Source organism: Blastococcus saxobsidens (assembly GCF_010682065.1).
Taxonomy (GTDB): Bacteria; Actinomycetota; Actinomycetes; order Mycobacteriales; family Geodermatophilaceae; genus Blastococcus; species Blastococcus saxobsidens_B.
Window position 1 is genome coordinate 57,187 of sequence record NZ_JAAGWG010000007.1, and the last position, 112,782, is coordinate 169,968.

Genomic DNA, 112,782 nt, shown 5'->3' on the forward strand with positions numbered 1-112,782 from the left:
TTCTGCATCCGGGCGCGGGCCTCGAGCCCCGCCTTGGTGTCGGCGAACTCCTCGTACTCCTCGCGGGCGTGCCGGCGGGCCACCTCCCGCTCGGTCAGATAGGCCTCGTACCCGCCGTCGTGCACGCGGACGAGCTGCTGGGCCAGGTCCAGCTCGACGATCCGGTTCGCGGTGCGGGCCAGGAACTCCCGGTCGTGGCTGACCACCACGACGCCGGCCCGCGACCCGGTGACGAAGCGCTCCAGCTGCTCCAGCCCGGTCAGGTCGAGGTCGTTGGTCGGCTCGTCGAGCATCAGCACGTCGTAGCGGGACAGCAGCAGGGAGGCCAGGCCCACGCGGGCTGCCTGCCCGCCGGAGAGGCTCGCGGTCGGTGCGTCCAGGGCGACGCCGGGCGCGACGTCCGCGACGACCTCGGCGGCCCGCTCGTCGAGGTCGGCGCCGCCGAGGGCCAGCCACCGCTCGAGGGCGTCGCCGTAGCCGTCGTCGGCGCCCGGCTCCCCCGCCGAGAGCGCCTCCGTGGCCGCGTCCAGGGCGGCCTGCGCGGCGGCGACGCCGGTCCGCCGGGCCAGTGCGGCGAGCACCGTCTCGCCGTCGCGGCGCTCGTGCTCCTGCGGGAGGTAGCCGAGCGTCGCCGTCGGCGGGCTCAGCGAGATGGCGCCCGCCTCGGCCGGGATCTCCCCGGCGAGGGTGCGCAGCAGCGTGGACTTGCCCGCGCCGTTGACGCCGACCAGCCCCACCACGTCGCCGGGGGCGACCACGAGGTCGAGGTCGGAGAAGAGCACGCGGGCGCCGTGTCCGGCCGCCAGTCCGCGCGCGACGAGGGTGGCGCTCACCCCTACAGCCTGCCAAGCCCGGTCCACCGCTCCGCGGGCCCCGTCCGGCGTCGTCCCGCGACGGCCCGATCCGGCGCGTCAGGAGGAGGCGGGCCCGTCGTCGTCGTGGGCGTCGAAGGAGTCCTCGTCGTAGCCGTCGTCGTCGCGCCGGGCGTCGTCGGTGTGCTCGGGGCGCCGGACCAGCCACGGCTGGAGGTGGTCGTAGCCGCGGACCGAGACCCGGTGCAGGGGGCGCACCCGGTGACCGCCCGCCGCCCGCAACCGGTCGGCGAGGTCGCGGTCGACCAGCAGCGTCCCCGGCCGGGCCAGCGAGGTGAGCCGGCTGGCCAGGTTCACCACCGGCGAGTACACGTCCCCGTAGCGGGTGAGCACCGTCCCGTAGGCCGCACCCACGCGCAGCGGTGGGCGCTCGGGCGCCGCCCAGGCGTCGGGGAGCGCCAGCCCGATGTCGGCTGCCGCCGTCGCCGAGGCAGCGGTGAACAGCACGCCGTCCCCGACCGTCTTCACCACCCGGCCGTGGTGGCGGGCGATGACCTCGGCGGCGGTGCTCTCGAAGTCCTCCACCATGGCCCCGAGCTCGCGGCCACCCATGCCGCGGCTCCGGGAGGTGTAGCCCACGAGGTCGGCGAACCCGACCGCGAGCTCCCGGCGGTCGCCTGAGCCACCGGCGGACAGCAGCCGGTCGGCGTTGGCGGCCAGGTGCCGCAGCCAGACGTAGCTCTGGATCTCGAGCATCCGGGGCAGCATCGCGCTCGCGACGGCCACGGCCTCCTCGGGCGACGCCGCCCGCCGCTCCCCGCCCGCGTCGGTCCGGGTCAGGGCGTCGGCCAGCATGTCGGCCTGCCAGTCGGCCAGCCGGGACAGCGCCTGGCCCATGGCCCGCGCGATCGAGGACTCGGTGTCCTCGTCGACGAACCCGGAGCGGATCAGCTGCGACACGACGCCCAGGGCGCGGACGTCGGCGTCGGTGAAGACCGGGTCGTCGTCGGCCGCGTCCGGGAAACCGAGGGCCCGCCACAGCCGCTGGGTGCGCTGCGGGGGCATGCCGGCCAGCTCGGCCACCTGCAGCCGGGTGTACCGGCGCGGCCCGTCGAGCAGCAGCCGCTCCAGCGCCTCACGCACGTCGGGGCCCGGGAGGGGCACCCCGGAGTCCTCCATGCCCGGCGGAGACCTCAGTCCGTGGTGTGCACGACGAGCACGTCGCACTGCGAACGGCGGGTCGCGTCGGCCGGCACGGAGCCGAGCAGCCGCCCCTTGATGCCGGCCAGCCCCCGGTTGCCCACGACCAGCAGGTCGGCACCCTCCCGGCGGACGACGTCGAGGAGCGCCTCCACCGGCGAGCCCTGGACGGCGACCGTCCGCACCTTCGTCGCACCCGCCGAGCCGGCCCGCTCGGCCGCCGTCCGGACGGTGTCCTCGGCGGGGTGGGAGCCGACGATCTGGTACGCCTCGTCGCGGAGGACGTCCTGCGCGCGGCTGAGCTCGCGGTCGTCCGCCTCGGTCGGGAGGTAGGCGCAGGCGATGACCAGCGTGGCACCGCAGGCACCGGCGAGGGCACCGGCGCGGGCCACCGCCCGCAGCGAGGACTCGGAGCCGTCGGTGCCGACGACGACCGTCCGGTAGGCGTACGAGGTCTCGGTCACGGCGCGCAGCCTATGTGACCGTGTGCACCTGGTCACCCCGAGATCATCGGCGTCCACCCGCAGGTCACGCGCCCGGCGCGGCAGGGTTCCGACGGAACCGGTCGGTGAGCTTGGATGGGGTCCACCCGCTGCGGACGACGAGGAGCGCGCCATGTCCACCGCCCATGCCCCGACCTCCGGCCCCGTGCGGGTCGAGGTGAGCGGGCTGTCGAAGTCCTTCGGCGCCGTGGCGGCCGTCTCCGACCTGGGGTTCACCGTCGAGCCGGCCTCGGTCACCGGTTTCCTCGGCCCGAACGGGGCCGGCAAGACCACGACCCTGCGGATGCTCCTGGGGCTGGTCCGCCCCGACGCCGGCAGCGCCACCTTCGACGGGGTCCCGTACGCGGCACTCCCCCAGCCGGTCCGCACGGTCGGCGCCGTCCTGGAGACCGCCTTCCACCCGGCCCGCTCCGGCCGCGACCACCTGCGCGTCTACTGCCGCGGCGCCGGACTGCCCGTCTCGCGCGCAGACGAGGTCCTGGCCCAGGTGGGCCTGGCCGACGCCGGGCGCCGCCGGGCCGGCGGCTACTCCCTCGGCATGCGGCAGCGCCTGGCGCTGGCGACGGCGCTGCTCGGCGACCCCGCCGTCCTGGTGCTGGACGAACCGGCCAACGGCCTGGACCCCGAGGGCATCCAGTGGCTGCGCGGCTTCCTGCGCCACCTGGCGCACGACCAGGGCCGCACGGTCCTCGTCTCCAGCCACCTGCTGTCGGAGGTGGAGCAGACCGTCGACCGCGTGGTGATCGTCGGCGGTGGCCGGCTGGTCCGCGAGGCGTCGATGGCGGACCTGCGCTCGGGCGCGGACGGGGCCGGCACCGTGCTGGTGCGCAGCCCCGAAGCCGTCCGGCTGGCCGAGGTGCTGCGCACCGGCGGGGCGCAGGTCGACCTGGACGGTGACGCGCTGACCGTGAGCGGGCGCACGACCGCCGAGATCGGCAGCCGGGCGTTCGCCGCGGGCGTCGAGCTGCACGAGCTGCGGTCGCACACCAGCGGGCTCGAGGAGATCTACTTCCAGCTCACCGCCGGCCGCGAGCAGTACGCCGCGACCGTTCCCACCGAGGAGGCCGCACGATGACCGGGCTGGTGCGCGCCGAGTGGACCAAGCTGTTCACCACGAGGGTCTGGATCGGCCTGCTGCTCGGCTCCTGCGTCATGGTCATCGGGTTCGCCATCCTGCTGACCGCGTTCGCCGGCAACCCCGAGTCGGGCATCCCGGCCGTGGGCACGCCGCTCTACGAGGAGCTGGCGATGGCGAACGCGGTCAACGTCAACGTCCTGTTCCTCATCCTGGGCATCATCGGGATGACGCAGGAGTACCGGCACCGGACCGCCACGCCCACCTTCCTGACCACGCCGCACCGCGGCCGGGTCGTGATCGCCAAGCTCGTCGCCTACGCGCTGGCCGCGACCCTGTTCGCACTCGTGGTGATGGCGGTCAACTTCACGGCGGTCGCCGTCCACGCCGGGGCGCGCGGGGACGCGCCGGAGCTCAGCGCCGACAACCTGGGGACGCTGGGCAGCTCCGGGCTGGCCCTGGTCATCTACGCGGTGATCGGTGTCGGGCTCGGCGCACTGCTGCGCAACCAGGTCGGCGCCATCGTCGGCGGCCTGGTCTACCTCTTCGTGATCGAGCCGATCATCCGGCAGATCCCGGCCACGTCGGGCGCGTACAAGTGGATGCCGGGCGGAGCGCTCGAAGCGCTGACCGCCACCTTCCAGGGCCCGGACGTCCTCGACGCGTGGCAAGGAGGTCTCCTCCTCCTCGGTTACGGTCTGGTTGCGGCCGTGCTGGGCACGTTCCTGGCCGTCCGCCGCGACGTCGCCTGAGCCGGCGGGCACCGCGACACCAGCGGCGAGGCCGAGAACTGCGCCGGAGCCGCCAACGGAGAACGGAGACCGCGTGACCACTCGCATGACCGTCCAGCGCCTGGGCAAGCTGATCGCCGACGGGGACACCGATGCGGTCCGGGTCGCCGTGGAGGAGTCGCCCCGGCTGCTCACCGGCACCGTCGAGCGGGACGGCCAGGACGGCTGGACGCCGCTGCACCTGGCCGTCACCTGCGGCCGGGCCGACGTCGTCCGGCTGCTCGTGGAGGCCGGCGCCGACCTGGCCGCACGCACCGAAGGGCACCGCACCCCGCTGCACGTGGCGCTGGAGCACGCGCCCGACCTCGTCCCGATGCTGGTGGAGCTGGGCGCGGCCGTCGACGCGCCGAGCGCGGCCTACCTCGACGACGTCGAGCGGCTGACGGCCGAGCTCGACGCCGGCGCCCCGCTCACCGACCCGGCCACCGGCGTGGGCCTGCTCGTCTGGGCCGCCTTCGGTGGTTCGACCGGCACGGCCGGGGTGCTGCTCGACCGGGGGGCCGATCCGGATGCCGGCGCACTGCACGCGGCCACCGCCGCGGGCAGCCTGGACCTGGTGCGGCTGCTGCTCGACGCCGGGGCCGACGCCGACCGGCACGATCCCGACACCGGGCGGACCCCGCTGCACTCGGCCGTGGCGGCCGGGCCGTCGGGCGAGGCGCCGGAGATCGTGGCCCTGCTGCTGGGGTCCGGGGCCGACGTCAACGCCACCACCCACGACGGCGCCAGCGCCCTCGACATCAGCCGCGTCGCAGCCGCCCGGGTGCGACGCGCCGACGAGGGGGCGGCCACCGGCAACGACGCGCTGGCCGAGCTCCTGGTCGCGCACGGCGCCACCCACTGACGTCGCGCCGACCCGGGCACGCGACTCCTGCTCCACGCCCGGTCAGCCGCCGGGCACGGGCGTAGACTCGACAACCGGTTCAGCGACGCCCCTCAGACGCAGCCCCGAGACGAAGAAGGCACTCGACCCCGTGTCAAGCGTGAGTTCATCCCGACCGTCGTCCGCCTCGTCCCAGGTCGCCGGTTTCGGCACCAACGAGTGGCTGGTCGAGGAGATGTACCAGCAGTACCTGGCCGACCCGTCCAGCGTCGATCAGGCGTGGCACGAGTTCTTCGCCGACTACCGACCGGGCAGCCCGGTCGGCGGGGGCGACCGCGAGGATGCGCCGGCCGCGGCCAAGCCCGCCGCCCCGGCCGGGAAGCCGGCCGGGAAGCCCTCCGCCCCGGCCGAGAAGCCCGCCGCGCCGCCGGCCGAGCCCGCGGCACCGGCCGAGGCCCCCGCCGCCACCAAGGAACAGCGCCCGACCGCCGGGTCCGAGCCGACGGGGAGCGCACCCGTGAAGAGCACCAGCCAGCAGTCCCCCGCCGCGCCCAAGCCGCCCGTCGGTGCCGGCAAGCAGAGCCCGCTGCGCGGAGCCTCCGCGGCGGTCGTCAAGAACATGAACATGTCGCTCACCGTGCCGACGGCGACGAGCGTGCGGGCGGTGCCGGCCAAGCTGCTCGCCGACAACCGCATCGTGATCAACAACCACCTGGCCCGGGGCCGGGGCGGGAAGATCTCCTTCACCCACCTGATCGGCTACGCGCTGGTCCGGGCGCTGGACGAGTTCCCGAACATGAACAACTCCTACGCCGAGGTCGACGGCAAGCCGGTGCTGGTCACGCCGGAGCACGTGAACTTCGGGCTCGCGATCGACCTGCCCAAGCCCGACGGTTCCCGCTCGCTCGTGGTCGCCTCCATCAAGGGCGCCGAGGAGATGGACTTCGCCGCCTTCTGGGCCGCCTACGAGGACATCATCCGCCGGGCGCGGAACAACAAGCTGACGATGGAGGACTTCTCCGGCACCACGATCAGCCTGACCAACCCGGGCACGATCGGCACCAACCACTCCGTGCCCCGGCTGACCGCGGGCCAGGGCGCCATCATCGGCGTCGGCGCCATGGAGTACCCGGCCGAGTTCCAGGGGATGAACCCCGACGCGCTCACCGAGATGGCCGTCTCGAAGATCATCACGCTGACCTCGACGTACGACCACCGGATCATCCAGGGTGCCGAGTCCGGCGACTTCCTGCGCCGCCTGCACGCGCTGCTCCTGGGGGCGGACGGCTTCTACGACAAGGTCTTCCGGTCCCTGCGCATCCCCTACGAGCCGGTGCGCTGGATGCCGGACGTGCGGATCACGCGCGAGGGGCAGATCGACAAGGAAGCCCGGGTCATCGAGGTCATCGAGTCCTACCGGCGCAACGGCCACCTCATGGCCGACACCGACCCGCTCGAGTTCAAGGTCCGCACCCACCCCGACCTGGACATCCTCCAGCACGGCCTGACGCTGTGGGACCTCGACCGCAGGTTCCCGGTCGGCGGCTTCGCCGGCGAGCGCCTCATGGCCCTGCGGGACATCCTCGGCGTGCTGCGCAACTCCTACTGCCGCTCGGTCGGCGTGGAGTACATGCACATCACCGACCCCGAGGAGCGCGAGTGGCTCCAGCAGCGCATCGAGGTCAAGCACGAGCAGCCGGAACGGCAGAAGCAGAAGCACATCCTGGGCCGGCTCAACGCCGCCGAGGCGTTCGAGACGTTCCTGCAGACCAAGTACGTCGGTCAGAAGCGGTTCAGCCTCGAGGGCGGCGAGTCGGTCATCCCGATCCTCGACGAGGTCCTGATCGCCGGCACCGACCACGGCCTCGACGAGGTCGCGATCGGCATGGCGCACCGCGGCCGGCTCAACGTGCTCGCCAACGTGCTGGGCAAGAGCTACGCCAAGATCTTCGGCGAGTTCGAGGGCAACATCGACCCGGGCACGGTCCAGGGCTCCGGTGACGTGAAGTACCACCTCGGCGCCACCGGCACGTTCTCCAACCCGTTCCAGCCCGACGCCGAGATCGCCGTCTCGCTGGCCAGCAACCCCAGCCACCTGGAGACGGTGAACCCCGTCCTCGAGGGCATCGTGCGGGCCAAGCAGGACATGATCGACAAGGGCGAGCAGGGCTTCACCGTCCTGCCGGTCCTGCTGCACGGCGACTCCGCGTTCGCCGGTCAGGGCGTGGTGCAGGAGACCCTGAACCTCTCCCAGCTGCGCGGCTACCGCACCGGCGGCACGGTGCACGTGGTCATCAACAACCAGGTCGGCTTCACCACCAGCCCCGGCTCCGCCCGCTCGACCCTCTACTCGACCGACGTGGCGCGGATGGTCAACGCCCCGATCTTCCACGTCAACGGCGACGACCCCGAGGCCTGCGTGCGGGTGGCCCGGCTGGCCGTCGAGTACCGGCAGCAGTTCAAGAAGGACGTCGTCATCGACCTCGTCTGCTACCGCCGCCGCGGGCACAACGAGGGCGACGACCCGTCGATGACCCAGCCGCTGATGTACGACATCATCGACCGCAAGCGCTCGGTCCGGAAGCTCTACACCGAGGCGCTGGTCGGCCGCGGCGACATCACCCTCGAGGAGGCCGAGGAGGCCCTCAAGGACTACCGCGGTCAGCTCGAGCGCGCGTTCGCCGAGACCCACGACGCGCAGGACTCCTCGAAGCCCGAACCGGTCATGGACCCGCGCACCCCGCAGCAGTCGCAGGTGAAGACCGCGATCACGCCCGAGGTGCTCAAGGCGATCGGTGACGCGCACGTCTCCTTCCCGCCGACGTTCACCCCGCACCCCAAGCTGCAGAAGATGCTCGAGCGTCGCGCGGCGATGGCCAGCGAGGGCGGCATCGACTGGGCGATGGGCGAGCTGCTGGCCTTCGGTTCCCTGCTGATGGACGGCGTCCCCGTGCGCCTGGCCGGCCAGGACTCCCGCCGCGGGACGTTCGTGCAGCGCCACTCGGTCCTCATCGACCGGGAGACCGGCGACGAGTACACCCCGCTGGCCAACCTGACCGAGGAGCAGGCGAAGTTCTTCGTCTACGACTCGCTGCTGTCGGAGTACGCCGCGGTCGGCTTCGAGTACGGCTACTCGGTCGCCAACCCCAAGGCCCTGGTGCTCTGGGAGGCGCAGTTCGGTGACTTCGTCGACGGCGCCCAGATGGTGATCGACGAGTTCATCAGCTCCGGCGAGGCGAAGTGGGGCCAGCGCTCCGGCGTCGTCATGCTGCTGCCGCACGGCATGGAGGGGCAGGGCCCCGACCACTCCAGCGGTCGCATCGAGCGGTTCCTGCAGCTGTCGGCGGAGAACAACATGACCGTCGCCAACTGCACGACGCCGGGCAACTACTTCCACCTGCTCCGTCGCCAGGCGCTCTCGGACGTGCACCGGCCGCTGATCGTGTTCACGCCGAAGTCCCTGCTGCGGGCCAAGGCGGCGGTCAGCCCGGTCAGCGACTTCACCGACGAGGCGTTCCGCCCGGTGCTGCCCGACACCGGGGTGGGCGGCGAGCCGCTGGACGCCTCGGCGGTCCGGCGGGTGCTGCTGTGCAGCGGCAAGGTCGCCTACGACCTGATGGCCCAGCGGGAGGCCGACGGCCGCGCCGACACCGCCGTGGTGCGGGTGGAGCAGCTGTACCCGCTGCCCGCCGAGCAGATCCGCGCGGAGCTGGAGCGCTACCCGAACGCCTCCGACGTCGTCTGGGTGCAGGAGGAGCCGGCCAACATGGGCGCCTGGCAGTTCATGGCGGTCAACCTGCCGGAGGAGCTGCCGGAGGGCCGGAAGCTGCGGCGGGTCTCCCGTCGGGCGTCGGCCAGCCCGGCTGTCGGCTCGGCGAAGGTGCACGAGGTCGAGCAGCGCACGCTGGTCGCCGAGGCCTTCGCCGGCTGACCCGGGAGCGGGGCGTGTACTTCACCGATCGAGGGCTCGAGGAGCTGTCGCAGCGGCGGGGCGAGGAACAGGTCACCCTCGCCTGGCTGGCCGACCAGATGCAGGCGTTCGTCGACCAGCACCCCGAGTTCGAGGTGCCCGTCGAGCGGCTGGCGACCTGGCTGGCCCGCGGCGGCACGGACGACGACGACCTCGACGAGTGAAGGACCCCGTCCTCCCCGCCCCTCGCACGCTCGGGGCGGGGCTCTGGACGGGGTCGTTCCAGTGACCTCCGGGCTGCCGCTGGCCCGGGTCGGGGTGCGGGGTCGCGCGCGCCTGGCAGCGGTCGCTGACGGCGACGGCGGACCACTGCGCGCCGCTCCCCTCCCCCGACGAGTCCGCCCTGTGGGCCGAGCTGGAGCTGCAGGGCGGGCACCCGCGCTCGCAGGGCGGGCGTTCCTGCGCGCGGAGGCGATGCACGGCCCACGTCGGCTCCCTTGGCGAGGGGCCCGCGGGCGTTCGGGCCTTCGGCGGTCCGCTGAACGCGCGGTCGCACGGCGAGGGCTTCCTGGCGTTCCTCGCGGAGCGCACCACGGAGCGCGGGCTCTGGGTGCTCGACGACAGAAGGACCCCCTGCCAGCCACCCCTCGAACGCTCGCGGCGGGGCCCTGCAGGGGGCCGGGTCGCGGCGGGCTCGCCGGTGGTCCTCGCCACGCACTCCCCGCTGCTCGCCGCGCCGCCCTGGTGTACGAGCTCGACGGCGCGGGCTTCAGCCGGCGCGAGCGGGCCGAGCTCGACCTCGTCCAGGTCTGGCGGATGTTCCTCGAGGACCCGCCGGCTCCTGCACCACCTGCTCGGCGACTGACACCGCTCCGCGCGCCTCCCCCGGCGCGCCGCTCCAGCGGGTGATGCTCCGGACGTGCTCGGCCACACCCACGCGCTCTCCGGACTCGCCGCCGGGGCCGCCACGCTGCCCTGGGCGCCCGTCCACGGCGCGGTGGCGCAGGGCGCCTGGATCGCGGCCGTGGGCGGCTTCGCGATGCTGCCCGACCTCGACCACCGAGGCTCCACGGTCTCGGACATGTGGGGTCCGGTCACCGACGTCCCCTCCGGCGCCATCGGCGCGGTGACCGGTGGGCACCGGTGGGGCACGCACGACGCCGTCCTGGCGCCGCTGGCGTTCGGCGCGCTGGCGATGCTGGCCGCGAACGCCTTCTGGTCCAGCCTGCTGGTGCTGGCCCTGGCGATCGGCCTGGCGCTGCACGCCCTGCACTTCGTCATCCCGGGCCGGACCGAGACGACGATCCTCGGGAACCTGGTGCTCTCCTGGGGCGGTGCCTGGCTGCTGCTCACCCACATGCCCAGCCCGCTGTGGCTGCCGTGGGCGGTGGCCGCGGGGGTGCTCACGCACATCCTCGGCGACGCCCTCACGACCGCCGGCGTCCCGGTCCCGGTGATCTGGCTGGCCACGAAGAGCCGGCTGATCCTGCTCCGGCTGCGCACCGGGGCGACCGTGGAGAAGGTGGCGCTGGTACCCGTCTTCGGCATCACGGCGTTCTTCTTCACCTACGCGAACACCGGCCTGCACACGGCGGTCGACCCGATCGTCGACCGCATCCTCAGCTCCGGCTGACGTCGCGGGGACGCCGCCCTGCCGCCGCCGGCGGGGCGCCACTTCGGGGAAGTCGCGCTCCGGACGGCCCGCCAGGCCGCACGTTCCCCGAAGTCGCGCCTGGCGCCGTCGCACGGCGCGCCCCGCGCGACCTCGTGGACGTTCGGCGGCGGCGGCCGACCGCCCACCCCGCGCCGGTAATCCGGTCGCCTCGGGACGCCCCGCCCCGCAGACTCGGGCCGTGGAAAGACTGTCCGACAAACTCCTGAACTGGGCGAGCATCCTCGACGACGAGACGCTGCGGCAGGCCGAGCGCACCGCCTCCCTCGACATCGTCGACCCGCACGTCGCACTCATGCCCGACGCCCACCTCGGCAAGGGCGCCACCGTCGGCTCCGTGCTGCCGACCCGTGCCGCGATCATCCCGGCCGCCGTCGGCGTCGACATCGGCTGCGGCATGATCGCCGTCCGCACGCCGTGGTCGGTCGACGAGGTGCGGTCGCGCGGCTCGCTGGCGCCGCTGCGCGGGGACATCGAGCGGAACGTGCCGCTGTCGGCCGGGAAGTACAACAAGAAGCTGACCGAAACCGCGCGGAAGCGGGTGCAGGAGCTCGAGGCGAAGGCGGACGAGCTCGGCGAGCGCGTCCTGCACTCGGTCACGACGACGGCGCCGAACTGGGCGATGCAGCTGGGCAGCCTCGGCTCGGGCAACCACTTCCCCCCGGCACGTACGCACTGACAACCTGAGCCCTCGTCCACCCCCGGTCCGGAGCGGCGCCACGAACCTGTCAGTGCCCTCCCCCAGACTCCCCCGCGGGAGGTGGGCCGTGCCCTATCGGGTTCTGAAGTGGAAGCCGGAGTACGCAGCAGACGCGGGGTTCGCACCCGACCCGAGGGCACTCAGGGTCGCCGGCCTGCCCACGGTCTTCGACGATGACCAGCGCCCGGTCGCGGACGTCAACCACTGGCTCCTCGGGCTCGCCTCCTCGCACAGCCCGGACACCTGGGAGACGTACGCCCGAGAGGTCGTCAGGCTGGCCGCGCACTTCGAAGCGGAGTTCGGCGTCGGCCTCCTCGCCGATGAGGTGCTCCTCGATGGCGACGAGATGCTGCGCACCTACCAGCTCAAGTGCACCGGGGTGGACCAGGAAGACCGCAGCGCGGATCCGGTCGGCGATGCGGCAAGCACGATCGGGAAGCGGCGCGCTGCGATCACCAGCTTCTACCGGTGGGCTGTACGCGCGCGGCGCATCACCGAGCTGCCGTTCAGCACCAAGACGGTGCAGACCCGCTGGGGGCCGGTGGAGGTCGTTGCCGGCCTCGACGGCGGCCGCCGCAGCAAGTCCGAACGCGAACCCATCCCCAGCGACCAGCAGAAACGCTTCCTGCGCGTGGGACTACTCGGGGAGCTGCCGGACGGCGGCGGGCCGGACCCCACCTTCCAGGGGTACCTCACCGCTCAGCGGAACGCGGCCGGCGTCGGACTGGGCCTGGCGGCCGGGCTGCGGCACAGCGAGGTCCTGGCCTTCACGATCTTCGAGCTGCCCCCGCCGCACCCCGACGGGTTCACTCCCCTCGCGGTCGCCGACCAGACCGCCAAGAACGACGCTGGTCGTCGGGCGATCGCCTTCTCGGAGTGGCTGCGCCCCGTGCACGCCTACGTCCGCGGCGATCGGCGCAACATCGCGCGGAACGCGACCTGGCGGCCCGAGCGGCCGCTGGAAGTGGTGGTCGAGCGAACCAACCGGCGCGAGGTCACCTTCTGCGTCGATGGCCGACAGCGCACGGAGAAGTGGAACGACCTCGAACTCGCGGCCCGCCGCCGCCTCGTGTTGCCGGGCGGAGGCTCCCCGCTGGTGCTGCTCAACCACCGCACCGCCAACGGCGCACCGTTGACGAACCCTACGGCGCTGAACGAGGCCCTCGCCCTGGCCGGCTCCCGGTGCGCGGCGGTGTGGGGCGACCTGCACTGGTCCTACAGCATGCACCACCTGAGACACACCTACGCGACGGCGCTGACGCGCTTCCTCGCCGCCCGGAGAGAGCACATCTCCGCCTTCGTCGCGGCGCACGGCCGCCGGCCGGTGTGGGCCGAGCTCGTGACCCACGAGAACACGAGCCTGCTGGTACAGGAGTCACTGGGCCACGCCGGCCCTGACACGACGTTGATCTACCAGCATGCGGCGCTGTGGGACCTGCTCCTGTCGGTCAACGCGGACCCCCAGCACAACCCCGCTCTCCGCGAGGAGGTCGGGTGAGAGACCCGCACCGCGGCCTGGCCTCGGAACCGTCGGACGTGCCCGTGGGCATCCTGCTGACCGCCGACGGTCACACCAGCCTGCTGGACTTCGCCGTCGTCCCCGCTTCTCCGCTGCGCCAGCAGCTGCGCGACGCGACCTTGCTGCTGTTCGTCGACCGGGGCGGTGAGCTGAAGAGTCCGGGGTCAGGCCGCATGTACCTCTCCGCGGCCCGCCTGGTCGGCGACCGCCTGGCCGCCCACGCGACGAACCCTCCCGACGCCGCCACGCTGCAGGTCGGTCACGTGCACGCGGCCCTCTTCGCCGACCTCACCACCCCGGTGCCCGTCCGCACCGTCCTGGCCCGGCGGCTGCTGCTGAACGCGGCACTGACGGCCGGCAACGACGCCCTGGTCCGCTACCTGCGCAACCTCACCTTGTTCGGCTACGCGAAGCCGTCGAAGCCGTACTCCCCGGCGGAGCTGGACTGCATCATCGACTGGTGCAAGGACCGCCTGTCTGCGCTGTTCGCCCGGCGCAACGCGGCTCTCCGACTGCTCGGCGTGGAGCCCGATGCGCGGGACGAGGAGGCGCTCGCGGCCGCACAGCGAATCCTCGACGTGGAGCCCCCTCCGCGTGACGGCGCCGCCACGGTGGCGGCGAGGCGCTGGTGGAGCGCCTGGGTCCTCGTTCACGCCTTCGACGAGCGGGTCGCCGCGGACCGCACCGGCCGAGCCGCCGCCATCGAGGCGCTGTTCCCCGACGTGCAGGACGCACTCGCCGCGACGCTGCTGGTGATCAACGAGTACGGAGCGGAGGGGCAGGTCCTGGCCAGCATGGACGTCGACGACGTCCGGCGGCTGCCCGGGCAGTCCTCGGTCATGGAGATCACCGGGGTGAAGGCGCGGGCCGACCGGGCCGTCAGCCGCAGGGGCAACGCCGTCAGCACGTGGAGCGGTGGCCGGGTGCTGGAGCGGTGGATCGACCTGACCGCACCGGCTCGTCGCTGGACCGGCTCGGAGCATGTGTGGCTGTGGCGGTCGAAGGCCCGGGACGGACGCACGAGCGTGAAGACGCTTCGCCTCCCGGTGCTCACCTACGTCCCGTCGCGACCGCTGGTGCAGGAAGGCCACGAGGGCATCGAGGGCCCCGACGGCGCGCGCATCCGGCTGAGCACCAGGCGGATGCGCAAGTCGTGGGCCGAGCGCAGCGAGCGCGCGCTGGGGCCCGGGGTCGCCGGCCGGCTGGACCCCAACCACAGTCGCCTCAGCGCCTGGGCGATGTGCCGCAGCGCCGCCCTCAGTCCCAACGAGCGCCAGGCCGTGATCGCCGAGGCACAAGACGATCTGCTGGGCTTGGTCCGCAGTTCGCAGCTGGTGATCGACGCGGATCTGCAGCGCGACGAGGTGCTCGCCCTCCTGGTGGACCACGGGGTGGACCCCGCCACCGCCGAGCGCATCGTGCGGGGCGAGGGCGACGACAGCGGCACCGTCACCTGCCGCAACGCGCTCCAGGCTCCCGGCCAGGCCGTCGGCACCCTGTGCCGGCAGACGCCGTTCGCGTGCCTGCTCTGCGAGAACGCGATCCACACCCGCCACCACCTGCCGGTGATCCTCGCCCTGAGCGACAGCATCGACGCGGAGCGCCGGCAGATGCCTGCCGAGCAGTTCGTGCAGCGCTGGGGTGGCGTCGACGTCGGTGTCCAGCACGTCCTGTCGCGCTTCTCCGACCGGGCGAAGCAGGACGCCGCGCGGGAGATCGCCGGGGCTCAGCAGCGCATCGAGCGCCTGAAGGAGGTCTACACGTGACGGTCATCCCGCTGCGGCGGACATCGGCGAGCCAGTTCAGCGGACGCCCGCTGGCCGAACTGCTCGGCGAGCCGGTGTCGGGCGTCTACGACGACGACTCCTGGGACATCTCCGGCCACCGGGACACCGCGTCCAGCGTGCGGCGGCGCCTGCACTTCGGCGGCATCCCCGCGCACCTGCGGGACGCCCTGAAGGAGCTGTTCATCCTCGCGACGCGCCCGTTCTTGCACACCAAAGTGACCACCGAACTGACGGGGCGCAAGCCGAAGGACCTCAAGACCGTGGAGCGCTGGCTCGCCGGGCTGACGGTGGACCTGGCCTGGCTGCACCAACGGGCGGGAAGTCTGGCGGCGGTGACCCAGGAGGACTACGACGCCTGGAAGGACGAGAGCGGACTGGGCCCGAACTACCGCCGCATCAGCGCCCTGAAGTCGTTCGCGCTCTACGCCCGGGCGATGAGCCCCGGCGTGGACCGACTCACGCACGAACCGTGGCCCGGCGTCAGCGCCCTGAGCCTCGGGGGCGGCGCCGCCGCGGTGCGCCGGCGGGTGAACAGCACCGCACCCCTGTCGGTGGCCGACGTGCTGGGGCCGTGGCTGACCCTGGGGATGTTCCTGGTGGAGCACGGGCACGCCATCCTGGACCGGCATGAGGCGATGCAGCGGAACCGGGCCGCCCAGCCCCTCCTGGTCGTCGACGCCCAGGGCCGGGAGGTGGTGTGGCTCGATCGGGACGGCTTCGAGTCGCAGGGCAGCGAGCTTCTCGGTCAGGTCGCCGGCGCTTGCCTGTTCGTGACGGCGGCCTTCACCGGCATGCGCGCCACCGAGCTGGACGCGGTGCCGCGACACAGCCCCCTAGAAGCGATCGAGGTCACCGGCACCACCAGGTGGCTGCTGCGCAGCTACCTGGTTAAGGGCCTGGAGCGGCCACGCGAGGAGAGGTGGCTGGTGCCGCCGATCGTCGCCGACGCCGTCGGCGTCTTGATCCGACTCCTGGACGTCAAGGACGTCCCCCCAGACCGGCTCTTCGCCGCGACGGGCCAGGCACCGCTGTTCGACCGCAGGGCCGTCCACGGCCAACGCGACGGCGCCCGGGTGACGGCCCGGCTTGAGCGGGCCATCGACCAGGTGGCCCGCGCCGGCCAGGACCTGGTGCGCCGGGGCATCGTGCCACCTCTGCCGGTCAAGGACGACCCGGCGACCGCCGCGCTGCTGGCGTCCGATCGACCCGACCGCGCCGCCTGGCTGGCCGTCCTGGTCAAGCCCGACGGCCGTGAGCTGCGGCGGACCTTCGCCCGCATCGTGTCCGCCCGGCCGCACGGGCCGCAGGCGGCGATGGAGCAGTTCAAGTGGCAGCACCCGGAGACCGCCGCGGGGTACTTCCGCGTCGCGCCCGACGCCGTCGCGCTCGGCCAGCGGGAGCTGTACGAGGACGTCGCGGAGCTGTACGAGAACGTCGTCGTGGACGCGATGGTGGACGAGTTCCACGTCTGGGAGCGGGCCGTGGAGGCCGGCGTCGGGCCCCGGTTGCCGGCCGGGCCCGACGGCCGGCGGAAGCGGGACGTCTTCGCGGCCGTACACGAGGTCCTGAGCCGGGAGCCGCGCGTCGAGGAGGACGACCGCCGCCTGCGGGTGCTGCTGCGCCAGCACGCCCGCGGCATCCGCCTGACCGAGTTCGGCTGGTGCGACTTCGACCCGGACCTCGCCCTGTGCGGCGCCGAGGAGGGCACCCCGCTGGAGTCGTTCTGCCAGCCCAACCGGTGCCTGAACCACACCACGGTCAGCGCGACGCTCGCCGCCCACCAAGTGAAGCACGATCGGCTACTCAGCCTGACCCGCGACCGCAGCATGCCCAAGCTCGCCCGCGAGCAGGCCGGCGAGAACGCCGCGCTGATCGAGCGGGACCTCGGCGACCTGATCGAGGTGCAGGGTCGGTGACCGAACTCGACGACGTCGACCTCGAGTTGCTGACCAGCACCCCCACCCGGTTGCGGGCGACGGCCGCCGCGTTGGCGCTGGTGGTCAGCGGCAGGCGGCCGAGCCTGAGCGAGGTCGCCCGCCTCAGCGGGGTCACCCGGCAGGCCTTGAACAAGGACCACAAACCGGTCGCCGCCTTCGTCGGTCAGCTCCGCAGCAACTGGCGGCCGGCCCCGGAGTCCCCGCACGCCAAGCTCCTCGAGCAGTTGGCGGAGGCGCGTACCGGTCTCACGCGGGAGCGGGACAAGCGGAAGAAGGCCGAGGAGGAGCGCGACCGGGCGCTGCACCACCTGCAACTAGCCGAGGCCAGTCTTCAGGCCGAGCGTGACCGCGCCGCACGCCGCGACGTGACACGGCTTCACCCGGGCACTGGAGGCTGATGAGAGTGGGCAGCACCAGGGGGCGAGCGGCGGACTTAGCGTCTCACACGCCCAAGCTGGAGATCTGCGAGGCGCAAGCCACGTCCTTAGCGACTGTCGGCACCCCGTCCGATAGCCTCCACGCGACCGAAAGTGAGGACATGGCAGACCCGTTCCCCGCCGCCGCGTTCCCTGAAGCCTCGCCTACCGAATCGTCCCCGCGAGCGCGTCGCCTGCCGCTGGTACGCCGTGGCGACGCTTTCGACCTCTTGGACGAGCTGGAGCCGAACTCAGTCGACCTAGTCCTTACTTCCCCGCCGTATTGGGGACTGCGCACCTACGGCCATGACTACAACGAGAACATCCTCGAAGAGTGGAAGGCCACTGGCCGCGCCGCGACTGAACCCCCCGGATACAGCTGGTATCGCGATCATGGCGGCGCTCTGGGGCTAGAACCGTATCCACAGTGGTACGTGGCACACCTAGTCGAAATCCTTTCAAAGCTCCGGCGAGTTCTGAAGCCGACCGGGAGCCTGTGGCTGAACATCGGCGACACGTACTTCGGACGCTGGTCCAGCATTCGGGCGGACGGTCGACAGGGGCTCGGGGAGAGCGACCGTATCCGCCGCCGGACGCCGTCCGGGGGATGGCTGTTGGACAAGCAACTCTTGTTGATCCCCTCTCGCACTGCGATTGCGCTTCAAGACGACGGATGGATTGTGCGCAACGACGTTATTTGGGCTAAGCCGTCAGTTGCGCCGCGACCAGAAGCCGATCGTCTGCGGCTCAGTCATGAACACTTCTTTCATGTTGTGCAGCGACCTCGCCAAGGACGCGCGTCGTACTACTACAACCTCGAAGCTGCCGAACCGGACCGCCTCGACGTGGTGGCGGTCGGCGTCCGCAAGGGACAAGACGGACACTCCGCGACGTTCCCAGCGGACCTGATTCGCCCGCGGATCGAGAGCTCATGTCCCCCCGGGGGGCTCGTACTGGACCCGTTCTGCGGAACGGGACGCTCACTAGTCGTCGCCGTCGAGTCGGGCCGAGTTGCTCACGGGTTTGAGCTGTCCGAGCGGTATGCGCAAGCCGCTCGCGCTAACGTCCGCAGGGCCCATCTAGCCGTTGAGCAGCTTGTTCCGCGGCGGGACCCGTCCGAGACCAGCCGATAGCCTTCGGGGAGGGAGGAAGCCATCGACGAGCGGGATGCGTCCACAGAGCGGCCACGCAGCGACGTTGCCGCAATCCGCGGGGCCCTGAATGCCTTCGACGCGCCCGCAGACGCGGGTGTCTCGACGCGGGCTGTCAATTTGGACGCTGATGTTGTGGTGGCGCGGGTCATGGACGCGCTCCTGGACGCGACACCGGACCCTGTGGCTGTATTCGCTGACCTCGCTGCCAGGGGGCACCACCAGCCTGATTCGACGGTAGGCAAGTCGGGCCGATGAGATTCCAGATTTCTGGGTCGCCGAGGCGGTCAGCCGGCGTGAAGGTCATCCCGGACATCCCGGACTATCCCCTCTGCCATCTGGAGGGGCGCAACGGAATCGGCAAGAGCGTCGCTGCGCGACTCCTGGAACTCGCAACGGGCGCGCAGCCCTACGCAGGCCTACCGAACGCCTGGCGGACACTAAGAGACCAGCTCGGCCCGACGACGATCACCGTGACTGGCCTCCCAGAGGATCAGGTTCTGGAGTTCGATGTGGATCCTGACTCTTGGCCCGAGGACCCGGTCCGTGAGCTAGGCGAACGATTCGCCCGTATCTCCCTGAACGGAATGCCGGCAACACCACAGGTGGCGCGGGGTCTGCTACGGGTTCGCCGAATCAGCGGCGATGAAACGCTCGTGCAGACGCTGGCACGGGACGTAGACGAGCGGGCGGTAATCGCCTCCTCCCTTGAGCGGCTGCGGGTGCGACCCGCCGCGAGCGATTGGGAGGTGCGCCTCGAGGGGCTGGCAGAACTTACGGGTGGAGTCAACCGGGAAAAACTCGCCAGCGCCTGGTCGGCGCGCCAAGAGGCAGACGCCGCCGTCGCCGCAGCTGAGCAGGAGGCGACAAGAGCTGTCGTCTTGGCGGAAGCCGCTACTGGCGCCGCAGCGGCGATGGACCGGCTCGCCGTCCGTCGACGAGACCTTCCTCCTCTGCTCGTCGAGCTCGCCGACGCTGGCGGCGCCTTGGCCGGCGCCCGCCAAAGCCTCGAAGAGACGGTCGCCCGAGTCGAGCGAGCGGCTGTTGCGCTTGCACAAACCGGGTCACTTCGCGGGGACATCGAGCGATGGGAGCGCCTGCTCGGGTATCGGCAGCGAGCAGTGCAGCGAGAGAGCATCAAGGAACGACAGCTGCTGAGCGCCTTATCGCTCTCGGAGCGGCCTGAGCCCAAGGCACTCTCGAGAATGAGCCGCGATGTAAGCGAAGAGCTACGGCAGGCGTTTGCCCGCCGCGACTCTGTCGATCTTGTTCAGCCACTGCGCCACCTTGCGAACCAAATTGAGACTCCGCTGGCCGCCGAATCACACCGCCTCGGCGGCGAAGTCATAGCGAACCTGAAGCCCCCAGCGAGCGTGGACGCTCTACTGACCGGCATCCGTGACAGACGGGCGGAGCTTGCGGGGCGACCCCGCCCGGACGAGCTGGTACGACTGGATCAGGAGATCGTTGCGCAACAGCGCCGTCAGACCCTGCTACGTGCACTTTCGGCTCAAGTTGACGTAACAGACCGCAAGAAGACAAGGCTCCGCGAGGCGAATGAACAGCTTCATGAGCTACTGAGTGACTTGACGGCCTCCGACCGAGCCGCCTACGAGGGCGCTCAAGCGGCGATGGAGACGGCACGCGACGAAGTTGTAGCCGCCGAACTGCGGACCAGAGAAGCACGCAAGAAAATCGCCCAACTGCTCGAGATCCCATATGCGCAACCGGACGTAACAACAGGCCTAACCGCAGAAGATGACGAGGATGAGCAGGACGAGGCAGCTGACCAGCAGCCTCCTGCGGACAGCCTGTATCCAGACCTAGACGAGGAGCTCGCCACCCGAACAGCCGCCGTCGCGGACCAGGAAACAGCGTCCGCTCTGGTCGCGCTAGACGAATCAGCACTAAGCGTCTTGGCGGAAGCCGGCGCACCGGTCAGTGTGTCGACCCTTCGTGCCGTCACCACCGCGGGGCCGCTCGTACCGCTAGCTCAAGACGCCATCGACGCGATGCGGTCACTGCACGCTGCGGCTGCCTCCGCGACAGCGGCCGCGACCCTCCGACGCGACGCCGTCGACCACGCCCGGGCTGTTGCCAAGGAGGCCCTGGAGCGTCTCAGCGGCCTACGCCAAGCCAGCCGCCGCGCTGTGTCCGCATTGACGGCCGAGGGGCCAAACGACTGGGCCGAGTGGAGGGAAGCCGTAGCTCCCATTTTCGCAGCTAACGGCGTTCTCGCCCCAGGTGGTGAGGTCCCCGCAGCGCAGTCCGAAACGGATGGCGACAGGCCACCCGACGCCGCAGAGTTCGCAGTCGCAGATGCGCTCGAGTCCATCGCTGCGATCGCTCGGGCGCAGGCAGCGGCAGCACTTGACCTCGCCGACCGTCTTGCCGCCCTGTCGGGCTTCCTGAGCGCGACAGCCAACCAGATTTCGCCCCGGCACCGCGAGATCGGAGCCCCGCAGGCGAGCGACTACCAACGAAGGGTTGGCCCAGCCCTGCCCGAGTGGCTCGAACAAGAGCTTGCGTCGCTCCTGTCAGCACCCGAGCTTTTGGCGGCACTCTTCGACCAAGCAGATCAGGTCCGGGTGGGCTTGGCCGATCTGACCTTGACTTGGCATCCTGCGGGAGGCGGCGTCCGCAAGCGGCCACTGGAAGCGTTCTCCTCGGGTGAACAAGTGTTCGCTTACACGCGGGCGAATCTCGCGCGACTAGGGCGCGAGCGAGAGCCGGGACAGCATCTCGTCGTCTTCCTTGACGAGTTTGGCGCATTCGTCGCACGAGATCGGCTTGGCCAGTTGTTGGATTTTGTGGAACACGAGGCACTCGGACCCGTCGCCGATCAGGTCGTCGTCATGCTCCCGCTGTCGCGCGACTATCCCGCGCCTAGGGACGGCGAGGACCCGCACGCGGGCGACTGGCAGGATGAGCGCGGGAGGCAGCTCGCGGAACGCGGCTACTTCGCAGTTCCCTTCACATCAGGTCGCGCTCACCTCGCATGAGCGACAACCTCGAGTCGTGGAGTGTCGGCACGCCGCAAAGGCTCTTCGGCGTGCCCACACTGCTGACGTCGACCGACGCCTCAGCGATCGTCGCCGGGCTAAGCACGTTGCGTGACGCACAATCGTCCACGCTCCCGCCGACGGCGCGGCGCGTACCCGCGGACTTGAGTCCCCTTGCCGCAGAACTGGCACGGCAGCGGTACTGGTTTGACCCCGTTGCAAAGGGCGAACGGGTGCGCGAGGCTCTCGCCGCCCTTCCCCGAGTGCAGGTCCGGATTCCGCACTCCAGTAACGAGACCGTCATTGTCGTTCCCGATCCACCTGGTCAGCGGGTCGAGGAGCCCGGCGCGCGCATGCTCCTCACACCAGAGGGGACAGTCGTATTGCATTGCGTCGAGCGAGCCGTACAAGCGGCCCGGCAGGCTGAGGCCCTTCCTGGCGAGCCGATTCAGCTCGACCCAGGCGACACGCAGGCTGCGCTGTTGACGCTGGCGGACGCCTACCGGTCTTGGACTAGGCAACGCGTCAACCAAGTCATCGCGCTGCTCACGACCGAGCCAAGCACTTTGAGACCAGCAGCCGCCGGCCTACTTCTCGTACTCCTTCTCAACCGAAACACGTCCCGCGACCGGGCGCTTCCCCGCCCAAAGGACCGGCGCCGGCTTGAGACGATCAGCGGTGCCATCGCTGGCCCAGCGCTCGCCTATGCGCGCACGTTGACGGGCAGTGAGCGCGCGACCGCTACAGGCGTTGATCTATACCGTGGATGGGCTCTAGGGGAACTGACCCGCCGGCTCGGCGGAGGCTTGCATACCGGCCTGGACGAGGGCATATACCTGGACCCAGCCGCCGAGAACGATGCCTTGGCCCGCCTCGCGGATGACGTCTCCCGTAGGCCCGCGGCCGCACGCGCACGAGTGGAAGCTGCAATCGACGCGGCTCTCGAGGCATATACCGCTGCTCGGCCTGTGCTAGCGGGGCTGGCGCTTGCTTACGACCGGCCGTCGAACACTCAGCGAATCCGTGACGCACTGCTAGATGCTGCGCGTGGTCGGAAGCCGGAGAAGGAAGAGTGACCGCCGCTCGCGTTCTGACCACGGACGTTCTGGACTGCTTGCGACAGGTTCTCGCCGAGCACCGGCAGCATCAGGCGGACGTCGGCTTCGGCCTTGCGGCTGCCCCACTGTTGTTGGCCGTCACGATTGACGAGAGGGAGAGGCTCCACTCGTTGCTCGACGAGATACTTCGCGCTGAAGACGGTCTCGTCGTCGACGCGGCGTCCGCGACTGATACAACTCAGATCGATAGCGATCCCGGCGACATCGCGGATCTCGCATCCGCTGTCGAGCAGGCGCTCTCCGAAATTAACGCGCTGCCAGGGTCCACCGAGGGACTTAGACTCGACGTGGATGGGAGGTCAGCGCGGATCAGCGGTGTGACGGACCTGGCCGCCGCGAGCCGCGGACAGCAGGCGCTGCGCGGACTGCTTGCCTCGCTCTTCGCGATCGATCTCCGTGCCAACGATCTCGCCGGCCTGGTCTACGCGGATGACGCATTGGACGCGGACCACAAGGCGATTGTGTGGCAGTTGCTCATGCGATTGCCCGAGCTTCTGCATCGACCGGCTGCCTCCACGCTGGTCATCGTCGCTGGCGACGCAGAGATCCAATACGGCATGCACTGCACAGGTGAGCCGAGCCTGCGCTGGCGAGTCTCCGATGGCGGATTGCGGACTCGGCACACACGTGCCCGAGACTGTGACGCCGTCGATTCCCTGACTCGATTCGACCCAGCCGACGCCCCGCTGATCATGCTGATGCTCGGCGCAGGCGCCAGTGCCGGATACCTGCCTTTGGGCAATGACGTACGCAACCGTGCCTTAGAGATGTACGTCGGCCACAAGGTTGACGGACACAACTACTCAGAGGCGGCCGCTGACTTCTATCAGCGGCTCGCTCGTACCCCAGACCGGCTCCTCCCAGGTGAACGTGCGGCTGGGCCCAAGGCGTTCATCGAGCGACTGACGCTTGAGCGAGTTCTGCGGGAGGAGCAGCATGAAGAGCACCGATCGTTCTCGCGCACGCTGCGTTGGTTCGATGCACAGCACAAGGAAGTTCTCGCTCGCATCGAAGCCGAGCGCACGGCTGGCGTGCTCGCCAGCGACCCCCTCGTTCGCCTGCTTGCGCGGCGCCGTCGCCTTCTCCTAGTTACCGTCAACTTCGACCAAATCATCGAGGCCAAAGCGGCTGGCGACGTGAAGCCGTTCGTTACCGCTGACGATTTCGCCGGGCTGTCGGACTACTTGGATGAGTACACCAAGAGCGGCGGCGCCGTTCCTCTCATCAAGGCGCACGGTGACATCGAAGTGCCTGACACCATCGTTGCCGACATCACAACCACCTCAAGCGGCCTGGCTAGGCCAGTCCTTGAGGCGCTGACGCACGTTCGTGAGCGCCTCCTCGCTCAGGCGGTTTCGCCCCTCTGGCACATCGGCTACAGCATGCGGGACGTCGATCTAGAGGATTTCTGGTCGGACACCGGATTCGCCGAACGCGCGACGGAACGCTGGGTTTCCCCGATGCCAGACCCCGCGGTCGAGCGGTTCATCGAGCAGAAGCGCGTCCCGAGATGGGCTCTTGCCGCTGACCCACAGCAGGCCGAAGAGAGCATCGTCACGCTCACGGCAACCGACTTCTTTGCACTGCTGGATGACGATGCCGCAAGACGGTGGCAGTAGGCTCCAGCTGACGGCATCCACGAGCGAGCACTCCGGCAGCTTGGTTCGGCGGTTGTCGCCGCGCGGCAGGTTGTCACCGCCAAACCGGCGGAAAACCACTTCATCGAGGTGACCGCCGACGAGCAGGACCGCGTCTGGCTGTTCCTGCACTCCGGCAGCCGCGGGGTGGGCAACAAGATCGCCCAGAAGCACATCGCGATCGCGCAGGAGCGGGCCCGCCGGGACGGTCTCGACCTGCCCGACCGGGACCTGGCCTGGCTGGACGAGGGGACGCCGGAGTTCGACCGCTACATCGCCGAGTTGCGGTGGGCGCAGCACTTCGCGCTGCTCAACCGCGAGGAGATGATGGACCGGGTAGCCGACTGCCTGGCCCGCCACATGCGCGCCGACGAGACCCCGGACCTCGAGCGGGTCAACTGCCACCACAACTTCACCCAGCACGAGGAGCACTTCGGCGAGCAGCTGTGGGTGTCCCGCAAGGGCGCCATCCAGGCGCGAAAGGGGCAGGCCGGCCTGATACCCGGATCCATGGGGACGGCGAGCTACGTCGTCACCGGCCTGGGGAACCCGGAATCGCTGAACAGCTCACCGCACGGCGCAGGGCGGGTCTACTCGCGGACCAGGGCGAGGAAGACGTTCACCCGGGCCCAGCTCGAGGAGTCGATGCAGGGCATCGAGTGGCGGCACAGCGACGCCTTCCTCGACGAGATCCCCGCGGCGTACAAGGACGTCGACCAGGTGATGGCCGACGCCGCGGACCTCGTGGGAATCCGGCACACGCTGCGCCAGCTGGTCAACGTGAAGGGCGACTGACCCGCTAGGTTCCGATCTTGTGACCGCCGTCTCATCGGGTCCTCGCCTGTCGCGGGGCACGCACCTGGGCTACGCGCTGGGCTCGATCGGGACGGCGGCGTTCGGAACTGTGCCCGGGCTGCTGCTCCTCTACTACCTGACCGACGAGCTCGGCGTGACCGCGGGCATCGCCGGGCTGGTGGTGTTCCTGCCCAAGGCGTGGGACGTCCTGCTCAACCCGTGGATCGGCAGCCGCTCGGACCGCACGAGCAGCCGCTGGGGGCCCCGCCGGCCGTGGATGCTGGCCGGCGGGGTCACCCTGCCCCCGTTGTTCGTGCTGGTGTTCGCCGGCCCGAGCGCTCCCCCGGCCCTGGCCGCGCTCTGGGTCGCCGTCGCCTTCCTGCTCGCCGCCACCGCCTACGGCTGCTTCCAGGTGCCCTACGTCGCGCAGCCCGCCGAGATCACCGACGACCCCGGCGAGCGGGCCACCCTGATGTCCTGGCGGGTGGCCGCGCTGGCGCTCGGCATCCTGCTGGCCGGCGCGGGGGCACCCGCCGTCGTCGACGCCTTCGGTGGCGGCCGCGGCGGCTACCTGGCGATGGCCGTCTTCGTGGCCGCCCTGCTCGCGCTGGGGATGCTCGGCGCCGTCGCCGGCACCCGGGGCGCCCCGACGCTCACCCGGGTGCGCAGCGAGGGGCGGCTCGCCGACACCCTGCGGCTGGCCTGGGACTCCCGGCCGTTCCGGGTGCTGCTGATGGGCTTCGTGCTCCAGGCCCTGGGCATCGGCGTGATGCTCGCCGGGGTGCCGTACTACTCGCGCCAGGTGCTGGGCGACGCCGCCGCGGGGACCCTGCTGTTCGCCGCGCTCGTCGGCCCGGCGATCCTGGTCATGCCGCTGTGGCTGCGGGTCAGCCGCCGGCTGGGGAAGCGCACCGGGTTGCTCGCCTCGTCGACGCTCTTCGCGGGTGCGGCCGCCGCCCTGGTGCTCGGGGACGCCGGCGGCACGGGCCTCGTGGTCGCGCTCGTCGTCCTGGTCGGCATCGGCTACGCCGGCATGCAGATGTTCCCGCTGGCGATGCTGCCCGACGTCATCGCCGCCGACGAGGCCGCGTCGGGTCGGCGCCGGGCGGGCGTCTTCACCGGCGTCTGGACCGCGGCGGAGACGCTCGGCCTGGCGATCGGTCCCGGCCTCCTCGGCGGCCTGCTCGCGGTGGCCGGCTACGTCTCCACCACCGGCGACGAGGTGGTCGCCCAGTCCGATCCCGCCGTCCTCGCCGTCCGCCTCGGCTTCAGCGTCGTCCCGGCGGTCCTCGTCCTCGTCAGCCTGCCCGTGCTCGCCCGCTACCGGCTCGACCCCGTCCCCACTCCCGAGGAGCTCCGCGCGTGACCCCCGACGACGTCCTGACCGAGCTGACCGCGCTGCAGGCCGGCGACGTGCCCACGCACGGCGGGGCGACGATGGCCTACGTCTACGACTCGGGGCGGGACGAGGTCGACGACCTCGCCGCCGCCGCGCAGGCGGCCTTCCAGTGGACCAATGCCCTCGACCCGACCGCCTTCCCCAGCGTCGCCAGGATCGAGAACGACCTCGTCGGCGCGGCGCTCGCGCTTCTCGGCGGCGGACCGCAGGCGGTCGGCACGCTGACCAGCGGCGGCACCGAGAGCTGCCTGCTGGCCGTCCTCGCCGCCCGGGAGCAGTGGCGCACCGGAGGCGGGACCGGTCAGCCCACGATGCTGCTGCCGGTCACCGCGCACGCCGCGTTCCGCAAGGCGGCGCACCTGTTCGGCCTCGAGGTCGTCGACGTACCCGTCGACCCCCACACCTGCCGCGCCCTCCCCGCCGCCGTCGGCGAACTGCTCGACGACCGCACCGCCCTCGTGGTGGTCAGCGCACCGTCCTACCCGCACGGCGTGCTCGACCCGGTGGGTGAGATCGCGGCACTGGCGGCAGGTGCCGGGGTGCCCTGCCACGTCGACGCCTGCATCGGTGGCTGGGTGCTGCCGTTCCTCGACGACGTCCCCGAGCCGTTCGACCTGTCCGTGCCAGGGGTGACGTCGCTGTCGGTGGACCTGCACAAGTACGGCTACGCGCCCAAGGGCGTCTCGGTGCTGCTGACCGCGACCGCGGAGCTGCGCCACCGGCACTGGTTCACCACCGCCGGCTGGCCCGGGTACCCGGTCGTCAACCCGACCCTCGCCGGCACCCGCCCGGCCGGCCCGATGGCGGCCGCCTGGGCGGTCCACCGGTGGCTCGGCACCGAGGGCTACCGGGAGCTGGCCCGCCGCGTCAGGAACGCGACGGTGGCACTGGCCGAGGGCATCGCCGCGGTGGAGGGCCTGCGGGTGGTCGGTCACCCGGTGGCCACGCTGGTCGCCGTCGCCCAGGACGGGGACGACGGCGTCGACGTCCTGCACCTGGCCGACGAGATGACCGCTCGCGGCTGGCTGCTGCAGCCCCAGCCGCCGTTCGCCCAGCCCGACGGGGTGCTGCCCGCGACGCTGCACCTCACCGTCACCGGCGCGACGGCGGGGCGGGTGGAGGCACTGCTCGCCGACCTCGCCGGCGCCGCCCGGGCGGCCCGCGCGCTGCCGCCGCCCGTGCCGGACCCGGGACTGGTCGCCGCGGCCGCCGACCTCGACCCGGCCGGCCTCACCGTCGCCGAGGTGGAGGGCCTGCTCGAGCTGGCCGGCGTGGGCGGCGGCGCGCTCCCCGCGCGTATGGCGCCGATCCACGCCCTGGTCGCCGCGCTGCCCCGACCGGTCGCCGAGCGGTTGCTGGCCGGCGTGCTGGGCCGGATCTACCGACCGTGACCCTCCCCGGCCCCGTCCCGGGTCCCAGCCTGAGCCTGCGAAGGGTGGGGAGGACGGGGTCCTTCAGCAGCGGGTGATGCCCTGCTCGCGGGCGCAGGCGGCGACGGCCTCGGCGACCGCGGTGGCCACCCGGCGGTCCAGCGGGCTGGGCACGATGTAGTCGGCCCGCAGGTCCTCGCCGACGACGTCGGCGATCGCCGTGGCGGCCGCCAGCTTCATCTCCTCGGTGATGCCGGTGGCGCCCGCGTCGATCGCCCCCCGGAAGACGCCGGGGAAGGCGAGCACGTTGTTGATCTGGTTGGGCAGGTCGCTGCGGCCGGTGGCGACGACGGCGGCGTACTTCGCGGCCATCTCCGGGTCGACCTCGGGGATCGGGTTGGCCAGCGAGAAGACGATGCAGTTGTCCGCCATCGAGGCGATCGCGGCCTCCGGGACGCTGCCGCCGGAGACGCCGAGGTAGACGTCTGCTCCCTCGAGCGCGGACACCATCGAGCCGGCGAAGCCCCGCGCGTTGGTGTTCTCCACCAGCCACTGCTTGGTGCCGGTCACCTCCCGGCCCGCGTGCAGGATGCCCTGCGAGTCGGCGACCGCGATGTCGCCGACGCCGGCCTCCAGCAGGATCTTCGTGCAGGCGACGCCCGCCGCACCGGCGCCGGACACCACGACCCGCAGGTCGGCCAGCTGGCGGCCCACCACCGTGGCGGCGTTCCGCAGCGCGGCGAGGACGACGATCGCCGTCCCGTGCTGGTCGTCGTGCATGACCGGGATGTCCAGCCGCTCGCGCAGCCGGTCCTCGATCTCGAAGCACCGTGGGGCGCTGATGTCCTCGAGGTTGATGCCGCCGAAGGACGGCGCGATCGCCATCACCGTGTCGACGATCGCGTCGACGTCGGTGGTGCTCAGCACGATCGGCACCGAGGAGAGGCCGGCGAACTCGCTGAAGAGGCAGGCCTTGCCCTCCATGACCGGCAGCGCCGCTGCCGGGCCGATGTCGCCGAGCCCGAGCACCGCGGTGCCGTCGGAGACGACCGCGACGACGCGCGGCGCCCAGGTGTACCGGCGGGCCAGCTCCGGCTCGGCCGCGATGGCGCTGGAGACCCGCGCGACACCGGGCGTGTAGGTGAGCGCGAGATCGGCGATCGAATCGATCGAGCGGGTGGACGCCACGGCGAGCTTGCCGCCCTCGTGCACCGCGAAGGCCGGGTCGTCGGCGAAGCGGTCGGGAACGGGGTGCTCGGACGCCGGATTTCCGCTCATGGGCACAGCAGAGTAACCGGGCTCGGGGGGCGGCCTGTCGCTACGGTGCGCAGGTGGAGATCCGCGAGCTCGCCGTGCCCGACAGCTACGTCCTCGACCTCGTGCCGCACGGGGACACGCGGGGACGTTTCACCGAGTGGTACCGAGCCGACGTGCTTTCCCAAGCAGTGGGACACGCGCTGCCGCTCGCCCAGGCCAACCACAGCGTCTCCTCGCGAGGGGCGCTGCGCGGTGTGCACTTCGCGCTGGTGCCCCCCGGTCAGGCCAAGTACATCTACTGCCCCGCCGGCCGCGTGCTCGACGTGATCATCGATGTGCGCGTCGGCTCCCCGACGTTCGGGACGCACGACGCGGTGCTGCTCGACAGCGAGCAGCCGCGTGCGGTCTACCTCGCGGAGGGGCTCGGCCACGCCTTCGTCGCGCTCGAGGACCGCAGCTCGGTCACCTACCTGGTCTCCTCCGGCTACGACCCGACCCGGGAGTTCGGCGTCTCCCCGCTCGACCCGGACCTGGACCTGCCGTGGCCCACCGACGTGGAGCTCGAGCTGTCGGCGAAGGACCGCGGGGCGCCCACCCTCGCCGAAGCCCGCGAGCAGGGGCTGCTGCCGACGATGGCCGCGTGCGCCGAGCGGTACGCCCGGCTACGCCAGGCCTGACGGCGGGGCCGGGGGAAGACGGCCGGGGCGGGGCCACAGCCGCACCACCACCCGGCCCACGACGACCGCGGCGCCGAAGGACCGGCTGTCGTCGGTGAGGAAGGGGTTGTCGCCCTCGACCCAGTGCCCGCCCTCGACCGCCCGCCGCACCCGCTTGACGACCAGCAGCTCCGGGCGGGACGGGAACCGGGCGACGACGACGTCCCCCGGACGCACCCGGCCGCCGGGGCGCACGCGACGGGCCAGCAGCCGGTCCCCGGAGCGCACGGTCGGGGACATCGACGGCCCGCTCACGCGCACCAGCACCCAGGCGGTCGGCAGTGGCCGCACCGGGCCGTTCGCGCGCTCTCCCACACTGCCGCCGTCGATCACCGCGAGTAGGGTCGCAGACGACACAACCCCACGACCCCCGGAGGCACCTCCATGCGTTTCACCCGCATGTTCTCCGCCGTGGAGGCCACCGCGCACTGCGACCTCCCCTGCGGCGTGTACGACCCCGCCCAGGCCCGCATCGAGGCCGAGTCGGTCAAGGCCATCCAGGAGAAGTACCAGGCCAGCGACGACGAGGTCTTCAAGATGCGCGCCGTCCTGATCAAGGAGGCGCGCGCCGACCTGGTCAAGCACCACCTGTGGGTGCTGTGGACCGACTACTTCAAGCCCCCGCACTTCGAGAAGTACCCGCACCTGCACGAGCTGTTCAACAAGGCCACCAAGCAGGCCGGTGCGGCCGGCGGCAAGGGCAGCATGGACCCCGCCGAGGGCCAGAAGCTGCTCGACTACATCGCCGAGATCGACAAGATCTTCTGGGAGACCAAGGCCGCTGCCTGACGAAGGACCCCGTCCTCCTCACCCCATTGCACGCTCGGGGCGAGCTCGGGACGGGGCAGCGCTGCCGGATCGCCCGCCCGGCGATCCGGCAGCGTCATCTCCTGAACTGAACCCGCTCCTCCCCACCCGGTGACATCGCGCCTGAGCCCCGGGGTCCCCCCGGCGCGGTCCGGAGGATCTCGGAATGGACATCGGCGCAGTCCTGGAGAAGGTCGAGGCAGCGGCCCCGATCGAGGCGGTCGAGGCGGTGAGCGCCGCGCTCGCCGAGATGATCGGCGCCCACCGGGTCACCTTCCTGATCGCCGACTTCAGCGGCCGGTCCGTCGTCCGGCTGACCTCCGCCGGCACCGTTCCCGGCGCCCGCAGCCACGGGCCCGAGCAGGCCGAGACCCTGCCCCTGGCCGGGACCGTCTACGCGCAGGTGCTGCGCACCCAGCAGATGGACGTGACGCCGCAGGACGGGGGCACCCGGTTGATCGCCCCGGTCACCGACCGGGGCGACGCGATCGGGCTGATCGAGATGGTGCTGCCCCGGACGCCCACCGACACCGAGCTGAGCGACGTCCGCAGCGCCGCGCACGCGCTGGCCTACGTCGTCATCGCGGCCCGCCGGCACACCGACGTCTTCGAGTGGGGCCACCGCTCCACCCCCTTCGCCCTCGCCGCGGAGATCCAGCGACGACTGCTCCCGGCCTCCTACACGTGCGAGGCGGGGCAGTTCACCCTGGCCGGCTGGCTGGAGCCGGCGGGATCGGTGGGCGGGGACACGTTCGACTACGCGCTCGACCGGACCTGCCTGCACCTCTCGATCACCGACGCGGTCGGCCACCAGGTCTCGGCGGCGCTGCTGGCCACCCTGCTGGTCGGGGCCCTCCGCAACGGCCGCCGGCGCGGTCTCGACCTCGCCGAGCAGGCGCGCTACGCCAACGACTCGCTGGCCCACAACGCCGCGGCGGGCGGCTTCGTCACCGGCCTGCTGGTCCGGGTCGACCTGGAGACCGGCCGGGCGGAGGCGATCAACGCGGGGCACACCGTGCCGCTGCGGCTGCGCGACGGCAAGGTGGAGGAGCTCGGCCTCCGCGTCGAGCCGCCCTTCGGCGTCGTCCCGGACAAGTCCTTCCAGGTGCAGGAGTTCCCCCTCGAGCCCGGGGACCGCATCGTCTTCTTGACCGACGGGATGCTCGAGCGCAACGCGGCCGAGCTCGACGTCGCCGCGGCACTGGCTCGCAGCGCGGGCCTGCACCCCCGCGAGGTGGTCCACGAGCTGGGCGCCGCCGTCCTGCAGGCGACGGACGGCAACCTGCGGGACGACGCCACCATGATGTGCCTGGACTGGTACGGCGGCCCGCACCGCAGCCGCGCCACGGAGCAGGGCGCCGATCCGGACCGCGCTTCGGCGCCCAGGTGACCGGCGGGTGCCACCCGCACCGCCGCGCGCCCGGTAGCGTTTGCCCACGATGCGCATCGATCCCGCCGGCTGGCCCTTCATCACCGGACCGCTGGCCCCCGCCGCCCTGCTCGCGGCCGGAGGCCGGGCCACCGGCCGACGCCGGCTCCGCCTGGCCGCGTGGCCCTTCCTCGGCCTCTCCGCCTACATGGCGCTGTTCTTCCGCGACCCCGACCGCCGCTGCGACAGCACGCCGCCCGCGGCCGACGACGTCATCTCGCCCGCCGACGGCATGGTCATGGTCGCGGGCGAGCCGCAGGAGGGCGTCGCCCCCGAGGGCGACTGGCAGCAGATCAGCGTCTTCCTGTCGGTCGTCGACGTGCACGTCAACCGCTCCCCGTACCGCGGCGAGGTCGTGGAGAGCTCCTACCGCAAGGGGAGCTTCCTGGCCGCCTACCGCAAGGAGTCCGCGCACCGGAACGAGCGCAGCGAGCTGTGGCTGCGCGACGGCGACCGCACGGTCGTCTTCCGGCAGATCGTCGGCGTGCTGGCCCGCCGGATCGTCACCCGCACCGGCGTCGGGCAGACCCTGGCGACCGGTGAGCGCATGGGCCTGATGAAGTTCGGTTCCCGAATGGACGTCTTCGTGCCTCGCGAGTGCGAGGTCCTCGTGACCAAGGGCCAGCGCGTGCGGGGCGGCGAGACCGTCATCGCCCGCTGGCCCTCGACCCGCTGAGGGGGCTCCCTGTGCCCAGCTCCCCGTCCGGTCACCGCCGGCCGCAGACCCGGCGCACGGCCACCGTGGAGTTCGTCCGCGGTTCGGTGCGCGGCAGCCGGCGACGGGCCCTGGCGACGCTCCCCAGCCTCTTCACGCTCGCCAACATGCTCTGCGGGTTCGCCGCGATCCTGGTGTCCATCCGCGGGGACCACACGCTGGCCGCCGTCCTCATCGGGCTGTCGGTGCTCTTCGACATCACCGACGGCGCGGTCGCGCGCCTGGTCGGGGCGGTGACGCCCTTCGGGCTGCAGTTCGACTCGCTGGCCGACCTGGTGTCCTTCGGGCTCGCCCCGGCACTGCTGGCGTTCACCCTGTTCTCCGAGGGACGCGACGAGTGGGACCCGCTCGGCTGGGTGGTCTGCTTCCTCTGGGTGGCCTGCGCCGCGATCCGGCTGGCCCGCTTCAACGTCACGATCGACCCGACGGCGGACAAGCGGTACTTCATCGGCCTGCCGAGCCCGGGCGCCGCCGGCGTGGTGCTGGCCTCGGTGTTCGCCTTCGGCGACGAGATGCAGGGCCGCGACCGGCTCTGGGTGCTGCTGGTCGTCGCCCTGCCTGCTCTGCTGATGGTCAGCAACGTCCGCTTCCGCTCGTTCCGCTCCCTGGTGAGCCCGAAGAGCGGGAAGCCGTACGGCCTGATCGCGACGGCGGTGCTGCTGGTGATCGGCTTCGCGCTGTCCCCCGTCGTCACCGGCTGCCTGCTCGCCTACGGCTACCTGTTCGCCCCGGTGCTCGTGCCGGTGTTCGCCCCGCTGGCCCGGTTGGTGCCGGCCCGGGTCCGGGAGGTCCTGCTGTGAGGGGACAGGGCCGTGAGCATCGCCCCTGGCTGGCGGCACCTCCCGCTTGCGGGGGACAGCGACCGAGGAGCGGAGCGGCCCGCGGCAGCGAACGAGGGCAGCTGTGAGCGTCCGCCCTGTCCGGCCTGACGACGTCCCCGCCGTGGTGGGTCTGGTGCGGGAGCTGGCCGAGTACGAGAAGGCGCTGCACGAGGTCCGGCTCACCGAGGAGCAGCTCGCCGACTGCCTGTTCGGCGACACCCCGGCGCTCTTCGGCCACGTAGCAGAGCGGGACGGCGAGGTCGTCGGAGTCGCGCTCTGGTTCCTGAACTTCTCCACCTGGCGCGGCACGCACGGCATCCACCTCGAGGACCTCTACGTCCAGCCGCAGCACCGCGGCACAGGGCTGGGCAAGGAGCTGCTGCGGACGCTCGCGGCGGTGTGCGTCGAACGCGGCTACTCCCGGCTGGAGTGGTCGGTGCTGGACTGGAACACCCCGTCGATCGACTTCTACAAGGCCGCCGGCGCCGTCGCGATGGACGAGTGGACGGTCTTCCGGCTCACCGATGACGCCCTGGCGAACTTCTCGGTCCGTCGTTGAGCCCGCACGCGACGGCCGCGCACGGCACTAGCGTGGACGCCGTGACCACCGAGCGCGGACCGATCGAGTGCTGGCTGACCGACATGGACGGCGTCCTGGTGCACGAGGGCAACGCCCTCCCCGGCGCCAAGGAGTTCCTCGACCGGCTGGTCGAGAAGCGCCGCCGGTTCCTCGTGCTGACCAACAACTCGATCTTCACACCGCGCGACCTGGCCGCCCGGCTCGCCCGGGGCGGGCTGCAGGTGCCGGAGGAGGCGATCTTCACCTCGGCGCTGGCCACCGCCGACTTCCTCAGCGCGCAGCTGCCCGGCGGTTCGGCCTACGTCATCGGCGAGGCCGGCCTGACCACCGCGCTCCACGAGGTCGGCTACACGATGACCGACACCGACCCGGACTACGTCGTGCTCGGCGAGACCCGCACGTACTCGTTCGAGGCGATCACCCGCGCCATCCGGTTGGTCGCCAACGGGGCCCGGTTCATCGCCACGAACCCCGACGTCACCGGCCCCTCCCCCGAGGGCCCGCTGCCGGCCACCGGCTCGGTCGCCGCGATGATCACCGCCGCCACCGGCGCCAAGCCCTACTTCGTCGGCAAGCCCAACCCGATGATGTTCCGCAGCGCCATGAACCGGATCGAGGCGCACTCGGAGTCCACCATGATGGTCGGCGACCGCATGGACACCGACGTCGTGGCCGGGATCGAGGCCGGGCTGGAGACGATCCTCGTCCTGACCGGCTCCACGTCCGCGGCCGAGGTGAGCCGCTTCCCGTTCCGTCCCAGCCGGGTGTGCGACTCGATCGCCGACGTCATCGACCTGGTCTAGCGCCCGAGGTACGCCAGCCGCGACTCGGGCGTGGCCAGCGAGTAGAGCACCGTGACCACCAGCGCCAGGATCGGCAGGCCGATCAGCGGCTGCTGGGCGGAGAAGGCGAACGTGAAGCCCACCAGCGCCAGGAACAGCTGGAGCGCGATCACGGGCCCGCGCGCCCAGCCGGCCACCCGGGACAGCCCGACGGCACCGGCGCCCAGCACGCCCGCGGCCAGCGAGGCCAGCACCACCTCGGCCAGCGCCCGCGCCGTGCTCTCGGCGTTCCCGGTGACCGTCAGGTAGAGCAGGACCAGCGCGCCCACCGTGAAGGCGGCGGCCTCGACGCCGACCGCCAGCGCCGCCCGCCGCAGCGACGGCGGCGCCTCCGTCCGCGGCCCCGCGGGACGGGCGGCCGGCTCGGCCGCGGCCGCGCCGAACAGCCGGTCGGCCAGCCGGCGGGGCGGCTGGGGCGGCGTGCTCCGGTGCTCGGTCACGCGCCGAGATTACGCGGCGGGAGCGTCAGGGCCGTCCGGCGCCGACCTCCCGGCCTCCCGCGTGCACGCGCGCACCCTGGTTAGCCTGGCGGTATGCGCGCGCTCGTGGTCGTCAACCCGGCGGCGACCACCACGTCGGCCAAGATGCGTGACGTGCTGGTCGGCGCCCTCACCAGCGAGCTCAAGGTCGAGGTCGTCCACACCGCCCACCGGGGTCACGCCCGCGAGCTCGGTGCCCGCGCGGCGGCCGACGGCGTCGACCTGGTGATCGCGGTCGGCGGTGACGGCACCGTGAACGAGGTGGTCAACGGACTGCTCACCGACGGGCCCGCACCCGGGCTGCCCGCGCTGGCCGTCGTCCCCGGCGGCTCCACGAACGTCTTCTCCCGGGCGCTCGGCCGGTCCCGCGACCCGATCGAGGCGACCGCCGAGATCATCGACTCCCTCCGCGCGGGGCGGACCCGGATGATCTCGCTCGGCAGCATCACCGCCACCGGCACGAGCACCGCCGCCGTCACCGGGGTGGCCCCCGGCTCCGCCGAGGAGGTCGCCGAGCACGACGCCCGCGATCACGACGGCGGGTGGACGGCGCCGCGGTACTTCGTGTTCGCCGCCGGCTTCGGCTTCGACGCCGACGTCATCGCCCGCGTGGAGGCGCACCGCGCCCAGGGGCGGCGCTCGACCGGCGCCCTCTACGTGCGGCAGGCGACGCACGCGTTCTTCTTCGGGCGCGACCGCCGCCGCCCCGCGATGACCCTGCGGATCCCGGGCGAGCCGGACGTGGCGGGGCTGTTCCTCTGCCTGATCTCCAACGTCAGCCCCTGGACCTATCTCGGCGCGCGGGCGGTGAACCCGACCCCGGACGCATCCTTCGAGACCGGCCTGGACGTCTTCGCCCTGGGACGGACCAGCACGGTGCGGATGCTGCGCGCCCTCCGCCAGACGATGACCCGCGAGCCCGACCTCCGCGGCCGCGGCCTGCACCGCCGTCACGACCTCGCCGAGCTGACCCTCGACGCGGTTCGACCGCAGGGGTGGCAGGTCGACGGCGAGCACCTCGGCACCGCCACCGGCGTCCGGATACGGAACGTCCCGAACGCGCTCCGCGTGGTGTCCTGACCGCAGGCCCGCAAGCTCTGGCCGGAAAGGTTCGCCCCCACGAGTGGCGGGCCTACCACGTGCGTGGTGAGGTTGCTCACGCGGGGGTTCGGGCGAGGTTGATTCCCTTGACTTGCGACTTTCCCGTGAAAACATCGCTGCAGGAACGCAACCTGCCGGTAACAAGCAGGCAGTAGCTGCCGACATGGCGCTGGGCAACCGGTGTCGGCCCGGCGAGGCGGACCGAGCAGGGCGACTGACGCACCTGACCGTAGACGACATCGAGGAGTACGAAGCCATGGACTGGCGCCACCGCGCGCTCTGCCGGGACGAGGATCCGGAGCTGTTCTTCCCCATCGGGACGACCGGCCCGGCGACCGTCCAGATCGAGCAGGCGAAGGCCGTGTGCCAGCGCTGCCCCGTCGTGCAGTCGTGTCTTGACTGGGCTCTCCGCTCCGGTCAGGACTCCGGCGTCTGGGGTGGCCTCTCCGAGGACGAGCGACGCGCGCTCAAGCGTCGTCAGGCTCGCACCCGGGTGGCCACCGCCTGATCTCCGGGCACGATCGGCTGCACGGGTACCCCCGGGCAGCCACCGCAGCACAGGGACCGCCACGAGGCCGGTCCGGGACCCGTCCCGGACCGGCCTCGGCGCATCCTGGGCCGCGTCGGCGCAGCGGCTCACCGCCACGGCGACGCGGCGGCTCAGCGGCGTGGCCAGCCGGCGGCGGGCAGCTCCAGCACCACCTCGGTCCCCTGGGCGCCCTGCGGGGCGCCCATCGTCAACGTCCCGCCGAGCTCGCTGGTGACCAGGGTCCGCACGATCTGCAGACCCAGCCGGTCGCTGGCCGCGGGGTCGAACCCCGCCGGCAGCCCCCGGCCGTTGTCCCGCACCCGGACGACGAGGTCGTCCCCGGTGCGCTCGGCCACGAGCTCGATGACGCCGGGCTCCTCCTCGACGAAGGCGTGCTCGGCGGCGTTGTGCAGCAGTTCCGTGACGGCCAGGACCAGCGGTGTGGCGGCCGCGGCCGGCAGCTCGCCGAAGGACCCGGTGCGCCGCGTCCGGGCGGCCGGGCCGATGGAGGTCAGGTCGCCCAGCATCGGCAGCACCTGGTCCAGCACGTCGTCGACGTCGACGACGTCCTCCCGGCTGCCGGCGAGCGTCTCGTGCACCACGGCGATGGACGACACCCGGCGCACCGACTCCTCGAGCGCCGCACGCGCCGCCGGCTCGGTCATCCGGCGGGCCTGCAGCCGCAGCAGCGCCGCCACCGTCTGCAGGTTGTTCTTCACCCGGTGGTGGATCTCCCGGATGGTCGCGTCCTTGGTCAGCAGCGCGCGGTCGCGACGCCGCACGTCGGTGACGTCCCGGAGGAGGACGAGGGCCCCCGGAGCGGCTCCGGGCGCCCGCAGCGGCAGGGCGCGCAGCAGCAGCGTGGCGCTGTCGGCCTCGACGTCGACCGGGACGGGGTAGCGCCCGCCCACCGCTGCGGCGATGCAGGCCGCGGCGGCCTCGCCCGACACCCGGTCGGTGACCGAGCGGCACGTGACGTCGGCGAGGTCGGCGCCGGCGAGGTCGTCGGCCACCCCGATGCGCCGGTAGGCCGACACCGCGTTCGGGCTGGCGTAGGTGACCGCCCCCGCCCGGTCGAGCCGCACGAGCCCGTCGCCCACCCGCGGGCCCATCTCCGCGTCCTGCAGCGAGGTCGGCGGGAACGTCCCCGTCGAGACCATCAGGGAGAGATCGGCGGCGATGTCGAGGTAGGTCAGCTCCAGCGTGGACGGTGACCGGGTCGCCGCCAGGTTGGTGTCCTTGGCCAGCACGGCGATCGGCACCCCCTCGTGCCGCACCGGGATCACCTCGCGCCGGCGGGGCAGCCGGCCCGACCGGTCCGGCTCGCCGTCGACGACCGCGGCGCCGTCCCGGTGGGCGACGACGAACAGCTGGGCCGCCTCGCCGTCGACCTCCTCCCCCACCATGTCCTCGGGCCGGCTGGTCGGCGCGGTCAGCGGCCGGACCTGGGCGACGCACCACCACCCGCCGGAGGACAGCGGCACCCACAGCGTGAGGTCGGCGAAGGCGAGGTCGGCCAGCAGCTGCCAGTCGGCGACCAGTCGACGGGCGTGGTCGACCTGGGCGGGGCTGGAGGCCGTTCCGCGGGTGAGGCGCTCGGAGAGGCTGCTCATGGTGCCCCGAGCCTATGGCCCCCTGCAGGGGTCGCGGTGAGCGTGCGAGCCGTGGGGGGCAGGGGGTCCGTTTACTACGCTCGATGCGTGGTGTCCGTCCCCGCGCTGCGCATCGACAGCGCTGTCCCCGCCGACCACGACCGGATCGCCGAGCTGACCGTCGGCGTCTACGTCGACGGCGAGCTGGCCTCCCCCGCCTACACCGCCGAACTGGCCGACGTCGCCGGCCGGGCCGAGCGCGCCGAGCTGCTCGTCGTCCGCGACGGCACCGGGCACGTGGTCGGCAGCGTCGCGCTCGTGCTGGAGGGCGACTTCGGCGAGGTGACCGAGTCCGACGACGAGGCCGGCTTCCGGATGCTGGTGGTGGACCCGGCGGCGCAGGGCCGCGGGATCGGCGCCGCGCTGGTCCAGGAGTGCCTGGAGCGGGCGCGGGCCGCGGGCAAGCGGCGCGTGGTCATCTCCACCGGGACGCGGATGACGGCCGCGCACCGGCTCTACGAGCGGCTGGGGTTCAGCCGGCTGCCGGAGCGGGACTGGACGCCGGTTCCCGGGATCGACCTGCTGGTCTACGCCAGGGAGCTCTGCTGAAGGACCCCGTCCTCCTCACCCCTCGCACGCTCGGGGCGAGCCTCCGGACGAGGCCGTCAACCGGCCACTGTGGCGATGAGGTCACCCTCCTGGAGGACCTCGCCCTCGACGACGTGCAGCTCCTGCACGGTCCCCGCGCGCTCGGTCAGCACCGGGATCTCCATCTTCATCGACTCGAGGATCACCAGCGTCTCGCCGGCGGCGACCTGCGCTCCCGGCTGGACGAGCACCTTCCAGACGCTGGAGACCATCTCCGCGTGGATCTCCTCGACCGCCACCGGAACCTCCCGCACACGCCGTCAGTGAGTCCTCATCCAAGCACGGCGGTCGAGCGCAGGGTCTACGGCGCGACCCGATCCGCGGCGAGTCGCCCCAGCACCGCGCAGACCTCGGCGCCGTCGTGGGGCACGCCGACGTCGGTGTACCCGGACAGGGCGTCGCTCGCCGCCCGGGCGGCGGTCGGGACGTCCGGCGCCGCGGCGCTCACCGTGGCCAGCAGCGCGTCGTACCAGCCGTCGAGCCGGTCCCCGGGGTCGTAGCCGGTGACGGCGACGAGATCCACCGCCGCCGCGGCCGCCGGCGGCCGACCGGACCCGGGCAGCCGGCCGGTGATGCGGCCCGCTGTGCCGGGGGCCAGCGTGGAACGCAGCTGCACGGCGACCGCCGGCCGCGGCGGCACCCCCGTCGGAGCCTCACCGGCCTCACGCGGGTCGGCGGCGCTGCGCAACGCGAGCTCGACGGCGTCCACCCCGTGCGAGCGCTCGAGGACGGCCATGTCGAGGGAGAACCCGGCCGCGACCTCGGCCAGCTCGCCGTCGGGCGAGATGCCCACGGTGACCAGCCCGCGCCAGCCCAGCTCCGGCAGGCGGCGCGCCGCCGCGGGCAGCCGCTCCACGTCCTCCGGGGTCCAGGAGACGCGGGCGATGCCGGCCGCGCGGTCCCGGGCCACGGGCGTGGTGAAGCGCAGGCCCTCGGCGGTGACCCAGGCCAGTAGGCCACGCTCGCTGGCCGGCTCGACGCCGTCGCCACCCAGCCGCTCCAGCACCTCGGGGTCCGGCCCCACCCAGCGCAGGCCCGCGGCGATGACTGCGGCGGCGAGCCGGGCGTTGCCCGCCAGCGCCGGCGGGACGGGCAGCACGGTGTCGGCGCCGCTGCGACGGGCGGCCTCCACGATGCGGTCCACGGCCAGGTAGCTCTCGGCCGCGGGCGCCGGGCCCAGCAGGACGGCGTCGTCGGCCAGCCGGACGTGCCGGGCGGAGCGCTCCGCCTCGCTGTGCACGGCGACGGCCTTCACCCCGAGCCGTTCGCAGGCGGCGACGACGGCGCACCCGGCCGGCCCCCGGCCTGCGACTAGAACGGTCTCGATCCCCAGCTGCGGCACTGCTGCTCCTCCTGCGTTCCCCTGCCCGGCGCACCCGCCAGGTCCCCCGTGAGAGGCTTGTCCGGTCAGCTTGGTGGGTCCGGCGCCGCCGCGCACGATACGTGCGGCGGATCCAGGCCCCGCGAGAACCAGGGGCCGGCCCGGCCCACCTGCAACGTGAGAGGAGGGCAGCGATGTCCAAGCGCGGACGCAAGCGTCGCTCCCGCAAGGGGAACAAGGCGAACCACGGCAAGCGGCCCAACGCCTGAACCAGGCGCAGGACGCTCGAGCGCCCCGCCCCCGCTGCATGCGGGTGCGGGGCGCTCGGTCGTCCAGGGGTCAGTCGCCGGTGCGCTCGATCGTCACGCGCTCGACGCTCACCGTGGTGCCGTCCTCCTCGAAGGACACGCTGGTCAGCTGCATCTTGATGCGGTCCCGCAGCCCCGTCGGCGGCTTGTCGCCGCCGCAGCGGCGGCGCACCAGGGCCTTGAACTCCTGCTCGATCCCGAACTCGCGCAGGCACGAGGAGCAGTCCTCGAGGTGCTCGGCGATCAGCGCGCGCCGGTCGTCACCGGTCTCGTGGTCCAGGAACTCGAAGACGTGCGTGAGGACGTCGTCGCACGAGTTGATCTCGATCGGCTCGCCGGCCCGCGGAGCGTCGTCGCCCATCAGTGGCTCGCCTCCTCACCGGCTCCGGCGCGGACGAAACCGCGCTCCCGGGCGTAGTCGGCCAACAGCTTCTGCAGCCCTCGACGGCCGCGGTGCAGCCGGGACATCACCGTGCCGATGGGCGTACCCATGATCTCGGCGATCTCCTTGTAGGCGAACCCCTCGACGTCGGCCAGGTACACGGCCAGCCGGAAGTCCTCCGGCAGCTGCTGGAGGGCCTCCTTGATGTCGGAGTCCGGCAGGTGGTCCAGCGCCTCGATCTCGGCCGAGCGCAGGCCGGTGGAGCTGTGCTCCTCGGCGGCGTACAGCTGCCAGTCCTGCACCTGCTCGGTGGGGTACTGCTGCGGCTGCCGCTGCTTCTTGCGGTAGCTGTTGATGTAGGTGTTCGTCAGGATGCGGTACAGCCACGCCTTGAGGTTCGTGCCCTCGGCGAACTGGTGGAAGGCGGAGTAGGCCTTGACGAACGTCTCCTGCACCAGGTCCTCGGCGTCGGCCGGGTTCCGGGTCATCCGCAGGGCAGCGGGATACAGCTGGTCCAGGTAGGGCAGCGCATCGCGCTCGAACCGGGCGTCGCGTTCGGCGCGGGTCTCGGCGATCTCGGTGCGGCTGCCGCCCTCGCGGGCCTCGGGCACCTCCACCGGTGCCGCCGCCTCGGGCAGCTGGCCAGGGTTGTCGACCGCGGACTCTTCAGGCACCGACCGTCCTCTCCGGAGCCCCGGGACGCGGGGCGCCACTTCGGTCGATCCTAGCCGCGCGGCATCGGGACGGCCCGGGGGACGTCGGTGCGCGACCCTCGGACGGGTGCTGGAGACGGTGCTGCTCACGGCCGGTGCAACGGCCGGCCCCACCGCCGGCATTCCCCTCCGCCGGTTGTCGCTACGCTCCCGCGCCGTGGCGGCGACCCCTGCGGTGCGGATCCTGGAACGGGCGGCGGTCGCCCACACCCTGCATCCCTACGACCCCGAGCACCCGGCCGAGCAGGGCCACGGGGAGGCCGCCGTCGCCGCGCTGGGCGCCGATCCGCACCAGGTGTTCAAGACCCTGGTCACCCGGGTCGACGGGGTGCTCACCGTCGCCGTGGTGCCGGTCAGCGGCACGCTCGACCTCAAGGCGCTGGCTGCCGCGGCCGGCGGGCGCAAGGCGGTCATGGCCGAGCCCGCGGACGCCGAGCGGGCCACCGGCTACGTCCTCGGCGGGATCAGCCCGCTCGGGCAGAAGAAGGCGCTGCCGACCGTCGTCGACTCCTCGGCCCTGGAGTTCGCCACGGTCATGGTCAGCGCCGGGAAGCGAGGGCTGCAGCTGGAGCTGCCGCCGGCCGACCTCGTGCGGCTCACCCGCGCCCGCACCGCACCGATCGGCCGCTGACCGGGCTCCACCCGCACCAGCGACGGTTGGACCGGGCCACGGCACGGCTCGAGGGACGACGGCGCGGGTCGACCCGCGCGGCAGCAGGTGCGGCAGGGGCCCGACCGACGACCGATCGGGGGTGGGAGGGGTCAGCCGTAGGGGGTGAGCAGCTGGTCGACCGGCGCGAAGTCGTCGGTGAGCACGCCGGCGTCGCCCACGAAGCGCTCCAGCTCCTCGCCGTCGGCCACCTGCCACTCCAGGTCGCGCTCGGCCAGCGCCGCCGCGATCTCCTCCGCCGGCAGCGGCCGCTGCGAGGCGACGGCGACCAGGTTGCCGCCGTCCTCCCCGGCCAGCGCCGGTGCCCGACCCAGCAGCAGGACGTGGCCGAACACCTCCCGCAGGGTGGCCAGCTCCGCCCGCACGAAGGACAGCGGCGGGTGGTCGATGAGGTTCATCGCGTAGACGCCGTCGTCGGCCAGGGCGCGGTCGACCAGTCGCGCCGCCTCCAGGGTGGTCAGCTGCCACGGCACCGACAGGCCGCCGAACGCGTCGCCGACCACGAGGTCGCGCTGCCCGGCGGGCTCCTCGGCCAGCCCGACCCGGCCGTCGGCCACCCGCACCCGTAGTTCGTCGGAGGTCTCCAGCCCGAGCTGCTCCCGGTCCATCGCCACGACGCCGGGATCGACCTCGATCACCAGGCTCTCCGTGCCCGGCCGCACCTCGGCCAGGTAGCGGGGCACCGTCAGCCCGCCGCCCCCGACGTGCAACGCCGAGAGCGGCTCCCCCTCGGCGAACACCGCGTCGGTGACGGCGGCGACGGCCCGGACGTACTGGAACTCCAGGTGCGTGGGGTCCTCGAGGTCGACGTAGGAGTGCCGCAGCGTGTCCAGCAGCAGCACGCGGCCGGACTCCCGGTCGGGGTCGGCCACGACGCGGGCGCAGTGGTACGCGGTCTCCTCCTCGCACGGCGTCGGCGCGACCGCCGCCAGGCCGCCGCCCACGACGGCGAGGGCGAGGAGGGAGGCCGGCAGCTGCCCCGCCCCGGGAACCCGGCGCAGCAGGACGGCGACGGCGACCCCGGCGAGCGCGGTCACCGCACCCGTGGCCACGAGGATCACGCTGCTGGGCAGGATCGCCACCAGCACGAAGCCCGTGGCGAAGGTGGCCGCGATGCCACCGAGCGTGCCGATGCCGGAGAGCTTCCCGACCACCGAGCCGGTCTCCGAGAGGCTCGCCAGCTGGAGCTTCACCACCATGGGCGGGACGGCGGACAGCAGCGCCGCCGGCACGACCACGGCCACCGCGGCCAGCAGGAGCACTCCCCCGGCGTCGGCGCCGCTCAGCGCCGCCCCGGTGAACCGGACCAGCGGCAGCACGGCCACGATCAGCGCTCCTCCGGCCACCATGAGCGGGGCCAGCAGCCGGCGCGGGTCGGCGCGGTCGGCGACGGCGCCGCCGATCCAGGCGCCCAGCGCGATCGCGGCCAGGGCGAAGCCGATGATCGCCGTGCTCGTCTGCACCGTCACGCCGACGTAGGGCGCGATCAGCCGCAGGCCGACGATCTCCATGACCAGGACCGCGCCCGAGCACAGGAACGTGATCCCGGCGGCCACCCAGGCGGGCAGCGCCGTGCTGCCGGCGGCCTCGCCGCCGGGTGTGGTCCGGTCCGTCGCGGTGCTCACCTCAGAAGAGCGCCGGCTGGTCGGCCGGCAGGCCGACCGAGTCCGCGCGGGCGGTCAGCTCCGGACCGTTGCTGCGCACGTTGTTCACCGCGGTGCTCACCGGGCGCAGCTCCAGCCGCTCCACCAGCTCGGGCGGCGTCGGCCCGGCCAGCTCGGCGACATCCTCCTTCGCCGGGTCCAGCCACTCGGCCCAGCGGTCCGGCGGCAGCACCAGCGGCATCCGGTCGTGGATCTCGGTGAGCGCCCCGGTGGCCGGCGCCGTCACCACGGTGCAGGTGTAGAGCCGGTCCTCGCCCCTGCCCCACACCTCCCAGAGGCCGGCGAAGGCGAGGACGGAGCCGTCCTCGGGGGTGATGTAGTACGGCTGCTTCGTCGGGGAGTCCAGCCGCTTGGCCCACTCGTACCAGCCGTCGGCCGGCACCAGGCACCGGCGGGAGGCGGCGGCCTTGCGGAAGGCCGGCTTCTCGGTCAGCGACTCGACCCGGGCGTTGAGCATGCGGTTGCCCACCGAGACGTCCTTGGCCCACGAGGGCACCAGGCCCCAGCGGACGGCGCGCAGCTCGCGGTGGCCCCCACCCGTCGGCAGCCCCTCGGCGTCACGCTCCTTGGCGTGCCGGACGACGTACACGTCCTTGGTCGGGGCGACGTTGTAGTCCGCGTCCAGGGGCGGCTGCCCGGCGGCCGGGACCGCCTCGAACTCCAGCGCCAGGTCCTCGGGCTTGCGGCTGGCGGCGTAGCGACCGCACACGGGCGCCTCCTCGGCACGGGTCGGGCTGACCGTTCGAACTGTAGGTGCGCCCACCGACGGCCGGCGATCGTGCGTGCCGGAGGGGCCGGCGGGTAGGCCCTCTGTCGCAACGTCCGGCGAGAGACGAGGATCACCGCGTGACCGCTACGCAGAACGCACCCACCGAGCACCCGACGACGGCCAGCGACAGCGCCGAGCGGCGCTACGCGACGGTCAACCCCTTCACCGGCGAGACGGAGAAGGAGTTCGACTTCACCCCCACCGAGGCGATCGACGGGATCGTCGAGCGCGCCCACACCGCCTACCAGGAGTGGCGCGACCGCCCGGTCGCCGACCGCGCCGCGGTCGTCCGGCGCGCCGCCGAGCTGATGGACGAGCGCCGCGACGACCTGGCGAGGCTCATCACCACCGAGATGGGCAAGCGCAAGGAGGAGGCCACCGGCGAGCTCTTCCTGTGCTCGATGATCCTCAAGTACTACGCCGACAACGGGCCCGGCTTCCTCGAGCCGCAGTCGATCCAGCCGCTCATGGGCAAGGGCGAGGCGGTCGTGGAGACCAGGCCGGTCGGCGTCCTGCTGGCCATCGAGCCGTGGAACTACCCCTTCTACCAGGTGGTCCGCGTCGCCGGGCCGAACCTCGTGCTGGGCAACACGGTCATCCTCAAGCACGCCGAGAGCGTGCCGCAGTGCGCCGTCGCGATCGAGCAGCTGTTCACCGACGCCGGCGCCCCCGAGGGCGTCTTCACCAACACCTTCCTGCGCATCGAAGACATCGAGCAGGTCGTCGCCGACCCGCGCATCCAGGGTGTGACCCTGACCGGCAGCGAGCGGGCCGGCAGCGCCGTCGGCGCCCTGGCGGGCAAGCACCTGAAGAAGTCGGTGCTCGAGCTGGGCGGCAGCGACCCGTTCATCGTGCTCGACGCCGAGGACCTGGGTGCCACGGTCAAGGCCGCGACGGCGGGCCGCATGCAGAACACCGGCCAGGCGTGCACCGCCTCCAAGCGGCTGATCGTCACCGAGGAGCTCTACGAGCCCTTCGTCCAGGGCCTGAAGCAGGCGTTCTCCACCTTCACCCCGGGCGACCCGGCCGACCCCTCGACGTCGCTGGCCCCGCTGTCCAGCGAGCGGGCCGCGCAGGACCTGCACGCCCAGATCCAGGACGCGATCGACAAGGGCGCCACCGTGGTCGCCGGCGGCAAGCGCCCCGACCACGCCGGTGCGTTCGTCGAGGCCACGATCCTCACCGACGTCACGCCGGACATGCGGGCCTATCACGAGGAGCTGTTCGGTCCGGCGGCCGTCGTCTACAAGGTCAAGGACGCCGACGAGGCGGTCGAGCTCGCCAACAGCAGCGTCTACGGCCTGGGCGCCACCGTGATGAGCGGCGACCTGGACCGCGCCCGGTCGGTGGCCGAGCGGCTCGAGGCCGGCATGGTGTGGATCAACCAGCCCACCGGCTCCTCCCCCGAGCTGCCGTTCGGTGGGGTGAAGCGCTCCGGCTACGGCCGCGAGCTCTCCGAGCTGGCCATGTTCGAGTTCGCCAACCGGCGGCTGGTGCGCACCGTGCCGGTCAAGAGGACCGACAAGCCGCAGGCCGGCTGACGGGGATGCCGATGGTGCGGCGCGGGCGACGCGGCAGACTGAACACGTGAGTGACGTCTGGTCCGCGCCGCACCACCCGGCTCCCGTCGAGGCCGTCGTCGGCCTGCCCGGCTCCAAGTCCCTCACCGCGCGGGCACTGGTCCTGGCGGCGCTGGCCGACAGACCGAGCCGCCTGGTCCGCCCCCTGCGGGCGCGCGACACCGATCTGATGGCCGGTGCGCTGCGGGCGCTCGGGGTGTCGGTCGTCGACGACGGCGAGGACCAGCTGGTCACGCCCGGCCCGCTGCGCGGCCCGACCACGGTCGACGCCGGGCTGGCCGGCACGATCCTGCGCTTCCTGCCGCCGGTGGCCGCGCTGGCCGCCGGGCCGGTGACCGTCGACGGCGACGTCCGGCTGCGCGAGCGGCCCAACGCCGGGCTGATCGCGGCCCTGCGCGCACTGGGCGTGCAGGTGGACGACGACGGTCGCGGGCGGGCGCCGTTCACCGTGCACGGCACCGGCCGGGTCCGCGGCGGTGCGGTGACGGTCGACGCGAGCGAGTCCTCGCAGATCGTCTCCGGCCTGCTCCTGGCCGCCGCCCGGTTCGACGAGGGCATCGACCTCGCGCTGGCCGGCGGGGTGCCCTCGATGCCGCACGTGGAGATGACGGTCACGACGCTGCGCGAGCACGGCGTCGACGTCGCGCCCACCGACCGCGGCTGGCGGGTGGCACCGGGCCCGGTCCGGGCGCTGGACCGCGTCGTGGAACCCGACCTGTCCAACGCGGCCCCGTTCCTCGCGGCGGCGCTGGTCACCGGCGGCCGGGTGACCGTGCGGGACTGGCCGGAGCGCACCACCCAGCCCGGCGCCCAGCTCGACCGGCTGCTCGCGGACATGGGTGCCTCGGTCGAGCGCACCCCGGACGGCGGGCTCCGGGTCACCGGCGGCAGCTCGATCCGGCCGCTGGTCGCCGATCTGGGCGAGGTCGGCGAGCTGACCCCCGTGCTGGCCGCCCTCTGCGCCCTCGCCGACGGCCCCTCGCGGCTGACCGGCATCGGCCATCTGCGCGGGCACGAGACCGACCGCCTGCAGGCGCTCGACGAGGTGCTCACCGCCGTGGGCGCGCGGGTGCACCAGCTGCCCGACGGCCTGGAGATCGAGCCCGGACCCGGGCGCCCCGCGCGGCTGGACTCCTACGCCGACCACCGGATGGTGATGGCCGCGGCCGTCCTCGGGCTGGCGGTCGACGGGGTGTCCGTCGCCGATCCCGGCGCGGTCACCAAGACCCTCCCGGACTTCCGCGAGCGGTGGTCCGGCCTGCTCGGCGACCCGATCGGAGCGTCCTCCTGAGCGGCAACCAGCGCGACGCCCGGCGGATGGACGAGGACGACGTCCGGGTCCGGCCCAGCCGGCGCGGCTCCCGGCCCCGCACGCGCACCCGGCCCAGCCACGACGACGCCGTCCCCGGCCTGGTGATCGCCGTGGACCGGGGGCGGATGACCGTCCGCGTCGAAGGCCCCGACGGCGCCCCGGTCGACGTCACCGCGATGCGGGCGCGGGAGCTCGGCCGGCACGGTGTCGTCGTCGGCGACCGGGTGCGGGTCGTGGGCGACACCAGCGGCCGGACCGACACGCTGGCCCGGATCGTCGTCATCGAGGAGCGGGCGACGTCGCTGCGCCGCACCGCCGACGACACCGACCCCACCGAGCGCGTGGTCGTGGCCAACGCCGACCTGCTGGTCATCGTCACCGCCGTCACCGACCCCGAGCCGGCGCTGGGCTTCCTGGACCGCTGCCTGGTCGCCGCCTACGCCGGCGGGCTCGAGCCGCTGCTGTGCCTCACCAAGACCGACCTCGCCTCCGCGCAGCCGCTGCTGGACCGCTACGCCGGCCTGAGCCTGGACGCGGTCCCGATGTCCCGGGAGCTCCCGCTGGAGGACCTGGTGGGGCGGTTGCGTGACCGGATGAGCGTCTTCGTCGGCCAGTCCGGCGTCGGCAAGTCCACGCTGGTGAACCGGCTGGTGCCCGACGCGCTGCGGGCCACCGGCGACGTGAGCAAGATCGGCAAGGGCCGGCACACGTCGTCGTCGGCCGTGCTCTTCGACCTGCCCGGTGGTGGGACGGTCATCGACACCCCCGGCATCCGCTCGTTCGGGCTGGCCCACGTCACCGCCGACGACGTCCTGTCGGCGTTCGAGGACATCGCCGAGGCGGCGACGGAGTGCCCGCCGCTGTGCGGGCACACCGCGGAGGACCCGGACTGCGCGCTCGACGCGTGGGCCGCTGCGATGCCGGAGCGCCGGGAGGACCAGCTCCGGGCGCTGCGGGTGCTGCTCGGCGCGGTGGGCCAGGTCGGCCCCGGCTACTGAGAGGACCCCGTCCGCCTCACTCGCTCCGCTCGGCGCGAGCCGGTGACGACCGCGTCGCGGTGAGCGCCCCGATGCGCACGGACGCGGTCATGACGCACCCGATGGCCGCCCCCGTGCGCATCGGCGCGGTGTCGGGCGTCAGACCTCGACGTAGCCGCCGCTGCGCCAGTAGACGCCGGCGTCGCGGCTGAGCAGCCCCTCGTCGACCAGGTAGCGGCGCAGCGCGGCGACGTCGGGGTGCCAGACGTCGAGCAGCGCGTTGACCTCGCGCTCCGGGTACCGGACGCCGGGCTCGAAGACCCGCACCAGGTGGTCGAGCACGACGAGCCGCTTGGCGCGGTGCGCCGGGATCGAGACCAGCCGGCCGTCGCGGACGAACGCCGAGAGGACGGCGTCCTCGGCCGGGTCGTCCGAGAGCGGCTCGGGCGCGGGAGCGGCCTCGGCGGCGGCGCGCGCGGCGGCCGCGAACCGGTCGGTGTGCAGCGCCAGCACGTGCCCGTCGCGGTGCACCAGCCCGGCCCGGGCCAGCCGCCGGGCGGCCAGCGCGACCTCCTTGAGACCCAGGTCGGCGGCCTGCGCCACCTCCTCGATGGTGCCCGCGCCGAGCGCCAGGGCCGCCACCACCTTCAGCCGCACCGGGTCGGCGAGCAGCCCCACGATCGTCGCTGCGTCCACGTCCCCGACGGTATCCGTGCATCGCCGGGCGGGCGCCGGGTAGGACCCCGACCATGGTGAGCCCCATCGACATCCAGAAGGCCCTGTCCGGCATGGACTACCCGGCGAGCAAGGACCAGATCGTCCAGCACGCCGAGCAGAACGGCGGCGACGGCGAGGTCCTCGAGGCGCTGAGGAAGATCGACGACCGGGAGTACGAAGGCCCGAGCGGCGTCAGTTCCGCGGTCTTCGACTGACCGCCCGCTAGGTTGGGTGCCCATGACGTCGGGTCGGGGCTTTTCAGAGGACATGCGGCTGGCACACGTGCTGGCTGACCAGGCGGACTCGATCAGCATGGACCGGTTCAAGGCGCAGGACCTGACCGTCGACACCAAGCCCGATCTCACGCCGGTCACCGACGCCGACCGGGCGGTCGAGGAGCAGTTGCGGATCACGCTGAGCCGGGCCCGCACCCGGGACGCCGTCATGGGCGAGGAGTTCGGCACCACCGGGCACGGTTCCCGTCGCTGGATCCTCGACCCGATCGACGGCACGAAGAACTTCGTCCGCGGCGTTCCGGTGTGGGCGACGCTGATCGCGCTGGTCGACGGCGACGAGCCGGTCGTCGGGCTGGTGTCGGCGCCGGCGCTCAACCGGCGCTGGTGGGCGGCCAAGGACGTCGGCGCCTGGACCGGGCGGCGGCTGGAGTCGGCCACCCGCTGCTCCGTGTCGGACGTCGGCGCGATCGGTGACGCGAGCCTCAGCTACTCCAGCCTGTCGGGCTGGGAGGAGCGCGGGCTCCTCGACGGGTTCCTCGACCTCACCCGGTCGGTCTGGCGCACCCGCGCCTACGGCGACTTCTGGAGCTACGTGCTGCTGGCCGAGGGCTCGGTGGACATCGCCTGCGAGCCCGAGGTCTCGCTCTGGGACCTGGCGGCGCTCGACGTCATCGTGCGGGAGGCCGGCGGCCGGTTCACCGACGTGACGGGCGCTCCGGGGCCCGCGGGCGGCAGCGCGCTGGCCACCAACGGCAAGCTGCACGACGCCGCGCTGGGGCTGCTCCGGCCCCCGGTCCGGCCCACCGCCGTCTGACGGCGGCGGACCGGACCGGTCGGGTCAGTGCCCGGGGCCCGAGCCCGTGCCGCGGCCGCGCTGGACACGCCGGCGGACGTCGTCGATCTTCGCCCGGGTCTTCGGGTCCTTGGCCAGCTCCTGCGCCTTGGCCGTGGCCTGCGCGATCGCCTGCTTGCCCTTGGGGCTGTTGGCCAGCTGGACGACCTTGTTGAACAGCGACGCCATGGTGAGCCCCTCTCCCTCGCCGGGACCGTGGTCGGCCCCGCTGATGGATGAACGCTTCCCCCGGCGACGGCGTTCCATGCCGCCGGTCAGGCCCGCGGCTCCACCAGCGGCCCGATCTCGCGCTCGGGCAGCACGTCGCGTGCCACCCCGCGCGCGGCCAGCAGGGCCGCTCCGACGGCCGAGGCGCTGCGCATCCGGAGGTGGCGCACGGGGCGACCGAGCTCGTCGGCGAGCAACTGCTGGACGACGAGCGCCCGCGCCCCTCCACCCGTGAGCAGCACCGGCGCGCCGTCCTCCGGCGGCTCCAGCAGCGCGCCGGCCGCACCGATCGCGCGCACGACCCCCTCGACAGCGGCCCGCGCGAGGTGCGCCCGCGTGGTGGCCGCACCCAGCCCGTCCCAGCCGCCCCGGTCCTCCGGGCGCGCGATCCCCCCGCGCTCGCCGGTCAGGAACGGCCGGAAGACCGCTCCCCCGGCGTCCGGCACCGACGCCGCGGCCTCGAACAGCTCGGGCCACGACAGGCCGAGGACCACGCACACCCACGCCCACGCCGAGCCGCCGTTGCGCAGCGCCGCCATCGCGTACCAGCCCTCGCCGGCGTCGGCGTAGCCGTGCACCGGCGGGTCGTCGGCCGGCTCGGGCGTCCACCCGGAACGCAGCACCTGCACACCGGTGCCGAGGTTGACCTGCATTCCGTCGACCGTGCCGGCGGCCAGCAGCGCCAGCGGCGTGTCGGCGGCGCCCACCACGACGGGGACGTCCCCACCGGCCAGCGGCGCGGTGCCGATGACCTCCGCAGCGGGCCGGACGCCGGGCAGCAGGTCGAAGGGGATCCCGGCCGCGCGGGCCGCCGCGCCCGACCAGGCGTCGACCGGGACGTCCCAGAGCAGCGTGCCGGAGGCGTCGCTGCGATCGGTGACCAGCGGCCCGTCGGGGACGAGCGAGGCGCGGAGGGCGTCCTTGGGGAGCAGCACCTTGGCCGCACGCGCCACCGCCACCGGCTCGTGCGCCGCCAGCCAGGCGACCATCGGCCCGGTCATGCCCGGGACGAGGGGGTTGGCCAGCGCGGCGCGGTCGTCCCGCCGCAACCGGCGCCACGAGGCCAGCTCCGCGCCGGCCCGGGAGTCCGGCCACAGCAGCGCCGGGTGCACGGCACGCCCGGCGGCGTCGACCAGCACGGCGCCGTGCATCTGCCCGGAGAGCCCCAGGGCCTGCACCGCAGCCCCGTCCAACGCCGGGCCCAGCTCGGCGAGGGCGGTGTCGAACGCCCGGCGCCAGACCGCGACGTCGATCTCGGCCCGGTCCGGCGCGGGCCGGTCGTGGTCGTAGCCGGCTTCGGCCTCGGCGACCACCGCGCCGCCGTCCTCCAGCGCGACCAGCTTCAGGCCGCTCGTGCCCAGGTCGGCGCCGAGGAACACGTCCCGCACGGCGCCGGTCAGCGTTCCGGGCTGTCGCCGTAGGTGTAACCGGCGTCGGGGTACCGGGTGCCGAGGACCGCGTCCGGGCCGGTGATCGCGTCCAGCCGGGCCAGGTCGTCGGCGGTCAGCTCGATGGCCGCAGCCCCGGCGTTCTCCTCCAGGTACGAGCGCCGCTTGGTGCCCGGGATCGGGACGACGTCCGCCCCCTGCGCCATGACCCAGGCCAGCGCCAGCTGCCCCGGGGTGGCCCCCTTCTCGGCCGCGAGCTCGCGGACCGCGTCGACCAGCCGGAGGTTGGCCTGGAACGCCTCCCCCTGGAAGCGGGGGTGGTCCTTGCGGAAGTCGTCGTCGCCGAAGTCGTCCGGGGTGGTGATCGCGCCGGTGAGGAAGCCGCGGCCGAGCGGGCTGAACGGCACGATCCCGATGCCGTGCTCCCGCGCGACACCGAGGACCGTGTCTCCGCCCGCCCCACCACCCCCAGCCACTTCCAGGTCGCGCGTCCACAGCGACCACTCGCTCTGCAGCGCCGCGATCGGGTGCACGGCCACCGCGCGGCGGAGGGAGGCGGCCGACGCCTCCGACAGCCCGAGGTGCCGCACCTTCCCCTGCTCGACCAGCTCGGCCATCGCGCCCACCGTGTCCTCGATCGGCACCCGGGGGTCGACCCGGTGCTGGTAGTAGAGGTCGATCACGTCGACCCCCAGCCGGCGCAGGCTCGCCTCCGCGCAGACCCGCACGTTCTCCGGGCGGCCGTCGATCCGCATGCCGCCGTCGGCCGTGCGCGAGAGGGAGAACTTGGTGGCCAGCTGCACCTCGTCCCGCCGGCCCGCGATCGCCTCCCCGACCAGCTGCTCGTTGTGGCCGTCGCCGTAGACGTCCGAGGTGTCGAGGAAGGTGACACCGAGGTCCAGCGCACGGTGGATCGTCGCGATCGACTCGCCGCGGCTCGCCGTCCCGTAGCTCTGGCTCATGCCCATGCAGCCCAGGCCGAGGGTGGAGACGGTCAGACCGCCGAGGGTGCGGGTGCCGAGCGGGGTGGTCGAGGTCATGCCCGCATCCTCGCCCCCGGGTTCCGGCCGCCGCCACCGCCGGGGCGCCCCGTGGGCCGGTCTGGTGGGATGGTCGGGTCGGGGCGCCGGAGGTCGGCGCCCGCGAGGAGGGCAACCCCGTGCAGTACGCCGAGTCCGTCGTCGACCTGGTCGGCAACACCCCGCTGGTCAAGCTGTCGTCGGTGACGCGCCACCTGGGTCCCGACGCGCCGCTGGTGCTGGCGAAGGTCGAGTACCTCAACCCCGGTGGTTCGGTGAAGGACCGCATCGCGGTGCGCATGGTCGACGCCGCCGAGGAGGCGGGCCTGCTGGAGCCGGGCGGCACGATCATCGAGCCGACCAGCGGGAACACCGGCATCGGCCTGGCCCTCGTCGCCCAGCAGCGCGGCTACAAGTGCATCTTCATCTGCCCCGACAAGGTCGGCCAGGAGAAGATCAACGTCCTCAAGGCCTACGGCGCCGAGGTCGTCGTCTGCCCCACGGCGGTCGACCCGAGCGACCCGCGCTCCTACTACTCGGTGTCCGACCGGCTGGCCCGCGAGACGCCCGGCGGCTGGAAGCCCGACCAGTACTCGAACCCGAACAACCCGCGCTCGCACTACGAGACGACCGGTCCGGAGATCTGGGCGCAGACCGAGGGCCGGATCACCCACTTCGTGACCGGGGCCGGCACCGGCGGCACGATCAGCGGCGTCGGCCGCTACCTCAAGGAGCAGTCCGGCGGGCGGGTGCAGGTCATCGGCGCCGACCCGGAGGGCTCGGTGTACTCCGGCGGCACCGGCCGCCCGTACCTGGTCGAGGGCGTCGGCGAGGACTTCTGGCCCTCGACCTACGACCAGGAGGTGGCCGACGAGATCGTCGCCGTCTCCGACGGCGACTCCTTCGCCATGACCCGGCGGCTGGCCCGCGAGGAGGGGCTGCTGGTGGGCGGCTCCTGCGGCATGGCGGTCGTCGCCGCGCTGAAGGTCGCCGAGCGGCTGACCAAGGACGACGTCCTGGTGGTCCTGCTCCCCGACGGCGGCCGCGGCTACCTCAACAAGATCTTCAACGACACCTGGATGGCCGACTACGGCTTCCTGGAGGCCACCGGCGGCGAGACGGTCGGCGAGCTCCTCGAGGCCAAGGGCGGCAGCACCCCGACGCTGGTGCACACCCATCCCAACGAGACCGTCCGCGACGCCATCGACATCCTCCGCGAGTACGGCGTCAGCCAGCTCCCCGTCGTCCGGGCCGAGCCGCCCGTGACCGCCGGCGAGGTCGTCGGCTCGATCGACGAGAAGACGCTGCTCGACGCGCTGTTCGCCGGCCGCGCCTCGCTGGCCGACCGGGTGGAGAAGCACATGTCGCCGCCGCTGCCGATCGTCGGCTCCGGCGAGGGGGTGCACGCGGCGGTGGCCCAGCTCGGCTCGGCCGACGCGCTGCTCGTGCACGTCGACGGCAAGCCCGCCGGCGTGGTCACCCGGCAGGACGTGCTCGGGCACCTCGCCGGCCTCGCGCCTACCGTCGGCTCATGAGCCGCCTCGACGAGCAGGGCTTCAACACCCGTGCCATCCACGCCGGGCAGGAGCCCGACCCGGCGACCGGCGCGGTCATCCCGCCGGTGCACCTGACGACGACCTACAAGCAGGACGGCGTCGGCGGGCTGCGCGGCGGCTACGAGTACAGCCGCAGCGGCAACCCCACGCGCGATGCCCTGCACGAGGCGCTGGCCTCCCTCGAGGAGGGCGTCCGGGCGCTGGCGTTCGCCTCGGGTCTCGCGGCGGAGGACACGCTCCTGCGCACGGTCTGCCGCTCCGGCGACCACGTCGTCCTCGGCGGTGACGCGTACGGCGGCACGTTCCGGCTGATCTCCCGCGTGCTGTCGGAGTGGGGGCTGGAGTACACCCCCGTCCCCCTGGACGACCCCGACGCGGTGCGGGCGGCCATGCGGCCGACGACGCGGGCCATCTGGTGCGAGACGCCGAGCAACCCGCTGCTCAACATCACCGACATCGCGCGGACGGCGGAGATCGCCCACGAGGCCGGCGCGCTGCTCGTCGTCGACAACACCTTCGCCTCGCCCTACCTGCAGCGACCGCTCACGCTGGGCGCGGACGTCGTCGTCCACTCCACGACGAAGTACCTGGGCGGGCACTCCGACGTCGTCGGCGGGGCCCTGGTCACCAGCGACGCGGACCTGGGCGAGCGACTCGCCTACAACCACAACGCGATGGGTGCGGTGGCGAGCCCGTTCGACTCCTGGCTGGTGCTGCGCAGCCTCAAGACGCTCGGCGTCCGGGTGGACCGGCACTGCGCGAACGCCGCCCGGATCGCGGAGTTCCTGCTCGACCACCCGGCTGTGGCCTCGGTGCTCTACCCCGGCCTGCCCGACCACCCCGGGCACGCGGTCGCAGCGTCGCAGATGTCCGGGTTCGGCGGGATGGTGTCCTTCCGGCTGCGGGACGGCGAGGACGCGGCGCTGAAGGTCTGCGAGCGGACGAAGCTCTTCACCCTGGCCGAGTCGCTGGGCGGCGTCGAGTCGCTCATCGAGCACCCGGGGCGGATGACCCACGCCAGCGCGGCCGGGTCCCCGCTGGAGGTGCCGGCCGACCTCGTCCGGCTCTCGGTCGGCATCGAGGACGTCGAGGACCTGCTCGTCGACCTCGAGCAGGCGCTGAGCTGACCCCATGACCGCGGGGTACACGATCCGGCCGGTGCGGGCGGACGAGTGGCGCGAGGCCAGGGCGCTGCGCCTCGCGGCGCTCACCGACGAGGCGGCGGGCATCGCCTTCCTCGAGACGTACGACGAGGCGGTCGTGCGCCCGGACGATTTCTGGCAGGAGCGCACGGCGAGGTCGTCCTCCGACGCCGGCCCCGAGGCGGACGTCCGCCAGTTCGTCGCGGTGGCCGACGACGGCACCTGGGTCGGCACCGCAGCCGCACTCGTCGAGAAGGCCGGCACCGAGGACTACTCCGGCGAGACCATCGCGCAGGACGCCGGACACGTGGTGGCTGTGTACCTGCACCCCGACCACCGCGGCCGCGGCGTGATGGAGGACCTCTTCGACGCCGCCACGGGCTGGTTCCGGGAGCGCGGACTCCGACGCGCCCGACTGCACGTGCACGAGGACAACGCCCGCGCCGAGCGCTTCTACGCGCGATACGGCTTCCGGCCCACCGGCGAGGGCTTCGACGGCCCGCACGGGTGGGAGCGGGAGATGGTCCTGCCGCTCTGAGCCATCCCGGGCTCGACGGGTCATACGAACTCGGGGTGATCAGCGGGCGATGACCACGAGTTCGCATGACTCGGTCGATCAGCGCGGCGCGGTCAGGATCCTGGGGCCGTCCTCGGTGACGGCGACGGTGTGCTCCACGTGGGCGGCGCGGCTGCCGTCGGCGCTGCGCAGCGTCCAGCCGTCGGCGTCGACGGTGTAGTCGTCGCTGCCACCGGCGAGGAACCACGGCTCGATCGCGATCACCAGCCCGGCGCGCAGCGGCACACCACGGCCAGGACGGCCCTCGTTCGGCACCGACGGCGCCTCGTGCATCGAGCGGCCGACCCCGTGGCCGCCCTGGTCGGTGTTGATGCCGCAGCCGCCGGCCCGGCCGACGGACCCGATCGCGGCGGAGATGTCGCCGACCCGGTTGCCGACGACGGCCGCTGCGATGCCCGCCGCCAGCGCCCGCTCGGTGGTGGCGACCAGCGCCAGGTCCTCCGGGCGCGGGGTGCCGATCGGGTAGGTCATCGCCGCGTCGCCGACCCAGCCGTCGAGGGTGGCGCCGGCGTCCACGCTGAGCAGGTCGCCGTCCTCCAGCACCTCCGGCGTCGGGATGCCGTGCAGGGCGACGTCGTTGACCGACAGGCAGAGCACCCCCGGGAACGGGGGGGTCGTCGACAGCGGCGCGTAGCCGAGGAACGGCGACGACGCACCGGCGTCGGCCAGGACGTCGCGGGCGATGGCGTCGAGCCGGGTCAGCCGGACCCCGGGCGCCGCGGCGGCGCGCACGGCGGCGTGCATGTCGGCGACGACCGCGCCGGCGGCCCGCATGGCGTCCAGCTCGCCGGGGGTGCGCAGCTCGATCACGGTGTCCTCCTCGCAGCTACCGGTATTGCTATCGGCGGTATTACTATCACGGGCATGGTCCGACCGCCGCTGACGCCCGAGGAGCGCGAGCGCGGGCGCCGGCTGGGCGCGCTGCTGCGCGAGGCGCGGGGTGACCGGTCCCCGGCCGAGGTGTCGGCCACCTCGGGCGTGAGCCTCGAGGTGCTGCGCAAGATCGAGTCAGGGCGCGTGCCGACCCCCACCTTCTTCACCGTGGCCGCGCTCGCGCACGCGCTCGGCCTGCCCCTGGACCGCCTGGCCGAGCGGCTGGGCGAGCCGGCCGACGGGACGGCGCTCACCGCCTGAGTTCCGCCGGCGGATCCGCCGTCAGCACCGTCGTGAAGTGCTCGACGACCGGAAACGGGGCGTAGAACCCGTGCAGCAGCGCCCGCCACTGCCCGTAGGCGGCCGAGCGGCGGAAGCCCTCGGTGTGGTCCTCCAGCCGGTCCCACTCGACGAGCAGCAGGTAGCCGGTGTCGCGCTCGAGGCAGCGGGACAGCGTGAGCCGCTGGAACCCGGGGCTGGCGGCGATGAACCGCCGGGCCTCGGCGAACGCCGCCTCGAAGGCCGCCTGCTCCCCCGGCCGGACGGTGAGCAGCGCGTGTTCGAGGACCACGCGGGCACGGTACGGGGGCCCGGGAACGAGTTCGCCGACCCGCCGGTTGGAGTGCGTGACCGCCCAGGGAGGAGACCACGATGAGCACCACCGAGAGCACCCGCGACCTGGCCGCACTCGAGGCCCAGCGCGACCGGATCCGCGAGGCCCACCTGAAGCCGACCGGCGAACGCCCCGCCTCGACCGCCCGGGGACTGCACCACACGGCACTGATCAGCTCCGACGTCGAACGGACCGTCCGCTTCTACCAGGACGTCCTCGGCTTCCCGCTGACCGAGCTCATCGAGAACCGCGACTACCCCGGCTCCTCGCACTTCTTCTTCGACATCGGGAACGGCAACCTGCTGGCCTTCTTCGACTTCCCCGGGCTGGACGTCGGCCCGTACGCCGAGGTGCTCGGCGGCCTGCACCACATGGCCATCAGCGTCGACCCGCAGCGCTGGGAGGAGCTGGTGCAGCGGCTCACCGAGGCAGGTGTCGCGCACGAGGTCCACAGCGGCGTCTCGGTGTACTTCCGCGACCCCGACGGCGCCCGCATCGAGCTCATCGCCGACCCGCTCGGCGAGATGTACGGCCAGCACGTGCTGTGAGCTGACCACCCGTCGGAGGGCCGGAGAGGCCCCCTGCAGGGCCCCGCCGCGAGCGTGCGAGCGGAGGGGGGCAGGGGGTCCTTCGTCAGTCGCGGTCGGCGACCAGGTCTGCGTAGTCGGGGTGCCGCTCGATCCAGCCGGCGACGAACGAGCAGCTCGGCACCACCGAGCCGCCACGCGAGCGCACCTCGTCCAGCGCCGCGCGCACCAGCGTGCTGCCCAATCCGGACTGGCCGGCGTCCGGGTCGACCTCCGTGTGGTGGAACACGAACGTGTCGCCGCGGCGCTGGTAGGCGGCCAGACCCAGGACGCGATCGCCGTCGCGGATCTCGAACCGGTCGTTCTCGGGGACGTCGATGACAGTGGTCTCCATGCCGGTGCTCAACCGGCCGCGCCGGCCGGCTGTTCCGAGACCAGGGCCAGCGCCCGGGTGGGGCAGGTCCGCACCGCCGCCTCGACGTCGGGCAGGTCCCCCTCCGCCGGCTCGGGCACCAGCACCGCGACGACGCCGTCGTCGGTGACCTCGAAGACGTCGGGGGCCAGCGCCTCGCAGGCGCCCGAACCGACGCACCGCTCCCCGTCGACCGCGATGCGGGTCATGCGGCGCCCCCGAGGCGGGCCGGCAGCCGCTTCAGCCCGTTGACGAACGAGGACTGCAGGCGGGCGGGCGGACCGGTGATCTCCAGGTCGGGCAGCTGCTCGAAGACCTTCCGGAACGTCAGTGCCAGCTCCCGGCGGGCCAGGTGGGCGCCCAGGCAGAAGTGCGGCCCCTTGGACCCGAAGCCGACGTGCGGGTTGGGGTCGCGCGCGAGGTCGAACCGGTGCGGCTCGGCGAAGACCGCGGGGTCCCGGTTCGCGGCGGCGTAGAAGAGCAGGAACTTGTCGCCGGCGGCGAAGGGGTAGCCGTTGAGCTCCCCGTCCCGGGTCGCGGTCCGGCGCATCCAGGTGATCGGGCTGGTCCAGCGGACGATCTCCTCGACCGCCGTCCGGGTCAGCTCGGGCTCGGCGACCCAGCGGGCCCGCTGGTCGGGGTGCTCCTGCAGGGCCAGCAGCCCCTGGGAGATGGCGTTGCGGGTCGTCTCGTTGCCGGCCACCAGCAGCAGGATGAAGAACGATGCGATCTCCTGGTGGCTGAGCCGCTCGCCGTCGACCTCCGTCGTCACCAGCGCGGTGGTCAGGTCGTCACGGGGATCGGTCACCCGCTCGGCGGCCAGCCGCTCCATCAGGCCGGCCAGCTCGATCCCGGCCATCAGCAGGTCGGTGAGCGGGTCCTCGACGTCCACGAGCTCCGGATCGCCGCCGGAGAGGATCACGTTGGACTTGGCCAGGACCAGCGCGCGGTCCTCGGCGGGGATGCCCATCATGTCGCAGATGACGCGCAGCGGGATCGGTGCGGCCAGGTCGGCGACGACGTCGATCGTGCCGTCCCCCGCCTCGGCCGCGCGTCGCGCCTCGACGAGGACCTCGTCGACGATGCTCTCCACCGACGCGATGACCCGCTCCAGCATCCGCGGGGTGAACGTCTTGGAGACGATCCGCCGGATCCGGGCGTGCCGAGGGTCGTCCATGCTGATCAGCGAGCCGTAGAAGTCGTTGAGGTCGGCGGGGATGTCCTGGATGGAGACCGCACCCTGCCCCGAGCAGAAGACGGCGGGCTGGCAGCTGATCGCCTCGAGGTCGGCGTAGCGGGTCACTGCGTGGTACCCCGGACCGCTCTGCATGTTCGGGATCTCGGGTTCGGCGAAGAAGGCGAACGGGCGGACCTCCCGCAGCCGGTCGAAGACGGCGTGCCGCTCGGCCGGCGGGCGGACCCAGAACTCGCGGTCGGAGAGGTCGATGCCGAGGTCCTCGGCCCCGGCCCGCCGCGGGAGCGGCGCCGTTCCCTGCGTGGCTGCTGCGTCGACGGACACCTGGTCACTCCCCTGCGGATCGGTCGGGATCCGAACGCTAGAGACCGGGCGCGTGACGCACAACACACCTGTGCAGATCGGTGGCGGAGAGGGTGCACCACGCACTGCCCCGGCGCCATCGGGAACGACGAAGGCCCGGTCACCGTGGTGACCGGGCCTTCGTGGTGGTAGCGGGGACAGGATTCGAACCTGCGACCTCTGGGTTATGAGCCCAGCGAGCTACCGAGCTGCTCCACCCCGCGTCGGTAGACCAACCATACACGCCGTCGGGACCTCCGCGTCGGGACCCCTCCCGGGGCTGCCCGGCGACGGGCAGGATCGGCGCGTGACCGACGCTGCCCCCGCGGCCGGACGGGTTCGCGCCGCCCAGGCCGAGTTCGCCGCCGAGACGACCTACCTCAACACCGCCGCCGTCGGGCTCCCACCCGGCAGCACCGTGCAGGCGGTGCAGCAGGCGCTCGGGACGTGGCAGGCCGGTCGGGCGCACGCCCCCGACTACGACCGCCCGGTGGCGCGGTCGAGGGCCGCCTACGCCGAACTCGTCGGCGTCCGCCCCGCCGACGTCGCGATCGGCAGCACGGTGAGCGCCTTCGCCGGCCTCGTCGCGGCCGCCCTGCCCGACGGCAGCGAGGTGCTGACGGCGACGGGCGAGTTCACCAGCGTGCTGTTCCCGTTCCTGGCCCAGGCCGGCCGCGGCGTGCGGGTCCGCGAGGTCCCGCTCGAGGACCTGCCCAACGCCGTCACCCCCCGCACCACCCTCGTCGCCGTCTCCGCCGTCCAGTCGGCCGACGGCCGGGTCGCCGACCTCGACGCGCTCGTCGGGGCCACCGAGGACGCCGGGACGCGGGTGCTGCTGGACACCACCCAGGCGGTCGGCTGGCTCCCCGTCGACGCCGACCGGTTCAGCTACACGACCGGCGGCGGCTACAAGTGGCTGCTCGGTCCGCGCGGCACCTGCTTCGCCACGGTCCGCGCCGACGCGCTGGACACCCTCGTCCCGCACGCGGCCGGCTGGTATGCCGGCGAGGACCCGTGGACCAGCATCTACGGTGGGCCGCTGCGCCTGGCCGCCGGCGCCCGCCGGTTCGACGTCTCCCCCGCGTGGCTGTCCTGGGTCGGGCAGGCGCCGGCGCTGGAACTGCTCGCAGGCGTCGGACGAGCGGCCCTGCACGACCATGCCGTCGGCCTGGCCGACCGCTTCCGCGCCGCCGTCGGTCTCCCCCCGGGGAACTCGGCGATCGTGAGCCTCGACGTGAGCCCGGGCACCGACGCGGCACTGGCGGAGGCCGGCGTGGTGGCCAGCATGCGCGCTGGGCGGCTGCGGCTGGCGTTCCACCTGCCCAACACCGACGACGACGCCGATCGGGCGGCGGAGGTGCTCGCCGGCCGGGTGCGCTGAGCGCGCCGGGCCGGCCGGCCGAGGGGTGCCCGTGTGAGTGGTGGGACAGCCCTGCCCCACCGGCCCCAGGGGCGTTGCGCGCCTTCCCGTCGCGCACTCCGGGCCCGCCTACAGTCCGGCTCGTGGTGGGGGACATGGCGACGAGCGCGTTCGTCGGCGACCCGCAGCCGGTGGAGATCCACCACCGCGGGATCTGGTACTCCGGCGAGCTGCTGGGCTGGCGGCACACGGCCGACGGCCGGGTGGCCGCCCGGGTGCGGTGCACCGTCGACGGGCTGCGGCACTCGACGTGGAAGGACCTCGCCGAGCTGCGCCTCCCCGACCCCGCGCACCCGCCGCGGCGGGAGCCGTTCCCGGCCGCCCCGGCCCGCCCCATGGCCGGCACGCCGGTCGAGGAGGAGGACCGCACCCGACCGAACAACGTCTTCGCCGGACTCGGCAGCCGGCCCGCCAAGCCCGCACACGTCCTCGCACCGCCGCCCCCCGGCGCCGCGCCGACCCCCGCCCCGGCGCGCGAGCCGGTCGTGCACGCCGCTGCCGCGGAGACCCGGGCGCGGCCGGTCCCCTACCGTCGCAGCGCCCAACTGCGCCAGTCCGACGCCTGGTCGCGGGACTGGGCCGGCGAGCACGACGACCGGCTCAGCCCCGTCTGACCCCGAATCCGCGCACTGCCCGGACCTGCGGAACGACGAAGGCCCGGTCCCCTGGGGGGACCGGGCCTTCGTGGTGGTAGCGGGGACAGGATTCGAACCTGCGACCTCTGGGTTATGAGCCCAGCGAGCTACCGAGCTGCTCCACCCCGCGTCGGTGAGACCACCTTACCACCGGTGCGAGGGGCGGGTGCCGGGGCCCCAGCACCCACCCCTCCGCGTCAGCCGCCCTCGCTCGCGCGCTGCGCCTCCTGGTAGGCGGTCACGGCCGTCTGCAGGTCCGCCAGGGCCTGCCCCTGGGCGGCGAAGTCACCCGAGCGCTGCGCGTCGGCGAGTGCCCGCAGCGCGGCGTTCATGTCCTCCACCGCGTCGGCCAGCACCGGGGCCGGCGCACCGTCGGTGCCGCCCCCGGCATCAGGCGCCGGCGGTGCCGGCGTCTCCGGGGTCTCCGGCGTCTCCGGCAGGTCACCGGCCGCGTCGCCGTCCGGGCCCTGGTCGTCGGTGTCGCCGTCGTTGTCCGTGGCGAGCTCACCGGCGCCGTCGCCGAATACCTGGTCGAGCGCCGCGGCCAGCGTGTCGGCGTACCCGACCCGGTCGCCGTAGTTGACGAGCACCTTCCGCAGCAGCGGGTAGGAGTTCTCCCCGGTGCCCTCGACGTACAGCGGCTCGACGTAGAGCAGGCCGCCGTCGCCGATCGGCAGGGTGAGCAGGTTGCCGAACACCGGCTTGGAGTCCGCGCTGCGGAACAGGTTCAGGTCCCGCGCGACGTCGTCGTCGGTGTTGAACGTCTGCTGCACCTGCTGGGGACCGCGGAACGGGGTGTTGCCCGGCAGCCGCAGCACCTTGATGTCGCCGTAGGTCTCCGGGTCGCTGGACGCGGAGATGAAGGCGGAGAGGTTCTGCCGGTTGAACGCGTTGAGCGCGCTCGTCAGCTGGAACGTGGCCCCGTCCTCCCCCGGGCGGCCGGCGAGGATGTAGTACGGCGGCTGGTCCTGGTCGGTGTTCTGCGTCGGGTCGTCCGGGATCTGCCAGCGGTCGTTGCCGGTGTAGAAGGTCTGCGGGTTGTCGACGTGGTAGCGGGTGAGGATGTCCCGCTGCACCTTGAACAGGTCCTCCGGGTAGCGCACGTGGCTGCGCAGCTCGTCGCTCATCGCGCTGTTGGGCTGCACCACGCCGGGAAACGCCTTCATGAAGGTCTGGAGGACCGGGTCGTCCTCGTCCCAGGCGTAGAGCGTCACCGTGCCGTCGTAGGCGTCGACGGTGGCCTTCACCGAGTTGCGGATGTAGTTGAAGGTCTCGTTCGGCAGCGCCGTGGTGCCGGTGCCGGTGAGGGCGTCGGCCGCCGCCTCGCCCAGCTGCATCTGCTCGGCGTAGGGGTAGGAGTCCGACGTGGTGTAGCCGTCGAGGATCCACTGGATCTCGCCGTCGATGACCGCGGGGTACGGGTCGCCGTCGACCTCGAGGAAGGGCGCGGCCTTCTCCACCCGGTCTCGGGGGTCGCGGACGTAGAGCACCTTGGACTCGTCGTTCACCGCGTTCGAGAGCAGGAAGTTGCGCTCCCGGTAGTAGATGGCGAAGGCCAGCTGACGGAAGAAGCTGCCGACCTCGACGCCGCCCTCGCCGTCGTAGGTGTTGTTGATCGCCTCCTCCTCCGACCCGCCCTCCGGCTGGTCGAACTCGATCGGGTCGGCGCCCTCGGGCGCCCCGACCACGGAGTAGTCCTCGATCAGCTCGCCGTAGTAGATCCGGCTCTCCTCGACGTCGATCGTGCCGCGCGTGGGCAGGTCACGGGTGGTGAAGTTCGGCTCGCCACCCTCCTGCCCGCGGGACACGACCTCGTTCGCCGGCGCCGCCACGAACCCGTTGCCGTGCGTGTAGACGGTGTGCCGGTTGAGCCAGGTGTCCTGGTTCTCCGACAGGCCCGCGCTGTCGAGCTCGCGGACGGCCACGACGTAGTCCCGGGTCTCGCCGTCGATGGTGTACCGGTCGACGTCCAGCTTCTCGGGGAAGCCGTAGACGTTGCGGATCTGCTGACGCGCGGTGAACGTGTCCGACAGGACGTTCGGGTCCAGCAGCCGGGCGTTCGGGATGGTCTCGGTGTCGTCCCGCAGGGCCGCCAGCGCCGCCTCCGGGTCCACCTGGTCGCCGGTGGTCTGCTGCGCGTAGTCGACGTAGTCGATCTCGGTCAGGTCGTAGGCCTCGCGCGTCGACTGGATGGCCCGCTCGATGTAGGGGGCCTCCTTCTGGTTGGCGCTCGGCTTGACCACGAACTGCTGGACGATGGCCGGGTAGGCCACGCCGATCACCAGGCTGGAGACCAGCAGCAGCACCAGCGCCATCGCCGGGAGCAGGAAGTTGCGGACCAGGATGTTGGCGAAGAACGCCAGCGCGCAGACGGCCGCGACCCACATGAGGATCGTCTTGGGCACCAGCAGGGCGTTGACGTCGGTGTAGCTGGCGCCGGTGAACACGTCACCGCGGTTGGAGTAGACGAGCCCGTAGCGGTCCAGCCAGTAGGCGACGGCCTTGAGCGCGACGAACACCCCGACCAGGACCGACAGCTGCACGCGCGCGGCGGCGGTCAGCTTCTGGCCCGGCGTCTGCAGCCGCAGGCCCCCGAACACGTAGTGCGTCAGCAGCGACCCGATGAGGGCCAGGATCGCGATCGCGAAGCCGAAGCCGAGCAGCAGCCGGTAGAAGGGGTAGTCGAAGACGAAGAACGACAGGTCGACGTTGAACTGCGGGTCGGTCCGGCCGAAGTCGGTGCTGTTGCGGAAGGACAGCCACGTCTCCCAGTTCGCCTGGGCGGTGAAGCCGGCGAACAGACCCAGGACGACCGCGATGCCGGTGAGCACCAGGCCGCGGCGGGGCTCCAGCGACTGGCGGTAGCGCTCGAGGTTCTGCTGCTCCAGCGACATCGGCCGGAAGGTGGGGCGGAACCGGTAGGCGAGGTACATCGCCAGCGCCGTCAGCCCGCCGGTGGCCACGCCGGCCACGGCGAACAGCAGCGCCCTGGTCTGGAGCTCGGTCCAGAAGACCTCGGTGAAGCCGGCGGCGTCGAACCAGAGGTAGTCGACGTAGACGTTCGTCAGCGTCCCGACGACGGTGAACAGCACCAGCAGGACGGCGATGGCGCCGATGACCAGCTTGGCGCGCCGCGACAGCGTCGGTACCGGCACGGGGGGCCGCATGGCCACGAGCGGGCTCCTTCGGTTTGCAGGCGTGGCCCTGCGGGCCACGGTCCGGCCGGCCGCGAGGGCCGGATGATGCGCGGCCGGGTGCGCCCCGGCCTGCCCAGGACAACGCACCGCGCGGCGCGTGGTTCCCGGTCCGCCCACCGTCGGAGGCGGGCCTGCACAGCTTCCCCCACGCGGACGACGTCGTGCCGCCGGGGCGGCGCGACCGGGCAGGACCCGGTACGAGCGCCGGTCAGCAGGACTCGGGCGTCCGACCGGCGCGCAGGTCCGCGAGCGCCTGCAGGGCGTCGTCGAGGGTGGCCACCTTGGCCATGGGGACGCCGGTGTCGGGCGCGGCCGCCGCCTCGGCGCAGTTCCCGGCCGGCACGAGGAACAGCTCGGCCCCGATGTCCCGCGCGGCCGCCATCTTCAGCGCGATGCCGCCGATCGGCCCGACGGCCCCCTGCAGGTCGATGGTGCCCGTGCCGGCCACGGCCTTCCCGCCGGTGAGGTCCTGCTCCCCGACGAGGTCGAGGATGCCGAGCGTCAGCATGAGGCCGGCGGAGGGGCCGCCCACGTCGGCCACCTGGATGTCGACGTCGAAGGGCGCCGAGGGCTGGTCGAGCACCGACACCCCGAGCAGGGACCCCGACCGGTCCTCGGCCGCCATGGTGGTGATCGTCGTCGTGCCCGGCTCGCCCAGCCGGGTGTAGGCCACCGGGACCGTGGTGCCGGGCGGGATGTCGGCGAGCACCCCGGCCAGGACCTCGGAGTCCGGCACCGGCCGCCCGTCGACCAACTCCAGCGCGTCGCCCTCCTCCAGGCGCCCCTCGGACGGTGAGTCCTCGGGCAGCGCCCGGACGACGACCTTCTGCGGGAAGCCCAGCTCGCCGAGCGCGACGCTCTCGGCGGCCTGCTCGGAGGTGATGAACGCCTGGCGGTTGACCTTGCGGGTCTCCTCCTCGCTGCGGTCCGGCGGGTACACCGACTCCTCGGGGACGACGGCGACCTCGTCGTCGAACCACCCGCGCACCGCCTGCACGAGGCTCAGGCCACCTCGGCTGACGCCGACCGTGGTCAGGGTCAGGTCGCCCTCGACCTCGTTGGGCTCCCGCCCCTGCACCGCGATGATGGGCTCGCCGTCGATGTCGCCGAGGGTGTTGAAGGTCGGCCCGGGCACCTGCGCCACGTACGGGACGGGGACCGTGGTGCCGAGCACGCCGAACACCAGAAGCAGCACAGCACCGAGGCTGAGGACGGCGATCCGACGGGTCACGAGGCGCGAGCCTATGTCGCCGACCTGGGCGGCGCCGTCGGCCGGCTCCGTCCGCTCCCGGCGAAACGCTGGGCCCCCGGCGGGAAGATCACGCGTCTACCGTGGACCCATGAGCGACGTGCCCTTCGGATTCGGCCCGCCCGACCGCGACCCCGAGCGCCGCGAGCCCGGTCGCGGAGACCAGGGCGGCGGTGACCCGTTCGGCCTGGGGGCGCTGTTCGGCGGCATCGCCGGCGGCGGCTCGCCGGAGGACGTGCTCGGGAAGATGCCGCTGTTCGCCGAGCTGCAGAAGCTCATGAACTGGTCGGGCGGCCCGGTCAACTGGGACCTCGCGCGGCAGGGCGCCATCAGCGGCCTGGCGGCGGGGCACCAGCCCGCGTCGGATCCCGAGCGGTCCGGTGCGGCCGAGGCGCTGCGGCTGGCCGACCTCTGGCTGGACCAGGTGACCGAGCTGCCCTCGGGCATCGAGCGCACCGCCGCGTGGTCGCGCGTGGAGTGGGTGGAGCAGACCCTGCCCGCCTGGACCGCGCTGATCGACCCGCTCGCCGAGAAGGTCGTCGCCGCGATGACCAGCGCCCTCCCCCAGGAGGCGGCGATGTCGTTCGGGCCGATCGCCGGGATCATGGGCCGGATGGGTGGGCTGATGTTCGGCGCCCAGGTCGGGCAGGCCATGGGCAAGCTCGCCGAGGAGGTGCTCACCAGCACCGACGTCGGGCTGCCGCTCGCACCGGCCGGCACGGGGGTGCTGGTGCCGCAGAACCTCGCCGCGTTCGCCGAGGGGCTGGACCGCCCGGCCGACGAGGTGCGGCTGTTCGTCGCGCTGCGCGAGGCGGCGTCCCAGCGGCTGTTCGCCCACGTGCCGTGGCTGCGCCAGCAGCTGCAGGACGCGGTGCACGCCTACGCCCGCGGGATCTCCATCGACCGCGAGGCCATCGAGCGCGGCATCAACGAGGCGATGGCCGGGGGCATGGGCGGCATCGACCCCAGCGACCCCGAGAGCATCCAGCGGCTGCTGGGCAGCGGCGTCCTGGAGCCGGAGGAGACCCCCGAGCAGCAGATGGCACTGCGCCGCCTGGAGACCCTGCTCGCCCTGGTCGAGGGGTGGGTGGACACCGTCGTGGCGGCCGCGGCCGCCGACCGCCTGCCCGGGCACGGCGCGCTCGCCGAGACCATGCGTCGTCGGCGGGCCTCCGGCGGACCGGCCGAGCAGACCTTCGCCACCCTCGTCGGCCTCCAGCTGCGGCCGCGCCGGCTGCGGGACGCCGCCACCGTCTGGGGCGCCATGACGCAGCAGCACGGGGCCGAGGCCCGCGACGCCCTGTGGTCCCACCCCGACCTGCTGCCGACGTCCGACGACCTGGACGAGCCGCTGGACTTCGTCGCCCGGCAGGGACTGGACGACGAGCTGCGGGCCCTCACCGCCGACGACGCCGAGCCGGAGAAGCCCGAGGACCAGTAAGGCCCCGCCGCGAGCGGGTCACGTGCTGGAACGGCCCTCGGCAGGGCCCTGCAGGAGGGTCCTGCTTCAGTCGACGTCGTCGGGCGAGGTCTCCAGCCCGGCGGCACCGGCCGTGGCGGCGAGCTCCACGCCCTCGAGGAAGCCGCGCGCCCGCTCCGCCCGCGGATAGCGGGCGACCAGCGCCCAGAAGCGCTCGTCGTGGCCGGGCTCCAGCAGGTGCACCAGCTCGTGCACCAGCACGTAGTCCACGACGTAGTCGGGCATCGACTGCAGCCGGCTGGACAACCGGATGCTGCGGTCGGCCGGGGTGCAGGAGCCCCAGCGGCGGTGCTGGTTGTCGACCCACCGGACGCTCGCCGGCTCGGCCAGCCCGTCCAGGTGGGCCGCCGACAGCGAGCGGGCCCGGCTCAGGAGCTCGGTGTCCCCACCCATGGACCGCTTGCGGCGCTCCTCGCGCGTACGCAGCTTGGCCACCATCTGGGCCACCCAGCGCTGCTCCTCGGCGGGGCTGAACGCCGCCGGGATGAGCACGACGGTGCGCCCCATCTCCCGGTAGGCGGTCACCGTCCGGCGACGGCGCGGGCTGCGCCGGACCTCCACGACATCGCCGTCCGCCGGCTCAGGCAGGGCGGAGGCATCGGAAGGGGTTGCGGGCACGGGGGAACCGTAAGACACCCGACCGGCGTCGCGCCTGCGCACGGACACCCTCTCGGGTGCAGGTCGCACGGACGGTGGACACGGCGGCGTCTCCAGACGGTGACGATGTGCCGGCCGGCGCCCGTCCACAACCCGGACGGGGGCATCTGCGCAGCTGGACGCCGGGTCCGGGGCTGCGGACAGCGAGGTGTCCCCCGGCCGTCCCCGGGCCACGCACAGCGACACGCCTGTTCCTCCCCATCGCGTCCACAGGTCTGTCCACAGCTGTGGGTGACTGAGTGCGACCGTCGGTCCGCCGGCGGCCCAGCGGGCACGCCGCCGAGGGCATCGGGTGGGCCGCGCCCGGGTAGCGTTCCCGCGCAACGGCGCCCGGCGTGCGAGCCGGAGCGCCCCGAGACGAGGAGATCCCGTGGCGGAGAGCTACAACGGCTACTGCGTGAAGTGCAAGGACAAGCGCGACTTCGACGGCGAGGTCAAGGTCAGCGAGTCCGGTCGCCGGATGGCGCAGGGCACCTGCCCCGTGTGCGGCACCAAGATGAACCGGATCCTCGGCAAGGCCTGAACGAGGACCACCCTCCTCCCACGCCTCGCACGCTCGGCGCGGGCCCCTGGAGGGTGGCCGTTCCATCGACTCACCACGGCGGCGTCCCTCCCGGGGACGCCGCCGTTCGCCGTCCGGGGCCTGTGGAGAACCGCCACCCGCCGTCGTCCCGGCTGCCACGCTGCCGGGGTGATCGAGAACGCCCATCCCCTCCTGCCCGCCGCCACCCCCTTGCTGCACGGCGAGGGGGACACCGTGCAGGTCGGTGGCGTCGATTCGACCGACGGCGTGCTGCTGGGGCCGGCCCGGGGCCTGCCACAGGTGCTGCGCGGTCTCGACGGCCGGAGGTCCCAGCGCACGGTGCGGGAGGAGGCGGCCGGAGCGGGGCTCGATCCCGGACTGCTCGACGCCGTCCTCGACGCCCTGCGGGGGGCCGGCCTGCTCACCGACCTCGACCCCGCCGACCTGCTCGCCGTGGGGGCCGGCCCGGCCGCGGTGGCGCGGGCCACCGTCGAGTTGCCCTCCGCGGTCGGCAACCCGCCGTTGCCCGTGTGGCGGACGCGGAGGCTGTCCACCGTGGTCGTCGACGGCGCCACACGGGTCGGTACGCCGCTGGCCGCCGTGCTCGCGGCCAGCGGCGTGGGTCGCGTGGTCGTGCGGGACACCGGCGTGGTGACGGCGGCGGACGCCGTCGTCGGTGGGCTGACGGCCGCCGACGAGGGTCGTCCCAGGGTGCTCGCGGCGGCCGACGCGGTGCGCCGGGTGGACCCCGCGGCCGACCTGCGCCCGCTCCCGCCCGGGACCGTGCCGGACCTCACGGTGCTCACCCGGCCGTGGGCGGCGTCCGATCCCGTCGCGGCCGGCCGGGCGGACGACGGCGCGCACCTGGTGGCGACGGTGCGGGGCGAGACGGGCGTCGTCGGCCCCCTCGTGGTCCCGGGCGCGACCAGCTGCCTGCGCTGCGCCGACCTGCACCGGCGGGACAGCGACCACCGGTGGCCGCGGCTGGCCGCCCAGCTCACCGCGGCCGAGGCACCGGCCAGCGGCTCGACGGCGACCTGCCTGCTCACCGCGCTCCTCGCGGCCGGCCAGGTGCTGGCCTACCTGGACGGCACCGGCGCGCCCGTGACGCTCGAGGCGACCGTCGAGGTGCGGCCGCCCGATCTCGTCCCCCGGCTGCGCCGGTGGCCGGCGCACCCGTCCTGCGCGTGCGGCGCGGCGGGGGCCCCTTCCCCCTCGCCGGGAGGGGACGATCCCGCTCCTCCCGGCGGGACCTCCCCCGGACAAGGGACAATGGGCAGCTGAGCGAGCTCACGGGCTCACCGCACACGACACGGCCCCGCTTCCGCGGGTCGCCGGCGAGGAGGACGCGTGAGTGACGAGCGACCGGTGATGCCACGGGGATCGGTCGCGCGCACGGCGCGCCTGGCGTCCCTGCCGCTGGGCGCCGCGGGTCGGGCCACGCTCGGGCTGGGCAGGCGGCTGTCCGGGCAGTCCGCGGAGACGGTGAACGCCGAGCTCCAGCAGCGCACCGCCGAGCAGCTGTTCGCCGTCCTGGGCCAGCTGAAGGGCGGGGCCATGAAACTCGGCCAGACGTTGTCGGTGTTCGAGGCGGCGGTGCCCGAGGAGATGGCCGCGCCCTACCGGGAAGCGCTCACCAAGCTGCAGGAGGAAGCACCTCCGATGCCGGTGCGGACGGTGCACGCGGTGCTCGCCCAGCAGCTGGGCGGGACCTGGCGGCAGCGCTTCGAGGAGTTCGACGACGCCCCCGCGGCGGCGGCGAGCATCGGGCAGGTGCACCGGGCGACGTGGCGGGACGGCCGGGACGTCGCGGTGAAGATCCAGTACCCGGGCGCGGGGACGGCCCTGATGTCCGACCTCAACCAGCTCGCCCGGTTCGCCCGCCTCTTCTCGTCGCTCTTCCCCGGGCTCGACGTCAAGCCGCTGATCGCCGAGCTGAAGGCGCGGGTGATCGAGGAGCTCGACTACGGCCTGGAGGCCGACGCGCAGCGGGCATTCGCTGCCGCCTACGCCGGCGACGCGGAGATCGCGGTGCCCCGGGTCGTGGCAAGTGCGCCGAAGGTCGTGGTCTCCGAGTGGCTGGAGGGCACGCCGCTGTCGCGGATCATCGCCGACGGCTCACGGGAGCAGCGGGACCGCGCGGGGCGGCTGCTGGCGGTGCTGCACTTCTCGGGCCCGCAGCGCGCCGGCCTGCTGCACGCCGACCCGCACCCGGGCAACTTCCGGCTGATGCCGGACGGGCGTCTGGGCGTCATCGACTTCGGTGCGACCGCACGGCTGCCCGACGGGCACCCCGAGCCGATCGGCCGGCTGCTGCGCTGGGCGCTGGCCGGCCGTGCGGCCGAGGTGCTGGCCGACCTCCGCTCGGAGGGCTTCGTGCGGCCGGGCGTGGACATCGACCCGGAGGGGGTCCTGGACTACCTGCGGCCGCTCCTGGAGCCGGTCGCCGGCGCTCGCTTCCACTTCACGCGGGCCTGGATGCAGGAGCAGGCGGCCCGCATCGCCGACCCGCGCACCGAGGCCAACCGCCTGGGACGCCAGCTGAACCTGCCGCCGGCGTACCTGCTGATCCACCGGGTCACGATCGGTTCGATCGGGGTCCTCTGCCAGCTCGACGCCGCCACCGACTGGCGAGCGGTGCTCGAGGAGTGGCTCCCCGGCTTCGCGGACTGAGACGCGTACCTCCGGACAGCACCACGACGCGGGGTGGTCGTGCCGAGTGGGGCCCGGAGGGCTCCGCGCAGGCAGGACGGACCCGCTCCACGCGAACCGGGGACGGCACGTGGTCGCGGTGCGGTCCGGAGGATCGCGATGTGTTCAGTAGACGGCGGCGCTGGCGCGTGCGGCCCGGCGGACCGCACGCTCGGCCCGACGGTTGGCCCGTCGTGCCAGGTAGAGACGCCGGGCACGTGCAGCCGCCCGGGCCTCGGCCTGCAGCTCTGCGGATCTGCTGCGGGCCATCTCGTGCTCGATGGAGTACATCGCTGGTTCCTTCACTGTGCTGAGGGTCTGTCGGGACATGACGTCGGGGCTCACGCGGCGACCACCTTCCGGGGGCGGCCCCGCGGCCGCTTCCGGGCGATGACCTCGCCCCGCTCGAAGATCTCGCCGCCCCAGACGCCCCACGGCTCGGCGCGGTCGAGCGCACCGGCCAGGCACGACTGGCGCACCGGGCAGCTGCCGCAGTGACCCTTCGCGAGCTCGAGCTCGCTCGGGCTCTCGGCGAACCACAGATCCGGGTCCTCCACCCGGCACGGCAGCGGGAGCCGGACCGGAGCGGGAGACAGGGGCGGGCGAGGCCGTCCCCGGTGGGGCGGGTGGGGAAAGGTCGGCGTCGGTCCACCGGTCCGGGGGAGCCCGGGTCGGCGGTGGGACGTCGGGCGGTCGATCGTCTGCTGCACTGCCGCTCCTCCTCGTACTCGTCGGGTACGGCCGGCGGGGGCCCGCCGACCGAAGTCGGGGCCGGGCGCCGCGGAGGAAACACAAAGGCCGCGGATCCCGGGGTTCGGGTTCCGCGGCCTCGAGGAGGACCGGTCGAGCGCTAGCTCTGCGGTCTCCCCGGGGAATGGATCCCGAGGGTGGTGCCGTCGTTCGTGGGCAGGTAGGTGGGCGCGAGGAAGCGCTCGACGAGGGGCTCGTGCACGCGGCGCCGGCCGGTGACGAGGGCGTTGGTGCCGGTGGCGGCGGTCACCGGAGCGGTGCGCCGGCAGGCGACTGCGGGCAGACCGGTCCCCTGGAACGGAGCGGCGGCACCGGACATGGTGGAGCCACTCGTGCGCACGTCAGCGCCGCCCAGGCCGAGGAGGTCGGCGGACGGGGCAAGCCACGTCGTGGTGATCATCGAAATGCCCCTCCTTCCTCGCTCCGCGTCCCGGCCGACGGCCGGGCTCGCACGGGGGTGCAGCTCGTGTGGTCAGGACCATAGGGGTCCTGCTCAGAACCGGTCAAACGAATTAACGGAACTTCCTGCGGACGGGCCCGAGGGCGGGTCCGGCGCCGCATGTCGTCGCCCTCGGCGACGGCATGCGCCCGCTCAGCCGCTGACCGCGGCCAGCACGTCGTCGCCGTAGAGCTCCAGCTTCTTCGCGCCGATGCCGGGCAGCCCCGCGAGCTCGCGCAGGGTGGCCGGCCGGCTCTCCGCGATCGCCTGGAGCGTGGCGTCGGTGAAGACGACGTAGGCCGGCACCGATGCCGACTGCGCCGCCTGGCTGCGCCAGGTCCGGAGCCGCTCGAACAGCTCGCCGGCCTCGCCCTCGAGCACCACCTTGGGTCGCTTCGTCGACCGACGGGCCGGCGGGGCGGTGGGTCCGGACTCCGGCGCCAGGCCGGTGAGGAACTGGCTGCGCGGTCGGGACCGCCGTCCACCGGGGTTGCGCGCCAGGGACCACGACAGGGTCAGCTGCTCGCGGGCCCGCGTGATCGCCACGTACAGCAACCGCCGCTCCTCCTCGACCGCGTCGGGCCGGCTGAACGACTGCGCGATGGGCAGCACGCCCTCGACGAGCCCGACGACGAACACGACGTCCCACTCCAGGCCCTTGGCCGCGTGCATCGAGGCGAGGGTGACGCCCTGGACCGTCGGCGCGTGCTGCTGGTCGGCCCGCTCGGCGAGGTGGGTGACGAAGCCCGCGAGGTCCAGCGAGGGGTTCTCCGCCACCAGGTCGACGGCGAGGTCGACCAGCGCGGCCAGCGACTGCCAGCGGTCGCGCGCCGCGCCACCGGGCGGCGGCCGGTGCTCCGCCCAGCCGGTGGAGGCCAGCACGTCCCGGACGGCGGGGACGAGCATCCCGGGCTCGTTGCCGCCGGCTGCCGCGCCCCGCAGCAGGAGCACCGCCTCGCGCACCTCGGGCCGCTCGAAGAAGCGCTCGCCGCCCCTCAGCACGTAGGGCACGCCCGCGGCGGCCAGCGCGTTCTCGTAGACCTCGGACTGCGCGTTGATCCGGAACAGGACGGCGATCTCCGCGGCCGGCAGGCCCTCGTCGATGAGCGCGCGGCACCGGGCGGCGACGGCGGCGGCCTCGGCCGGCTCGTCGGGGTGCTCGGCGAAGCGCGGCTCGGCGCCGTCGGCCCGCTGGCCCAGCAGCCGCAGCCCGGGCAGCCCCTTGCGGCGGGGGGCCATCCCGATGAGCTTGTTGGCCAGTCCCACGACCTGGGGGGTGGAGCGGTAGTCGCGCTCGAGCTTGACCACCTCGGCGTCGGGATAGCGGTCGGCGAAGCCGAGCAGGTAGTCGGGGTTGGCACCGGTGAAGGAGTAGATGGTCTGGTTGGGGTCGCCCACGACGCAGAGCTCGGCCCGGCCACCGAGCCAGGCGTCGAGCAGCCGCTGCTGCAGTGGGTTGACGTCCTGGTACTCGTCGACCACGAAGTGCCGGTACTGCGCGCGCACCGCCCGTGCGACGTCCTGGTGCTCCTCCAGCGCGTAGGCGGTGACGAGCAGCAGGTCCTCGAAGTCCAGCGATCCGTCGCGCTGCTTGGCCGACTCGTAGCTCTCGTAGACCGCCGCCACCGCGGCCGGCTCGAACGGCGTCTCGCGGCCCGCCGCCTTGGCGCGCGCCGGGTAGTCCTCCGGGGTGGCCAGGGTGGTCTTCGCCCACTCGATCTCGCTGGCGAGGTCGCGCAGGCTCGTGCGGTCGGTGGTCAGCCGGTTGCGGGTGGCCGCGGACGCCACGACGCGCAGCTTGTTCTCGATCAGCGCGGGCATGGGCCCGCCGAGCACCCGGGGAGCGAAGTAGCGCAGCTGCCGCATGGCCGCCGCGTGGAAGGTGCGTGCCTGCACCCCGCCGACGCCGAGACCGGCCAGCCGGGACCGCAGCTCGCCGGCGGCCCGGGCGGTGAAGGTCACTGCCAGGACCTGCTCGGCGACGTACGTGCCGGTGTGCACCCCGTAGGCGATCCGGTGGGTGATCGTGCGGGTCTTGCCCGTGCCGGCACCGGCCAGGATGCACACCGGCCCGGTGACGGCGCTCGCCGCGGCGCGCTGCTCGTCGTCCAGCCCCGCGAGGACGGCCTCGGCCCGGGAGGACGGCTCCGCGCGGCCGTCCACGGCCCCGATCTGCGTCATCCGTCCTCCTCCGATCGACCGTGCGTCGCCTCCCGATCCTGTCAGCCGGCACCGACGTCGGCGGGAACCATCCCCAGGAGGACGGCGTCGCCCCGGACACACCTCGCCCACCGGGCCGTACGCGCCTGCGCGTAGCTGTTCGGCGGCGCTCCGCAGCCGTTCCTATGCTCGAAGCTTCGTCGAGCAGGACGCGCGGGAGCCGGGGGGCACGAGATCGTGGCCGACACCAAGGGGTACGAGAGCACGACCGTCCAGGCGCTTCGCGGCACCGAGGACAGGACCATCGCGAAGATGGAGACGGCCGGCTGGGAGCTGGTCGACCGGGATCGGGGAACGTTCCGCACCACCCTCACCTTCCGGCGTCCACGGCCCAGGAAGAACCTCCCGGCGGTCGCCGGCCTCGGCTTCCTGCTCCTCGTGGCGGTCGGCGGGTCGACCCTCGGCCTGCTCTTCGGCGACGACGCGGACACGACGGCTCCGCCGGCGGACGCCGCCGCGAGTTCTCCTCCCGCCGCCGTCGTGACACCGGCCCCGCCCGCCGCACCCGCCCCCTCCGGGACCACCTGGGAGGAGACGGCGGACGGCGAACTCGCCTTCGGGGAGACGGCTCGCTTCCGCTCCACCGCCGGGAGCAGCGACATCCCGCTGGAGATCACCGTCGGGCCGCCGGTGGTGTTCACCCCCAGCGAGGCGGCCACCGTCTTCGACGCACGAGACGCGTTCGGTGGTCGGCCGGGATCGCTCCACGAGACCACCGTCTCCTTCACCGTCACCATCCGGAACCTGTCGACCGACCAGGCGTTCAGCCCGGACTTCGTGTTCTCGGACGTCGCGGGGACCGGCGCCGACGACCAGGTCTCGAAGGTGCTGGAGGGAGACGTCGTCGGCATGACGGGCTGGCCGCAGGAGATCCCTCCCGGAGCGGCGTTCACCCTCGAGGACGGTTACAGCGTGCAGGACGCCACCGCCATCGAGTACACGCTCGAGATCGACGGCCTCGCCGGTCGGTCCTTCTCCTTCTCCCGCTAGCAGGCCGGGACGGTCCTCGACGGATGCCGGCGTCGAGGACGACGTCCGCCGGGAGGTGCGGTCAGCCGGCACCGACGACGGCGGGAAGCATCCCCGGGCCCGGGGCGTTCTGGATCACTGCAGCACGCCACCCCGTGGCAGGGCTGGACCCACCCGGCACGAACAGGGAGACTCCCCGCGATGACCACGACCCCCGGCGCAGCCGTCACGATGTACACCACCACGTGGTGCGGGTACTGCGTGCGGCTCAAGAAGCTCATGCAGCGCGAGGGCATCGAGTTCGCCGAGGTCGACATCGAGAACGACGCGGCGGCCGCCGACCTGGTCATGCAGGCCAACGGCGGGAACCGCACGGTCCCGACGCTGCTCTTTCCCGACGGCACGGCTCTGACCAACCCGAGCATCGACCAGGTCAAGGCGCAGCTCGCCGTCCAACCGGAGGCGTGAGCACCCGTGGTCCCCGGTCCCCGGCCGTCCGACGAGCGGGACGGGCCAGCGCCCACCGCCGGCCCGGTCCCGGCCGCTGACCGCTCCGCAGGCGTGGCCCTGGCCCGCACGGCACGTGGGTGGGCGGTCGTGCCGGTGTCCGGCTCCCCCGCCGGGGAGCTCGTCGGAGACGTCATCGAGGGGATGACGCTGGCCGATCTGGTGACCGGCGAGCTGGGCGGGATCCCCGAGCCCGACCGCAGCGCGAGGCGGTCGGCCCGAGGGGCGTCGAGCGCCCCGTCGGAGGCCGATCCGGTCGACGTCCGCGTCGCCGCCCTGGAGCGCACGATCGCCCAGCTGGAGCACGCCCTGGCGTCGCGGGTGTCCACGGAGCGGGCGATCGGCGTCCTCGCCGAGCGCAACGGGTCGAGCCTGCGCGCGGCGTTCGAGGACCTGCGCCGGGAGGCCCGCAGGCAGGGACGCCCGGTCGTCGACCTGGCCCGCGAGGTCCTCGACGGCCTCGTCGCCGACGCACCGGCCGCCGTCCCAGCGCCTGACCCCACGGCCGTCCCCGCCACGGTCCTGCGGCCGACGACGGCGCCGCAACACACCGTCGCCACCGCGGACGGCCGGTCCTGACCCGACCGGAACCGCTCTCCCCCGAGGCCCTCGCCGACCGCCTCGCCGCCCTGCTGGCCGACACCGCCCCCGTGCCGGGCGCTGCCGCGCTGCGGGTGGCCGTGGACGGGCCCGAGGTCGCCGCGCCCGAGGAGCTCGCCGAGGCGGTGGCCGCACGGCTGCCGGCCCTCGGTCGGGGTGCGGCCGTCGTCCCGGCCAGCGGCTTCTACCGGCCCGCCTCGTTGCGCCTGGAGCACGGCCGCACCGATCCCGACGCCCGCTACACCGACTGGCTGGACGTCGGCGCGCTCAACCGCGAGGTGCTCGGCCCCCTCGGGCCCGGCGGGACCGGGGAGTACCTGCCCGTGCTGTGGGACCTCGAACGCGACCGTGCGGCCCGGGCGCCCCGCCGGCCGGCGCCACCGGGCGCGGTGGTGCTGGTCCCCGGAGCGCTCCTGCAGGGCGTGGGGCTCGCGCTGGACGTCGTCGTGCACCTGCGGATGAGCCCGGCTGCCCGGCGACGCCGGGCCGCGCCCGAGGACCGCTGGGCGCTGCCCGCCTTCGACCGCTACGACGACGAGGTCGACCCCGCGGCCCTCGCCGACGCCGTCGTGCTCGCCGACCACCCCGACCGGCCGGCGCTGGTGCTCGGCGGCCGCTGGAGGTGAGGTGCTGGAACGGCGAGCCGCAGGGGCCCGCGCCGAGCTAGCGAGGCGTGGGGGGAAGCTCGTCCTTCAACCAGAGGTCGAGGATGTGCCGGGCGATGGAGATCGACGGCGGCACGGCGAGCTGCCCGTCGGACGTGCGCAGCTCGTCGCGGGTGAACCAGCGCGCCTCCTCGATCTCGGTCGGGTCGAGCCGGAGCTCCTGCTCGCCGTCGGCGCGGGCCACGAAGCCGAGCATCAGCGACTGCGGGAACGGCCACGGCTGGCTCGCCACGTAGCGCACGTCGGTCACCCGGAGGCCGACCTCCTCCTCGACCTCGCGGGCGACGGCCGTCTCGGCCGACTCCCCCGGCTCCACGAAGCCGGCGAGGATGGAGAACCGCCCGGGCGGCCAGACCGCCTGGCGCCCGAGGACGACGCGGTCCCCGCCGTCGTGGACCAGCATGATCACCGCCGGGTCGACGCGCGGGAAGAACTCGGTCCCGGTGGACGGGTCGCGCTGGGTCCAGCCGGCGCGCTCCACCGTGGTGGGCTCGCCGGTCAGCGGGCTGAACCGGTTCCGCTCGTGCCACTCGAGGATGGCCACGGCCTGGGCCAGCAGGCCGGCGTCGAGGTCGCCGAGGTCGGCGCCCACGTCCCGCAGGCCCGCCCACAGGTCGACGGCCCGCCCGTTGACGGTCAGCGCACGCTCGCCGCGGACGGCGGCGTACGGCACACCGTCGGCCTCCCCGAGGAACACCGCGCCGGTGGGCAGCTCCGGCCGCTCGTCCCAGACCAGGGTCGGCCCGGACGGGCCCTCCTGCACCGGGACGGTGCGCTGCGCGTCCACCGTGAGCACCCGCACCGGCCGGCCGCGCGCCGGGTCCGGCAGCAACCGGGCCAGGTGCGCCCGGTCGTGCGCGGTGCGCGAGAGCAGCGGCCGGCGCTCGTCGCCGGTCATGCCGGCTCGCCGCTCCGGGTCACGGTGACCGGCGCCAGGGTGCCCAGCTGGTCGGCGACCCGGTCCGCGTCGCCGACGACGACGGTGGTCAGCCGCTCCGGCGCCAGGTAGCGGGCCGCCGCCTCCTGCACCTGGTCGACGGTGACGGCGGCCAGGTCCTCCTGGTGCGTGCGCAACCAGTCGGCCGGCAGGCCGGCACCGAGCAGTGCCGAGACCGTGCTGGCCAGCCCGGCGTGCGTCGCCGTCGACAGCGCCATGCTGCCGAGGACGTACCGGCGGGCGGCGTCCAGCTCGGCGTCGGTGACCGGCGTGAGCGCGATCCGGCCCAGCTCGTACACCGTCTCCAGCAGGGCCGCGCCGGTGACCTCGGTGGCCACGTCGGCCTCCACCAGGAACGACGACGCCGCCCGCTGGTGGTCGATCGCGCTGCGCGGGCTGTAGCTGTAGCCCTTGTGCTCGCGGATGTTCTCCACCAGGCGCGAGGAGAAGTATCCGCCGTAGACCATCGCGGCCAGGCGGGTCGCCGGGAGGTCGGCGTCGATGCGCCGCGGTGCCGGCCCGCCGAGGCGCAGGTTGGACTGCACGGCGCCCGGGCGGTCCACGAGCTCGATGCCCGGCGGGCGCAGCTCGGTGACGGGCGGGGCCTCCACCGCCTTGCCGCTGCCGGGCCAGCCCTCGAGGGCGGCGGCGACGGTGTCGGCTGCGGCGCGGGGGTCGATGTCACCCACGAGCACGAGGATGCTGCCGGCGGGCAGCACCCGCTCCCGGTGCAGCCGCCGCAGGGCCGGAGCGCGCACCGCCGAGACGAGTTCCGCGTCGGGGAGCCCGATGGCGTAGGGGTGCGCGCCGAAGCGCCGGGACGCCAGCGCCGACCGGGCGATGGTGCCCGGCTGGCTGCGCGCGATGGCGATCCGCTCGGCCAGCCGGTCGCGTTCGCCGTCGACCTGCCCGGCCGGGTAGGAGGCGGCGGTGAGCAGCTCGGCGAGGACGCCGAGCACCGGGCCGAGCCCGGTGGGCAGCAACGTCGTGGCGAACATCAGCCGGTCGGCGTCGGTGGCCACGGTCATCTCGGCGCCGTGGATCTGGAGCAGCTGGGCGATGTCGGTCTGGTCGTGCCGCTGGGTCCCGAGCAGCACCGCTCCGGACAGGACGGCGCCACGAGCGGCGTGCACACCGGCGTTGCGGGCGTTGGCCGAGGCGAACGGGACGCGCAACCGCAGTTCCACCAGCGGCACACCCGGCCGCGGGATGACGACCAGCCGCAGCCCGTTGGGCAGCGTCGTCTCCTCGGCCACGGGCACCGGCTGGGGGCGGGGCTCGCCCAGCGGCGGGATCAGGTCGGCGCGGGTGTCGGTCATCGGGCGCCCCCCGCCGGTCGCAGCTCGAGCATGGCGACGGTGCCGGGATCGAGTCCTCGGGCGGCCGCCTGCACCGCCTCGGGGGTCACCGCGGCCAGGCGCGCGGCGAGCTCACCGGCGAGCTCGGCGCGCCCGTGGATCAGCTCCGCGGCCGCGAAGGACAGCGTGCGGCCGAGGATCGAGTCCGCCTGCTGGAGCAGCTGCGCCTCGGTGCGGGCCTGGACGCGGCGCAGCTCCTCGGCGTCGACGCCGTCGGTGGCGATGCGGGCGATCTCCTCGTGCACCGCGGCGGTCACCCGCTCGGCCGGGACCCCGGCCGGGTGGTGGACCTGGGTGGTCAGCAGCGTGGCGTCGCGGACGTCGAACGGGTCGCCGAACATGCCCACGTAGCTGCTCTGCGCGATGGCGATGCGGTCGCCGTGGATGAGCCGGCGCTCCAGCCGTGAGGCGTCGCCCTCGCTGAGGACCTCGGCCAGCAGCACGGAGCCGAGGTAGGTGTCGAAGTCTCCGACCGGGTCGGCCACCCGCCAGCCGAGGGCCAGGGCCGGGGCGGTGGCCAGCGCGTCCTCCACCACGGCGGAGCGGACGGTGGTCGGCGAGGGCTCGCCGGTGGGCGGGAGGGGCGGCACGTCGCGGGCCGGCACCGGGCCGAACCAGCGGCGGACGAGCTTCTCGGTCTCGGCGACGTCGAGGTCCCCGCCGAGGCACAGGACGGCGTTGCCCGGCGCGTAGTAGCGGGAGAAGAAGTCGGTGGCGTCGTCGACGGTGGAGGACTCCAGGTCGACGAACGAGCCGTAGCCGTCGTGGGTGTTGGCGAAGCTGTCGAAGGCGACCTCGGGCAGCTGCAGCCAGGGGAAGGCGCCGTAGGGCCGGTTGAGCACGTTGACCCGGATCTCCTCCTTCACCACGTCGATCTGGTTGCGGAGGTTCTCCTCGGTGATCGCCGGCGCGGCCATGCGATCGGCCTCGAGGAAGAGGGCGCGCTCCAGCGCCTCGGCGGGCAGCGCCTGGAAGTAGTTCGTGTAGTCCTGGTGCGTCGACCCGTTGAAGGTGCCGCCGGCGGCCTGGACCAGGCGGGCGTGCTCCATCTTCGCGACGTTGGCCGAACCCTGGAACATCAGGTGCTCGAAGAGGTGGGCGAAGCCGGTGCGGCCTTCGGGTTCGTTGCGCATCCCGACGTCGTAGTAGACGCTCACCGCCACCACCGGCACGCTGCGGTCGGGGGCGAGGACGACGCGCAGGCCGTTCTCCAGCGTGAACCGTTCGATCGGGTGCCGCAGGGTCAGTTCGGTACCAGCTGCAGTCACGTCCTCGACAGTAGCCGCGGGCGGCCGACCGGTGCCGTGCGGTGCACCCGTCGGGGGTGGCCGCGGGGTGGGTCGGTCGCGGGGCCCGGAGGGTCCCCGACCGGGACACGGGCAGCGGCTCAGCGCAGCAGGGGCACGGCTCCTGGCCGCGGGGTGGGTCGGTCGCGGGGCCCGGAGGGGCCCCGACCGGGACACGGGCAGCGGCTCAGCGCAGCAGGGGCACGGCTCCTGGCCGCGGTGCAGTCCGGAGGACTGCAGTGTCAGAGCACGTCGACGTCGTCGAGGACGCGGTCGATGACGCCGTAGAGCTCCGCGTGCGTGTTGGGGATGGAGACGTAGAGCAGCGCCGGCGCCGGGCGGCCGACGTCGATCAGCAGCAGCGCGGCCCGCTCCCCCGTGGCGTCGTAGCCCGGGATGTCCCAGGTGAGCGTGAACTCGAACAGGTGCGCCTCGTGCCCGTCGACGGTGCGCGGCTCGTCGCGCAGCACCTCGCGCTCGTTGGGCCCGGGGTAGTAGTTGCCGCGCACGCTGTCGGCCAACGTCGTCACCGTCGACTGCAGGCTCGAGGGGCCGGCCCAGCCGTACCCCGGCTCGACGGGGCCGGAGGTGCACTGGCTGATGAAGATGCCGCCGTCGGGGGTGTCCTCCTGCGTCGTGAAGTACTGGCCGGTCGTCTCGGCCGTCTCCAGCTGCAGGCCGAGGTCGAACTCCGACCAGCCCTCGCCGAGGTAGGGGTAGGAGATGCCGGCGACGCGGTCGATGATCCGCACCGTTCCGGACGGGAAGGCCGGCCCCGTCCCCGGCTGCGGTGGCAGCACGGTGGCGGGCGGGGCGGCGGTGCGATCGGGCCGGTCCCCGTCGCGGAGGGCCAGGAGCGTGCCGACGACGGCGCTGACCACGACGACGACCGTGACGAGTGCGATCCACACCGCCGACCGACCGGAGGAGCCGCTCTCCCGCACCGGCGCGGCGTCGGCCGGCTCGGTCGCCCGGGGCGGGGCGCCGGCAGCAGCGGGGGCGCTGCGCACCGCGACCCCGGGGCCGGAGGGCATCATGACGTCGGCCCACGTGCCGCCGTCCCACCAGCGCACCATGCCGGGCGTTCCACCGGGGTCGGGGTACCAGCCCGGCAAAGGGGTCTGCCCGGCTCCGGTCACCCCGCCAGCCTAGGTCGTCGCCTCCCACCGTCACCGTCTCCGGAGGTCCTGTGCAGCACGCGTCCGCGGACGACCGCGTGGTCCGCCGGCTGCGCGCCGCCGGGTGCGTCTTCGCCGAGGACGAGGCCCGGCTGCTCGTCGCCGCCGTGACCGACACCCACGACCTCGACGTGCTCGTGGAGCGCCGGGTCGCCGGCACGCCGCTGGAGGTGCTCCTGGGCTGGGCGGAGTTCTGCGGCCTGCGGATCGCCGTCGCCCCCGGGGTGTTCGTCCCCCGCCGGCGCACCGAGGCCCTGGTGGACGAGGCCGCCTCGCTCGCCCGGCCGGGCGCGGTCGTCGTGGACCTGTGCTGCGGCACCGGCGCGGTGGCGGCGGCCCTGCTCGTGGCCGTCCCCGGCATCGACCTGCACGCCTCCGACGTCGACCCCGCGTCGGTGGCGTGCGCGAGGTCGAACCTGCCCGGCGTCCCGGTTCACGAGGGGGACCTGTTCGGGGCGCTCCCCGGCGCGCTGCGCGGCCGGATCGACGTGCTGACCGCCAATGTGCCCTACGTGCCCCGCGACGCGGTGGCACTGATGCCGCCGGAGGCGCGCGACCACGAACCACGGACGGCGCTCGACGGCGGCCCGGACGGGCTCGCGCTCGCCCGGCGGGTCGTCGCGGGCGCCGCCGAGTGGCTGGGCCCCGGGGGCTCGCTGCTGTTCGAGTGCGGCGTGGGTCAGGTGCCCGCCGCGCTGGAGCTGGTCCCCGCCGCGGGTCTGAGTGCCCGGCTGGTGACCGACGACGACCGGGGCGCGACCGTCGTCGTCGGCACACGGGCCTGAGACGTTCCCGCGGGAACGCCGTCGACCTTCCCGACACCTCGGGCGGGGTGCCCGGCGCCTACCTCGCGCGCCGGGCCGCCAGTTCCCGCCACAGGTGGGCCGAGGCCTCCGCGCCGCGGGAGAGCATCGACAGCAGCACCCGCTCGTTGGGCGAGTGGATGCGGTCGGTGGGCAGCCCGACGCCGAGGAACAGCAGCGGCGCCGCGAGCGCGCCGGCGATCGCCGCCTCGGGTCCGCTGCCGCCCTCGCGGGTGAGCAGCACGTCGGCGGGATCGGTGTCGAAGGCCTGCCCGATGGCCGCCAGGAGCGCGTCCATGTGCGGGGAGTCCAGGTCGCTGGCGCACGGCGCGACGCCGCCGGGCGGGGTGTGCACCTCGGCCTCGATGCCGGCCGGCACGTTCGCCGCCACCCATGACCGCAGCAGCGGTCCGATCTCCTCCGGTCGCTGGTCGGAGACGAGCCGGAAGGTGACCTTGGCGTGCGCCTCGGCCGGGATGATCGTCTTGTGGCCGGGGCCGGTGTAGCCGCCCCACATGCCGTTGACCTCGGCGGTCGGTCGGGCGCCGGTGCGCTCCAGGGTGGTGAAGCCGGCCTCGCCGTAGGTGGCCCGGGAGGCGGCAGGGCCGGCGAGCCACGCCTGCTCGTCGAACGGCACCCGGCCCATCAGCTCGCGCTCGCGCTCCGACAGCGGCCGCACCGCGTCGTAGAAGCCGGGGATCGTGACGCGGCCCCGGTCGTCGTGCAGCTTCGCGATCAGCTCGGCCAGGGCGTGCAGCGGGTTGGGGACGGCGCCGCCGAAGGATCCGGAGTGCAGGTCGACGGCCGGGCCGCGCAGGGTGATCTCGGCGTCGGCCAGCCCGCGCATCGCCGTCACCGCGCTCGGCACGTCCGGTGCGGCCATCCCGGTGTCGCTGACCACGACGACGTCGCAGTCCAGCCGGTCGCGGCGCTCCCGCAGCAGCGCCTCGAAGTGCGGCGAGCCGGACTCCTCCTCGCCCTCCACGAGCAGCTTGACGGTGACCGCCGGGGTGTCGCGGCCGGTGGCGGCGAGGTGGGCCCGCATGCCCAGCAGGTGGACGATCAGCACGCCCTTGTCGTCGCTCGCGCCCCGGCCGTGCAGCTCGGGGCCGGCGGGGCCCTCGACCCGGGTCGGCTCGAACGGCGGGTGCTCCCACAGCTCCAGCGGGTCGACCGGCTGCACGTCGTGGTGGCCGTAGATCAGCGCGACGGGGGCGTCGGGGTCGGCGCTGGGCCACTCCGCGTAGACCGCGGGCGCGCCGGCGGTCGGCCAGATCTCCACGGTCGGGAACCCGGTGCGGGTGAGCGCCTCGACGAGCCAGGCGGCGCTCGCGGCGACGTCGTCGGAGTGCGCCGGGTCGGCCGAGATCGACGGGATCCGCAGCCACGCGTCGAGGTCGGCGTGCAGGTCCTCGATGTGGGCGGTGACGTACTCGCGCTCGCTGGTCACGGGGTGGACGGTAGTGCCGCCAGCGCGGCGCGCCTCGTCCGGATAGCGTCCGGGGCATGCCCGGAGAGCTGCTGCGCACCGATGTCGGCGACCTGACCTTCGACGTGCGGGTCGACGGCCCGGAGGACGGGCGGCCGGTGCTGCTGCTGCACGGGTTCCCCGAGACCTCGGCGTCCTGGGCCGCGGTCACGCCGCTGCTCACCCAGGCCGGCCTGCGCACGTACGCACCCGACCAGCTCGGCTACTCCCCCGGCGCGCGGCCGTCCGACGTGGACGCCTACGCCGCGCAGAACCTGGCGCAGGTGACGGCCGACCTGATGACGGCGCTGGAGATCCCGGTGGCCGACGTCGTGGGTCACGACTGGGGCAGCAACGTCGCGTGGACGCTGGCCGCCTGGCACTCCGACCGGGTGCGCTCGCTGACCGCGGTGTCGGTGCCCCATCCGGCCGCGTACACCGCGGCCTTCCGGGTGGACCCGGAGCAGAAGGAGCGCTCGGCCTACATCCGGCTCTTCTGGCAGCGGGGCAAGGCTGAGGAGGTGCTCCTGGCCGACGACGCGCGGCGGCTGCGCCGGATGCTGCTGGGCACCGAGGGCGAGACCGGGGTGTCGCCGGAGGCCGTCGACGAGTACGTCGCCGTGCTGTCCGCGCCGGGCGCGCTGACCGCGGCCCTCAACTGGTACCGGGCCATGAGCTCCGACGTGCGCGTGGACAAGGTGTCGGTGCCCACCACCTACGTCTGGAGCGACGGCGACGTCGCCATCGGGCGGACCGCCGCGCAGGCGTGCGAGGAGTTCGTGACCGGGGACTACCGCTTCGTCGAGCTGCCCGGCGTCACGCACTGGATCCCCGAGCAGGCGCCGGAGCAGCTCGCCGCCGCGATCCTGGACCGCATCGCGTCGGCGTGACGGCGCCGGTGCGCACGCGGCACCCGCTCGACCGGTTCTGGGTGGTGTGCCTGCTCCTGCTCGTGGTGGTGGCCGTGACCGGGGTCCTGTTCTCCGGACGCGAGCGGCCGTACTGGGGACAACCGCGGACGGAGGTCACGGTCACCGACGTCGTGTACCGGGACGGCCCGCGCGGGCCGGACAGCGGCCGCTGCACCGGGGGCACGTCCGCCTACGAGGTGGTCGGGACGGACGGCCGGGCGGGCACGCTCCACGACTGCGGCACCCACTACTTCGACGGCGACACGATCGAGGTGGTGTGGCACGAGGATGAGGACCTCGCGCTCGACTACGTCGCGGGACCGGGCCTGACGGCCGCCATCCTCGGCGGCCTCTACCTGGGCATGGTCGCGATCACGAGCGTCGTGCTGGTGGTGCAGCGCCGCAGGGAGCGGGCCGCCGGGGCGGGCGTCCCGTGAGCGCGCCGGCGCTCCGGGTGCCGACCGCCGCCGACGCCGATCGGTGGTTCGAGCTGTTCGACGACGTCGAGGTCATGCGCTTCATCGGCTCGGGCGAGGTGCGGGACCGGGAGTACTACACGGGCCTGGTCGCCCGGCAACGGGAGCTGGCCGAAGCCACCGGCCTGTGCCTGTTCAGCGTGCTGGCCGACGGCGAGGTGGCCGGATTCGCCGGGATCCATCCGTGGAGCCACCCCTGGGGTCCGACCGGGTCGCTGGAGGCCGGCTGGCGGCTGGGCCGCCGGTTCTGGGGCCGCGGGTCGGCCACGGCCGCCGCACGAGCGGCGGTGGGGCTGGCCCGCGACCGCGGTGTCCCGCGACTGGTCTCGATGATCGCGGGCGGCAACGACGCCTCGGCCGCGGTGGCCCGGAAGCTCGGCATGGCGCCGGTGCGGTCGCACCGGTCCCCCGAGGGCCTCGACGTGGAGGAGTTCGGACTGACGCTCGACTGATCGACCTGTCGACATCTCGACGAGTCGACCCGCCGTCCGGCAGCTACTCCTCGGGCCCGCTGATCAGTGCCTGCAGACCGGCCTCGTCGAGCAGGTCGACGGGGCGGATCGTCTCCTTGGCGGCGACGTGGTGGAAACCCGCGCTGACCTGCTCCACCGGCACACCGGTGAGCCGCGACCAGCCCAGCCGGTAGGCGGCCAGCTGCACCGCGACCGCGGCCAGCTCAGCGCCCGATGGCGGCGGGCCGGTCTTCCAGTCGATGACCTCGTAGCCGCCGTCCTCCCGCTGGAAGACCGCGTCGATCCGCCCGCGCAGGGTCAGCGGACCGAGCGGGGTCTCGAACGGCACCTCGACCTCGACGGGCTGGCGGTCGGCCCACTCGCTGGCGAGGAACGCCTCCCGCAGCTCGGCGAGCGCGTCGTCGGGGGCGGCCAGCTCGTCGCCGGAGCCGGGCAGCTCGTCGAGGTCGACCAGCCGGGCGGCGCCGAAGCGCTCCTCCAGCCAGGCGTGGAAGGCCGTGCCCCGGCGGGCCTGCGGCGCGGGCGCGGCGGGCATCGGGCGGCGCAGCCGGCGGGCCAGCTCGCCGGGGTCGCGGCGCAACGTGACCAGCGCCGACACCGAGAGGTGGGAGGGCAGCGGGACCTCGACCGTCGGGCTGGCGGCGACGGCGCGTTCGCGGAGCAGCAGGTCGGCGTCCCGCACCCAGGAGGCGACGAGCTCGTCGGGCTCACCGAGCGTGAGGTCGGGGTCCAGCGGGTGCGGCGCGGCGCCCTCGACCAGCTGCGCGGCGGCGGTCAGCGCGCGACGGCGCGGCTCCGAGAGCGGATCGGCCGGCCACTGCCCGACCGGCCACTCCTCCAGCGCCGGGTTGGTCGCGCCGTCCTCGGGCGCCGGCGTCCACTGCACGACCGTGCCGGCGCCGGCCTCGCACGCCTCCTTGGCGGTGTGCAGCAGGGACGAGGGCCCGCACGGCTTGATCCCGTCGCGCCACCAGCTGCCCGAGCACAGCAGCAGCCGCTTGGCGCGGGTGACCGCGACGTACCCGAGCCGGATCTCCTCGTCGCGGCCGAAGTCCTTCCAGTCCTGGACGTACTCCTCCAGCGCGTCCCGGACCACGGCCTGGTCGCCGGAGCCGGGGACGGGGAGCTTCAGGCGGGGCAGCTCCCCGCGGTCGGTGAGCCGCAGCTCGGCCGGGACGGCGCCCGGGTCCTTGATCCAGGAGTCGCTGGCGTTGGACCGTGCGGGGAACTGGTCGACGGTCATGCCCGGCACGGCGACGACGTCCCACTCCAGGCCCTTGGCCGAGTGCCCGGTGAGCAGCTGGACCGCCTCCGGGTTGACCGCCACCTCCCCCGGCTCCAGACCGCGCTCGCGTTCCTCCGCGTCCCGCAGGTAGCCCAGGAACGCCGGGAGGGAGGGCAGCTCGGCCAGCTGGGTGAACTCCGCGGCGACCCCGTGCAGGGCATCCAGGTGCGCCCGCGCGCCGGCCGGGCTCACGCCGGGGGCGCTGGCCAGCTCGGTCTCCAGGCCCAGCGTCCGGGCCACCTCGTTGACCAGGTCCGGCAGCGACTCGCCGATCCGGCCGCGCAGGTGGGCCAGCTCGCCCCCCAGCCGGCGCAGCCGCCGGTAGCCCGTGGGCGAGTACTGCCCGGGGTCACCCAGGTCGTCGATCGCCTCCACGATGCTGCCGCGTTCCTGCGGCGGCTCGGGCGTGCCGGCGGCGGCCTCGTCGCCGTCGGCGGGCCGAGGTGGGCGGCGGGAGTGCACCAGCGCCCGCGCGCGGGCCTCGAGTGCGGCGAGGTCACGCGGGCCGATCCGCCAGCGGGCCCCGGTGAGCAGCCGGCCCATGGCGTCGCCGGCCGTCGGGTCCACCAGCACCGTCAGGGTGGCGACGACGTCGGAGACCTCGGGCACCTCGAGCAGCCCGCCGAGGCCGACCACTTCGACGGGCAGGCCCCGCTCGCGCAGCGCCGCGGCGATGCCGGGCAACTGCTTGCGGGTGCGGACCAGCACCGCCATCGACGGCGGGCGGTGCACCTCGTCGCCCTCCGGACGACCCCGCGACCAGGTGCCGTCCCCCTGCTCGGGTGAGCCGCTGCGTCGTCCCTGCGCGGACCCCTCCGGGGCCCACTCCGGAGGGGCCGCTTCCACGCCCGAGTACCACGCGCGCGCCAGCCGGTCGGCCAGCGCGGCGGTCTCGTCGGCGACGGTCTCGTACAGCCCGACGGTCACCGCACCCCGGCCCGCCGTGGGTGCCGGCGCCAGGTCGGGCAACGGGGAGGCCGGCTCCGGCAGCATCCCGGAGACGGCGTTGGCGACGGCGAGCACCGCCTCGTCGTTGCGCCAGCTGGTGGCCAGCGTCAGCCGCTCCGCCCGCCGGCCGGGCCCGCCGGGGAAGGTGCGGGCGAACCGCTCGATGGTGCCGGCCGAGGCGCCGCGCCAGCCGTAGATCGACTGGCGGGGGTCGCCGACGGCGAGCACCGGGTGGCCGCTGTCGCCGCCGAACAGCGCCTCGAGCATCCGCAGCTGCCCGACGCTGGTGTCCTGGTACTCGTCGAGCAGCACGACCTTCCACCGGGCCCGCTCGCGGCGGCCGACCTCCGCCGACGCGACGGCGATCCGCGCGGCGTAGGACACCTGGTCGGCATAGTCGATGGAGCCCATCGCCCGCTTGCGCGCCTCGAAGGCCTCGACCAGCGGCAGCAGCGCCACCCGGGCGCGCTGCCGGGCGAGCATCTCGGTGACCGCGGCGTAGGGCCCCCTCTTCTTCGGGGCGTCGGGGTAGCCGGCGATCTGCGACTCCAGCCGTGCCGTCCAGGTGCGCAGCGCGGCGGGCGTGACGTCGTGCTCACCCATCTCGGCGGCCAGCGCCAGCACGTCCTCGACGGTGGTGAGCAGGGAGAGCGGCACGTCGGACATGTCGCCGGTCCACGCCGCGACCGCCGTGGTGGCCTGGCCCCAGCACATCGCGGGGCCGAGCACTCCGGCGCCGGGCTCCACGCCGATCCGGAGCCCGTGCTCGGCCACCAGCGCGGCCGCGTAGCCGTGGTAGGTCGACACCGTGGGCTGGGCGATCCCCAGCCGCTCCTTGAGGTCGGCCTCGGTGTCGGGGTGGCGGGCGAGCGCACCGAGCCGCAGCCGGACCCGCTCGTTGAGCTCGCTGGCGGCCTTGCGGGTGAAGGTCAGACCGAGGATCGCCTCGGGCTCGACGATCCGGTTGGCCACCAGGTAGGACACCCGGGCGGCCATCGTCTCGGTCTTGCCCGACCCGGCCCCGGCGACGACGACCAGCGGCCGGTCGGCCGGCGCGGAGACCACGCCGGCCTGCTCGGGCGACGGCGCGTAGCCGAGCCCGCAGCGCGCGGCGACCTCCGCCGGGGTCAGCAGGCGGCGCGGGGCCGGCTCCTCGGCCGGGGTACCGAAGAACAGGTCGTCGAAGGAAAGCTGAGCGTCGTCGTGCCCGCGGCTCATCCGGTCACCTGCCGGCCGCGCTCCTGCAACGGGCAGCTGCGCCGGGCCGGGCACCGGGAGCAGTGGGTGCCGGTGCGGACCTCGAAGGTGCCGCCGCCCATCCCCTCGCCCACCTCCGCCACGAGCTGCCCGGCCCAGGTCTGGTCCAGCGGCACGTCGGCGGGCAGCGGCTCCTGGTGCTGCTCCTTGGCCTTGGCCCCGGTGCCGACCTGCAGCAGCGCGGCGCCACCGGGCACGGTGCCGTGCTCGGCGAACCCGCCGGCGGCGATGGCCACCTGGTAGGCGGCGAGCTGGCCGTGCTCCTCGGTGTTCCTGACCGCGGTCTTGCCGGTCTTGAGGTCGACGACGACCAGGCGGCCCTCGGTGTCGCGCTCCAGCCGGTCGACCTGCCCGCTGATGCGCGCCCGGCCGACGACGACGTCCACCTTCCCTTCGGCCCCGATGAGCTCGCGGCCGTTGGCGGCGTGCCAGCGCAGGAAGCGGTCGAGCATGTCCTGGGCCTGGACGCGCTGGCGCTGGTCGGCCCATCCCGGCCCGAGGTCGAGCTGGTCGAGCTCGGCGTCCAGCACGGCGCGCGCGTCGGGAGCCGGCAGCCCCTCGGCGACCTGCTGGGCGATGGCGTGCACCGCCGTGCCGACGGTGCGGGTCGCGTCCGGGGAGGCCTCCGCGCCGACCGCGCCGAGCACCCAGCGCAGGGGGCACTTCTGGAAGGTCTCGATCGCCGACGGCCGCACCCGCACCGGCTCCTCCTCCGGCACCAGCGGGGCGTCGTCGGACAGCGGCGCCAGACCCCACCAGCGGGCCGGGGCGGCGCCGGGCACCCCGTCGTCGGCCAGCCGGCGCAGCACCGAGGCCGCCGCCGAGCGCCTGGGCGCCGGGGTCTGCGGATCGGTGAGCGCCCGCCGCAGCTCGGCGACGAGAGCGGACAGCGTCAGGGCCCGCGGCAGCTCGGTGAGCGGGCGGCCGTCGGCCGGGGGCGGCTCGACCAGGTCGAGGAAACGGGAGGCGGTCGCCCCGGCGTCGGCGCCGTCCAGCGCACCCTCGACGGCGGTGACCAGCAGCCGGCGCCGCGCCCGGGTGCAGGCGACGTAGAAGAGCCGGCGTTCCTCGGCGAGCGCGAGGGTCCGGCGGTCGGTGCGGGCGCCGTCGATCCCGGCGGCCTTCTCCACCAGGATCTCCGCGCCCAGCAGGGACGCCCGTTCCCGGAGGTCGGGCCAGACGCCCTCCTGCACTCCGGAGACGCAGACCAGCTCCCACTCCAGCCCCTTGGCGGCGTGCGCGGTGAGCAGCCGCACCGTCTCACCGGCGACCGCGCGGGCGGCCCCCGTGTCCCCGGGCAGCTCCTGCGCCGACAGGTGCGCGACGAATGCCCGGACGTCGGCCGAGGGCAGCCGGTCGACGAAGCCGGCGGCGGCGTCGAAGAGCGCGACGACGGCGTCGAGGTCGCGGTCGGCCACCGCCCCCGAGGGACCGCCGGCGGCACTGGCCCGCGCCCACCGCGGCGCCAGCCCGCTGCGCTGCCACATCGCCCACAGCACGTCCTCGGCGGTGCCGTCCTGGGCCAGCGCGAGCCGTCCGGCGTCCATGACCGCCGCCACCCGTGCCGCCGGGCGGGCGATGTGCTCGGGCAGCGCCTCCAGCAGCGCCTCGTCGGCCAGCGCCATCGCCAGCGGGGCGCCCCGCTCGGCAGCGTCGATGCCCTGCTGGGCCAGCGCGATGCGGACCGCGCGACGCAGGCGGCGCAGGTCGAGCACGGTGGCGCCGCCCAGCGGAGAGGCGAGCAGCGCCTCGGCCGCCGGCTCGTCGAGGCCCACCGGCTCGCCGTCCGGGCCGGGCAGCAGCGCCGTCAGCGTGTGCAGGAGTGGGGCCACCGCGGGCTGGGCCGCGAGCGGGAGGTCGTCGGTGGAGACGGTGACCGGCACCCCGGCCGAGGCGAGCGCCCGCCGGAAGGGCCCGAGCACCGTGGCGGTGCGCACGACGACGGCCATCTCCGACCACGGGACGCCGTCGAGCAGGTGCGCCCGCCGGAGCACGTCGGCGACGTAGGCGGCCTCGACCGCGGTGGAGCCGAAGACGTGCACCTGCGCCTCGCCCGGCGGGGTGCCCTCCCCGGCGACCAGGCGGCGGTGCTCCCACGGCCCGGGCAACCCCTCGGCCACCTGTCGGCTGACCCGCAGCAGCTCCTCGCCGGACCGGCGGCAGACCCCGAGCGACAGCCGGGCGGCCGGGCGGCCGTCGGTGTGCCGGAAGCGGTCGGGGAACTCGACGATGCCGCGGGGCTCGGCGCCACGGAAGGCGTAGATCGACTGGTCCGGGTCGCCGACGGCGACCAGGTTGGCCCCGCCGCCGGCGAGCAGCTCCAGCAGTTCGACCTGCGCGGGATCGGTGTCCTGGTACTCGTCGACGAACAGCCAGCGGGCGCGCTCCTGCTCCTGGCGCAGCAGCTCCGGGTCCTCGCTCAGCTCGAGGATGGCCTGGCGGACCAGCTCCGCGGGGTCGTAGCCGGAGGCGTCGCCGCGGGACGCGACCCAGAAGTCGCTGACGTTCTCGTACTGCTGCTGGAAGGCCGCGGCGTGCACCCAGTGCTCGTTTCCGGTCTCCCGCCCCCAGGCGGCCAGCCGCGCCGAGTCCACCCCGCGCTCGGTGGCCCGGAGCAGCAGCTCGCGCAGCTCCGCCCGGAAGCCCTCGGTGGCCAGCGCCGGCGCGAGGTCGTCGGGCCAGCGGACCGTGCCCAGGCCCTCGGCGTCACCACGGAGGAGCTCGGCCACGACGGCGTCCTGCTCGGCGGAGGTGAGCAGCCGCGGCGGCGGGTCCCCGCGGAGCACGGCGGCACGACGGAGGACGCCGTAGGCGTAGGAATGGAAGGTGCGGGCCAGCGGCTCGCGGATGGTGCGGGCGACGCGCGAGGTGATCCGGGTGCGCAGCTCCGCGGCAGCCTTGCGGCTGAACGTCAGGACGAGCATCTGCTCCGGGTCGATCCCGGCGTCGATGCGGCCGGCAACGGCCTCGACGATCGTCGTCGTCTTCCCCGTGCCGGGGCCGGCCAGCACGAGCAGCGGCCCGCCCGGGTGGTCGACGACGGCCTGCTGCGTCGGGTCGAGCACCGGCGCGGTGGTGCGCGGTGGCTCTCCGGGCAGGAGCCGGTAGACCGGACCTGCCTCACCCCCGCGCTGTGCCACTCCTCGATGGAAGCACGGGGATACGACGTTCCTGCGCCCGACGTGACGGGCGCGACGAGAGGGTCAGGCCAGCGAGTCCAGCAGCGCCTGCTCCAGCATCAGATCGGCCGCGGTGGTGAGCCAGCCCGCGACCAGGAGGAGCGGAAAGGCCCGCTCCTCGTCCAGGGATGCGGTTCCGGCGACCAGCCCGGCCTGGGCGACCGCCCGGCATGCCATCGTGTTCATGACTCCTGAGTCGGCAGGTCGGCGGCGGAACTGGAGTCATCCGCCGCCGAGCCCCCACGGCTGCTCCGCGACGGCGTCCGCCTCCGCCCGGTCGAGGGCCCCCACGGCCACCAGCCGGTCGAGCACGTGCCCCTGCCGCGCGGCGGCACGATCGGGGTGCTCGAACGGGTCGTAGGCGCTCGGCGCCTGCACCAGCCCGACGAGCATCGTGGCCTGCGCCCAGTCCAGCTCGTCCGGCTCGAGCCCGAAGTAGCCCTGGGCGGCGGTGCGCACCCCGTGGAACCCGTGCCCGAAGTACACGGCGTCGAGGTACATCCGCAGGATCTCCTCGTCGCTCCAGGTGGCGTGCAGCTTCACCGCCAGGGCCACCGCCCGGACCTTGGCCGGCACATCGGTGGCGCCGTCCTCGTAGACGACCCGTGCCAGCTGCTGGTGGATGGTGGAGCCGCCCTGGTCGGTCCCGGTGACCAGCCCGAGCGGTGCGCGCAGGACGCCCCGCCAGTCGATGCCCGGGTGCGAGCCGAAGTGGCTGTCCTCGGTGGCCAGCAGCGCGGCGCGGATGCGCGGCGGCACGTCGCCGGCCAACGGCTCACCGCCGAGGCCGGCCAACCGCTCGGCCACCCGCTCGTCGGCGTCGGCCACGCCCGGTGTGCTGCTCCACGTCGCCGCGACGGCGACCAGCAGGAGCAGGAGCAGCCCGGCCGCGGCCCGGACGGCACGACGCCGCAGGCGGCGGCCCCGGGAGGCGCCGGGACGGAACGACGGCGGGGCGGGTTGGACGGACGGCGGGGCAGGTGCCACGGGGGTGCTCCTCGTTCGGGGCCAGGCTCACCCCCACTCCACCGTGCCGCCCTCTCCCCGGGCATCGCCCTCGCGGATGATCTCGCTGGTCGGATCGGTCATCCCAGGGGACGACGGCCCACCGCGCTCAGCCGGGCCAGCCGACCGCCGCGAGGACGACCTTGCCGTTGCGCACGGGCACGCCCTCGGCCGCGAGCAGCTCCATCTGCCGCACGCGCACCGGCTCGGCCATCGAGCCGTCGGCGCGCACCACCCGGTACCAGGGCACCGCTCCCCCGCCCTGCGACAGCGCCCGCGCCACCCGCCGCGGGCCGACGCCGACCAGCCGGCCGATGGCCCCGTAGGTGCTCACCCGGCCCGGCGGGATCTCCTCGACGGCGTCGAACACCGCCTCGTCCACGTCGAGCGCGGGGTGGCCCGCGGAAGGAGGGTCGGCCACCCGCTGATCATGGCAAGCGTCGCCCCTCGGGCGGCCGTCCGGGCACGGGACGTCCGTTCCGGGGACGACGCCCCGGACACGGCGGGGTCTCAGACCGCCTTGCGGCCGAACCGGGCGAGCAGCCGGGTCTGCGGGTCGGCGGCCGCGGAGACGTCCAGCGGCCGGTCGAAGACGCCGGGGATGCCGTCCTCCGGAAGCCGCTCGGCGTAGACGAGCGCCGCCGTCACCAGTTCGCCGTCCAGCTCGGTGTCCCCACCGGTGGCGTGGGCGAGGTCCCACGCGTGCACGGTCAGGTCCGTCGTCATCTCGAAGATGTACTCGGAGCTGGGCGTCGGCCCCCGGGAAAGGTGCACGGTGCGGATCAGGCCCTCGTCCTCGGCGAAGGCCGACAGCGCGCCGTCCGCGGCCGACTCCCAGCCCAGCAGCGGGTCGTTGCCCAGCAGATCGCTGGTGTCGTCGGGGAACCGCCCCTCGGCGTACGGCTCACCGGCCATCAGCGGGGGCACCCACAGCTGCTCGCTGACCAGGTGCGCGACGAGGTCGGAGACCGTCCAGCCGGGCAGCGCCTGGTCCTCCCAGCGGTCCGGCTCGACCGCGTCGACCCGGTCGGTGAACTGGTTCTGGGCACGCTGGAAGAGCTCCAGGAGCTCGACGGGCGAGAAGTCGGACATGGGAGAAGTGAACATGCCGAGGGCCCGGCCCGCCTCTCGATCAGAGAAGCGGACCGGGCCCCGGTGAGGTGCTGGAACGGCCCCCTCGCAGGGTCCCGGCCCGAGCGGAGCGAGGGTCGGGGGGCGAGGGGGTCCTCTTAGTAGGTCGGCAGTGCCTTGTCGATGCGCGTGGCCCACGCGGTCACGCCGCCCTGGACGTGCACGGCGTCCTTGAAGCCGGCGTTCTTCACCGCGGCCAGCGCCTCGGCGGAGCGGACGCCGGTCTTGCAGTGCAGGACGATCGGCTTGTCCTGCGGCAGCTGCGCCAGCGCCCGACCGGAGAGGATCTCGTCCTTGGGGATCAGCTTCGCGCCCGGGATCGAGACGATCTCGTACTCGTTGGGCTCGCGGACGTCGATCAGCTCGAAGTCCTTGCCCGCGTCCATCATGTCCTTGAGCTCGTCGACGGTGATCGTCGAGCCGGCGGCGGCCTCCTGGGCCTCCTCGGACACGACGCCGCAGAACGCCTCGTAGTCGATGAGGCCGGTGATCGGCTCACCCTCGGGGTCCTTGCGCACCTTGATCTCGCGGAACGTCATCTCGAGGGCGTCGTAGACCATCAGCCGGCCGAGCAGCGTCTCGCCGATGCCGGTGATCAGCTTGACCGCCTCGGTGGCCTGGATCGCGCCCACCGTGGCGCACAGGACACCGAGCACGCCACCCTCGGCGCAGCTGGGCACCATGCCGGGCGGCGGCGGGACCGGGTAGAGGTCGCGGTAGTTCGGCCCGTGCTCGTTCCAGAAGACCGAGACCTGACCGTCGAAGCGGTAGATCGAGCCCCAGACGTAGGGCTTGTCCAGCAGCACGCACGCGTCGTTGACGAGGTAGCGCGTGGCGAAGTTGTCGGTGCCGTCGACGATGAGGTCGTACTCGCCGAAGATGTCCAGCACGTTCTCGCTGTCCAGCCGCGTCTCGTGCAGCCGGACGTCGATGAGCGGGTTGATCTCCTTGATGGAGTCGCGCGCGCTCTCGGCCTTGGACCGGCCGACGTCGGACTGCCCGTGGATGATCTGGCGCTGCAGGTTGGACTCGTCGACGGTGTCGAACTCGACGATGCCGAGGGTGCCGACACCGGCCGCGGCCAGGTACATCAGCACGGGCGACCCGAGGCCACCGGCACCGACGGCGAGCACCTTGGCGTTCTTCAGGCGCTTCTGCCCGTCCATGCCGACGTCGGGGATGATCAGGTGGCGGCTGTACCGGCGGACCTCGTCGATCGACAGGTCGGCGGCCGGCTCCACCAGCGGGGGCAGGGACACGCTTGCTCCTTCACGTCGCGGACAGCGGCCCGGAGGCCGGCGTTCGAGTGGAGAACAGCGTGACAGGCGCGGGTAATCCCGCCGCTGACCGGTCCGCCGATCCGCTCTCGACCTTGCCCCGACGGGAAGGCCCACGCTTCGACCACCGGCGCACCGCGCGCCGGGACGAGGGAGGCAGGCGTGGACCGGATGCCCATCGGGCAGTTCGCCCGCGCAGCCGGCCTGACCGCCGAGGCGCTCCGTCTGTGCGACGAGACCGGGCTGCTCCGGCCGGCGGAGGTGGACGCCCGCAGCGGCTACCGCTACTACCGCGACGACCAGCTCGACCGGGCCAGGCTGGTCGCCCGGCTCCGTCTCGTGGGCATGCCGCTGGACCGCATCCGTTTCCTCGCCGGCCTACCGGCCGGTGCGCGTGCCGCCGAGCTGCTGTCGTGGTGGCGGCAGGTCGAGGCCGACACGGCGTCGCGGCGCCAGGTGGTCGGGGCCCTCGTCACGGACCTGCGGAGCGAGAGGCACGACATGACGATCGAGCAGACCTTCCGCCCAGTGGCCGCCGCCCGGGCCGGCACGGGCAGCCGGGAACGCCAGCTGGACGCCGTCCTGACCGGACGGCACCTGCACACCGTGGCCGACGGCTTCGGCAACGACGCGGGGACGGCGCGGCTGGCACTCGACGCGTTGGCGGGCCTGGACACCGCGTCCGGGACGGTCGACCCCGTGCGGCTCCTCGACGGTGCCGTCCTCGAGGCGGCGTCCGTCGTCGCGCGGCTCCCGGTCGAGGAGGGACGGCTGACCGAGGACGAGGCCCGCGCCGACGCGCGCCGTGCCGACCTCAACCGTGCCCTGGTCGCGGGCCGGACGACGGCGCCGGACCTGTCACTGCACGCCGTCCGCCCCGGTGACCGGTTCGTGCTCACCACCGACGGGGTGCACGCGGTGCTGCCCGAGGACGAGCTCGCCCGGCTCCTCCTCGACGAATCCGATCCCGACCCGGTCGTGGCGGCGGTCCAGGACGCGATCGAGGCCGCCGGCGCCCCGGACAACTACGCCGTAGTCGTCGTGGACCTGCCCGCCGACGGCTGATCGTCGGCCCGCGTTCGCCGCGGGCCCGGCGGACCGCGCCGAGGCCGGTCGACAGCACCGCCGGCCGGGACCGTCACGGGAAGGGCCAGGCGTTCTTCACGCAGCCGTCCAGCCGGAGCGTCTGCTGCTGCATGACCGGCGCCAGCTGTCCCGATCCCGGGCAGGGCTTGTGCCCGTTGCCCAGGGCGTGCCCCACCTCGTGGTTGATGACGTAGGGCCGGTAGGTGGCGAGATCGCCCTCGTAGTGCGGGACCGCGGTGGCCCACCGGGCGAGGTTGATCACCGCGCGCTCCCCGTACCGGCAGGAGGTGTAGCCACCGGTGCCCACACCCGGGCAGTAGGTCTCCATGCTGCCGGGGCTGACCAGGCTCACACGGAAGTCGTACTGCTGGGCGCCCGCCTCGGCGGCACCGACCCGCTGGAAGGACATCCGTCCGCCGTTGCCCCACGAGCGGGGGTCGGCCAGGGTCTGGGTGACGGCCTCGGCGAACGCCGCCCCGTCGACGCCGATCCCGTCCTCGACCTCGACGACGAACCGCTTCGTCGGTCCGGTGCCGTAGACCTCCGAGGTGCCGTCGACGATCGACAGCGTGCCGGCGCCCGTCTCGACGTAGTCGGTGGCGACGGCCGGGGAGACGGGCTCGGTGGGGCCGGCGTCGCCCTCCGCGGGCGCGGTCGGGGTGGCGGCCGCGGACGTCGTCGCCGGGGCCGTCGCAGGAGCCGTCGTGGCCGCCGTGATCGCCGCCGCGTCGGTCGATGCCGACCCCGCCTCGGGCCGGTGGAGGGCCAGGTCGACCAGGACCGCCACGGTGGCGACGGTCAGGATCGGGATGGCGTAGGCCCGCCAGCCGTACCGCCGGACGAACCGCCGGAACCGGCTGCGCTTCCGCTCGGGGGGCCGGCCTCGGGGCCGCACCCGGGGCTCCGGGTCGGCAGCGAGCGGACCCGGGCGCCCCGAAGGACGGCCGTCGGTCAGACGTCCTCCCACCGGCCGAACTCCCTGCCCTCGATCCCTCGCCGCGCTGAGGACCTCAGCGTCTCACGCTCTGTCGTGCGTCGGCCACAGTCGGCGCATCCGGCGCGCTCGTCGCGGCGGGTCGGTCCTCGACCAGCCCGAGCACCGCGCGGGCGGTCGGCTCGGCGGCCTCCAGCATCGCCACGTGGCCGACGCCCTGGAGCACGAGGAGCCGGGCGTCCGGGACGGCGGCGGCCACGCGCGGCGCGAGGGCGGGGTCCACGAGCCGATCGCGGCTGCCCCACAGGACCAGGGTGGGCATCCGCAGGCTGCGCGCCGCCCGCCAGGCGTTGGCGCGCCCGACGCGCAGGTAGGACGTGATGAGGCCGCGCATGCTCCGGGCCAGTGCCCGGTCCGCCCACGGCTGCTCGGCGCGTTCCCGCATCTCCTGCGCGGCCTGCTCGATCCGCGCGCGCGGCACGTTCGACGGGTCGCCGAAGCACATCTGCACCATGGCGCGGACGTTGTCCTCGGGGCGCACACCGGCCAGCCGGCGCTCCGCGAGCGTCGGCACGCCCGGCAGCAGGAGCAGCAGCAGCGCCCGGCTGAAGGCGGGCGGGACCCGGTAGACCGGCATCGCCGGCGACACCAGCGACAACGTCGCCACCAGGTCCGGCCGCCGGGCGGCGACGAGCAGGCTGACCAGCCCGCCCAGCGAGTTGCCCACCAGGTGCACCGGCCGGCCGGCGGCCGCACCGGGAAGGGAGGACACGTGCTCCAGGACGTCGATCACCGTGCGCACGTGCCCGCGCACCGAGTACCGGCTCCGCGGCGGGGGCGTCGAGCGGCCGAAGCCGGGCAGGTCCACCGCCCACCCCTCGAGGCGGACGGCGAGCAGCGCGGCCAGATCGGTCCAGTTGGTCGAGGCGCCGCCCAGCCCGTGCACGTAGACGGCGCGCTCGCGAGCGGCGTCCGGCCCGTCCCCGCCGTCCACCGGGCCGGTCCAGGGCGTGACCCGGACGACGACCGAGCCGCCGCGCACCGGCAGCTCCCGTTCCGGCCACGGGGGCAGCACCCCGTCCAGCGGGGGCAGTGCTGCGGTGGAGAGACGGGCGTCGGACATCACCCGCGACGGTAGCGCTGCGCGGCGCAGCCCGTGCGCCGGCGGAACCCCTCGGTAACATCCCCCTGCCATGCAGCCCACACGCCCCGCCGCCGCGAGCCGGCGCACCTCTCGCCTGCCCCGGGGGGCCCGACGGCTGCAGCTGCTCCGGGCAGCGCAGGACGTCTTCGTCGCCCAGGGCTTCCACGCCGCCGCGATGGACGACATCGCCGACCGCGCCGGGGTCAGCAAGCCGGTCCTCTACCAGCACTTCCCGGGCAAGCGGGAGCTCTACCTCGCCCTGCTCGAGGAGCACGTCTCCGAGCTCGCCGACCGGGTCGGCCGGGCCATGGGCGGTACGGCCGACAACCGCGCGCGCGTCGACGCCGCCGTCGGGGCCTACTTCGACTTCATCGACGCCGACGGCGAGGCGTTCCGGCTGGTCTTCGAGTCCGACCTGCGCAACGACGCCGACGTCCGCGCCATCGTCGACCGGGGCACCCGCGTGTCGGTGGAGGCGATCGCCGGGATCATCGCCGCGGACACCGGTGCCGACCCCGAGCGCGCCCTGCTGCTGGCCTCGGGCCTGGCCGGGCTGGCCGAGAGCAGCGCCCGCTGGTGGCTGCCGCGCAAGGGCACGGTCTCCCGCGACGAAGCGGTGTCGCTCATGTCGGCCCTGGCCTGGCGCGGCATCTCCGGCTTCCCGCGGGTCGACGGCGACCAGCCGTCCTCCTGAGCCGCGTTCGCTGACGGCGCACCCGCTCGACCGGTCCCCGCCCCGAAGGCTGGACTAGCGTGGGCAGCAGTCGCGCGAACCGAGGAGGCATCGCCTACGTGGAAGTCAAGATCGGCGTCCAGCACTCGCCCAAGGAGCTGGTCATCGACAGCCCCAAGTCCCCTGACGAGATCGCGGCCGAGGTGGCCAAGGCCATGTCGGGCTCGACCAAGGACGGCCTGCTCACCCTGGTCGACGAGCGGGGCCGTCGGGTCCTCGTCCCGATCGACCGGATCGCCTACGTGGAGATCGCGCAGGCCGACCAGCGCCGCGTGGGCTTCATCGCCGGTGCCGGCACCGGTAACTGACACCGCACCACCGACGTAGTGGAGAAGGCCCCGGTGCAGGGGCCCGCGCTGAGCTTGCGAGGCGTGGGGAGCACCGGGGTCCTTTTTCAGGGGTTGAGCCCCAGCGCCTTCATCCGATCGGTGTGCGAGCTGGTGATCCGTTCGATCAGCCGGCCGATCCCCGACATGTCACCGGTCCCGGAGATGATCAGCTCGGCCAGGCCGTCGTGCTCGGCGATGACCGCCTGGGAACGGGTCATGGCCTCGCCCACCAGCCGTCGGCCCCACAGCGCCAGCCGGCCGGCCACCTTGCGGTCCGCGGCGATCGCGGCGCGCACCTCGCGCACGGCGAAGTCGGCATAGCCGGTGTCGGCCAGCACGTCCAGCACCAGGCCGCGATCGGGCTCGGGCAGGAACCCGGCGATCTCCCGGTAGAAGTCGGTGGCCAGCCCGTCCCCGACGTAGGCCTTCACCAGCCCCTCGAGCCAGGTGCTCGGCCGGGTGCTCTCGTGGAAGGTGTCCAGCGCGGAGACGAACGGCGCCATCGCGGCGGCCGGGTCGACGCCCAGCTCGGTGAGCCGGGCGGTCAGCCGCACGTGGTGGGCGATCTCGGCGGCCGCCATGCGGGCCAGTGCGGCCCGGCCGGTGAGCGTCGGCGCCATCCGGGCGTCCTCGGCCAGCCGGTCGAAGGCGGTGAGCTCGGCGTACGCGAGCGCCCCCAGCAGGTCGGCGACCGCCGTGTTCTCGACCGGGGGCACGGCATCTCCTGGGGCTCGGCGACGGCGGTGCCGCGTGCCCCCGAGGAGTGATCGACGGAACACCGGGGAGCGCGGCGCGGAGAGGCTAACCGGTGCCCGCGCTAGCATGGGAATCGGCGAGCCTTCGGGCGCGCTCGTACATCTGTGCGCTGACGACCGCTGGACGACGCCCCTGGGGCTGTCTCCCGGGCTGTTGCGAGGCCCGGTTCTGCTGGCCGCGTCGGCGCTGGAAACCGACCCGCGACACCACACCGGGACGGGCGCGAGGCGGCGACACCGCTGCCGCAGCCGGTCCCCCAGCAGACCAGAGGCGATTGCACTGACCTCCACCGAGCAGACCCCCACCACCCCCGCCCCCGTCGAGCTGGAGCGCGCCGAGACCGGCGCGCCCGCCCCCGAGGAGCTCGAGCAGACCGTCGAGGAGCTCGGCGGCGCCCCGGTCGCCCCCGACAGCCCGCTGTTCAGCGACTTCGACGTGCACCCCGACATCGTCGCCGCGCTGGCCGAGGCCGGGATCCACCGCACCTTCGCCATCCAGGAGCTGACCCTCCCGCTGGCCCTGGCCGGCAACGACCTCATCGGGCAGGCCCGCACCGGCACCGGCAAGACCCTGGGCTTCGGCGTGCCGATGCTGCAGCGGGTCACCCCGCCGGCCGAGGGCGGCGACGGTGTCCCGCAGGCGCTGGTCGTCGTCCCCACCCGTGAGCTGTGCGTGCAGGTGGCGCGCGACCTCGGCGCCGCCGGCACCAAGCGCGGCATCCGCGTGCAGGCCATCTACGGCGGGCGCGCGTTCGAGCCGCAGATCGAGTCGCTGCGCACCGGTGTCGAGGTCGTCGTCGGCACGCCGGGCCGGCTGCTGGACCTCGCCCAGCGCGGCGACCTGATCCTCGGCAAGGTCAAGGCGCTCGTCCTCGACGAGGCCGACGAGATGCTCGACCTGGGCTTCCTGCCCGACATCGAGCGGATCCTGGCGATGGTCCCGGAGAAGCGGCAGACGATGCTCTTCTCGGCCACCATGCCCGGCCCGATCGTCACGCTGTCGCGGACCTTCATGACCCAGCCGACCCACATCCGGGCCCACGGCAACGACGAGGGCTCGACGGTCCCGCAGACCACGCAGTTCATCTACCGGGCGCACAACCTGGACAAGCCCGAACTCCTCTCCCGCGTGCTCCAGTCCCGCGACCGCGGGCTGGTCATGGTCTTCTGCCGCACCAAGCGCACCGCGCAGAAGGTCGCCGACGAGCTGGTCGACCGCGGGTTCGCCGCGGCGGCCGTGCACGGCGACCTCGGTCAGGGCGCCCGCGAGCAGGCGCTGCGGGCCTTCCGCAGCGGCAAGGTCGACGTGCTGGTGGCCACCGACGTCGCCGCCCGCGGCATCGACGTCACCGGCGTCAGCCACGTCGTGAACTACCAGTGCCCCGAGGACGAGAAGACCTACGTGCACCGCATCGGCCGCACCGGCCGCGCGGGCTCGACCGGTGTCGCGGTCACGCTCGTCGACTGGGACGACATCCCCCGCTGGCAGCTGATCAACAAGGCGCTGGACCTCGGCTTCGACGACCCGCCGGAGACCTACTCCACCTCGCCGTGGGTGTACTCCGACCTCGACGTGCCCGAGGGCGCCAAGGGCCGGCTGCCGCGCTCGCAGCGCACCCGCGAGGGCCTCGAGGGCGAGGTGCTCGAAGACCTCGGCGAGACCGGCAAGCGCAACCGCCCGGCCCCGGCCGGGCGCGGCGGCGACTCCCGAGGCTCGGACTCCCGCGGCTCGGACTCCCGTGGCTCGGACTCCCGCGGACCCGGCGGCCGGAGCGGCGACGACGACAAGCCCGCCGGTCGCAGCCGGCCCCGCCGGCGCACCCGCAGCGGGAGCGGCGCGGAGGGCACCGACGCCCCCGCCGAGTCCGCGGGCCCGGTGGCCGAGGGCGCCGAGGCCTCGACGGAGGGCGCGAAGCCGCGTCGCCGTCGCCGTCGCCGGGGCGGCGCCGGCCGCAGCGGCTCCGGTGAGGGCGCGGGCGGCGACTCGGGCGCCGAGTCCACCTCCTGACCCCGGCGGCCACCGTGTCCCGTCCTCCGCTGCGGGTGTGGGTCTGGACGGCGGCCGCCCTCGCGCTGGCCGTCGTCGCCACCCTCCTCTGGCGGGGGTCCGACGCGGCCGCCACGCACAGCAGCACCGCGCGACCGGCCGACGTCCCCTCGGGGGCGCCGGCCGGCGCCGTCTCGGCCGCCTGGTCGGCCGAGGGCGAGCCGCTGCCCACCGACGTGGTGGAGGGCGGCCGGGTGCTGGTCGGGTCCGCCCACGGCGTCCGGGCGCTGGACCCGGTCACCGGCGAGGAGGCCTGGCGCTACACGCGGGACAACGCCTGGCTGTGCGGGCTGACCGCCACCGACGGCGTCGCGGTGGCCGTGTTCCGCACCGAGGACCGCTGCGACGAGGCGGTCGCCCTGGACGCGGGCACGGGTGTGCGGTCCTGGACCCGCAACGTCAACTACACCGCCGACGCGACCATCTCCTCCACCGACCGGACCGTGCTGGCCACCAGCAGCGGCGGTCTGGTCACCCTGGACCCGACCGGCAGCGGCACCCGCTGGCGCTACGCGCCGCCGTCGGGGTGCCGGCTGCTCGACAGCGCCGTCGGGGACGCGGGCGTGGCGGTCCTGCAGCGGTGCACCGGCGGCGACGCGACCCAGCTGCGGCTGCTGGACGGCTCCACCGGGGACGAGCGGTGGACCCGCGACGTCGTGCTCGACGAGCGGGAGGAGGGACGCCTGCTCGGCGCGGACTCCCTCGTGGGCGTGCTGGCCGGCGACGAGGTCCGCCTGTTCGCGTCCGGGGACGGCACGCTGCTGACGACGCTGCCCGCCGGCCCCGACCGCGCCGTGCGGCAGAGCAGCACCTTCGCCGCGGTGCTGCTGCACGCCGACGGGACGCTCGTCGCCCTCCACCCGGAGTCGGCGGAGCGGCTGTGGGAGCACCCCGCCACGGGCCTGCCCGGGGAGCCGGCCGGGGCCGATGTGGCCGCGGCACCGCTGGCGGTCCCCGAGGACGGCGCGGTCGTCCTGCGGGACCCCGCCTCCGGGGAGGAGCTGGACCGGTTCACCGTCGAGGGGCTGCCGGACGGCGGGACCGCCACCGTGGTCGGCCCGGCGATCGTGCTGCGCCTGGACGACCGGGTGCTCGGCTTCCGCTGAGCTCCCAGCCAAGGGGCTGTCGCTTCGGGGAGACCTGGACGTGCGGCGCCCGCTCGAGACGCCGCCCCGGCGGGTCGAGCCGGTCCACCGGACGTGGAGCCGGGCCACGACGCGGCTCCACGTCCGGTGGACCGGCCTGACCTCTCGCGGAACCGGGAACGAACACCCGACCCCTCGCGGCACGGCTGCGGCGTTCGGGGTTCACTGGGGACCATGGTCCTGCCCGGCGGCTCCGATGCCCTCCCCGTGCCCCTCGCCATCGCCCCCGACGACCTGCGCCAGCTCGCCGAGCACGACGCCGCGCACCGCGACTTCCCCGGTGGCGCCGGGCCGCTGGCCGCGCTCGACACCGGCGGCGACGCCGCCGGCGGCACCGTGCTGATGGTGGCCGGCTACACCGGCAGCAAGGAGGACTTCGCTCCCCTGCTGCGGCCGCTCGCCGAGTCCGGGTTCCGCGTCGTCGCGCTCGACCAGCGGGGTCAGTACGAGTCGGCCGGCCCCGATGACCCGACCCAGTACACGGTGGAGATCCTCGCCGCCGACGTCGTGGCGGTCGCCCGGGTGCTCCGCGAGGAGTCCGGCGACCCGCTGCACCTGGTGGGGCACAGCTTCGGGGGCCTGGTCACCCGCGCCGCCGTGCTCGCCGAGCCGACGCTGTTCACGACGTTCACGCTGCTCGGCTCCGGCCCGTCCCAGCTGACCGGCCGCCGGGCCGACCTGCTCGACCACCTCGGCCCGCTGCTGGACGCCGGCGGAGTGGCCCTGGTGCACGAGACGCTGGAGCAGGTGTCGATGACCGATCCCAGGGCCCAGTCGGTGCCCGCGCCCACCCGCGAGTTCTACTCCCGCCGCTTCCTGCGCAACTCCGAGGCCGGGCTGCGGGGCATGGCCGAGGCGATGCTGGCCGAGCCCGACCGGGTCGCGGAGCTCAGGGCCACCGGTGTGCCGGTGCTGGTGGCGCACGGGGAGGCCGACGACGCCTGGCTGCCGCACGTGCAGGCCGACATGGCCCAGCGGCTGGGCGCGCGGCACGAGGTCATCAACAACTCGATCCACTCCCCCGCCGTGGAGAACCCACCCCGCACCCTCGAGGTGCTCTGCGACTTCTGGGCGAGCTCCCGGGTGCGGCCATGAGCCGCCTCGCGCCGCTGCCCTCGCCGGACGACTGGACGGCCGAGGAGGACCGGCGGGGCTTCTTCGGCCCGGGCAGCGTGACGTGGCGGATCCACAGCGATCCCGCGTACCACCTCGGTGGGATGCGGGCGCTCATGCTCCAGGCCCTCCACCCGGTGGCCATGGACGGCGTGGCACGCAACTCCGCCGGCTTCAAGGACGACTGGTGGATGCGGATCACCCGCACCGGCCAGTACATGGAGACGGCCGTCTTCGGCACGCGGACCGAGGCCCGCCGGATGGCCGCGCGCGTGCGGGGCTACCACCGGAAGCTGTCGGGGACCGAGGAGACGACCGGACGGCCGTACCGGGTGGACGACCCGGACCTGCTGCTGTGGGTGCACAACTGCGCGGTCGAGTCGATCCTGGTCACCGTGCGCCGGGCCGGCCTCGCGGTGTCCGACGAGGACGCCGACCGGTACGTGGACGAGCAGGTCGCCTTCGCGCACCTGGTGGGTGTGCCGCTGGAGACGGTGCCGCGGTCGGTGGCCGAACTCGATGCCTACTTCGCGGCGATCCGCCCGTCGCTGGCGGCCACCCCCGCAGCCGTGAAGGGGGTGCGGGACCTCTTCCTCCCGCCGATGCCCGGGTGGCTGCAGGTCCTGACACCGGCCCGGCCGGTGTGGGGCGGCCTGGCGGGGCTCTGTTTCGCGCTGCTGCCCGCCTGGGCCCGGCGGATGTACTCGCTGCCGGGGCTCGCGCTCACCGATGCCGCGGCGACCGCCGGGCTCCGGGCGTTCCGGGCCGGCTTCCTGGCCCTGCCGCGGCAGGTGTACCGCTCACCGATCGTGCGGGCCGGCTACGCCCGCACGGCGGAGGTCTCGGCCGCCTAGAGAAGGACCATCAGGTGGCCGTGTCGTCCTCGGGCAGGAAGCTCCACGGCTCGCGCGCCGGGGTCGCGGCCTGACCGGTCGGGCAGCTGGACCGGAAGTCGCACCAGCCGCACTGCACGCCGGGTACCGCGGGGAACGCCGCGTCGGCGTCCTCCCCGTCGGCGACGGCTTGCATCGCCGCACCGATGTCGATCGCGATGTCCTCGGCCCGGCGGGCGTGGTTGGCCAGCGACCGCTCGGTGTGCTCGAAGGCGGCCACCGTGCCGCTGGGCACGTGGTGCAGCTCCACCCGGCTGCACGGACGGCGCATCGTGCGGCGGACGGCGAGGACGTACAGCGCCAGCGCCTGCGATCCGCGTGCCTCGTCGTCCGTCGATGGCGAGCGGCCGGTCTTGTAGTCGACGACGACCAGCTCCTCGCCGCGCTCGTCGATGCGGTCCACCCGGCCCGACAGCGTCATGCGCTCGGTGGTGGTGCTGACCGTGCGCTCCCGGGAGCGGGGCTCCTCGGTCGGGTCGACGTCGGTCAGGTAGTCGGTCAGCCAGCCGGCCGCCCGGGCCTTCCAGCGGTCGGACTGCGCATCGTCCCGGAAGCCGGCCGGCGTCCACGCCGCGTACAGCAGCTGCCGCGCCGCGCCGGGTGTGCGGCGCTCGACCGGAAGGTCCCACCAGGAGGAGAGCACCTGGTGCAGCGCCGTCCCGACGGTGTGGTGGGCGAACCGCGGGCCGCGCGGCGGGACGGGCCGGTCGACGTTGGCGAACCGGTAGCGGCGGGGGCAGTCGGAGAAGTCGGCCAGCGACTTGGGCGAGGCGCGCAGCAGCCGGCGCGGCATGCCGGGCAGGACGCTCTGCCCGCCGTCGGTCGGGTTGCGCATGCCCGCCACGGTAGTGGCGGCCGGTGACGGTCCCGACGTCAGCCGCGCATCGGCGCGGTGCCCGTCCCGGCGGCCAACAGCCGCTCGAACTGCTCCGGGTCGGTGGTGCAGGCGCCGATCGGGGTCGTCTTGTTCGCCCCGTGGTAGTCGCTGGAGCCGGTGACGAGCAGGTCGAGGTCGGCCGCCAGCCCGCGCAGCTGGGCACGCTCGGCCTCGCTGTGGTCGGGGTGGTCGACCTCCACCCCGAGCAGGCCCGCCTCGGCCATGGCGGCCACCGCGTCGTCGCCGACGACCCGGCCGCGCTTGGTGGCCAGGCCGTGCGCGAACACCGGCACGCCCCCGGCGGCGCGCACCAGCGCTATGCCCTCGCGGACGTCGGTGTCGGCCTTGGCCACGTAGTAGGGGCTGCGGTGGTGCAGCAGCGACGTGAACGCCTCCCCCACCGACCCGACGACGCCGCCACGCACCAGGGCGCCGGCGATGTGCGGACGGCCGACCACCCCGCCGTCGGCATGCCCCACGAGCTCGGCCCAGGACACCGGGTACCCGTCGGCGGCGAGCGCCTCGACGATCCGCTCGGCGCGGGACAGCCGCTCGTCCCGCAGCCGGGCGCGCTCCGCGGCGAAGGCCGGGTGCAGCGGGTCGAACAGGTAGCCGAGCAGGTGCACGCTGATCGGTGGCTGGTCGGAGGGGAACCAGCGGCAGGAGAGCTCCATGCCCGGGACGACGGTCAGGCCCGCCGGGCGGGCGGCCTCCGCCGCCGCCCAGCCGCCGGTGGTGTCGTGGTCGGTGAGGGCGACGACGTCGAGGCCGGCGGCGCGCGCGGAGGCGAGCAGCTCGGCAGGGGTCTCGGTGCCGTCGGAGACCGAGGAGTGGGTGTGCAGGTCGATCCGCATCAGCGCCCAGCCTGCCGCACGGCCGCGCCGCCCACCCGGTGGACCGCGGTCAGGACGGCTGCTGCGGGGGCAGCCCGGCGATGGGCTCGGTGTCCCGGCGCACCGGCCCGCCGCCGCTCGCCTCGGTGGGCGGGTCGATGTTGCCCTCGTCGTCGCCGCTGGCCGCGGCCCCGCCCCAGTCGCTGGTGAACAGCAGCCCGCTGACCTGCCGGTAGAGCGCCCCGGCATGGGGCAGGAACGTGATCTCCGACAGCGCCTGCTGCTGCCCGGCCGACTCGAAGCGGAACGTGCCGTAGCCCAGCAGCTGCCCGAACAGCGTCTCCTTCCACGTCAGGTCGGTGATCCGGCGCAGCGGGAGCAGCGTCACGGTGCGGACGATGACCCCGGAGGTCAGCAGCACCCGCCGCTTGCTGACGATGAAGTGCCGCATCCACCACTCGCCGATGCGCAGGGCGTAGAGGCCTACGGCGTACAGGATCAGGAGCATCCCGACGGTGCTGGTGACCCGGTTCTCCGGGTCCAGCACCAGCAACCAGCCGCCGACGAGGAACACCGGGAGGAACCGGGCCGTCGGCCCGATGAGCACCGCCCAGTGACGGCGCGTGGCCACCACGGCCTCCTCGCCGTCGAGGAGGTACTTCCCGACGTCCTTGGCGGCGCGGGCCGGCAGCCCCTCGGGCGCGGCCACCGGGTCAGACCAGGCTGCCGACGAACTCCGACAGCGACGACGCCGCGGAGCCGAGCGCCTCGCCGGCGCTGCGCACCAGCTCGGCCGACTTCTCCGGCTGCTGGATCACGTAGAACAGGATGAAGGCGACGACCACCCAGGTGAGGACCTTCTTGAGGTTCACCGCCACCTCCGTGGTGTGAGGGCAAGGGCAGGGCAGGCCTGCTCGGACAGCCCGCCGGAGGTGCGGCGGACGCGTTCGTCCCATGAGTAACACAGGCCCCAGGGGTGGTCCGTCCGACGCGCCGATCATGAAGGAGCCCGTCGCGTTCTGCGAGCCGGCCGGTCACCTCCCCGGCAGCAGGTGCTCCCCCGGCGGACCCAGCGGCAGGTCGGGGTAGATGCGGTCGCGCAGATCCAGCAGCTCCAGCTGCTCGGCCAGCAGCCAGGCGGCGTTCATGGGCCAGGTGACCACCCACAGCCACACGCCGTAGGCCTCGCCGACGAAGGCCGCCCGGTCGTCGCTGGTGGGCACCGCCCACAGCGGCGCCCGCTGGCCGGCGGCCTTGATGTCGACGCTGCTGGGACCGGTGATGACGTCGCCCGGGTCCAGCCCCGGCAGCCCGGCGTACCCGCAGCCGACCCCGGTCCCCGGCTCCTCGGCGGCGAGGACCAGTTCGGCCGAGCCGCCGAGAGGGGCCGGTCCGGCACAGTCGACGACGATGGCCCGGGCGCCCGGCTCGCCACCCCACGCCAGCCCGGTGACCGCCCAGCCCGACGGCATCGGGTCGGGCACCCAGGCCGGCACGCGGGCGTCGGCGGTGACGGCGGCGATCGCGTCGTGCGCGACCAGCGCGGTGTGGTGCAGCGGCGTCACGGCGCCGTGCACGTGGCACCAGGCCTCGGCGTCGGACCCGTGCCGGACGGCCAGCGGCTCGCCGCAGCGGGGGCAGACCGGCGACGCGCTCATCGGCGACAACCGTCGCCGGAACCCCTCGTTTCGTCAAGCGCAGGAGGTGCGCACGATGCGTAACCTGCGCACGTGACGGCCGGCGCGCGGGACGACGCCCGGCCCGTCGTGCCCTGCGTCGGCGCGATCGTGCACGACGGCGCCGGCCGGCTGCTGCTGATCCGCCGCGGGCAGGAGCCCGGCCGCGGGCTGTGGTCGGTGCCGGGCGGCCGGGTGGAGCCCGGCGAGACGGCCGCCGGGGCGGTGGAGCGCGAGGTGCTGGAGGAGACCGGCCTGCGGGTCCGCGCCGGGCGCACGGTGGGACGGATCCGGATCGAGGCGGCGACGGTCGTCTACGACGTCGTCGACCTCGCCTGCGAGCTCCTCGAGCCCGACGCCGTCCCGGTGGCCGGCGACGACGCCACCGACGTGGTGTTCGCCGACGCCGCGACCCTGTCCGGGCTGGCCTGCACGGCGCGACTGGTGGAGACGCTGGCGGGCTGGGGCGTGCTGCCGGACTGACCGGCGGCACGCCCCGGCCGGCTCAGCTGCGGGGCTTGGGCTCCGGGCGGCCCGGCTGCTCGCCGCCGCGGGCCTCGCCGTAGGACTGCTTGGGGACCATGACCTTGCGGCGGAAGATGCAGACGACCGTGCCGTCCTGCTTGTAGCCGATGGTCTCGACGTAGACCACGCCGCGGTCGTCCTTGGACTTCGACGGCGTCTTGTCCAGCACGGTGGTCTCGCCGTAGATGGTGTCGCCGTGGAAGGTCGGCGCGACGTGGCGCAGCGACTCGATCTCCAGGTTGGCGATCGCCTTGCCCGAGACGTCCGGGACGCTCATGCCGAGCAGCAGCGAGTAGATGTAGTTGCCGACGACGACGTTCTTGCCGAAGTCGGTCGTCTTCTCCGCGTAGTTCACGTCCATGTGCAGCGGGTGGTGGTTCATGGTGAGCAGGCAGAACAGGTGGTCGTCGTACTCGGTGACGGTCTTCCCGGGCCAGTGCTTGTAGACGGCGCCGACCTCGAACTCCTCGTAGTACCGACCGAACTGCATGTGCTCGCTCCCGATGTCGACGCTGACGGACGGGTCGTGATCTTACGGACGCCGGGAGGGGTCGCATCCGCGGGCGGCCCGTTTCCCGCCGTCAGAGCAGCTCGAGCGCCGGGCCGATCTCCTGGGTGGCGTACCAGCCCAGCTCGTGGCCCTCGGCCTGGTCGACGACGAACTGCGCGTCCTCGCTGCCGAGGTCGGCCTCGAGCACCACGTTCACCGCGGCGCGGACATCGGCCTCTGCGTCGGCGTCGTCGAGGTGCGCGCTGGCGATGTCGGCGAGGGTGACCTCCTGCTCCAGCCGGGCCGCGCCCGGGTCGACGTGCGGGTCGTCCATCGGGGTGACCGCGGTGTCCGGCACGTCGGCGGCGAGCACCGCCCGGCGGCGCACGGCCATCGGGTCGAGGTCGAGCAGCCGCAGGCTCGCCCGGGCGGCGGCCAGCAGGGCGGCGTACTCCAGCTCCTCGGTGTCCGCGTCGGCGTCGCTGACGGCGTAGTACTCGCGCAGCTGGGGGGTCACGGCGAAGACCGTCTGCGGCGCGGGCAGACGCCCCTCGTCCACCAGCGTCCGCAGCACGGTCGTCGTCGCCGGCAGGTACACGCGCACGCGGCTCACCTCTTCGTCGTCGTCGGAAGGGCGACCGTATCCGGCCGGTCCCGGCCGGTCGTGCGCCGGCCGGGAACGGCACCGCTCAGGCGGAGGCCTCGACCAGGTCGGCGACCTGCTGCTCGATGAGATCGGCGA

Annotated in this window: 114 protein-coding genes and 2 tRNA genes (2 of these 116 cut by a window edge); 62 read left to right on the top strand and 54 right to left on the bottom strand. The window is 73.8% G+C overall.

All coding sequences use genetic code 11. From position 1 onward, the window contains the following. The 3 genes from GCU60_RS05605 to GCU60_RS05615 form a co-directional block, all read right to left on the bottom strand. Window positions 1–833: the 5' portion of an ATP-binding cassette domain-containing protein gene (locus GCU60_RS05605; protein WP_163203056.1), read on the bottom strand. It extends 805 nt beyond the left edge of the window; only the first 833 of its 1,638 coding nucleotides appear in the window; it begins with the start codon at window positions 831–833; its stop codon lies beyond the left edge, outside the window. 78 nt (window positions 834–911) lie between these two features. Next, window positions 912–1,976: an adenylate/guanylate cyclase domain-containing protein gene (locus GCU60_RS05610; protein WP_345770411.1), complete on the bottom strand. Its 1,065-nt coding sequence runs from the start codon at window positions 1,974–1,976 to the stop codon at window positions 912–914. 29 nt (window positions 1,977–2,005) lie between these two features. Further along, window positions 2,006–2,476 carry a universal stress protein gene (locus GCU60_RS05615; RefSeq protein WP_345770412.1) on the bottom strand — a complete coding sequence of 157 codons (471 nt, stop codon included), beginning with the start codon at window positions 2,474–2,476 and terminating at the stop codon, window positions 2,006–2,008. Between the two features lie 151 nt (window positions 2,477–2,627). Between GCU60_RS05615 and GCU60_RS05620 the strand changes: the two genes are divergently transcribed. The 18 genes from GCU60_RS05620 (at window position 2,628) to GCU60_RS05705 (ending at window position 27,638) form a co-directional block, all read left to right on the top strand. Beyond that, window positions 2,628–3,590: an ABC transporter ATP-binding protein gene (locus tag GCU60_RS05620; protein ID WP_204261499.1), complete on the top strand. Its 963-nt coding sequence runs from the start codon at window positions 2,628–2,630 to the stop codon at window positions 3,588–3,590. Further along, the gene (locus GCU60_RS05625) at window positions 3,587–4,342 is read left to right on the top strand and encodes an ABC transporter permease (protein WP_163203062.1); all 756 of its coding nucleotides are present in this window, start codon (window positions 3,587–3,589) and stop codon (window positions 4,340–4,342) included. The genes GCU60_RS05620 and GCU60_RS05625 overlap by 4 nt, the downstream gene beginning before the upstream one ends. 73 nt (window positions 4,343–4,415) lie before the next feature. Then, window positions 4,416–5,225 carry an ankyrin repeat domain-containing protein gene (locus tag GCU60_RS05630; protein WP_163203064.1) on the top strand — a complete coding sequence of 270 codons (810 nt, stop codon included), beginning with the start codon at window positions 4,416–4,418 and terminating at the stop codon, window positions 5,223–5,225. Window positions 5,226–5,364: 139 nt separating this feature from the next. Then, entirely contained in the window at window positions 5,365–9,135 is a 3,771-nt protein-coding gene (locus GCU60_RS05635) for a multifunctional oxoglutarate decarboxylase/oxoglutarate dehydrogenase thiamine pyrophosphate-binding subunit/dihydrolipoyllysine-residue succinyltransferase subunit (RefSeq protein WP_345770413.1), read from the top strand. A gap of 14 nt (window positions 9,136–9,149) precedes the next feature. Continuing rightward, window positions 9,150–9,338, top strand: a complete 189-nt coding sequence (locus GCU60_RS05640; RefSeq protein WP_163203068.1) for a DUF6104 family protein — start codon at window positions 9,150–9,152, stop codon at window positions 9,336–9,338. A gap of 695 nt (window positions 9,339–10,033) precedes the next feature. Then, window positions 10,034–10,747 carry a metal-dependent hydrolase gene (locus tag GCU60_RS05645; RefSeq protein WP_163203070.1) on the top strand — a complete coding sequence of 238 codons (714 nt, stop codon included), beginning with the start codon at window positions 10,034–10,036 and terminating at the stop codon, window positions 10,745–10,747. Between the two features lie 220 nt (window positions 10,748–10,967). Then, window positions 10,968–11,465: an RtcB family protein gene (locus GCU60_RS05650; RefSeq protein WP_345770414.1), complete on the top strand. Its 498-nt coding sequence runs from the start codon at window positions 10,968–10,970 to the stop codon at window positions 11,463–11,465. An 88-nt stretch (window positions 11,466–11,553) separates the two neighbouring features. After that, on the top strand, window positions 11,554–12,984 hold the full coding sequence (locus GCU60_RS05655; RefSeq protein WP_163203072.1) for a hypothetical protein: 1,431 nt from the start codon (window positions 11,554–11,556) through the stop codon (window positions 12,982–12,984). Further along, window positions 12,981–14,771 (top strand): hypothetical protein, encoded by a 1,791-nt coding sequence (locus GCU60_RS05660; protein WP_163203074.1) that lies wholly within the window; start codon window positions 12,981–12,983, stop codon window positions 14,769–14,771. The genes GCU60_RS05655 and GCU60_RS05660 overlap by 4 nt, the downstream gene beginning before the upstream one ends. Beyond that, on the top strand, window positions 14,768–16,708 hold the full coding sequence (locus GCU60_RS05665) for a hypothetical protein (protein WP_163203076.1): 1,941 nt from the start codon (window positions 14,768–14,770) through the stop codon (window positions 16,706–16,708). Before GCU60_RS05660 ends, GCU60_RS05665 begins: the two co-directional genes overlap by 4 nt. Further along, the gene (locus tag GCU60_RS05670) at window positions 16,705–17,127 is read left to right on the top strand and encodes a hypothetical protein (protein WP_163203078.1); all 423 of its coding nucleotides are present in this window, start codon (window positions 16,705–16,707) and stop codon (window positions 17,125–17,127) included. Before GCU60_RS05665 ends, GCU60_RS05670 begins: the two co-directional genes overlap by 4 nt. A 140-nt stretch (window positions 17,128–17,267) precedes the next feature. Further along, entirely contained in the window at window positions 17,268–18,278 is a 1,011-nt protein-coding gene (locus GCU60_RS22030) for a site-specific DNA-methyltransferase (RefSeq protein WP_163203080.1), read from the top strand. A 314-nt stretch (window positions 18,279–18,592) separates the two neighbouring features. After that, the gene (locus tag GCU60_RS05680; RefSeq protein ID WP_163203082.1) at window positions 18,593–21,298 is read left to right on the top strand and encodes a hypothetical protein; all 2,706 of its coding nucleotides are present in this window, start codon (window positions 18,593–18,595) and stop codon (window positions 21,296–21,298) included. After that, window positions 21,295–22,374: a hypothetical protein gene (locus tag GCU60_RS05685; protein ID WP_163203084.1), complete on the top strand. Its 1,080-nt coding sequence runs from the start codon at window positions 21,295–21,297 to the stop codon at window positions 22,372–22,374. Before GCU60_RS05680 ends, GCU60_RS05685 begins: the two co-directional genes overlap by 4 nt. Further along, the gene (locus GCU60_RS21495; protein ID WP_163203086.1) at window positions 22,371–24,035 is read left to right on the top strand and encodes an SIR2 family protein; all 1,665 of its coding nucleotides are present in this window, start codon (window positions 22,371–22,373) and stop codon (window positions 24,033–24,035) included. The genes GCU60_RS05685 and GCU60_RS21495 overlap by 4 nt, the downstream gene beginning before the upstream one ends. Window positions 24,036–24,137: 102 nt before the next feature. Continuing rightward, window positions 24,138–24,848 carry an RtcB family protein gene (locus GCU60_RS05695; protein ID WP_345770427.1) on the top strand — a complete coding sequence of 237 codons (711 nt, stop codon included), beginning with the start codon at window positions 24,138–24,140 and terminating at the stop codon, window positions 24,846–24,848. 19 nt (window positions 24,849–24,867) lie between these two features. After that, complete coding sequence (locus GCU60_RS05700) at window positions 24,868–26,214, top strand: MFS transporter (RefSeq protein WP_163203088.1); 1,347 nt, start codon at window positions 24,868–24,870, stop codon at window positions 26,212–26,214. Continuing rightward, window positions 26,211–27,638 carry an aminotransferase class V-fold PLP-dependent enzyme gene (locus GCU60_RS05705; protein ID WP_163203090.1) on the top strand — a complete coding sequence of 476 codons (1,428 nt, stop codon included), beginning with the start codon at window positions 26,211–26,213 and terminating at the stop codon, window positions 27,636–27,638. The genes GCU60_RS05700 and GCU60_RS05705 overlap by 4 nt, the downstream gene beginning before the upstream one ends. Before the next feature lie 63 nt (window positions 27,639–27,701). On the opposite strand, the gene GCU60_RS05710 is transcribed toward GCU60_RS05705, so the two are convergent. After that, the gene (locus tag GCU60_RS05710) at window positions 27,702–28,895 is read right to left on the bottom strand and encodes an NAD(P)-dependent malic enzyme (protein WP_163203092.1); all 1,194 of its coding nucleotides are present in this window, start codon (window positions 28,893–28,895) and stop codon (window positions 27,702–27,704) included. Window positions 28,896–28,948: 53 nt separating this feature from the next. Between GCU60_RS05710 and GCU60_RS05715 the strand changes: the two genes are divergently transcribed. Further along, the gene (locus GCU60_RS05715; protein ID WP_163203094.1) at window positions 28,949–29,551 is read left to right on the top strand and encodes a dTDP-4-dehydrorhamnose 3,5-epimerase family protein; all 603 of its coding nucleotides are present in this window, start codon (window positions 28,949–28,951) and stop codon (window positions 29,549–29,551) included. Here GCU60_RS05715 and GCU60_RS20140 read toward each other — a convergent pair. Next, on the bottom strand, window positions 29,537–29,881 hold the full coding sequence (locus GCU60_RS20140; RefSeq protein ID WP_345770415.1) for a S26 family signal peptidase: 345 nt from the start codon (window positions 29,879–29,881) through the stop codon (window positions 29,537–29,539). The two genes, GCU60_RS05715 and GCU60_RS20140, sit on opposite strands and share 15 nt — an antisense overlap. 93 nt (window positions 29,882–29,974) lie before the next feature. On the opposite strand from GCU60_RS20140, the gene sodN reads away from it, so the two are divergent. From sodN to GCU60_RS05750, 6 genes are all read left to right on the top strand, one after another. Beyond that, entirely contained in the window at window positions 29,975–30,379 is a 405-nt protein-coding gene (gene sodN, locus GCU60_RS05725) for a superoxide dismutase, Ni (protein ID WP_113812915.1), read from the top strand. Window positions 30,380–30,563: 184 nt separating this feature from the next. Next, on the top strand, window positions 30,564–31,787 hold the full coding sequence (locus GCU60_RS05730; protein ID WP_163203098.1) for a PP2C family protein-serine/threonine phosphatase: 1,224 nt from the start codon (window positions 30,564–30,566) through the stop codon (window positions 31,785–31,787). A 49-nt stretch (window positions 31,788–31,836) separates the two neighbouring features. Beyond that, window positions 31,837–32,502 (top strand): phosphatidylserine decarboxylase, encoded by a 666-nt coding sequence (locus tag GCU60_RS05735; RefSeq protein ID WP_163203100.1) that lies wholly within the window; start codon window positions 31,837–31,839, stop codon window positions 32,500–32,502. 11 nt (window positions 32,503–32,513) lie between these two features. Beyond that, complete coding sequence (pssA, locus tag GCU60_RS05740; protein WP_163203102.1) at window positions 32,514–33,341, top strand: CDP-diacylglycerol--serine O-phosphatidyltransferase; 828 nt, start codon at window positions 32,514–32,516, stop codon at window positions 33,339–33,341. A 103-nt stretch (window positions 33,342–33,444) separates the two neighbouring features. After that, a complete protein-coding gene (locus tag GCU60_RS05745; protein WP_163203104.1) occupies window positions 33,445–33,921 on the top strand; it encodes a GNAT family N-acetyltransferase in 477 nt (158 codons plus the stop codon). Between the two features lie 41 nt (window positions 33,922–33,962). After that, the gene (locus tag GCU60_RS05750) at window positions 33,963–34,745 is read left to right on the top strand and encodes an HAD-IIA family hydrolase (RefSeq protein ID WP_345770416.1); all 783 of its coding nucleotides are present in this window, start codon (window positions 33,963–33,965) and stop codon (window positions 34,743–34,745) included. On the opposite strand, the gene GCU60_RS05755 is transcribed toward GCU60_RS05750, so the two are convergent. Beyond that, complete coding sequence (locus GCU60_RS05755) at window positions 34,742–35,224, bottom strand: hypothetical protein (protein WP_163203106.1); 483 nt, start codon at window positions 35,222–35,224, stop codon at window positions 34,742–34,744. The genes GCU60_RS05750 and GCU60_RS05755 overlap by 4 nt on opposite strands. 93 nt (window positions 35,225–35,317) lie before the next feature. Between GCU60_RS05755 and GCU60_RS05760 the strand changes: the two genes are divergently transcribed. Continuing rightward, on the top strand, window positions 35,318–36,343 hold the full coding sequence (locus tag GCU60_RS05760; protein ID WP_163203108.1) for a diacylglycerol/lipid kinase family protein: 1,026 nt from the start codon (window positions 35,318–35,320) through the stop codon (window positions 36,341–36,343). A gap of 277 nt (window positions 36,344–36,620) precedes the next feature. Next, on the top strand, window positions 36,621–36,872 hold the full coding sequence (locus GCU60_RS05765) for a WhiB family transcriptional regulator (protein WP_163203111.1): 252 nt from the start codon (window positions 36,621–36,623) through the stop codon (window positions 36,870–36,872). A gap of 152 nt (window positions 36,873–37,024) precedes the next feature. On the opposite strand, the gene GCU60_RS05770 is transcribed toward GCU60_RS05765, so the two are convergent. Continuing rightward, entirely contained in the window at window positions 37,025–38,506 is a 1,482-nt protein-coding gene (locus GCU60_RS05770) for a sensor histidine kinase (protein ID WP_163203113.1), read from the bottom strand. Between the two features lie 87 nt (window positions 38,507–38,593). Between GCU60_RS05770 and GCU60_RS05775 the strand changes: the two genes are divergently transcribed. Then, window positions 38,594–39,094, top strand: coding sequence for a GNAT family N-acetyltransferase (locus GCU60_RS05775; RefSeq protein WP_345770417.1), 501 nt, complete (start codon window positions 38,594–38,596; stop codon window positions 39,092–39,094). Between the two features lie 56 nt (window positions 39,095–39,150). On the opposite strand, the gene GCU60_RS05780 is transcribed toward GCU60_RS05775, so the two are convergent. Next, window positions 39,151–39,372: a biotin/lipoyl-binding carrier protein gene (locus tag GCU60_RS05780; protein ID WP_163203115.1), complete on the bottom strand. Its 222-nt coding sequence runs from the start codon at window positions 39,370–39,372 to the stop codon at window positions 39,151–39,153. A 62-nt stretch (window positions 39,373–39,434) separates the two neighbouring features. Beyond that, the gene (locus GCU60_RS05785; RefSeq protein ID WP_163203117.1) at window positions 39,435–40,475 is read right to left on the bottom strand and encodes a biotin carboxylase N-terminal domain-containing protein; all 1,041 of its coding nucleotides are present in this window, start codon (window positions 40,473–40,475) and stop codon (window positions 39,435–39,437) included. 173 nt (window positions 40,476–40,648) lie between these two features. Here GCU60_RS05785 and GCU60_RS22035 point away from each other — a divergent pair, with 173 nt between their 5' ends. Beyond that, a complete protein-coding gene (locus tag GCU60_RS22035) occupies window positions 40,649–40,723 on the top strand; it encodes a 50S ribosomal protein bL37 (RefSeq protein WP_014377707.1) in 75 nt (24 codons plus the stop codon). A 70-nt stretch (window positions 40,724–40,793) separates the two neighbouring features. Here GCU60_RS22035 and rsrA read toward each other — a convergent pair whose 3' ends face one another. After that, window positions 40,794–41,123, bottom strand: coding sequence for a mycothiol system anti-sigma-R factor (gene rsrA / locus GCU60_RS05790; protein ID WP_163203119.1), 330 nt, complete (start codon window positions 41,121–41,123; stop codon window positions 40,794–40,796). After that, on the bottom strand, window positions 41,123–41,818 hold the full coding sequence (locus GCU60_RS05795; RefSeq protein WP_345770418.1) for a sigma-70 family RNA polymerase sigma factor: 696 nt from the start codon (window positions 41,816–41,818) through the stop codon (window positions 41,123–41,125). Before GCU60_RS05795 ends, rsrA begins: the two co-directional genes overlap by 1 nt. A 196-nt stretch (window positions 41,819–42,014) precedes the next feature. On the opposite strand from GCU60_RS05795, the gene ybaK reads away from it, so the two are divergent. Continuing rightward, a complete protein-coding gene (ybaK, locus tag GCU60_RS05800) occupies window positions 42,015–42,488 on the top strand; it encodes a Cys-tRNA(Pro) deacylase (protein WP_163203121.1) in 474 nt (157 codons plus the stop codon). Window positions 42,489–42,619: 131 nt separating this feature from the next. Here ybaK and GCU60_RS05805 read toward each other — a convergent pair whose 3' ends face one another. Then, on the bottom strand, window positions 42,620–44,152 hold the full coding sequence (locus tag GCU60_RS05805; protein ID WP_163203124.1) for a fused MFS/spermidine synthase: 1,533 nt from the start codon (window positions 44,150–44,152) through the stop codon (window positions 42,620–42,622). Window position 44,153: 1 nt separating this feature from the next. After that, window positions 44,154–44,900, bottom strand: coding sequence for an SOS response-associated peptidase family protein (locus GCU60_RS05810; protein ID WP_163203126.1), 747 nt, complete (start codon window positions 44,898–44,900; stop codon window positions 44,154–44,156). Between the two features lie 137 nt (window positions 44,901–45,037). Here GCU60_RS05810 and GCU60_RS05815 point away from each other — a divergent pair, with 137 nt between their 5' ends. From GCU60_RS05815 to rsgA, 3 genes are read left to right on the top strand one after another with little or no spacing between them, the layout of a single operon-like run. Then, window positions 45,038–46,501 carry an aldehyde dehydrogenase family protein gene (locus tag GCU60_RS05815; protein WP_163203128.1) on the top strand — a complete coding sequence of 488 codons (1,464 nt, stop codon included), beginning with the start codon at window positions 45,038–45,040 and terminating at the stop codon, window positions 46,499–46,501. Window positions 46,502–46,547: 46 nt separating this feature from the next. Further along, window positions 46,548–47,831: a 3-phosphoshikimate 1-carboxyvinyltransferase gene (gene aroA, locus GCU60_RS05820; protein WP_163203130.1), complete on the top strand. Its 1,284-nt coding sequence runs from the start codon at window positions 46,548–46,550 to the stop codon at window positions 47,829–47,831. 26 nt (window positions 47,832–47,857) lie between these two features. After that, window positions 47,858–48,850, top strand: coding sequence for a ribosome small subunit-dependent GTPase A (gene rsgA / locus GCU60_RS05825; protein ID WP_163203132.1), 993 nt, complete (start codon window positions 47,858–47,860; stop codon window positions 48,848–48,850). Window positions 48,851–48,988: 138 nt separating this feature from the next. Here the strand turns inward: rsgA and GCU60_RS05830 are convergent, their stop codons facing one another. Continuing rightward, on the bottom strand, window positions 48,989–49,525 hold the full coding sequence (locus GCU60_RS05830) for a DUF2087 domain-containing protein (protein ID WP_163203134.1): 537 nt from the start codon (window positions 49,523–49,525) through the stop codon (window positions 48,989–48,991). Window positions 49,526–49,578: 53 nt separating this feature from the next. Here GCU60_RS05830 and GCU60_RS05835 point away from each other — a divergent pair, with 53 nt between their 5' ends. Both GCU60_RS05835 and hisN read left to right on the top strand, forming a co-directional pair. Beyond that, a complete protein-coding gene (locus tag GCU60_RS05835; protein WP_163203136.1) occupies window positions 49,579–49,761 on the top strand; it encodes a DUF2795 domain-containing protein in 183 nt (60 codons plus the stop codon). A gap of 52 nt (window positions 49,762–49,813) precedes the next feature. Continuing rightward, window positions 49,814–50,596, top strand: coding sequence for a histidinol-phosphatase (gene hisN / locus GCU60_RS05840; RefSeq protein ID WP_345770419.1), 783 nt, complete (start codon window positions 49,814–49,816; stop codon window positions 50,594–50,596). 24 nt (window positions 50,597–50,620) lie between these two features. On the opposite strand, the gene GCU60_RS05845 is transcribed toward hisN, so the two are convergent. From GCU60_RS05845 to GCU60_RS05855, 3 genes are all read right to left on the bottom strand, one after another. Next, window positions 50,621–50,803, bottom strand: coding sequence for a hypothetical protein (locus GCU60_RS05845; protein WP_163203141.1), 183 nt, complete (start codon window positions 50,801–50,803; stop codon window positions 50,621–50,623). 86 nt (window positions 50,804–50,889) lie between these two features. After that, complete coding sequence (locus GCU60_RS05850) at window positions 50,890–52,230, bottom strand: FGGY family carbohydrate kinase (RefSeq protein WP_163203143.1); 1,341 nt, start codon at window positions 52,228–52,230, stop codon at window positions 50,890–50,892. A gap of 8 nt (window positions 52,231–52,238) precedes the next feature. Further along, window positions 52,239–53,270 (bottom strand): aldo/keto reductase, encoded by a 1,032-nt coding sequence (locus tag GCU60_RS05855; protein WP_163203145.1) that lies wholly within the window; start codon window positions 53,268–53,270, stop codon window positions 52,239–52,241. A gap of 119 nt (window positions 53,271–53,389) precedes the next feature. On the opposite strand from GCU60_RS05855, the gene GCU60_RS05860 reads away from it, so the two are divergent. From GCU60_RS05860 to GCU60_RS05870, 3 genes are read left to right on the top strand one after another with little or no spacing between them, the layout of a single operon-like run. After that, entirely contained in the window at window positions 53,390–54,784 is a 1,395-nt protein-coding gene (locus GCU60_RS05860; protein ID WP_163203147.1) for a cystathionine beta-synthase, read from the top strand. Beyond that, window positions 54,781–55,932, top strand: coding sequence for a cystathionine gamma-synthase (locus GCU60_RS05865; protein ID WP_163203149.1), 1,152 nt, complete (start codon window positions 54,781–54,783; stop codon window positions 55,930–55,932). The genes GCU60_RS05860 and GCU60_RS05865 overlap by 4 nt, the downstream gene beginning before the upstream one ends. A gap of 4 nt (window positions 55,933–55,936) precedes the next feature. Then, window positions 55,937–56,485: a GNAT family N-acetyltransferase gene (locus GCU60_RS05870; RefSeq protein ID WP_163203152.1), complete on the top strand. Its 549-nt coding sequence runs from the start codon at window positions 55,937–55,939 to the stop codon at window positions 56,483–56,485. Window positions 56,486–56,563: 78 nt separating this feature from the next. Here GCU60_RS05870 and map read toward each other — a convergent pair whose 3' ends face one another. Further along, window positions 56,564–57,334: a type I methionyl aminopeptidase gene (gene map, locus GCU60_RS05875; protein ID WP_163203154.1), complete on the bottom strand. Its 771-nt coding sequence runs from the start codon at window positions 57,332–57,334 to the stop codon at window positions 56,564–56,566. A 54-nt stretch (window positions 57,335–57,388) separates the two neighbouring features. Between map and GCU60_RS05880 the strand changes: the two genes are divergently transcribed. Beyond that, a complete protein-coding gene (locus GCU60_RS05880; protein WP_163203156.1) occupies window positions 57,389–57,658 on the top strand; it encodes a helix-turn-helix domain-containing protein in 270 nt (89 codons plus the stop codon). On the opposite strand, the gene GCU60_RS05885 is transcribed toward GCU60_RS05880, so the two are convergent. Further along, window positions 57,648–57,968: an antibiotic biosynthesis monooxygenase gene (locus GCU60_RS05885; protein ID WP_163203158.1), complete on the bottom strand. Its 321-nt coding sequence runs from the start codon at window positions 57,966–57,968 to the stop codon at window positions 57,648–57,650. The two genes, GCU60_RS05880 and GCU60_RS05885, sit on opposite strands and share 11 nt — an antisense overlap. An 80-nt stretch (window positions 57,969–58,048) precedes the next feature. Between GCU60_RS05885 and GCU60_RS05890 the strand changes: the two genes are divergently transcribed. Next, window positions 58,049–58,558 (top strand): VOC family protein, encoded by a 510-nt coding sequence (locus GCU60_RS05890; protein ID WP_163203161.1) that lies wholly within the window; start codon window positions 58,049–58,051, stop codon window positions 58,556–58,558. Between the two features lie 85 nt (window positions 58,559–58,643). Here the strand turns inward: GCU60_RS05890 and GCU60_RS05895 are convergent, their stop codons facing one another. The 4 genes from GCU60_RS05895 to GCU60_RS05910 all read right to left on the bottom strand — a co-directional run bounded on the left by GCU60_RS05895 (window position 58,644) and on the right by GCU60_RS05910 (window position 60,710). Next, on the bottom strand, window positions 58,644–58,931 hold the full coding sequence (locus GCU60_RS05895) for a GNAT family N-acetyltransferase (protein ID WP_163203163.1): 288 nt from the start codon (window positions 58,929–58,931) through the stop codon (window positions 58,644–58,646). Between the two features lie 8 nt (window positions 58,932–58,939). Beyond that, window positions 58,940–59,158: a ferredoxin gene (locus GCU60_RS05900; protein WP_163203165.1), complete on the bottom strand. Its 219-nt coding sequence runs from the start codon at window positions 59,156–59,158 to the stop codon at window positions 58,940–58,942. Further along, on the bottom strand, window positions 59,155–60,468 hold the full coding sequence (locus GCU60_RS05905; protein WP_345770420.1) for a cytochrome P450: 1,314 nt from the start codon (window positions 60,466–60,468) through the stop codon (window positions 59,155–59,157). The genes GCU60_RS05900 and GCU60_RS05905 overlap by 4 nt, the downstream gene beginning before the upstream one ends. Window positions 60,469–60,633: 165 nt before the next feature. Then, a tRNA-Met gene (locus GCU60_RS05910) sits at window positions 60,634–60,710 on the bottom strand. 83 nt (window positions 60,711–60,793) lie between these two features. Between GCU60_RS05910 and GCU60_RS05915 the strand changes: the two genes are divergently transcribed. Then, window positions 60,794–61,867 (top strand): aminotransferase class V-fold PLP-dependent enzyme, encoded by a 1,074-nt coding sequence (locus tag GCU60_RS05915; protein ID WP_163203167.1) that lies wholly within the window; start codon window positions 60,794–60,796, stop codon window positions 61,865–61,867. Window positions 61,868–62,001: 134 nt separating this feature from the next. After that, window positions 62,002–62,520, top strand: coding sequence for a hypothetical protein (locus tag GCU60_RS05920; protein WP_163203169.1), 519 nt, complete (start codon window positions 62,002–62,004; stop codon window positions 62,518–62,520). 74 nt (window positions 62,521–62,594) lie between these two features. On the opposite strand, the gene GCU60_RS05925 is transcribed toward GCU60_RS05920, so the two are convergent. From GCU60_RS05925 to GCU60_RS05935, 3 genes are all read right to left on the bottom strand, one after another. Further along, window positions 62,595–62,671, bottom strand: a tRNA-Met gene (locus GCU60_RS05925). Window positions 62,672–62,738: 67 nt separating this feature from the next. Continuing rightward, window positions 62,739–65,708 (bottom strand): UPF0182 family protein, encoded by a 2,970-nt coding sequence (locus tag GCU60_RS05930; protein ID WP_204261539.1) that lies wholly within the window; start codon window positions 65,706–65,708, stop codon window positions 62,739–62,741. Window positions 65,709–65,946: 238 nt separating this feature from the next. Next, entirely contained in the window at window positions 65,947–66,969 is a 1,023-nt protein-coding gene (locus tag GCU60_RS05935; RefSeq protein WP_163203173.1) for a S16 family serine protease, read from the bottom strand. 109 nt (window positions 66,970–67,078) lie between these two features. Here GCU60_RS05935 and GCU60_RS05940 point away from each other — a divergent pair, with 109 nt between their 5' ends. Beyond that, window positions 67,079–68,428, top strand: coding sequence for a zinc-dependent metalloprotease (locus GCU60_RS05940; RefSeq protein WP_163203175.1), 1,350 nt, complete (start codon window positions 67,079–67,081; stop codon window positions 68,426–68,428). 66 nt (window positions 68,429–68,494) lie between these two features. On the opposite strand, the gene GCU60_RS05945 is transcribed toward GCU60_RS05940, so the two are convergent. Next, window positions 68,495–69,085 carry a M48 metallopeptidase family protein gene (locus GCU60_RS05945; RefSeq protein WP_345770421.1) on the bottom strand — a complete coding sequence of 197 codons (591 nt, stop codon included), beginning with the start codon at window positions 69,083–69,085 and terminating at the stop codon, window positions 68,495–68,497. 409 nt (window positions 69,086–69,494) lie between these two features. Between GCU60_RS05945 and GCU60_RS21500 the strand changes: the two genes are divergently transcribed. From GCU60_RS21500 to GCU60_RS05955, 3 genes are all read left to right on the top strand, one after another. After that, a complete protein-coding gene (locus GCU60_RS21500; RefSeq protein ID WP_170977676.1) occupies window positions 69,495–69,647 on the top strand; it encodes a DUF5679 domain-containing protein in 153 nt (50 codons plus the stop codon). A gap of 168 nt (window positions 69,648–69,815) precedes the next feature. Further along, window positions 69,816–70,931, top strand: a complete 1,116-nt coding sequence (locus GCU60_RS05950) for a ThiF family adenylyltransferase (RefSeq protein ID WP_163203177.1) — start codon at window positions 69,816–69,818, stop codon at window positions 70,929–70,931. A 66-nt stretch (window positions 70,932–70,997) separates the two neighbouring features. Next, window positions 70,998–72,320 (top strand): ABC1 kinase family protein, encoded by a 1,323-nt coding sequence (locus tag GCU60_RS05955; RefSeq protein WP_345770422.1) that lies wholly within the window; start codon window positions 70,998–71,000, stop codon window positions 72,318–72,320. Window positions 72,321–72,464: 144 nt separating this feature from the next. Here the strand turns inward: GCU60_RS05955 and GCU60_RS05960 are convergent, their stop codons facing one another. The 4 genes from GCU60_RS05960 to GCU60_RS05975 form a co-directional block, all read right to left on the bottom strand. After that, the gene (locus GCU60_RS05960) at window positions 72,465–72,644 is read right to left on the bottom strand and encodes a hypothetical protein (RefSeq protein WP_163202956.1); all 180 of its coding nucleotides are present in this window, start codon (window positions 72,642–72,644) and stop codon (window positions 72,465–72,467) included. 35 nt (window positions 72,645–72,679) lie between these two features. After that, window positions 72,680–72,895 carry a WhiB family transcriptional regulator gene (locus GCU60_RS22040; RefSeq protein ID WP_430537409.1) on the bottom strand — a complete coding sequence of 72 codons (216 nt, stop codon included), beginning with the start codon at window positions 72,893–72,895 and terminating at the stop codon, window positions 72,680–72,682. A 293-nt stretch (window positions 72,896–73,188) separates the two neighbouring features. After that, a complete protein-coding gene (locus tag GCU60_RS05970) occupies window positions 73,189–73,488 on the bottom strand; it encodes a hypothetical protein (RefSeq protein WP_163203180.1) in 300 nt (99 codons plus the stop codon). 192 nt (window positions 73,489–73,680) lie between these two features. Then, entirely contained in the window at window positions 73,681–75,708 is a 2,028-nt protein-coding gene (locus GCU60_RS05975) for an ATP-dependent helicase (protein ID WP_163203182.1), read from the bottom strand. A gap of 216 nt (window positions 75,709–75,924) precedes the next feature. On the opposite strand from GCU60_RS05975, the gene GCU60_RS05980 reads away from it, so the two are divergent. The 4 genes from GCU60_RS05980 (at window position 75,925) to GCU60_RS05995 (ending at window position 78,449) form a co-directional block, all read left to right on the top strand. Then, window positions 75,925–76,737, top strand: a complete 813-nt coding sequence (locus GCU60_RS05980; RefSeq protein ID WP_163203184.1) for a hypothetical protein — start codon at window positions 75,925–75,927, stop codon at window positions 76,735–76,737. A 180-nt stretch (window positions 76,738–76,917) separates the two neighbouring features. Further along, window positions 76,918–77,184, top strand: coding sequence for a mycoredoxin (locus GCU60_RS05985; protein WP_163203186.1), 267 nt, complete (start codon window positions 76,918–76,920; stop codon window positions 77,182–77,184). Between the two features lie 135 nt (window positions 77,185–77,319). Next, a complete protein-coding gene (locus GCU60_RS05990; RefSeq protein WP_345770424.1) occupies window positions 77,320–77,802 on the top strand; it encodes an ANTAR domain-containing protein in 483 nt (160 codons plus the stop codon). 71 nt (window positions 77,803–77,873) lie between these two features. Then, window positions 77,874–78,449, top strand: a complete 576-nt coding sequence (locus tag GCU60_RS05995) for a uridine kinase (protein ID WP_345770425.1) — start codon at window positions 77,874–77,876, stop codon at window positions 78,447–78,449. Window positions 78,450–78,486: 37 nt separating this feature from the next. Here GCU60_RS05995 and nudC read toward each other — a convergent pair whose 3' ends face one another. The 4 genes from nudC to GCU60_RS06015 all read right to left on the bottom strand — a co-directional run bounded on the left by nudC (window position 78,487) and on the right by GCU60_RS06015 (window position 83,208). Next, the gene (gene nudC, locus GCU60_RS06000; RefSeq protein ID WP_163203188.1) at window positions 78,487–79,386 is read right to left on the bottom strand and encodes an NAD(+) diphosphatase; all 900 of its coding nucleotides are present in this window, start codon (window positions 79,384–79,386) and stop codon (window positions 78,487–78,489) included. After that, window positions 79,383–80,744, bottom strand: coding sequence for a M16 family metallopeptidase (locus GCU60_RS06005; RefSeq protein ID WP_163203190.1), 1,362 nt, complete (start codon window positions 80,742–80,744; stop codon window positions 79,383–79,385). Before GCU60_RS06005 ends, nudC begins: the two co-directional genes overlap by 4 nt. Beyond that, entirely contained in the window at window positions 80,741–82,051 is a 1,311-nt protein-coding gene (locus tag GCU60_RS06010) for an insulinase family protein (RefSeq protein ID WP_163203192.1), read from the bottom strand. The genes GCU60_RS06005 and GCU60_RS06010 overlap by 4 nt, the downstream gene beginning before the upstream one ends. Before the next feature lie 260 nt (window positions 82,052–82,311). Continuing rightward, a complete protein-coding gene (locus GCU60_RS06015) occupies window positions 82,312–83,208 on the bottom strand; it encodes a DUF2510 domain-containing protein (protein ID WP_163203195.1) in 897 nt (298 codons plus the stop codon). 50 nt (window positions 83,209–83,258) lie between these two features. Here GCU60_RS06015 and GCU60_RS06020 point away from each other — a divergent pair, with 50 nt between their 5' ends. After that, a complete protein-coding gene (locus GCU60_RS06020) occupies window positions 83,259–84,032 on the top strand; it encodes a putative protein N(5)-glutamine methyltransferase (RefSeq protein ID WP_163203197.1) in 774 nt (257 codons plus the stop codon). Window positions 84,033–84,090: 58 nt separating this feature from the next. Here the strand turns inward: GCU60_RS06020 and GCU60_RS06025 are convergent, their stop codons facing one another. Further along, a complete protein-coding gene (locus GCU60_RS06025; RefSeq protein ID WP_163203199.1) occupies window positions 84,091–85,500 on the bottom strand; it encodes a M20/M25/M40 family metallo-hydrolase in 1,410 nt (469 codons plus the stop codon). 56 nt (window positions 85,501–85,556) lie between these two features. Here GCU60_RS06025 and GCU60_RS06030 point away from each other — a divergent pair, with 56 nt between their 5' ends. The 3 genes from GCU60_RS06030 to GCU60_RS06040 are packed head-to-tail and all read left to right on the top strand — an operon-like array spanning window position 85,557 to window position 87,357. Next, on the top strand, window positions 85,557–86,408 hold the full coding sequence (locus GCU60_RS06030; protein WP_163203201.1) for an alpha/beta fold hydrolase: 852 nt from the start codon (window positions 85,557–85,559) through the stop codon (window positions 86,406–86,408). Further along, window positions 86,405–86,866, top strand: coding sequence for a hypothetical protein (locus tag GCU60_RS06035; RefSeq protein WP_163203203.1), 462 nt, complete (start codon window positions 86,405–86,407; stop codon window positions 86,864–86,866). Before GCU60_RS06030 ends, GCU60_RS06035 begins: the two co-directional genes overlap by 4 nt. Next, on the top strand, window positions 86,863–87,357 hold the full coding sequence (locus GCU60_RS06040) for a GNAT family N-acetyltransferase (protein ID WP_163203205.1): 495 nt from the start codon (window positions 86,863–86,865) through the stop codon (window positions 87,355–87,357). Before GCU60_RS06035 ends, GCU60_RS06040 begins: the two co-directional genes overlap by 4 nt. A 43-nt stretch (window positions 87,358–87,400) precedes the next feature. On the opposite strand, the gene GCU60_RS06045 is transcribed toward GCU60_RS06040, so the two are convergent. The 7 genes from GCU60_RS06045 to moeZ form a co-directional block, all read right to left on the bottom strand. After that, a complete protein-coding gene (locus tag GCU60_RS06045) occupies window positions 87,401–90,829 on the bottom strand; it encodes an ATP-dependent helicase (protein WP_163203207.1) in 3,429 nt (1,142 codons plus the stop codon). Continuing rightward, on the bottom strand, window positions 90,826–94,008 hold the full coding sequence (locus GCU60_RS06050) for an ATP-dependent helicase (protein WP_345770426.1): 3,183 nt from the start codon (window positions 94,006–94,008) through the stop codon (window positions 90,826–90,828). The genes GCU60_RS06045 and GCU60_RS06050 overlap by 4 nt, the downstream gene beginning before the upstream one ends. Before the next feature lie 63 nt (window positions 94,009–94,071). Further along, window positions 94,072–94,233 carry a hypothetical protein gene (locus GCU60_RS19810; RefSeq protein WP_166486591.1) on the bottom strand — a complete coding sequence of 54 codons (162 nt, stop codon included), beginning with the start codon at window positions 94,231–94,233 and terminating at the stop codon, window positions 94,072–94,074. A gap of 36 nt (window positions 94,234–94,269) precedes the next feature. Then, window positions 94,270–95,034 carry a transglycosylase domain-containing protein gene (locus GCU60_RS06055; RefSeq protein WP_163203209.1) on the bottom strand — a complete coding sequence of 255 codons (765 nt, stop codon included), beginning with the start codon at window positions 95,032–95,034 and terminating at the stop codon, window positions 94,270–94,272. Window positions 95,035–95,161: 127 nt separating this feature from the next. After that, window positions 95,162–95,473: an MGMT family protein gene (locus GCU60_RS06060; protein WP_163203211.1), complete on the bottom strand. Its 312-nt coding sequence runs from the start codon at window positions 95,471–95,473 to the stop codon at window positions 95,162–95,164. 89 nt (window positions 95,474–95,562) lie between these two features. Beyond that, window positions 95,563–96,144, bottom strand: a complete 582-nt coding sequence (locus tag GCU60_RS06065; protein WP_163203212.1) for a TIGR03086 family metal-binding protein — start codon at window positions 96,142–96,144, stop codon at window positions 95,563–95,565. A 137-nt stretch (window positions 96,145–96,281) separates the two neighbouring features. Continuing rightward, complete coding sequence (gene moeZ / locus GCU60_RS06070) at window positions 96,282–97,442, bottom strand: adenylyltransferase/sulfurtransferase MoeZ (protein ID WP_163203214.1); 1,161 nt, start codon at window positions 97,440–97,442, stop codon at window positions 96,282–96,284. 189 nt (window positions 97,443–97,631) lie between these two features. On the opposite strand from moeZ, the gene GCU60_RS06075 reads away from it, so the two are divergent. Further along, complete coding sequence (locus tag GCU60_RS06075) at window positions 97,632–98,525, top strand: MerR family transcriptional regulator (protein WP_239520531.1); 894 nt, start codon at window positions 97,632–97,634, stop codon at window positions 98,523–98,525. Window positions 98,526–98,598: 73 nt separating this feature from the next. On the opposite strand, the gene GCU60_RS21510 is transcribed toward GCU60_RS06075, so the two are convergent. Both GCU60_RS21510 and GCU60_RS06085 read right to left on the bottom strand, forming a co-directional pair. Continuing rightward, complete coding sequence (locus tag GCU60_RS21510; RefSeq protein WP_163203218.1) at window positions 98,599–99,441, bottom strand: DUF3152 domain-containing protein; 843 nt, start codon at window positions 99,439–99,441, stop codon at window positions 98,599–98,601. 115 nt (window positions 99,442–99,556) lie between these two features. Then, window positions 99,557–100,603 carry an alpha/beta fold hydrolase gene (locus GCU60_RS06085; protein ID WP_163203220.1) on the bottom strand — a complete coding sequence of 349 codons (1,047 nt, stop codon included), beginning with the start codon at window positions 100,601–100,603 and terminating at the stop codon, window positions 99,557–99,559. Window positions 100,604–100,673: 70 nt separating this feature from the next. Here GCU60_RS06085 and GCU60_RS06090 point away from each other — a divergent pair, with 70 nt between their 5' ends. Further along, the gene (locus tag GCU60_RS06090; RefSeq protein WP_163203222.1) at window positions 100,674–101,318 is read left to right on the top strand and encodes a TetR/AcrR family transcriptional regulator; all 645 of its coding nucleotides are present in this window, start codon (window positions 100,674–100,676) and stop codon (window positions 101,316–101,318) included. A 98-nt stretch (window positions 101,319–101,416) separates the two neighbouring features. Further along, window positions 101,417–101,665, top strand: a complete 249-nt coding sequence (locus GCU60_RS06095; protein WP_163203224.1) for a DUF3107 family protein — start codon at window positions 101,417–101,419, stop codon at window positions 101,663–101,665. 86 nt (window positions 101,666–101,751) lie between these two features. Here the strand turns inward: GCU60_RS06095 and GCU60_RS06100 are convergent, their stop codons facing one another. After that, a complete protein-coding gene (locus GCU60_RS06100; RefSeq protein WP_163203226.1) occupies window positions 101,752–102,402 on the bottom strand; it encodes a ferritin-like fold-containing protein in 651 nt (216 codons plus the stop codon). 193 nt (window positions 102,403–102,595) lie between these two features. On the opposite strand from GCU60_RS06100, the gene GCU60_RS06105 reads away from it, so the two are divergent. From GCU60_RS06105 to GCU60_RS06120, 4 genes are all read left to right on the top strand, one after another. Then, complete coding sequence (locus GCU60_RS06105; protein ID WP_239520488.1) at window positions 102,596–104,449, top strand: DEAD/DEAH box helicase; 1,854 nt, start codon at window positions 102,596–102,598, stop codon at window positions 104,447–104,449. 14 nt (window positions 104,450–104,463) lie between these two features. Further along, on the top strand, window positions 104,464–105,594 hold the full coding sequence (locus tag GCU60_RS06110) for a PQQ-binding-like beta-propeller repeat protein (protein ID WP_163203229.1): 1,131 nt from the start codon (window positions 104,464–104,466) through the stop codon (window positions 105,592–105,594). A gap of 213 nt (window positions 105,595–105,807) precedes the next feature. After that, window positions 105,808–106,728, top strand: coding sequence for an alpha/beta fold hydrolase (locus GCU60_RS06115; RefSeq protein WP_163203230.1), 921 nt, complete (start codon window positions 105,808–105,810; stop codon window positions 106,726–106,728). Further along, the gene (locus tag GCU60_RS06120; RefSeq protein ID WP_163203231.1) at window positions 106,725–107,600 is read left to right on the top strand and encodes an oxygenase MpaB family protein; all 876 of its coding nucleotides are present in this window, start codon (window positions 106,725–106,727) and stop codon (window positions 107,598–107,600) included. Before GCU60_RS06115 ends, GCU60_RS06120 begins: the two co-directional genes overlap by 4 nt. A 10-nt stretch (window positions 107,601–107,610) precedes the next feature. Here the strand turns inward: GCU60_RS06120 and GCU60_RS06125 are convergent, their stop codons facing one another. From GCU60_RS06125 to GCU60_RS06140, 5 genes are all read right to left on the bottom strand, one after another. Then, window positions 107,611–108,474 (bottom strand): RecB family exonuclease, encoded by an 864-nt coding sequence (locus GCU60_RS06125; protein ID WP_239520489.1) that lies wholly within the window; start codon window positions 108,472–108,474, stop codon window positions 107,611–107,613. A 38-nt stretch (window positions 108,475–108,512) separates the two neighbouring features. Further along, window positions 108,513–109,370, bottom strand: a complete 858-nt coding sequence (locus GCU60_RS06130) for a PHP domain-containing protein (RefSeq protein ID WP_163203232.1) — start codon at window positions 109,368–109,370, stop codon at window positions 108,513–108,515. 49 nt (window positions 109,371–109,419) lie between these two features. Further along, entirely contained in the window at window positions 109,420–110,058 is a 639-nt protein-coding gene (locus tag GCU60_RS06135) for a PH domain-containing protein (RefSeq protein WP_163203233.1), read from the bottom strand. Window positions 110,059–110,062: 4 nt separating this feature from the next. Next, window positions 110,063–110,221, bottom strand: coding sequence for a hypothetical protein (locus GCU60_RS19815; RefSeq protein WP_165400460.1), 159 nt, complete (start codon window positions 110,219–110,221; stop codon window positions 110,063–110,065). 162 nt (window positions 110,222–110,383) lie between these two features. Next, on the bottom strand, window positions 110,384–111,007 hold the full coding sequence (locus GCU60_RS06140) for a DUF6758 family protein (RefSeq protein WP_163203234.1): 624 nt from the start codon (window positions 111,005–111,007) through the stop codon (window positions 110,384–110,386). A gap of 72 nt (window positions 111,008–111,079) precedes the next feature. On the opposite strand from GCU60_RS06140, the gene GCU60_RS06145 reads away from it, so the two are divergent. Beyond that, a complete protein-coding gene (locus GCU60_RS06145; protein ID WP_163203235.1) occupies window positions 111,080–111,508 on the top strand; it encodes an NUDIX domain-containing protein in 429 nt (142 codons plus the stop codon). A gap of 22 nt (window positions 111,509–111,530) precedes the next feature. Here GCU60_RS06145 and GCU60_RS06150 read toward each other — a convergent pair whose 3' ends face one another. The 3 genes from GCU60_RS06150 to GCU60_RS06160 form a co-directional block, all read right to left on the bottom strand. After that, the gene (locus tag GCU60_RS06150) at window positions 111,531–112,040 is read right to left on the bottom strand and encodes a MaoC family dehydratase (RefSeq protein WP_163203237.1); all 510 of its coding nucleotides are present in this window, start codon (window positions 112,038–112,040) and stop codon (window positions 111,531–111,533) included. Window positions 112,041–112,131: 91 nt separating this feature from the next. Further along, on the bottom strand, window positions 112,132–112,644 hold the full coding sequence (locus tag GCU60_RS06155) for a DUF6912 family protein (RefSeq protein ID WP_163203239.1): 513 nt from the start codon (window positions 112,642–112,644) through the stop codon (window positions 112,132–112,134). Window positions 112,645–112,729: 85 nt separating this feature from the next. Beyond that, window positions 112,730–112,782 carry the final stretch of a WS/DGAT/MGAT family O-acyltransferase gene (locus GCU60_RS06160; RefSeq protein ID WP_163203241.1) on the bottom strand. 1,327 nt of this gene lie beyond the right edge of the window, so 53 of the gene's 1,380 nt are visible here — the last part of the coding sequence; its start codon lies off the right edge, out of view; it ends in the stop codon at window positions 112,730–112,732.

Excerpts from the sequence above, each read along its gene's own strand:
- GCU60_RS06120 (WP_163203231.1), top strand. The coding sequence starts at position 106,725 with ATGAGCCGCCTCGCGCCGCTGCCCTCGCCGGACGACTGGACGGCCGAG.
- GCU60_RS05975 (WP_163203182.1), bottom strand. The coding sequence starts at position 75,708 with ATGACGCAGATCGGGGCCGTGGACGGCCGCGCGGAGCCGTCCTCCCGG.
- GCU60_RS05890 (WP_163203161.1), top strand. The coding sequence starts at position 58,049 with ATGAGCACCACCGAGAGCACCCGCGACCTGGCCGCACTCGAGGCCCAG.
- rsgA (WP_163203132.1), top strand. The coding sequence starts at position 47,858 with ATGGACGAGGACGACGTCCGGGTCCGGCCCAGCCGGCGCGGCTCCCGG.
- GCU60_RS06030 (WP_163203201.1), top strand. The coding sequence starts at position 85,557 with ATGCCCGGAGAGCTGCTGCGCACCGATGTCGGCGACCTGACCTTCGAC.
- GCU60_RS05625 (WP_163203062.1), top strand. The coding sequence starts at position 3,587 with ATGACCGGGCTGGTGCGCGCCGAGTGGACCAAGCTGTTCACCACGAGG.
- GCU60_RS05845 (WP_163203141.1), bottom strand. The coding sequence starts at position 50,803 with ATGGCGTCGCTGTTCAACAAGGTCGTCCAGCTGGCCAACAGCCCCAAG.
- GCU60_RS06130 (WP_163203232.1), bottom strand. The coding sequence starts at position 109,370 with ATGCGGATCGACCTGCACACCCACTCCTCGGTCTCCGACGGCACCGAG.
- GCU60_RS06125 (WP_239520489.1), bottom strand. The coding sequence starts at position 108,474 with ATGCGCAACCCGACCGACGGCGGGCAGAGCGTCCTGCCCGGCATGCCG.
- GCU60_RS05920 (WP_163203169.1), top strand. The coding sequence starts at position 62,002 with ATGGCGACGAGCGCGTTCGTCGGCGACCCGCAGCCGGTGGAGATCCAC.
- sodN (WP_113812915.1), top strand. The coding sequence starts at position 29,975 with ATGCGTTTCACCCGCATGTTCTCCGCCGTGGAGGCCACCGCGCACTGC.
- GCU60_RS05710 (WP_163203092.1), bottom strand. The coding sequence starts at position 28,895 with ATGAGCGGAAATCCGGCGTCCGAGCACCCCGTTCCCGACCGCTTCGCC.
- GCU60_RS05940 (WP_163203175.1), top strand. The coding sequence starts at position 67,079 with ATGAGCGACGTGCCCTTCGGATTCGGCCCGCCCGACCGCGACCCCGAG.
- GCU60_RS05880 (WP_163203156.1), top strand. The coding sequence starts at position 57,389 with ATGGTCCGACCGCCGCTGACGCCCGAGGAGCGCGAGCGCGGGCGCCGG.
- GCU60_RS06005 (WP_163203190.1), bottom strand. The coding sequence starts at position 80,744 with ATGACCGACACCCGCGCCGACCTGATCCCGCCGCTGGGCGAGCCCCGC.
- GCU60_RS05855 (WP_163203145.1), bottom strand. The coding sequence starts at position 53,270 with ATGACCTCGACCACCCCGCTCGGCACCCGCACCCTCGGCGGTCTGACC.
- GCU60_RS06150 (WP_163203237.1), bottom strand. The coding sequence starts at position 112,040 with ATGCAGTTCGGTCGGTACTACGAGGAGTTCGAGGTCGGCGCCGTCTAC.
- GCU60_RS06115 (WP_163203230.1), top strand. The coding sequence starts at position 105,808 with ATGGTCCTGCCCGGCGGCTCCGATGCCCTCCCCGTGCCCCTCGCCATC.
- GCU60_RS05685 (WP_163203084.1), top strand. The coding sequence starts at position 21,295 with ATGAGCGACAACCTCGAGTCGTGGAGTGTCGGCACGCCGCAAAGGCTC.
- GCU60_RS05970 (WP_163203180.1), bottom strand. The coding sequence starts at position 73,488 with ATGATCACCACGACGTGGCTTGCCCCGTCCGCCGACCTCCTCGGCCTG.
- GCU60_RS06075 (WP_239520531.1), top strand. The coding sequence starts at position 97,632 with ATGCCCATCGGGCAGTTCGCCCGCGCAGCCGGCCTGACCGCCGAGGCG.
- GCU60_RS06045 (WP_163203207.1), bottom strand. The coding sequence starts at position 90,829 with ATGAGCCGCGGGCACGACGACGCTCAGCTTTCCTTCGACGACCTGTTC.
- GCU60_RS05730 (WP_163203098.1), top strand. The coding sequence starts at position 30,564 with ATGGACATCGGCGCAGTCCTGGAGAAGGTCGAGGCAGCGGCCCCGATC.
- GCU60_RS05765 (WP_163203111.1), top strand. The coding sequence starts at position 36,621 with ATGGACTGGCGCCACCGCGCGCTCTGCCGGGACGAGGATCCGGAGCTG.
- GCU60_RS05900 (WP_163203165.1), bottom strand. The coding sequence starts at position 59,158 with ATGACCCGCATCGCGGTCGACGGGGAGCGGTGCGTCGGTTCGGGCGCC.
- GCU60_RS05930 (WP_204261539.1), bottom strand. The coding sequence starts at position 65,708 with ATGCGGCCCCCCGTGCCGGTACCGACGCTGTCGCGGCGCGCCAAGCTG.
- GCU60_RS06065 (WP_163203212.1), bottom strand. The coding sequence starts at position 96,144 with ATGTCCGACTTCTCGCCCGTCGAGCTCCTGGAGCTCTTCCAGCGTGCC.
- GCU60_RS05985 (WP_163203186.1), top strand. The coding sequence starts at position 76,918 with ATGACCACGACCCCCGGCGCAGCCGTCACGATGTACACCACCACGTGG.
- rsrA (WP_163203119.1), bottom strand. The coding sequence starts at position 41,123 with ATGGGCGACGACGCTCCGCGGGCCGGCGAGCCGATCGAGATCAACTCG.
- GCU60_RS05760 (WP_163203108.1), top strand. The coding sequence starts at position 35,318 with ATGCGCGCGCTCGTGGTCGTCAACCCGGCGGCGACCACCACGTCGGCC.
- GCU60_RS05895 (WP_163203163.1), bottom strand. The coding sequence starts at position 58,931 with ATGGAGACCACTGTCATCGACGTCCCCGAGAACGACCGGTTCGAGATC.
- GCU60_RS06140 (WP_163203234.1), bottom strand. The coding sequence starts at position 111,007 with ATGAGCGCGTCGCCGGTCTGCCCCCGCTGCGGCGAGCCGCTGGCCGTC.
- GCU60_RS05620 (WP_204261499.1), top strand. The coding sequence starts at position 2,628 with ATGTCCACCGCCCATGCCCCGACCTCCGGCCCCGTGCGGGTCGAGGTG.
- GCU60_RS05865 (WP_163203149.1), top strand. The coding sequence starts at position 54,781 with ATGAGCCGCCTCGACGAGCAGGGCTTCAACACCCGTGCCATCCACGCC.
- hisN (WP_345770419.1), top strand. The coding sequence starts at position 49,814 with ATGCGGCTGGCACACGTGCTGGCTGACCAGGCGGACTCGATCAGCATG.
- GCU60_RS05735 (WP_163203100.1), top strand. The coding sequence starts at position 31,837 with ATGCGCATCGATCCCGCCGGCTGGCCCTTCATCACCGGACCGCTGGCC.
- GCU60_RS05835 (WP_163203136.1), top strand. The coding sequence starts at position 49,579 with ATGGTGAGCCCCATCGACATCCAGAAGGCCCTGTCCGGCATGGACTAC.
- GCU60_RS05770 (WP_163203113.1), bottom strand. The coding sequence starts at position 38,506 with ATGAGCAGCCTCTCCGAGCGCCTCACCCGCGGAACGGCCTCCAGCCCC.
- GCU60_RS22030 (WP_163203080.1), top strand. The coding sequence starts at position 17,268 with ATGGCAGACCCGTTCCCCGCCGCCGCGTTCCCTGAAGCCTCGCCTACC.
- GCU60_RS19810 (WP_166486591.1), bottom strand. The coding sequence starts at position 94,233 with ATGAACACGATGGCATGCCGGGCGGTCGCCCAGGCCGGGCTGGTCGCC.
- nudC (WP_163203188.1), bottom strand. The coding sequence starts at position 79,386 with ATGACCGGCGACGAGCGCCGGCCGCTGCTCTCGCGCACCGCGCACGAC.
- GCU60_RS06085 (WP_163203220.1), bottom strand. The coding sequence starts at position 100,603 with ATGTCCGACGCCCGTCTCTCCACCGCAGCACTGCCCCCGCTGGACGGG.
- GCU60_RS05870 (WP_163203152.1), top strand. The coding sequence starts at position 55,937 with ATGACCGCGGGGTACACGATCCGGCCGGTGCGGGCGGACGAGTGGCGC.
- GCU60_RS06090 (WP_163203222.1), top strand. The coding sequence starts at position 100,674 with ATGCAGCCCACACGCCCCGCCGCCGCGAGCCGGCGCACCTCTCGCCTG.